Source organism: Enterobacter sp. BNK-29, assembly GCF_048684785.1.
GTDB classification, from domain to species: domain Bacteria; phylum Pseudomonadota; class Gammaproteobacteria; order Enterobacterales; family Enterobacteriaceae; genus Enterobacter; species Enterobacter cloacae_M.
Genome location: NZ_JBLQTU010000001.1, coordinates 2,228,406 through 2,343,748 on the forward strand (window position 1 = coordinate 2,228,406; position 115,343 = coordinate 2,343,748).

Annotated in this window: 97 protein-coding genes, 5 tRNA genes, 3 rRNA genes, 1 pseudogene and 1 riboswitch (1 of these 107 only partly in view); of the genes and pseudogenes, 66 read left to right on the forward strand and 40 right to left on the reverse strand. The window is 56.0% G+C overall.

Annotated elements, in window-relative coordinates:
* Both ACMGGX_RS10645 and ACMGGX_RS10650 read left to right on the forward strand, forming a co-directional pair.
* Window positions 1-59 carry the 3' end of an isochorismatase family protein gene (locus ACMGGX_RS10645; protein ID WP_420298354.1) on the forward strand. It extends 481 nt beyond the left edge of the window, so 59 of the gene's 540 nt are visible here — the last part of the coding sequence; the start codon falls outside the window, past its left edge; its stop codon occupies window positions 57-59.
* A complete protein-coding gene (locus ACMGGX_RS10650; RefSeq protein ID WP_420298355.1) occupies window positions 59-979 on the forward strand; it encodes a GlxA family transcriptional regulator in 921 nt (306 codons plus the stop codon). The genes ACMGGX_RS10645 and ACMGGX_RS10650 overlap by 1 nt, the downstream gene beginning before the upstream one ends.
* On the opposite strand, the gene ACMGGX_RS10655 is transcribed toward ACMGGX_RS10650, so the two are convergent.
* Window positions 972-1,967 (reverse strand): acyltransferase, encoded by a 996-nt coding sequence (locus tag ACMGGX_RS10655; protein WP_420298356.1) that lies wholly within the window; start codon window positions 1,965-1,967, stop codon window positions 972-974. The genes ACMGGX_RS10650 and ACMGGX_RS10655 overlap by 8 nt on opposite strands.
* 183 nt (window positions 1,968-2,150) lie before the next feature.
* Here ACMGGX_RS10655 and ACMGGX_RS10660 point away from each other — a divergent pair, with 183 nt between their 5' ends.
* The 3 genes from ACMGGX_RS10660 to glyS all read left to right on the forward strand — a co-directional run bounded on the left by ACMGGX_RS10660 (window position 2,151) and on the right by glyS (window position 5,608).
* Complete coding sequence (locus ACMGGX_RS10660) at window positions 2,151-2,456, forward strand: YsaB family lipoprotein (protein WP_029740978.1); 306 nt, start codon at window positions 2,151-2,153, stop codon at window positions 2,454-2,456.
* A gap of 161 nt (window positions 2,457-2,617) precedes the next feature.
* Window positions 2,618-3,529 carry a glycine--tRNA ligase subunit alpha gene (glyQ, locus tag ACMGGX_RS10665; RefSeq protein WP_003860141.1) on the forward strand — a complete coding sequence of 304 codons (912 nt, stop codon included), beginning with the start codon at window positions 2,618-2,620 and terminating at the stop codon, window positions 3,527-3,529.
* A 9-nt stretch (window positions 3,530-3,538) separates the two neighbouring features.
* Complete coding sequence (glyS, locus tag ACMGGX_RS10670; RefSeq protein ID WP_348562128.1) at window positions 3,539-5,608, forward strand: glycine--tRNA ligase subunit beta; 2,070 nt, start codon at window positions 3,539-3,541, stop codon at window positions 5,606-5,608.
* A gap of 94 nt (window positions 5,609-5,702) precedes the next feature.
* On the opposite strand, the gene ACMGGX_RS10675 is transcribed toward glyS, so the two are convergent.
* Both ACMGGX_RS10675 and ACMGGX_RS10680 read right to left on the reverse strand, forming a co-directional pair.
* Window positions 5,703-6,113, reverse strand: coding sequence for a hypothetical protein (locus tag ACMGGX_RS10675; protein ID WP_286088285.1), 411 nt, complete (start codon window positions 6,111-6,113; stop codon window positions 5,703-5,705).
* Window positions 6,041-6,220, reverse strand: a pseudogene (locus tag ACMGGX_RS10680) (hypothetical protein); the annotation flags it as partial. The pseudogene ACMGGX_RS10680 and the gene ACMGGX_RS10675, both read right to left, overlap by 73 nt.
* A gap of 841 nt (window positions 6,221-7,061) precedes the next feature.
* Here ACMGGX_RS10680 and ACMGGX_RS10685 point away from each other — a divergent pair.
* Window positions 7,062-8,681 (forward strand): ABC-F family ATP-binding cassette domain-containing protein, encoded by a 1,620-nt coding sequence (locus tag ACMGGX_RS10685; protein WP_420298357.1) that lies wholly within the window; start codon window positions 7,062-7,064, stop codon window positions 8,679-8,681.
* A gap of 39 nt (window positions 8,682-8,720) precedes the next feature.
* Here the strand turns inward: ACMGGX_RS10685 and ACMGGX_RS10690 are convergent, their stop codons facing one another.
* Window positions 8,721-9,008: an HTH-type transcriptional regulator gene (locus ACMGGX_RS10690; RefSeq protein WP_029740975.1), complete on the reverse strand. Its 288-nt coding sequence runs from the start codon at window positions 9,006-9,008 to the stop codon at window positions 8,721-8,723.
* Between the two features lie 331 nt (window positions 9,009-9,339).
* Here ACMGGX_RS10690 and ACMGGX_RS10695 point away from each other — a divergent pair, with 331 nt between their 5' ends.
* Window positions 9,340-10,050: a DUF3053 domain-containing protein gene (locus ACMGGX_RS10695; RefSeq protein ID WP_023309949.1), complete on the forward strand. Its 711-nt coding sequence runs from the start codon at window positions 9,340-9,342 to the stop codon at window positions 10,048-10,050.
* A gap of 247 nt (window positions 10,051-10,297) precedes the next feature.
* Complete coding sequence (gene cspE / locus ACMGGX_RS10700) at window positions 10,298-10,510, forward strand: RNA chaperone/antiterminator CspA (RefSeq protein WP_003860775.1); 213 nt, start codon at window positions 10,298-10,300, stop codon at window positions 10,508-10,510.
* Window positions 10,511-10,568: 58 nt separating this feature from the next.
* Here cspE and ghrB read toward each other — a convergent pair whose 3' ends face one another.
* From ghrB to ACMGGX_RS10730, 6 genes are all read right to left on the reverse strand, one after another.
* Window positions 10,569-11,543 (reverse strand): glyoxylate/hydroxypyruvate reductase GhrB, encoded by a 975-nt coding sequence (gene ghrB, locus ACMGGX_RS10705; protein ID WP_348562131.1) that lies wholly within the window; start codon window positions 11,541-11,543, stop codon window positions 10,569-10,571.
* Window positions 11,544-11,569: 26 nt separating this feature from the next.
* Complete coding sequence (locus tag ACMGGX_RS10710; protein ID WP_048980837.1) at window positions 11,570-12,850, reverse strand: MFS transporter; 1,281 nt, start codon at window positions 12,848-12,850, stop codon at window positions 11,570-11,572.
* 117 nt (window positions 12,851-12,967) lie between these two features.
* Window positions 12,968-13,906, reverse strand: a complete 939-nt coding sequence (locus ACMGGX_RS10715) for a sugar kinase (protein ID WP_252047422.1) — start codon at window positions 13,904-13,906, stop codon at window positions 12,968-12,970.
* A gap of 3 nt (window positions 13,907-13,909) precedes the next feature.
* Window positions 13,910-14,659, reverse strand: coding sequence for a sugar phosphate isomerase/epimerase (locus ACMGGX_RS10720; protein ID WP_348562132.1), 750 nt, complete (start codon window positions 14,657-14,659; stop codon window positions 13,910-13,912).
* 103 nt (window positions 14,660-14,762) lie between these two features.
* A complete protein-coding gene (locus tag ACMGGX_RS10725) occupies window positions 14,763-15,779 on the reverse strand; it encodes a LacI family DNA-binding transcriptional regulator (protein ID WP_023309954.1) in 1,017 nt (338 codons plus the stop codon).
* 180 nt (window positions 15,780-15,959) lie between these two features.
* Entirely contained in the window at window positions 15,960-16,622 is a 663-nt protein-coding gene (locus tag ACMGGX_RS10730; RefSeq protein WP_047646677.1) for an OmpA family lipoprotein, read from the reverse strand.
* Window positions 16,623-16,833: 211 nt separating this feature from the next.
* On the opposite strand from ACMGGX_RS10730, the gene ACMGGX_RS10735 reads away from it, so the two are divergent.
* Window positions 16,834-19,113 carry a molybdopterin guanine dinucleotide-containing S/N-oxide reductase gene (locus ACMGGX_RS10735; protein WP_420298756.1) on the forward strand — a complete coding sequence of 760 codons (2,280 nt, stop codon included), beginning with the start codon at window positions 16,834-16,836 and terminating at the stop codon, window positions 19,111-19,113.
* On the opposite strand, the gene ACMGGX_RS10740 is transcribed toward ACMGGX_RS10735, so the two are convergent.
* Together ACMGGX_RS10740 and tag are read right to left on the reverse strand one after the other, a co-directional pair.
* Window positions 19,076-19,522: an N-acetyltransferase gene (locus tag ACMGGX_RS10740; protein WP_032661790.1), complete on the reverse strand. Its 447-nt coding sequence runs from the start codon at window positions 19,520-19,522 to the stop codon at window positions 19,076-19,078. The two genes, ACMGGX_RS10735 and ACMGGX_RS10740, sit on opposite strands and share 38 nt — an antisense overlap.
* Window positions 19,500-20,081: a DNA-3-methyladenine glycosylase I gene (gene tag, locus ACMGGX_RS10745; protein ID WP_024909083.1), complete on the reverse strand. Its 582-nt coding sequence runs from the start codon at window positions 20,079-20,081 to the stop codon at window positions 19,500-19,502. The genes ACMGGX_RS10740 and tag overlap by 23 nt, the downstream gene beginning before the upstream one ends.
* Before the next feature lie 153 nt (window positions 20,082-20,234).
* Here tag and ACMGGX_RS10750 point away from each other — a divergent pair, with 153 nt between their 5' ends.
* The 9 genes from ACMGGX_RS10750 to dppF all read left to right on the forward strand — a co-directional run bounded on the left by ACMGGX_RS10750 (window position 20,235) and on the right by dppF (window position 30,800).
* On the forward strand, window positions 20,235-20,933 hold the full coding sequence (locus ACMGGX_RS10750) for an autotransporter domain-containing protein (protein WP_063442052.1): 699 nt from the start codon (window positions 20,235-20,237) through the stop codon (window positions 20,931-20,933).
* 238 nt (window positions 20,934-21,171) lie between these two features.
* Window positions 21,172-22,374 (forward strand): MFS transporter, encoded by a 1,203-nt coding sequence (locus ACMGGX_RS10755; protein ID WP_420298358.1) that lies wholly within the window; start codon window positions 21,172-21,174, stop codon window positions 22,372-22,374.
* 239 nt (window positions 22,375-22,613) lie between these two features.
* Window positions 22,614-24,308, forward strand: coding sequence for a kdo(2)-lipid A phosphoethanolamine 7''-transferase (gene eptB, locus ACMGGX_RS10760; RefSeq protein WP_348562134.1), 1,695 nt, complete (start codon window positions 22,614-22,616; stop codon window positions 24,306-24,308).
* A 91-nt stretch (window positions 24,309-24,399) separates the two neighbouring features.
* A tRNA-Pro gene (locus ACMGGX_RS10765) sits at window positions 24,400-24,476 on the forward strand.
* Window positions 24,477-25,096: 620 nt separating this feature from the next.
* Entirely contained in the window at window positions 25,097-26,704 is a 1,608-nt protein-coding gene (gene dppA / locus ACMGGX_RS10770) for a dipeptide ABC transporter periplasmic-binding protein DppA (RefSeq protein ID WP_033146993.1), read from the forward strand.
* A 160-nt stretch (window positions 26,705-26,864) separates the two neighbouring features.
* Entirely contained in the window at window positions 26,865-27,884 is a 1,020-nt protein-coding gene (gene dppB / locus ACMGGX_RS10775) for a dipeptide ABC transporter permease DppB (protein ID WP_023334097.1), read from the forward strand.
* Window positions 27,885-27,893: 9 nt separating this feature from the next.
* Window positions 27,894-28,796, forward strand: a complete 903-nt coding sequence (gene dppC / locus ACMGGX_RS10780) for a dipeptide ABC transporter permease DppC (RefSeq protein ID WP_023309963.1) — start codon at window positions 27,894-27,896, stop codon at window positions 28,794-28,796.
* Between the two features lie 10 nt (window positions 28,797-28,806).
* Complete coding sequence (gene dppD, locus ACMGGX_RS10785) at window positions 28,807-29,790, forward strand: dipeptide ABC transporter ATP-binding protein (RefSeq protein ID WP_008502772.1); 984 nt, start codon at window positions 28,807-28,809, stop codon at window positions 29,788-29,790.
* Window positions 29,787-30,800: a dipeptide ABC transporter ATP-binding subunit DppF gene (dppF, locus tag ACMGGX_RS10790; protein ID WP_181594166.1), complete on the forward strand. Its 1,014-nt coding sequence runs from the start codon at window positions 29,787-29,789 to the stop codon at window positions 30,798-30,800. The genes dppD and dppF overlap by 4 nt, the downstream gene beginning before the upstream one ends.
* Window positions 30,801-30,843: 43 nt before the next feature.
* Here the strand turns inward: dppF and coaA are convergent, their stop codons facing one another.
* A complete protein-coding gene (coaA, locus tag ACMGGX_RS10795) occupies window positions 30,844-31,794 on the reverse strand; it encodes a type I pantothenate kinase (protein WP_032661777.1) in 951 nt (316 codons plus the stop codon).
* A gap of 317 nt (window positions 31,795-32,111) precedes the next feature.
* On the opposite strand from coaA, the gene ACMGGX_RS10800 reads away from it, so the two are divergent.
* The 13 genes from ACMGGX_RS10800 to rpoC all read left to right on the forward strand — a co-directional run bounded on the left by ACMGGX_RS10800 (window position 32,112) and on the right by rpoC (window position 46,177).
* Window positions 32,112-32,187: transfer RNA gene (locus tag ACMGGX_RS10800), tRNA-Thr, on the forward strand.
* 8 nt (window positions 32,188-32,195) lie between these two features.
* Window positions 32,196-32,280, forward strand: a tRNA-Tyr gene (locus tag ACMGGX_RS10805).
* Between the two features lie 117 nt (window positions 32,281-32,397).
* Window positions 32,398-32,472, forward strand: a tRNA-Gly gene (locus ACMGGX_RS10810).
* 6 nt (window positions 32,473-32,478) lie between these two features.
* Window positions 32,479-32,554 (forward strand) — tRNA-Thr (locus tag ACMGGX_RS10815).
* 118 nt (window positions 32,555-32,672) lie between these two features.
* A complete protein-coding gene (gene tuf / locus ACMGGX_RS10820; protein ID WP_023309456.1) occupies window positions 32,673-33,857 on the forward strand; it encodes an elongation factor Tu in 1,185 nt (394 codons plus the stop codon).
* A gap of 228 nt (window positions 33,858-34,085) precedes the next feature.
* The gene (secE, locus tag ACMGGX_RS10825; protein ID WP_032644497.1) at window positions 34,086-34,469 is read left to right on the forward strand and encodes a preprotein translocase subunit SecE; all 384 of its coding nucleotides are present in this window, start codon (window positions 34,086-34,088) and stop codon (window positions 34,467-34,469) included.
* Between the two features lies 1 nt (window position 34,470).
* Window positions 34,471-35,016, forward strand: a complete 546-nt coding sequence (gene nusG / locus ACMGGX_RS10830) for a transcription termination/antitermination protein NusG (RefSeq protein WP_002438628.1) — start codon at window positions 34,471-34,473, stop codon at window positions 35,014-35,016.
* Between the two features lie 155 nt (window positions 35,017-35,171).
* Window positions 35,172-35,600 (forward strand): 50S ribosomal protein L11, encoded by a 429-nt coding sequence (gene rplK, locus ACMGGX_RS10835; RefSeq protein ID WP_008503452.1) that lies wholly within the window; start codon window positions 35,172-35,174, stop codon window positions 35,598-35,600.
* Window positions 35,601-35,603: 3 nt separating this feature from the next.
* Window positions 35,604-36,308 (forward strand): 50S ribosomal protein L1, encoded by a 705-nt coding sequence (gene rplA, locus ACMGGX_RS10840; protein WP_006810530.1) that lies wholly within the window; start codon window positions 35,604-35,606, stop codon window positions 36,306-36,308.
* A gap of 291 nt (window positions 36,309-36,599) precedes the next feature.
* Window positions 36,600-37,097: a 50S ribosomal protein L10 gene (gene rplJ / locus ACMGGX_RS10845; RefSeq protein WP_003862338.1), complete on the forward strand. Its 498-nt coding sequence runs from the start codon at window positions 36,600-36,602 to the stop codon at window positions 37,095-37,097.
* 66 nt (window positions 37,098-37,163) lie between these two features.
* A complete protein-coding gene (rplL, locus tag ACMGGX_RS10850; RefSeq protein WP_002445276.1) occupies window positions 37,164-37,529 on the forward strand; it encodes a 50S ribosomal protein L7/L12 in 366 nt (121 codons plus the stop codon).
* 319 nt (window positions 37,530-37,848) lie between these two features.
* Window positions 37,849-41,877 carry a DNA-directed RNA polymerase subunit beta gene (rpoB, locus tag ACMGGX_RS10855; RefSeq protein ID WP_023334099.1) on the forward strand — a complete coding sequence of 1,343 codons (4,029 nt, stop codon included), beginning with the start codon at window positions 37,849-37,851 and terminating at the stop codon, window positions 41,875-41,877.
* A 76-nt stretch (window positions 41,878-41,953) separates the two neighbouring features.
* Window positions 41,954-46,177 carry a DNA-directed RNA polymerase subunit beta' gene (gene rpoC, locus ACMGGX_RS10860; protein WP_023309968.1) on the forward strand — a complete coding sequence of 1,408 codons (4,224 nt, stop codon included), beginning with the start codon at window positions 41,954-41,956 and terminating at the stop codon, window positions 46,175-46,177.
* Between the two features lie 115 nt (window positions 46,178-46,292).
* Here rpoC and ACMGGX_RS10865 read toward each other — a convergent pair whose 3' ends face one another.
* The 10 genes from ACMGGX_RS10865 to ACMGGX_RS10910 all read right to left on the reverse strand — a co-directional run bounded on the left by ACMGGX_RS10865 (window position 46,293) and on the right by ACMGGX_RS10910 (window position 55,077).
* Window positions 46,293-46,610, reverse strand: a complete 318-nt coding sequence (locus ACMGGX_RS10865) for a PTS lactose/cellobiose transporter subunit IIA (protein ID WP_033146992.1) — start codon at window positions 46,608-46,610, stop codon at window positions 46,293-46,295.
* A complete protein-coding gene (locus ACMGGX_RS10870) occupies window positions 46,610-46,918 on the reverse strand; it encodes a PTS sugar transporter subunit IIB (protein WP_023334100.1) in 309 nt (102 codons plus the stop codon). Before ACMGGX_RS10870 ends, ACMGGX_RS10865 begins: the two co-directional genes overlap by 1 nt.
* Window positions 46,919-47,097: 179 nt before the next feature.
* On the reverse strand, window positions 47,098-48,639 hold the full coding sequence (locus ACMGGX_RS10875) for a sensor domain-containing diguanylate cyclase (RefSeq protein ID WP_420298359.1): 1,542 nt from the start codon (window positions 48,637-48,639) through the stop codon (window positions 47,098-47,100).
* 337 nt (window positions 48,640-48,976) lie between these two features.
* Window positions 48,977-50,104, reverse strand: a complete 1,128-nt coding sequence (thiH, locus tag ACMGGX_RS10880; RefSeq protein WP_420298360.1) for a 2-iminoacetate synthase ThiH — start codon at window positions 50,102-50,104, stop codon at window positions 48,977-48,979.
* Window positions 50,101-50,871: a thiazole synthase gene (thiG, locus tag ACMGGX_RS10885; RefSeq protein WP_181594172.1), complete on the reverse strand. Its 771-nt coding sequence runs from the start codon at window positions 50,869-50,871 to the stop codon at window positions 50,101-50,103. Before thiG ends, thiH begins: the two co-directional genes overlap by 4 nt.
* A 1-nt stretch (window position 50,872) precedes the next feature.
* Window positions 50,873-51,073 carry a sulfur carrier protein ThiS gene (gene thiS, locus ACMGGX_RS10890; protein WP_420298361.1) on the reverse strand — a complete coding sequence of 67 codons (201 nt, stop codon included), beginning with the start codon at window positions 51,071-51,073 and terminating at the stop codon, window positions 50,873-50,875.
* Window positions 51,057-51,812, reverse strand: a complete 756-nt coding sequence (locus ACMGGX_RS10895; protein WP_048976106.1) for a HesA/MoeB/ThiF family protein — start codon at window positions 51,810-51,812, stop codon at window positions 51,057-51,059. The genes thiS and ACMGGX_RS10895 overlap by 17 nt, the downstream gene beginning before the upstream one ends.
* Complete coding sequence (gene thiE, locus ACMGGX_RS10900) at window positions 51,799-52,440, reverse strand: thiamine phosphate synthase (RefSeq protein ID WP_181594173.1); 642 nt, start codon at window positions 52,438-52,440, stop codon at window positions 51,799-51,801. The genes ACMGGX_RS10895 and thiE overlap by 14 nt, the downstream gene beginning before the upstream one ends.
* On the reverse strand, window positions 52,440-54,335 hold the full coding sequence (thiC, locus tag ACMGGX_RS10905; protein WP_181594174.1) for a phosphomethylpyrimidine synthase ThiC: 1,896 nt from the start codon (window positions 54,333-54,335) through the stop codon (window positions 52,440-52,442). The genes thiE and thiC overlap by 1 nt, the downstream gene beginning before the upstream one ends.
* Window positions 54,336-54,413: 78 nt before the next feature.
* A riboswitch (TPP riboswitch) is annotated at window positions 54,414-54,525 on the reverse strand.
* Window positions 54,526-54,579: 54 nt separating this feature from the next.
* A complete protein-coding gene (locus tag ACMGGX_RS10910; protein WP_023309976.1) occupies window positions 54,580-55,077 on the reverse strand; it encodes an Rsd/AlgQ family anti-sigma factor in 498 nt (165 codons plus the stop codon).
* A gap of 95 nt (window positions 55,078-55,172) precedes the next feature.
* Between ACMGGX_RS10910 and nudC the strand changes: the two genes are divergently transcribed.
* The 6 genes from nudC to ACMGGX_RS10940 all read left to right on the forward strand — a co-directional run bounded on the left by nudC (window position 55,173) and on the right by ACMGGX_RS10940 (window position 59,525).
* Window positions 55,173-55,946 (forward strand): NAD(+) diphosphatase, encoded by a 774-nt coding sequence (gene nudC, locus ACMGGX_RS10915; RefSeq protein WP_181594175.1) that lies wholly within the window; start codon window positions 55,173-55,175, stop codon window positions 55,944-55,946.
* Between the two features lie 38 nt (window positions 55,947-55,984).
* Window positions 55,985-57,049 (forward strand): uroporphyrinogen decarboxylase, encoded by a 1,065-nt coding sequence (gene hemE, locus ACMGGX_RS10920; RefSeq protein WP_029742041.1) that lies wholly within the window; start codon window positions 55,985-55,987, stop codon window positions 57,047-57,049.
* 9 nt (window positions 57,050-57,058) lie between these two features.
* Entirely contained in the window at window positions 57,059-57,730 is a 672-nt protein-coding gene (nfi, locus tag ACMGGX_RS10925; protein ID WP_023309979.1) for a deoxyribonuclease V, read from the forward strand.
* A 41-nt stretch (window positions 57,731-57,771) separates the two neighbouring features.
* Window positions 57,772-58,362: a YjaG family protein gene (locus ACMGGX_RS10930; RefSeq protein ID WP_023309980.1), complete on the forward strand. Its 591-nt coding sequence runs from the start codon at window positions 57,772-57,774 to the stop codon at window positions 58,360-58,362.
* A gap of 186 nt (window positions 58,363-58,548) precedes the next feature.
* A complete protein-coding gene (gene hupA, locus ACMGGX_RS10935) occupies window positions 58,549-58,821 on the forward strand; it encodes a nucleoid-associated protein HU-alpha (RefSeq protein ID WP_002445246.1) in 273 nt (90 codons plus the stop codon).
* A gap of 11 nt (window positions 58,822-58,832) precedes the next feature.
* On the forward strand, window positions 58,833-59,525 hold the full coding sequence (locus tag ACMGGX_RS10940; protein WP_420298757.1) for a DUF1481 domain-containing protein: 693 nt from the start codon (window positions 58,833-58,835) through the stop codon (window positions 59,523-59,525).
* A gap of 47 nt (window positions 59,526-59,572) precedes the next feature.
* Here ACMGGX_RS10940 and purD read toward each other — a convergent pair whose 3' ends face one another.
* Both purD and purH read right to left on the reverse strand, forming a co-directional pair.
* Window positions 59,573-60,865, reverse strand: coding sequence for a phosphoribosylamine--glycine ligase (gene purD / locus ACMGGX_RS10945; protein ID WP_420298362.1), 1,293 nt, complete (start codon window positions 60,863-60,865; stop codon window positions 59,573-59,575).
* 15 nt (window positions 60,866-60,880) lie between these two features.
* Window positions 60,881-62,470 carry a bifunctional phosphoribosylaminoimidazolecarboxamide formyltransferase/IMP cyclohydrolase gene (purH, locus tag ACMGGX_RS10950; protein WP_061716167.1) on the reverse strand — a complete coding sequence of 530 codons (1,590 nt, stop codon included), beginning with the start codon at window positions 62,468-62,470 and terminating at the stop codon, window positions 60,881-60,883.
* Between the two features lie 560 nt (window positions 62,471-63,030).
* Between purH and ACMGGX_RS10955 the strand changes: the two genes are divergently transcribed.
* The 7 genes from ACMGGX_RS10955 (at window position 63,031) to aceK (ending at window position 74,045) form a co-directional block, all read left to right on the forward strand.
* Window positions 63,031-64,572: ribosomal RNA gene (locus ACMGGX_RS10955) — 16S ribosomal RNA — on the forward strand.
* Window positions 64,573-64,781: 209 nt separating this feature from the next.
* Window positions 64,782-67,686 (forward strand): 23S ribosomal RNA (locus ACMGGX_RS10960).
* A gap of 71 nt (window positions 67,687-67,757) precedes the next feature.
* Window positions 67,758-67,873: ribosomal RNA gene (gene rrf / locus ACMGGX_RS10965) — 5S ribosomal RNA — on the forward strand.
* Together the 16S, 23S and 5S rRNA genes form the textbook arrangement of a ribosomal RNA operon.
* Window positions 67,874-68,115: 242 nt before the next feature.
* Window positions 68,116-69,045 (forward strand): homoserine O-acetyltransferase MetA, encoded by a 930-nt coding sequence (metA, locus tag ACMGGX_RS10970; RefSeq protein ID WP_348562201.1) that lies wholly within the window; start codon window positions 68,116-68,118, stop codon window positions 69,043-69,045.
* Between the two features lie 270 nt (window positions 69,046-69,315).
* Window positions 69,316-70,917, forward strand: a complete 1,602-nt coding sequence (gene aceB / locus ACMGGX_RS10975; protein ID WP_420298363.1) for a malate synthase A — start codon at window positions 69,316-69,318, stop codon at window positions 70,915-70,917.
* A 31-nt stretch (window positions 70,918-70,948) separates the two neighbouring features.
* Complete coding sequence (gene aceA / locus ACMGGX_RS10980) at window positions 70,949-72,253, forward strand: isocitrate lyase (RefSeq protein ID WP_420298364.1); 1,305 nt, start codon at window positions 70,949-70,951, stop codon at window positions 72,251-72,253.
* A gap of 52 nt (window positions 72,254-72,305) precedes the next feature.
* A complete protein-coding gene (gene aceK, locus ACMGGX_RS10985) occupies window positions 72,306-74,045 on the forward strand; it encodes a bifunctional isocitrate dehydrogenase kinase/phosphatase (RefSeq protein WP_348562204.1) in 1,740 nt (579 codons plus the stop codon).
* Window positions 74,046-74,209: 164 nt separating this feature from the next.
* On the opposite strand, the gene iclR is transcribed toward aceK, so the two are convergent.
* On the reverse strand, window positions 74,210-75,040 hold the full coding sequence (gene iclR, locus ACMGGX_RS10990; RefSeq protein ID WP_023309988.1) for a glyoxylate bypass operon transcriptional repressor IclR: 831 nt from the start codon (window positions 75,038-75,040) through the stop codon (window positions 74,210-74,212).
* Between the two features lie 193 nt (window positions 75,041-75,233).
* Here iclR and metH point away from each other — a divergent pair, with 193 nt between their 5' ends.
* Window positions 75,234-78,917: a methionine synthase gene (gene metH, locus ACMGGX_RS10995; RefSeq protein WP_181594180.1), complete on the forward strand. Its 3,684-nt coding sequence runs from the start codon at window positions 75,234-75,236 to the stop codon at window positions 78,915-78,917.
* Window positions 78,918-79,133: 216 nt separating this feature from the next.
* The gene (locus ACMGGX_RS11000) at window positions 79,134-80,765 is read left to right on the forward strand and encodes a Na/Pi cotransporter family protein (protein WP_023309990.1); all 1,632 of its coding nucleotides are present in this window, start codon (window positions 79,134-79,136) and stop codon (window positions 80,763-80,765) included.
* Here the strand turns inward: ACMGGX_RS11000 and ACMGGX_RS11005 are convergent.
* The gene (locus ACMGGX_RS11005) at window positions 80,762-81,049 is read right to left on the reverse strand and encodes an addiction module antidote protein (protein WP_045355285.1); all 288 of its coding nucleotides are present in this window, start codon (window positions 81,047-81,049) and stop codon (window positions 80,762-80,764) included. The genes ACMGGX_RS11000 and ACMGGX_RS11005 overlap by 4 nt on opposite strands.
* A gap of 6 nt (window positions 81,050-81,055) precedes the next feature.
* Window positions 81,056-81,358, reverse strand: coding sequence for a type II toxin-antitoxin system RelE/ParE family toxin (locus tag ACMGGX_RS11010; protein ID WP_181594182.1), 303 nt, complete (start codon window positions 81,356-81,358; stop codon window positions 81,056-81,058).
* 197 nt (window positions 81,359-81,555) lie between these two features.
* Here ACMGGX_RS11010 and rluF point away from each other — a divergent pair, with 197 nt between their 5' ends.
* A complete protein-coding gene (rluF, locus tag ACMGGX_RS11015) occupies window positions 81,556-82,428 on the forward strand; it encodes a 23S rRNA pseudouridine(2604) synthase RluF (RefSeq protein WP_023309993.1) in 873 nt (290 codons plus the stop codon).
* Here rluF and ACMGGX_RS11020 read toward each other — a convergent pair whose 3' ends face one another.
* From ACMGGX_RS11020 to lysC, 3 genes are all read right to left on the reverse strand, one after another.
* The gene (locus ACMGGX_RS11020; RefSeq protein WP_023309994.1) at window positions 82,429-82,701 is read right to left on the reverse strand and encodes a DUF3811 domain-containing protein; all 273 of its coding nucleotides are present in this window, start codon (window positions 82,699-82,701) and stop codon (window positions 82,429-82,431) included.
* Window positions 82,702-82,751: 50 nt separating this feature from the next.
* Window positions 82,752-83,696 (reverse strand): ketopantoate/pantoate/pantothenate transporter PanS, encoded by a 945-nt coding sequence (gene panS / locus ACMGGX_RS11025; RefSeq protein WP_252047522.1) that lies wholly within the window; start codon window positions 83,694-83,696, stop codon window positions 82,752-82,754.
* A gap of 93 nt (window positions 83,697-83,789) precedes the next feature.
* Entirely contained in the window at window positions 83,790-85,139 is a 1,350-nt protein-coding gene (lysC, locus tag ACMGGX_RS11030; RefSeq protein WP_023309996.1) for a lysine-sensitive aspartokinase 3, read from the reverse strand.
* Between the two features lie 374 nt (window positions 85,140-85,513).
* Here lysC and pgi point away from each other — a divergent pair, with 374 nt between their 5' ends.
* The 5 genes from pgi (at window position 85,514) to ACMGGX_RS11055 (ending at window position 91,305) form a co-directional block, all read left to right on the forward strand.
* On the forward strand, window positions 85,514-87,163 hold the full coding sequence (gene pgi / locus ACMGGX_RS11035) for a glucose-6-phosphate isomerase (RefSeq protein ID WP_048977787.1): 1,650 nt from the start codon (window positions 85,514-85,516) through the stop codon (window positions 87,161-87,163).
* A 367-nt stretch (window positions 87,164-87,530) separates the two neighbouring features.
* The gene (yjbE, locus tag ACMGGX_RS11040) at window positions 87,531-87,773 is read left to right on the forward strand and encodes an exopolysaccharide production protein YjbE (protein ID WP_008503423.1); all 243 of its coding nucleotides are present in this window, start codon (window positions 87,531-87,533) and stop codon (window positions 87,771-87,773) included.
* Between the two features lie 63 nt (window positions 87,774-87,836).
* Window positions 87,837-88,475 carry a YjbF family lipoprotein gene (locus tag ACMGGX_RS11045; protein ID WP_420298365.1) on the forward strand — a complete coding sequence of 213 codons (639 nt, stop codon included), beginning with the start codon at window positions 87,837-87,839 and terminating at the stop codon, window positions 88,473-88,475.
* The gene (locus ACMGGX_RS11050; protein ID WP_420298366.1) at window positions 88,472-89,209 is read left to right on the forward strand and encodes a capsule biosynthesis GfcC D2 domain-containing protein; all 738 of its coding nucleotides are present in this window, start codon (window positions 88,472-88,474) and stop codon (window positions 89,207-89,209) included. The genes ACMGGX_RS11045 and ACMGGX_RS11050 overlap by 4 nt, the downstream gene beginning before the upstream one ends.
* Window positions 89,209-91,305, forward strand: a complete 2,097-nt coding sequence (locus ACMGGX_RS11055; RefSeq protein ID WP_420298367.1) for a YjbH domain-containing protein — start codon at window positions 89,209-89,211, stop codon at window positions 91,303-91,305. The genes ACMGGX_RS11050 and ACMGGX_RS11055 overlap by 1 nt, the downstream gene beginning before the upstream one ends.
* A gap of 77 nt (window positions 91,306-91,382) precedes the next feature.
* Here the strand turns inward: ACMGGX_RS11055 and ACMGGX_RS11060 are convergent, their stop codons facing one another.
* Entirely contained in the window at window positions 91,383-91,835 is a 453-nt protein-coding gene (locus ACMGGX_RS11060) for an acyltransferase (RefSeq protein ID WP_045355214.1), read from the reverse strand.
* Window positions 91,836-91,931: 96 nt separating this feature from the next.
* Between ACMGGX_RS11060 and psiE the strand changes: the two genes are divergently transcribed.
* A complete protein-coding gene (gene psiE, locus ACMGGX_RS11065; protein ID WP_000202963.1) occupies window positions 91,932-92,342 on the forward strand; it encodes a phosphate-starvation-inducible protein PsiE in 411 nt (136 codons plus the stop codon).
* A 97-nt stretch (window positions 92,343-92,439) separates the two neighbouring features.
* Here psiE and malG read toward each other — a convergent pair whose 3' ends face one another.
* The 3 genes from malG to malE form a co-directional block, all read right to left on the reverse strand.
* Complete coding sequence (gene malG, locus ACMGGX_RS11070) at window positions 92,440-93,330, reverse strand: maltose ABC transporter permease MalG (RefSeq protein ID WP_023310002.1); 891 nt, start codon at window positions 93,328-93,330, stop codon at window positions 92,440-92,442.
* A gap of 14 nt (window positions 93,331-93,344) precedes the next feature.
* Window positions 93,345-94,889: a maltose ABC transporter permease MalF gene (malF, locus tag ACMGGX_RS11075; RefSeq protein WP_063440313.1), complete on the reverse strand. Its 1,545-nt coding sequence runs from the start codon at window positions 94,887-94,889 to the stop codon at window positions 93,345-93,347.
* A gap of 125 nt (window positions 94,890-95,014) precedes the next feature.
* Complete coding sequence (gene malE / locus ACMGGX_RS11080) at window positions 95,015-96,205, reverse strand: maltose/maltodextrin ABC transporter substrate-binding protein MalE (RefSeq protein ID WP_023310004.1); 1,191 nt, start codon at window positions 96,203-96,205, stop codon at window positions 95,015-95,017.
* A gap of 370 nt (window positions 96,206-96,575) precedes the next feature.
* Here malE and malK point away from each other — a divergent pair, with 370 nt between their 5' ends.
* From malK to ubiA, 5 genes are all read left to right on the forward strand, one after another.
* On the forward strand, window positions 96,576-97,685 hold the full coding sequence (malK, locus tag ACMGGX_RS11085; RefSeq protein WP_023310005.1) for a maltose/maltodextrin ABC transporter ATP-binding protein MalK: 1,110 nt from the start codon (window positions 96,576-96,578) through the stop codon (window positions 97,683-97,685).
* 71 nt (window positions 97,686-97,756) lie between these two features.
* Complete coding sequence (locus ACMGGX_RS11090) at window positions 97,757-99,070, forward strand: maltoporin (RefSeq protein WP_029740620.1); 1,314 nt, start codon at window positions 97,757-97,759, stop codon at window positions 99,068-99,070.
* A gap of 114 nt (window positions 99,071-99,184) precedes the next feature.
* Window positions 99,185-100,138, forward strand: a complete 954-nt coding sequence (gene malM, locus ACMGGX_RS11095; protein ID WP_032662638.1) for a maltose operon protein MalM — start codon at window positions 99,185-99,187, stop codon at window positions 100,136-100,138.
* A gap of 180 nt (window positions 100,139-100,318) precedes the next feature.
* Window positions 100,319-100,816 (forward strand): chorismate lyase, encoded by a 498-nt coding sequence (gene ubiC / locus ACMGGX_RS11100; protein ID WP_045355219.1) that lies wholly within the window; start codon window positions 100,319-100,321, stop codon window positions 100,814-100,816.
* A 12-nt stretch (window positions 100,817-100,828) separates the two neighbouring features.
* Window positions 100,829-101,698, forward strand: coding sequence for a 4-hydroxybenzoate octaprenyltransferase (gene ubiA / locus ACMGGX_RS11105; protein ID WP_032662636.1), 870 nt, complete (start codon window positions 100,829-100,831; stop codon window positions 101,696-101,698).
* 87 nt (window positions 101,699-101,785) lie between these two features.
* Here the strand turns inward: ubiA and zntA are convergent, their stop codons facing one another.
* Entirely contained in the window at window positions 101,786-103,957 is a 2,172-nt protein-coding gene (gene zntA / locus ACMGGX_RS11110; protein ID WP_181594191.1) for a Zn(II)/Cd(II)/Pb(II) translocating P-type ATPase ZntA, read from the reverse strand.
* A 76-nt stretch (window positions 103,958-104,033) separates the two neighbouring features.
* A complete protein-coding gene (locus ACMGGX_RS11115) occupies window positions 104,034-104,660 on the reverse strand; it encodes a lysoplasmalogenase (protein WP_024906687.1) in 627 nt (208 codons plus the stop codon).
* A 129-nt stretch (window positions 104,661-104,789) separates the two neighbouring features.
* Between ACMGGX_RS11115 and ACMGGX_RS11120 the strand changes: the two genes are divergently transcribed.
* Window positions 104,790-105,149 carry a DUF2500 domain-containing protein gene (locus ACMGGX_RS11120; protein ID WP_348562213.1) on the forward strand — a complete coding sequence of 120 codons (360 nt, stop codon included), beginning with the start codon at window positions 104,790-104,792 and terminating at the stop codon, window positions 105,147-105,149.
* Window positions 105,150-105,245: 96 nt separating this feature from the next.
* Here ACMGGX_RS11120 and ACMGGX_RS11125 read toward each other — a convergent pair whose 3' ends face one another.
* Both ACMGGX_RS11125 and rsmD read right to left on the reverse strand, forming a co-directional pair.
* A complete protein-coding gene (locus ACMGGX_RS11125; RefSeq protein ID WP_348562215.1) occupies window positions 105,246-105,527 on the reverse strand; it encodes a DUF1145 family protein in 282 nt (93 codons plus the stop codon).
* Complete coding sequence (rsmD, locus tag ACMGGX_RS11130; RefSeq protein ID WP_348562217.1) at window positions 105,511-106,113, reverse strand: 16S rRNA (guanine(966)-N(2))-methyltransferase; 603 nt, start codon at window positions 106,111-106,113, stop codon at window positions 105,511-105,513. The genes ACMGGX_RS11125 and rsmD overlap by 17 nt, the downstream gene beginning before the upstream one ends.
* Window positions 106,114-106,240: 127 nt before the next feature.
* On the opposite strand from rsmD, the gene ftsY reads away from it, so the two are divergent.
* The 6 genes from ftsY to livJ all read left to right on the forward strand — a co-directional run bounded on the left by ftsY (window position 106,241) and on the right by livJ (window position 113,226).
* On the forward strand, window positions 106,241-107,701 hold the full coding sequence (gene ftsY, locus ACMGGX_RS11135; RefSeq protein WP_045355222.1) for a signal recognition particle-docking protein FtsY: 1,461 nt from the start codon (window positions 106,241-106,243) through the stop codon (window positions 107,699-107,701).
* Window positions 107,702-107,703: 2 nt separating this feature from the next.
* Window positions 107,704-108,369 carry a cell division ATP-binding protein FtsE gene (ftsE, locus tag ACMGGX_RS11140; RefSeq protein ID WP_025758973.1) on the forward strand — a complete coding sequence of 222 codons (666 nt, stop codon included), beginning with the start codon at window positions 107,704-107,706 and terminating at the stop codon, window positions 108,367-108,369.
* Window positions 108,362-109,417 carry a permease-like cell division protein FtsX gene (ftsX, locus tag ACMGGX_RS11145; RefSeq protein WP_348562220.1) on the forward strand — a complete coding sequence of 352 codons (1,056 nt, stop codon included), beginning with the start codon at window positions 108,362-108,364 and terminating at the stop codon, window positions 109,415-109,417. The genes ftsE and ftsX overlap by 8 nt, the downstream gene beginning before the upstream one ends.
* A 251-nt stretch (window positions 109,418-109,668) precedes the next feature.
* Window positions 109,669-110,526: an RNA polymerase sigma factor RpoH gene (gene rpoH, locus ACMGGX_RS11150; protein WP_023310018.1), complete on the forward strand. Its 858-nt coding sequence runs from the start codon at window positions 109,669-109,671 to the stop codon at window positions 110,524-110,526.
* Between the two features lie 136 nt (window positions 110,527-110,662).
* A complete protein-coding gene (locus ACMGGX_RS11155; protein ID WP_121932744.1) occupies window positions 110,663-111,928 on the forward strand; it encodes a 4-aminobutyrate--2-oxoglutarate transaminase in 1,266 nt (421 codons plus the stop codon).
* 197 nt (window positions 111,929-112,125) lie between these two features.
* The gene (gene livJ / locus ACMGGX_RS11160; RefSeq protein WP_072163886.1) at window positions 112,126-113,226 is read left to right on the forward strand and encodes a branched chain amino acid ABC transporter substrate-binding protein LivJ; all 1,101 of its coding nucleotides are present in this window, start codon (window positions 112,126-112,128) and stop codon (window positions 113,224-113,226) included.
* A gap of 181 nt (window positions 113,227-113,407) precedes the next feature.
* Here livJ and panM read toward each other — a convergent pair whose 3' ends face one another.
* Window positions 113,408-113,791 (reverse strand): aspartate 1-decarboxylase autocleavage activator PanM, encoded by a 384-nt coding sequence (panM, locus tag ACMGGX_RS11165; RefSeq protein WP_023334145.1) that lies wholly within the window; start codon window positions 113,789-113,791, stop codon window positions 113,408-113,410.
* A gap of 424 nt (window positions 113,792-114,215) precedes the next feature.
* Here panM and livK point away from each other — a divergent pair, with 424 nt between their 5' ends.
* Complete coding sequence (gene livK, locus ACMGGX_RS11170) at window positions 114,216-115,325, forward strand: high-affinity branched-chain amino acid ABC transporter substrate-binding protein LivK (protein ID WP_039264148.1); 1,110 nt, start codon at window positions 114,216-114,218, stop codon at window positions 115,323-115,325.
* The last annotated feature ends 18 nt before the right edge of the window (window positions 115,326-115,343 follow it).

The following is a 115,343-nucleotide window of genomic DNA, read 5'->3' on the forward strand; positions in this document are numbered from 1 at the left end:
TACTGTCCGGGCGTTTTGCCGAGATTAAAACGGTAGCGGAGACGCTGGAGTCCCTGTAATGAGCATCGACGTCTGGTTCGTGATGTTGCCCGGGGTGCTGTCATTAGACATGACCGGCCCGGCAGAGACCTTTGTGCTGGCAGGCGACGCGTTTCGCCTGCATTACATTGGCCCGCAGCCGGAGGTTCCGACGTCCATTGGCCTGACGATGAGCGGCATTCAGCCGCTGCCGGAGCGTCTCACGGAAGGCAGCCTGCTGGTGCTGCCGGGTGTGAGCGACTCCCGCAGTCAGTTCTCAACGCCACAGGCGCAGCAGATCCAGCACTGGCTGATGTGCCTGCAGCCGCAGATCCAGCGCCAGGAAATCACCGTGATGTGCGTCTGTTCAGGGGCCTTACTGGCGGCGAAATCGGGCCTGTTGAACAACCGGCAGTGCACGACCCATCATGACGTTATTAGCCGTTTACGCACCGCGGCCCCCACGGCGACGATTAAAGAAAACCGCATCTTTGTGCAGGATGAGAACATCTGGACCAGCGCGGGGATCACGTCTGGCATCGATCTGGCGCTGCATATGATTAACCGCCTGTGCGGCCCCGAAAAGGCGCTGACCGTGGCGCGTGAGATGGTGGTCTGGTTCCGCCGTTCCGGTGACGATCCCCAGCTATCCCCGTGGCTGCGCTACCGCAATCATCTTCATCCGGCGATCCATCGGGCGCAGGATGCGCTCACCGCCGAGCCGCAAAAAGCGTGGAGCTTGCCTGACATTGCTGCACTGGCGCACGTCAGCCCGCGTCATCTCACCCGGCTTTTCCAGTCACATTTAGGGATTAGCGTTCGCGATTATCTGGAACAGCTGCGTCTGGCGGTGGCGGAGCAGTGGCTATTACAGGGGCGCGGCGTTGAGCAGGCTTCACTGGCGGCGGGGTTTTCCTCCCCGCGCCAGTACCATCGCGCCCGGCAGCGAAGCATTAGCTGACGAAGCGGCGAACGTCTATTTTTTGCAGCAGCATCGACAGCAACAGGCTGATCGCCAGCGTGGCGGCAAAAATCCAGACGATATCCAGCACCGGCCAGCTTTTTAGCTCAACGCCTCTCGTGCGCAGCGCGTGGATCACCAGCGCGTGAAAACCGTAAATCCCGAGAGAGTGGCGCGAGATAAGACTCAGCACGGGCAGGGCGCGCGCGTTCAGAGTATTTTTGGCGAGCGTGAGCAGCGAAACGGCACAGATAAAGACCATTGGCCCGCAATACAAATACCAGGTATCGGCAAAATTGCCGCGCCACTGCAGCTCGTGCAGCGTCCCGCGCGCTATCACCGCCACGCCAGCGATAAACAGCACCGCGCAGAGCCAGTTCAGACCGCGTTTTTGCGTATCCATCATCCCAATGGCGCGCCCCAGCATGCCGTAAAGCACGTAGTAAAAAGTATCCCCGTTGATATAGAGATTGATCGGCAACCACTCAAATCCGTCGATTTTCTGTGAGAGCGTATTCGGGTTGGCGACAATGCCGATAACCACCATGAGGGCCAGCAGCATTTTCCCGCTGACGTGTTTTACCTGGATGAGCGGGGAGACCAGATAGATAACGATAATGGCGAAGAAAAACCACAGGTGGTAAAACACCGGTTTTTGCAGCACATATTTCAGCGATAGCCCGGCGTTAATGGAGGTGAACAGCGTGATATAGAGCAGGGCAACGGCGCTGTAGAAACCCAGACAGGCCGCGATGCGAATGAAGTGCCGCGGCTGCGCGCTACGTTCGCCAAAAAAGAGAAAGCCGGAAATCATAAAGAACAGCGGCACGCTGACGCGTGACGCAGAGTTGAGAATATTGGCGATATCCCAGTTAACGGGGCTGATGCTGTGGGCATTCGTGACGTACCAGGTCGTCGTGTGGATCATGACCACCATCAGACACGCTATTCCTCGCAGGTTATCAATCCAGTAAATTTTTGACTGCATCAGTTCCTCGTATTCCCTGTAAATTGAGTGTGACTGCCATTGTCCAAAAGTCTTCGCTTGGAAAATTCTGAGTTTTATTCAGCAGGCTTGTAGGGAAGCCGCGAGATTCGCAGAATGCCGGACCTTAATCTATAAAAGCTTTGATACTAAAAATAACAGCCACTGACCAGGGCGGTAATAAAAATGATGATGAAGCGTGTGGCGTCACTCTTTCTGCTGGTGATCCTGGCGGGATGCAGCGCGCCGCAAGAAGCACCTGTGCAAAAAGCGCAGCAGGGTAAAATGAGCCCGGAACGTTCACTGGATATGGAAGCGCTCTGTAAAGATCGGGCCGCTCGCCGCTATAACTCGGACGTGCAGAAAATTGATGTCACCGGGTTTGAGCGTTTTCAGGGAAGCTATGAGCTGCGGGGGCATACGTCGCGCAAAGAGGGCTTTGTCTGCTCGTTTGATGCGGACGGTCAGTTTTTACACCTCTCCATGCGCTAGCCTGCTCGTATAATCAACAGCCAGACGCCGTCAGCGTTCTGGCCGGAAGGCTTATTTCCCCAATTTTCCCTAAACAACCCCGTTTCGTACTGTATATCTTGCAGCCAGCGGGTATACTGGTCCCTTCCATTTAAAACCACACGTATCCAGCACGAAATACTATGCAAAAGTTTGATACCAAGACCTTCCAGGGCCTGATCCTGACCTTACAGGATTACTGGGCTCGTCAGGGCTGTACCATTGTTCAACCTTTGGACATGGAAGTCGGCGCCGGCACTTCACACCCGATGACCAGCCTGCGAGCGTTGGGGCCAGAGCCAATGGCGACCGCGTATGTGCAGCCTTCCCGTCGTCCGACCGATGGTCGTTACGGTGAAAACCCGAACCGTCTGCAGCATTACTATCAGTTCCAGGTGGTGATTAAGCCATCACCCGACAACATTCAGGAACTGTACCTCGGGTCGCTGAAAGAGCTGGGTATGGATCCAACCATCCACGACATCCGCTTTGTGGAAGACAACTGGGAAAACCCAACGCTGGGTGCCTGGGGTCTGGGTTGGGAAGTGTGGCTGAACGGCATGGAAGTGACCCAGTTCACTTACTTCCAGCAGGTAGGTGGTCTGGAATGTAAGCCGATCACCGGTGAAATCACCTACGGTCTGGAACGTCTGGCAATGTACATTCAGGGCGTAGACAGCGTTTACGACCTGGTCTGGAGCGACGGCCCGCTGGGTAAAACCACCTACGGCGACGTGTTCCATCAGAACGAAGTGGAGCAATCCACCTATAACTTCGAATACGCGGACGTGGACTTCCTGTTCACCTGCTTCGAGCAGTACGAGAAAGAAGCGCAGCAGCTGCTGGCGCTGGAGACTCCGCTGCCGCTGCCCGCTTACGAGCGTATTCTGAAGGCCGCCCACAGCTTCAACCTGCTGGACGCCCGCAAAGCGATCTCCGTGACTGAACGTCAGCGCTACATTCTGCGTATTCGCACCCTGACCAAAGCCGTTGCAGAAGCTTACTACGCGTCCCGTGAAGCCCTTGGCTTCCCGATGTGCAACCGAAACAAATAAGAGGCGGCCATGTCTGAGAAAACTTTCCTGGTGGAAATCGGCACCGAAGAGCTGCCACCAAAAGCCCTGCGCAGCCTGGCTGAATCTTTTGCTGCGAACGTGACCGCCGAGCTGGATAACGCTGGCCTGGCGCACGGTAAAATTGAGTGGTTTGCCGCGCCGCGCCGTCTGGCGCTGAAAGTGGCAAATCTGGCGGCGTCTCAGCCGGATCGTGAAGTTGAAAAACGTGGCCCGGCGATTGCCCAGGCGTTTGACGCGGAAGGCAAGCCAAGCAAAGCGGCTGAAGGCTGGGCGCGCGGCTGCGGCATCACCGTCGATCAGGCCGAGCGTCTGACCACCGATAAAGGCGAATGGCTGCTGTACCGTGCCCACGTGAAAGGCGAAAGCGCGGAAGCGCTGCTGCCAAACATGATCGCCACTTCTCTGGCGAAGCTTCCGATTCCTAAGCTGATGCGCTGGGGCGCGTCCGACGTGCACTTCGTGCGTCCGGTTCACACCGTGACCCTGCTGCTGGGCGACACCGTTATCCCGGCGACCATTCTGGGCGTGGCGTCCGATCGCGTGATCCGCGGCCACCGCTTTATGGGCGAGCCAGAGTTCACCATCGACAATGCCGACCAGTATCCGCAGATCCTGCTGGAGCGCGGTAAGGTCATTGCCGACTACGAACAGCGTAAAGCCAAAATCAAAGCGGACGCTGAAGAAGCGGCGCGCCAGATTGGCGGTAACGCCGACCTGAGCGAAAGCCTGCTGGAAGAAGTCACCTCTCTGGTGGAATGGCCGGTTGTGCTGACCGCGAAGTTCGAAGAGAAATTCCTGGCCGTTCCGGCTGAAGCGCTGGTGTACACCATGAAAGGTGACCAGAAGTACTTCCCGGTATACGCCAACGACGGCAAGCTGCTGCCAAACTTCATCTTCGTGGCGAACATCGAATCGAAAGATCCGATCCAGATTATCTCCGGTAACGAGAAAGTGGTGCGCCCACGTCTGGCGGATGCAGAGTTCTTCTTCAATACCGACCGTAAAAAGCGTCTGGAAGATAACCTGCCGCGCCTGCAGACCGTGCTGTTCCAGCAGCAGCTGGGCACGCTGCGCGACAAGACCGACCGCATTGCGGAGCTGTCCGGCTGGATTGCCCGTGAAATCGGTGCAGACGTCAACCACGCGACGCGTGCAGGCCTGCTTTCCAAGTGCGACCTGATGACCAACATGGTGTTCGAATTCACCGACACCCAGGGCGTGATGGGCATGCACTACGCGCGTCACGATGGCGAAGCGGAAGACGTAGCCGTTGCCCTGAACGAGCAGTATCAGCCGCGCTTTGCGGGTGACGAGCTGCCGTCCAACCCGGTTGCATGTGCCGTCGCAATTGCCGATAAGATGGACACCCTGGCGGGTATCTTCGGTATCGGCCAGCATCCGAAAGGCGATAAAGACCCGTTTGCGCTGCGTCGTGCCGCGCTGGGCGTGCTGCGTATCATCGTTGAGAAGAACCTGAACCTCGATCTGCAGACCCTGACCGAAGAAGCGGTGCGTCTGTACGGCGACAAGCTGACCAACGCGAACGTTGTGGATGATGTGATCGACTTTATGCTCGGTCGTTTCCGCGCGTGGTATCAGGACGAAGGTTACACCGTTGACACCATTCAGGCGGTGCTGGCGCGTCGTCCGACCCGTCCGGCTGATTTCGATGCGCGTATGAAGGCGGTTTCCCACTTCCGTACCCTGGAAGCGGCATCTGCCCTGGCCGCGGCCAACAAGCGTGTATCCAACATTCTGGCGAAATCCGACGAGACGCTGAACGAGCGCGTGAACGCCGCAACCCTGAAAGAGCCGGAAGAGATCGCTCTGGCGATGCAGGTTGTGGTGCTGCGCGACAAGCTCGAGCCGTACTTCGCGGAAGGTCGCTATCAGGAAGCGCTGGTGGAGCTGGCCGAGCTGCGTGACGTGATCGATGCCTTCTTCGAGAAAGTGATGGTGAACGTAGAAGATAAAGAGCTGCGTATTAACCGTCTCTCTATGCTCGAGAAACTGCGCGAGCTGTTCCTGCGCGTAGCGGATATTTCGCTGCTGCAGTAATGTGCCCGTTGTAATAAATGCTAAAAACCCGCTTCGGCGGGTTTTTTTTATGGGTCTTTTGTAGACCGGATAAGCGCAGCGCCATCCGGCAGGTTTAGCCGATCGCGATTGTGCCTTCGTCTGTCTGCAGCCAGCGCGGTGCCTTCAGCGTATCAGCAAAGTAGCTGACCAGCTCGCACAGCAAATCTTCCATCACGATTTCAGATTGTCGCGACAGTGAGCCGTTCATCAGCATCTGCGTAAGCTCCTGACAGTAGCGCCCCAGCTGATCGCATTCGGGTTCGAAAGCCGGAACGCGTGACGGGAGTTCCTTCACGGTCAGGCTGGCTTTTAAAGCGTCCGGAACAGGTTCCAGAAGAGTGGGTTGCAGAAGATTCAGACAGGCATAAAGTCTGCCGTAAAGCGCCATTTTTGGGGCGGGTTCTTCGCAATCTACCAGTGCGTCGGTAAAACGTTCGCAGTTATCCGCCAGTTCGGTGAAGTCGGTGGCGTGGTTGAAGGGCAGGGTGAATAAAGAATGAGCTTGGGTTGGGGTAGTAGCCATATTGGCAGCCTCCGATAAGTGATAAAGCTTCCACCACCGGAAATGCTAACTTCGCTGGTGGTGGACTGAACAGAGTTAGCATTACCGGCCTTATCGGATACCGGCGCATCTTTCGATGCCCCTGCTCAGCCCACCATTGAGATGTAGCAAAGCATGCTGCACATAATGTGCCGCCGATAAGATAAGCCAGGATGCTAAACCCGGCACCTGATTTTGCAGGTGCAAAGAGAACTTACTGCTCATCAAAACAGGCGGCAATAGATTTGAGCTATGCCACTGAGGATATTACCATTTCTGGAAAGAGACTCGCAAAATTACCGCAATGAAAAGCATACTGTGGGCAGAGGTCTTACAGCGACGCTATGGTCCGGCTGTAAATCGCTGAGGCGTTTCCTGCAGGCCGGGGCGAGGCGCATGGATGCGCCGAGAGGGCGGGCTTTACAGGGATGTTACCTCCGCCCGTCCCCGATAAGCCGGAAGGAATAAGCCGAAGGTACCGCGTAGCGGCGATTTACCGCCGGGAGCCCGGGTAGCCAGGGTGGTGGCGACTGAGCCACCCTGGCACGTTCACGGGTATTGTCGTTACAGAGTAGCAAGGAACATAAAGTGAACGGAATGACCACCAGAGTCGTATGCTTCCCCTCACCCCAGCCCTCTCCCTCAAGGGAGAGGGGGCCGTCTGTGCAAGCAATATTTGGTGGGGATCCCTCAGCCCAAAGGGAGAGGGAGTACAAATCGTCCAAAATTTAACCTTGAAATGGTCAACCCATTACCGCTATCCTTATCTCCGTTAAATTTCTCGCTCTGGAGCGCCCCCCCAAAAATGAACAAACACGACTGATGAATTTCGATCCTTGCTAAACGCCACCGCGTGGGCAGGGGATGTTTTGATTTCATTCAGGAGTGCTTATGGCTCATTTTGCGCAGTCCCCTTCTTTTATTTTGCATCAGGTCACCTGTCAGTTTGCGACGGGCGATAACCTTTTTGGTCCGCTGAGTTCTTCTCTTGAGCCGTCTCTGTGCGCTCTGGTTGGCCGCAACGGCAGCGGGAAAACGCGTCTGCTGCGTCTGCTGGCGGGGCTTGATGAGCCTGCAAGCGGGCATATTGAACGTACCGGAACCCATGTCTATGTGGCTCAGCAGCAGGACATTTTGCCGCACATGACGCTGGCTGAGCTGCTCGGATACGAGGCCATCTTCGCGGCTCGAGCGCGTATCGACAGCGGCGATTACCAGCCTGACGATCTGGAAATGCTTGATGGATTCTGGGATTTAGCTGAACGTCTTGGCGAGGCGTTTGCCCGGGCGAAACTTCCGCCGTTTGCTCCAGATAAGCCAGCCGGTGAGCTCAGCGGCGGCGAGCGTATTCGCGCGCTGCTGTGCGGGGCATTTACGGCTGAAGCGGATTTCCTGCTGCTGGACGAACCCACTAACCATCTGGACCGACAGGGCCGGGCGTGGTTCTACGACCAGCTCCACCGTTTTCAGGGCGGCGTGCTGGTAGCCTCCCATGACCGCGAACTTCTGGAGCAGGTGCCGCGTATCCTTGAGCTGAGCGCCTCAGGCCTGCGCAGCTACGGCGGGAATTATGCGGATTATCAAACCCAGCGCGATGCCGAACAGCAGGCGGCCCGCGCGGCGCTGGAACATGCGGCAACCGAGCGCAAACGCACCCGGGTACGCATGCAAAAAGAGCATGACGATAGCCAGCGGCGTTCGGCAAAGACATTGCGCACCGTCGATACCCTGAATATCGCGTCGTTCGAGCGGGTCAAATATAAAGGCGCGGCAAAGGAGCGGATCGGCTCCTGGAAAAAACAGCACAGCGAGCAAAATGAAGCCCTGAACGCCGCGGTAAATAAGGCGCGTGAACGCGTTGAGGAAGATAGCCCGGTAATGTTCACCCTGCCGGGGAGTCAGATCCCGGAGGGGAAGCAGGTGCTGGTGCTGGAGGATCTGGTGCTGCCGCATGTGCCTGTTCCTCTGCTCAACTTGCGCATGGACGGACCGATGCGCGTGGCGTTAAAGGGACCGAACGGCTGCGGCAAATCGACGCTGTTAAAAACCCTCCTCGGCGAGATTGCTCCTCGTTCGGGTACCTGTAGGGTTTCCGTCAGCTGTGCTTATCTCGACCAGCATCTGTCCCGGCTCGATCTTTCGCAGTCGGTCATGACGCATCTCAACCTGAGTCATACGCCTCTGGACGAGGGGGTATTGCGAACCCGTCTGGCACAGCTTCAACTGGGTGCCGACAAAGTTACGCTCCCGCTGGCGGAGCTCAGCGGCGGCGAGCGTCTTAAGGCCGCCCTGGCCTGCGTGCTGTGGCGCGCGGAGGCCACGCAGCTTCTGCTGCTGGATGAACCGACCAACCATCTGGATTTGGCCTCGGTCCAGGCCATTGAAGCGGCGTTGGCCGGTTTTCCCGGAGCTCTGCTGGTGGTATCACACGACGAGGCTTTTTTAAGAGGCTTAACGTTAACGCATGAATGGGTATGGGAAGAGACGGGCTGGCGTTGTGAGAGCCTTTAAAACACAAGCCCCCGCAGAGGCGGGGGCATTCAATCTTCACTACGCTATCTGTTTGCTGAGTGCAGGGTTGGCCTGAATCAGGCGCATCAGCCTTAACTCGGTTGGGGTGGGTTTCTCACGTTTTGACTCCCACTCCTGCACCATAGCCACGCTGACACCCATCGCTCTGGCGAATTCTTCAGTTTTCAGTCCTGTCCCTTTGCGCAATTGCTCATATTCTGTAAAGGGATTGGATTTTTGTTGCAGGGTAATCGCCTGCGGTACGTCTTTAAAAATGATCTGTTCCAGGCTGCTCAGCAGCTCAAACTCAGGATCTTTATATTCCATTGAGGACTCCTCTTAAATCTCACATCGTGATCAAGAACATCAGAGAGCCAGTTAAGAATAGTCCCTAATACGAACTCAGGATCGTCACGGGTGTGATTAATCGTGCGGTAACGATCGCTTTACCCGATTCAGCGATATGGATAGTTATGCTAATTACCTGATTAGTCATATGTCGGCTTCGGCAGGTATTTTTTTGTAAATGGTAAGAAATAAATCGGCAATAGCCGTTTTGCATGAAAAGAGTATCTTGCAAGGCTGACCTGGACTATCCTTGTCAGCGTCGGGCACGCGTGTGCCGGTGTGCGCTTTTTTGGGTGAAAGGAGTAATAAAATGGCGACAGGAAAGTCCTGCTCTCGCTGGTTTGCGCCTATTGCGGCGTTGTTGATGGTTGTTAGCCTGAGTGGGTGTTTTGATAAAGAAGGCGATCAGCGCAAAGCGTTTATCGATTTTCTGCAGAATACAGTGATGCGCAGCGGCGAGCGGTTGCCGACGCTGACTGCGGATCAGAAAAAACAGTTTGGCCCCTTCGTGTCCGATTACGCCATTCTTTATGGTTATTCACAGCAGGTGAGCCAGGCGATGGATTCCGGTATCCGCCCGGTAGTGGATAGCGTGAACGCCATTCGCGTTCCGCAGGATTATATGACGCAGCGTGAACCGCTTCGCCAGTCCAACGGTGCGCTTGGCGTACTGAGCCAGCAGTTGCAGAATGCGAAAATGCAGGCTGACGCGTCACGTTCTGCGCTGAAGCAGGGCGACGATCTCAAACCTGTCTTCGACAAAGTGTATGAGAAAGTGGTGACGAAACCGTCTGAAGCGCTGCAGCCGCTGATTCCGGCCGCGCAAATCTTCACGCAGCAGCTGGTTCAGGTGGGCGACTTTATTGCCCAGCAGGATACTCAGGTGAGCTTCGTTGCCAACGGCATTCAGTTCCCGACCTCGCAGCAGGCAAGCCAGTACAATACGCTGATTGGGCCGCTGGCCTCCCAGCATCAGGCCTTTAGCCAGGCCTGGAGTGCCGCCGTCACGGCCACAGAATAAACCGAAAAAACCCCGCTTCCGGCGGGGTTTTTTTATGCTTATGGAAAATAACGCTTGTCATTCTTCTACCACATCGGTATAACTATCCCCGTCGGTTTGTTACACAGACCTAAAGCAGTTTAGTAAAGCAGTCCAGATTGTTATCCATAGATACCCTTCGTTGTGACCCTTCCTTCATCGCTTAAAAATCTGTAACGCAATCCATCAAGCCGGAAGGCTCAATATATTTGTTAATAAGGTAATTTCTATGTCTGCTAAAATGACTGGTCTGGTAAAATGGTTCAACGCTGATAAAGGTTTCGGCTTCATCACTCCTGACGATGGCTCTAAAGACGTGTTCGTACACTTCTCTGCTATCCAGAACGATGGCTACAAATCTCTGGATGAAGGTCAGAAAGTTTCCTTCACCATCGAAAGCGGCGCTAAAGGCCCAGCAGCTGGTAACGTTGTAAGCCTGTAAGCTTCCAACCCAGTAGCACAAAATTCAAAAACCCGCCTTCTGGCGGGTTTTTTCGTTTCTATCGTTGCACCTGCGGGTTCACGCAGTTTATCTCCACCTTTCCGCTTAGGGCGGCGATAAGGTTATCGACCGCAGTGGCCGCCATGTTGTAGCGCGTCTCATGGGTGGCTGAGCCGATGTGGGGCAGGGCGACGACGTTTGGCATTGCCAGCAGCGGGGAATCAACCGGTAGCGGCTCCTGTTCAAACACGTCCAGACCTGCGGCATGGATCTCACCGTTCTGCAGAGCTTCAATCAGCGCCTTCTCATCCACCACCGGGCCGCGACCCGCGTTGATGAAAATGGCGGATTTCTTCATTTTTTCAAATGCGGATTTGCCAATCAGATGACGCGTTTCGTCCGTCAGCGGCAGAACCAGACAAACAAAGTCGGCTTCCTCCAGCAGGGTATCCAGCTCGCAGTAGCGGGCGTTGAAGCGTTCTTCGGCTTCACTGTGATGGCGACGCGCGTTATACAGAATCGGCATGTTAAAACCAAAATGCGCGCGCTGCGCCAGTGCCAGCCCGATACGCCCCATGCCAACAATGCCCAGCGTTTTGCCGTTAACGTCCACGCCGAACCAGTCCGGTCCAATGCTTTTTGTCCATTCGCCCGCTTTGACGCGCTCGGCTACTTCCACCACGCGACGTGCCGTGGTGAGTACCAGCGCCATCAGCGTATCGGCCACGGTTTCCGTCAGGGCATGTGGCGTATGCATCAGCAGGATCTTGCGGGTGTTAAGGGCATCCACATCGAAATTGTCGTAACCCACGGAAACGGTAGAGGTAGCACGAAGCTTCGGCATTTTCTCCAGCAGGGCGACATCCACTTTCTCGCTTGAACCCAGCAGGCCTTCGGCGCTGGCGAACGCTTCGGCGTGCTGCGCCACGGTTTCCGGGCTCAGGTTCTTCACCTGCGTGACGGTGAAGTGTTCTTCAAGGCGTTTCTGCAGATCTTCCGGCAGTGCTTTGTACAAAATGACGGACGGCTTCATGCTAATCTCCGTTGATTTTTAAGGATTCAGGCGTGGCGTGCGCCGACAGGGTGTTGTTGATTATTAGCAGGCTTAACAATCAGAGTAAGCCACACGGAGGCGAAAAGCGCCACCCCCATAAAGATGTACGATGCGGATGGGCTGCCGGTGGCACCGTTCAGGTAGCCGACGAACCAGGAGCCGCAGAACGACCCCAGCGCACCCATGCTGTTAATCAGCGCCATCGCGCCACCCGCGACGTTACGCGGCAGCATTTCCGGGATGATGGCAAAGAATGGACCATACGGGGCATACATCGCGGCACCAGCGATCACCAGCAGGGTATAAGAGGCCCAGAAGTGATTTGCACCCACGGCCCACGAGCCGATAAAGGCAAAAGCAGCGATCAGCAGCAGCGGCCAGACAAACAATTTTCGGTTCTGCAGCTTGTCCGAAGCCCAGGAGACGACGATCATGGCGATGGTCGCGGCCAGATACGGTACGGAAGAGAGCCAGCCCACTTCTACCATGCCGAGGTTTTCGCCGCCGCTGCGGATAATCGACGGCAGCCACAGCACAAAACCGTACACGCCAATGCTCCAGGTAAAGTACTGCGCGCAGAGCAGGATCACGTTGCGCGAGCGGAAGGCTTCACCGTAGTTTCGTACCGCCTTCAGACCTTGCTGTTCTTTATCCAGCTGCGCCTGCAGCGCCGCTTTTTCGTCTTCGGAAAGCCATTTCGCCTGGGCAGGTTTATCTTTTACCAGTACCCACCAGCAGAATGCCCAGATCACTGCCGGGACCCCTTCGATGATAAACATTTCGCGCCAGCCGAAGGACTGGATCAGGTAGCCAGACACCACCGACATCCACAGTACCGTGACCGGGTTACCGAGGATCAGGAAGGTATTCGCGCGCGAGCGTTCAGATTTGGTAAACCAGTTGCTGATGTAGATCAGCATCGCCGGCATGACCGCCGCCTCAACGACGCCGAGGATAAAGCGAATGGCGGCCAGGGCAGGAATATTGTTCACCACGCCGGTCAGTGACGCGCAGGCGCCCCACAGGATCAGACAGACGAAGATCAGCTTACGCACGCTGCGGCGTTCCGCATAAATCGCGCCGGGGATCTGAAAGAAGAAATAGCCCAGGAAGAAAAGGGCACCCAGCAGGGAGGAGATACCTTTGGTGATGCCAAGGTCCTCTGTGATCCCCGCCGCGGACGCGAAGCTGAAGTTGGCACGGTCAAGGTACGCCAGGCTGTACGTGATAAACACGATTGGCATGATGTACCACCAGCGTTTTACTGCATTGGTCGAACTGTTCATAGGCTTGCCTCTGTTGTTGAGGTTGTTACCGCCGTTGTCTGTAGGGTACACGGTGGCTTAATTATTTGGTGTGGCTTGCTGCCCTCACCCTGGCCCTCTCCCACAGGGAGAGGGAATTTAAATGCCGAGCTCTGCTCGCGTGGGTAATCCTTCGCTGTCGCCCTGCACCTGAATGGCCAGCGAGCCAATCTTGTTGCCCCGCGCCACGGCCTGCGGCAGCGTTTTGCCTTCCAGCAGAGCGCTAATCACGCCCACGGCAAAACCGTCGCCCGCGCCGACGGTGTCGACAACGTTCTCAACCTTCACCGCCGCGACCGCGCCCTGTTGGCCGTCGGCCGTCTTAAACCATGCGCCATCGGCACCGGTCTTCAGCACCACCGCTTTTACCCCTTTATTCAGGTAGAAATCGGCAATGCCTTCCGGGGTATTTTCACCCGTCAGGATCATCCCTTCTTTCAGGCCCGGCAGAACCCAGTCCGCTCTGAACGCCAGGCGGTTGAGCTTCTCGACCATTTCCGCTTCGCTTTTCCACAGCACCGGGCGCAGGTTCGGATCGAAAGAGATCGTTTTTCCCTGGGCTTTCAGAGTGGCTGCCGCGTGATCCAGCAGCTCATACGAGCTGGCGGACAGCGCTGCCGCCACGCCGCTCAGGTGCAGGTGGCGCGCGGAGGCGAAATAGTCGGCGTGGTAATCCGCCACTGAGAGGTGGCTTGCGGCCGATCCCTTACGGAAATATTCCACGATGGGATCGGTTCCATTTTCGACCTTAGATTTAAGCTGAAAGCCGGTAGGGAAGCGTCCATCGAGGGTGACGCCTGCGGCATCAATTCCCTCTTTTTTCAGCGAGTCGAGAACGAAATGGCCAAAGCTGTCGTCCCCCACGCGGCTGACCCAGCCGACGTTAAGGCCGAGACGCGCCAGGCCGGTTGCGACGTTCAGCTCTGCGCCCGCCACGCGCTTGATAAAGTGCTCCACCGCGCTCAGTTCGCCCGTTTCAGTGGCGACAAACATCGCCATGGCTTCGCCAATCGTGATGACATCCAGCGTCTTGTGCATGGTTTACTCCTCGCGCAGCAGGTTGACGTAATGGCGGGTAACGGCGGTTAAATCCGTCCCTTCCAGCGGGAACTCGATACCGCGCGGGGCATCGGCAGGCAGCTGGCCGAGCAGATCCAGCCAGCGCGCATCGGCGTGGTCTGGTGCCACGGCGCGGAAGTTATCTTTGTGCGGCACGGCGGCTTTCACGTGGATATAGCTCACCGCAGGGGCCAGATGACGCGCGGCCTCTTCAGGCGAATCGCCAACCCACAGCCAGTTGCCCATATCGAAGGTCAGCGTGACGGGTAAGGCCATTTCCCGACAGGCGGTCTGGAAGCGCTGCATGGGCGCGAGCTGTCCGCAGTCGGTCTGATCGTTCTCCACGACCAGCGCCATGCCGCTTGCGTTCAGCAGGGTACGCAGGGCGTCGAGAGGCTGCGCGTCGTGGAAATGGCCCAGGGAAACCTTCAGCCACAGGGCGTTCAGGGTGCTGGCCTCTGAGAGATAACGGGTCAGGTCCGGGTTAAGGGTGCCGTCAGGCAAAAACAGGGCTGCGGGGGCGGAGTAGCACGCCAGCAGGCCGAGCAGCTCAATGGATTCTCCCAGCGCAGGCAGCGCCAGCAGCTCTTCGCTGTTGAACAATTCCCGGCGGATCTCCACGCCGTCTGCCCCTGCGCCTGCAATCACGGGAAGCATTGCCCGCTGACCGCCCGCCTGTCGCACCTGTTCCGCACCGTACGCGGCGGTGACCACCATAATTTTCCTGCCCATCTTCGGACTCCATCGCAACATATCAATACTATTACGCTAGATGGAACCGGTTCCAAAGAAAAGGTCAGGATGTCGAATTTATGATCGGTATCACAAGGGAAAATTAACGCGCCGTGGAGCCGCGAACGATCAGCTCGCCGGAGAAGACCTGCTCGCGAACGGCATCGCTGGTGCCTTCAATGCGACGAACTACTTGTTCAACAGCAGCATAGCCAATCTGCCAGGTGGGTTGTTTAAGGGTAGTAATGCCGACGCCCGCCAGCTCCGCCCACTCCAGTTCATCAAACCCCAGTAGACCGATATCGCTGCCCCAGTGCAGGCCAATGCGCTTGAGCGAGCGGGCGACCTGAAGCGTCAGCGCCCCGTTGGCGGAGATAACGGCTTTGCGCATGCCGCGATGGCGCGTGTGGAACTGGCGCAGGGTGTTATCGAGCTGGTCAGCTTCGTGAAGCGGCGTTTCGGCATTTTCGGCGATCACGCCGGGATATCGCTCCAGCGTGGTGCGAAATGCGCTCAGGCGCTCGCGACGGGTGTTGACCATCCCTAACGGTTCACTCAGAAACAGAATGGCCTCGAAGCCCTGTTCGATCAGATGTTCGGTGGCGGTAGTGGCTGCCTGGGTGTTATCCAGACCGACCACATCGCAGGCAAATTCCGGGATTTTACGGTCGATGAGGACCATAGGCAGAGAGGACTGCTGCAGGCGGTTTAAACCCTCTTCCCGCATGCCCACCGCGTTCACCACAATCCCTTCGACCTGATAGCTGCGCAGCAGATCGAGGTAATGCAGCTCCTGGTCGACTTCGTTGTTGGTATTACAAACCAGCGGCGTGAACCCCTTCTCGCGACAGGCGGCTTCAATACCGCTGAGCACGTTAACGGAATAGGGGTTGGTGATATCGGCGATGATAAGCCCGATAAGGCGGGTGCGGCCGCGTTTGAGCCCGCGCGCCATGAGGCTGGGACGGTAGTCGAGATCGGCAATGGCCTGTTCAATACGCGCCAGCAATGCGTCGGACAGCAGGTGTTTCTCGCCGTTTAGGTAGCGCGAAATGCTGGTTTTACCGGTTTTGGCGGCTTTCGCCACGTCGCTGATGGTGGCCCGGGCTGGTTTGCTCATCGCTGATTTCCCTGAATTTAGTGAGAATACCTTAGCGGGAAAATCAGACGAATCAAGTAATTTGCCCGGTGGCGCTGCGCTTACCGGAGGTTGCGGTTTGGTGCCCTCACCCCAACCCTCTCCCACGGGAGAGGGTGCAACCACTAAAAACGGCAACGAGCGTTGCCGTTTTGCTTTTACCTACTGAATTGGGCTTAACGTAATCTCAACGCGGCGGTTCTGCGCTTTGCCTTCCGCCGTGCTGTTGCTGGCGATAGGGTTGGCAGGGCCCATGCCGCTGGTGCGAATGCGGTTGGCTTCAACGCCCTGGGTAATCAGCGAGCTGGCCACGGCGTCGGCGCGCTGCTGGGACAGACGCATGTTCAGATCCTGGCTGCCGGTACTGTCGGTATAGCCAATCACGTTAACGGCGGTTTTATTGTACTCTTTCAGCACCATCGCCACGCCGGTCAGGGTGTTTGCGCCTGCGGGTTTCAGCGTCGCGCTGCTGCTGTCGAAGGTCACGTTGTTCGGCATATTCAGAATGATGTTATCGCCGCTGCGCGTCACGCTCACGCCGGTTCCCTTCATTTTGTCGCGCAGCTTCGCTTCCTGCACGTCCATGTAATAGCCAACGCCGCCGCCCAGTGCCGCGCCCGCCGCTGCGCCAATCAGCGCGCCTTTACCGCGGTCTTTCTTGGAGGAGGAGAGCGCCCCAACGCCTGCGCCGACCAGCGAGCCGATACCCGCGCCAATGCCGGATTTACCCGCTTCACGCTCACCGGTGTAAGGGTTAGTTGTGCAGCCAGAAACAGCCAGTGCACCGCTCACCAGAGCGGCAATAACGAGTACGCGTTTTTTCATCTTCTTTCCTTAATCCTTTTTATTCTTTGCCACGGCGAGCGTGGCAGTTGATTATGACGTCCAGATACGGAGAAAATTCCGGGTATAACTCTGAAATTTGTGACAAACCATAAACTGCCTCAGAAAGAAGGCCGTAAACCTGCACGCAACCAGGAGCGCACGCTTGAGCACCTCAACGAAAACCATTCTGACCGCCGCCCACTGGGGGCCGATGCTGGTCGAAACCGATGGCGAAAATGTTCTGTCGTCCCGCGGGGCACTGCCAACCCAACATCCCAACTCGTTACAGACCGTCGTTCGCGATCAGGTGCATAGCAAAACGCGCGTGCGCTGGCCGATGGTGCGTAAAGGTTTTCTGGCCTCGCCGGATAAACCAGAGGGGATTCGCGGTCAGGATGAGTTTGTTCGCGTGAGCTGGGATGACGCGCTGGCGCTGATCCACGCCCAGCACAAGCGCATTCGCGACAGCTACGGTCCGTCGTCCATTTTCGCCGGGTCGTACGGCTGGCGTTCTAACGGCGTGTTGCATAAGGCCTCGACGCTGCTGCAGCGTTACATGAGCCTGGCGGGAGGCTATACCGGCCATCTGGGGGATTACTCCACCGGCGCGGCGCAGGCGATCATGCCGTACGTCGTGGGGGGGAACGAAGTGTACCAGCAGCAGACCAGCTGGCCGCTGGTGCTGGCACATACCGACGTGGTGGTGCTCTGGAGCGCTAACCCCCTCAATACGCTGAAAATTGCCTGGAATGCCAGCGACGAGCAGGGCATCGGGTATTTCGACGCGCTGCGCAAAAGCGGCAAGCGCATCATCTGCATTGACCCGATGCGCTCTGAAACCATGGATTTCTTCGGCGACAGCGCCGAGTGGATTGCCCCCCATATGGGCACCGACGTGGCGATGATGCTGGGGATTGCCCATACGCTGGTAGAAAACGGCTGGCACGATGTTGAATTCCTGACGCGCTGTACCACCGGCTTCGATAAATTCGCCGACTACCTGACGGGTCAATCCGATGGGGTGGCGAAAACGGCAGAGTGGGCGGCAAATATTTGCGGCGTTCCTGCGGACAAACTCCGCGAACTGACGGCGTTGTTCCATAAAAATACCACCATGTTAATGTCCGGCTGGGGAATGCAGCGCCAGCAGTTTGGCGAGCAAAAACACTGGATGCTGGTCACCCTTGCCGCAATGCTTGGGCAGATCGGCACGCCGGGCGGGGGTTTTGGTCTCTCCTATCACTTTGCAAACGGCGGTAACCCGACGCGTAAAGCGGCGGTGCTGGCGTCACTGCAAGGCTCGGTGCAGGGCGGCGTCGATGCCGTGGATAAAATTCCGGTGGCGCGTATTGTTGAAGCTCTGGAAAACCCCGGCGGTTTTTATCAGCACAACGGTCTGGACCGCCACTTCCCGGACATTAAATTTGTCTGGTGGGCGGGCGGATCGAACTTCACGCACCATCAGGATACCAACCGCCTGATCCGCGCCTGGCAAAAGCCGGAGCTGGTGGTGATTTCCGAGTGCTTCTGGACCGGTTCGGCTAAGCATGCAGACATTGTGCTGCCGGCGACCACCTCGTTTGAGCGTAACGATCTCACCATGACCGGCGACTACAGCAACCAGCATATGGTCCCGATGAAGCGCGTTGTGGCCCCGCGCGATGAGGCGCGTGATGATTTTGACGTGTTTGCTGAACTGAGCGAGCTGTGGGAAGCGGGCGGGCGCGAGCGTTTTACCGAAGGGAAAAGCGATCTGCAATGGCTGGAGACCTTCTACCAGATTGCCGGACAGCGCGGCGCGGCGCAGGGCGTGACGCTTCCGCCCTTTGCTGAGTTCTGGGAGGCGAACCAGATCGTCGAGATGCCGGAGAGCGAACAGAACGCGAAGTTTGTCCGTTTTGCCGATTTCCGCCGCGACCCGGAGAGCCACCCGCTGAAAACCGAGAGCGGAAAGATCGTGATCTATAGCGAGCGTATCTCCAGCTTTGGCTATGCCGACTGCCCGCCACACCCTATGTGGCTCGAGCCGGACGAGTGGCACGGCAACGCCCAGCCGGAACAGCTGCAGGTATTGTCTGCGCATCCCGCTCACCGTCTGCACAGCCAGCTTAACTATACCTCCCTGCGCGAGCAGTATGCGGTCGCCGGGCGAGAGCCGATCACGCTGAATACCCTTGATGCGAAAGCCCGCGGGATCGCGGACGGCGACGTGGTGCGCGTCTGGAACTCGCGCGGGCAGGTGCTGGCAGGGGCAGTGGTGAGCGACGGGATTAAACCGGGCGTGATCTGCATTCATCAGGGCGCATGGCCCGACCTTGAGCCCGCCGAGGGAGGGATTTGTAAAAACGGGGCGGTTAACGTGCTGACCAAAGATCTCCCCAGCTCGAAGCTGGGGAATGGCTGTGCAGGGAACACGGCGCTGGCCTGGGTAGAGAAATATCAGGGACCCGAGCTTACCTTAACGGCGTTTGATCCGCCTGCCAGCTCATGATCCACGTCGGGTGCTGGGTATCATCCTGCCAGGCGCTGTCTTCAATGCGAAAGCCCTGAGCATGGTAGAAATTCACCGCCCGCACATTTTTCTGATAAACCTCCAGCGTTAAATGCGGGAAGCGCTGTTGAACATGGTTCAGCAGCGCGCGCCCGATGCCTTTCCCTATGCATGATGGTGCGACAAACAGCGCGCCGACAAACTGAGACTGCATCACGCTGATAAATCCGTATGGCTCGCCATCCTGTTCCCAGACCCAGGTTTCCGCCGACGGCAGGTAAACGTCCCGTACCATGGCCTCGTTCTCTTTCCAGTAGCCCGGCTCGATAAACGGATGCGCTTCCGTGGTGCTTTCAAGCCACAGGCTCAAAAGCGGCGCGGTATTCTCACTTTGCCATTTGCGGATCATGATGGCCTCCCGGATGACAGAAGCAGCCGGTAACGTGGTCGTTGACCAGGCCACAGGCCTGCATAAAGGCGTAGCAGATGGTGGAGCCGACAAACTTAAAGCCGCGTTTTTTCAGGGCCTTCGAGAGGGCATCCGAGGCCGGGGTAGAGGCCGGGATTTCCGCGAGCGTGGCGGCCTGTGTGACCTGCGGATCGTTGTTCACAAACGTCCAGACAAAATCTGAGAACGATTCGCCGTTTTGTTCCATCGCCAGGTAAGCACGAGCGTTGCCGATAATGGCCTGGATCTTACCGCGATGGCGGATGATGCCGGCGTCCTGCACCAGTCGTTCCACGTCTTCATCGGTCATCGCGGCGACGGCGACAGGATCGAACTGGTGGAAGGCGTTACGGTAGTTTTCGCGTTTCTTCAGTACCGTAATCCATGACAACCCAGCCTGCTGGCCCTCCAGGCAGATCATCTCAAAGAGTTTTTTGCCATCCGTTTCCGGCACGCCCCATTCCCGATCGTGATAGTCGATATAAAGCTGATCCTGGCTCACCCAACCGCAACGTTCCATCCGTCATCTCCCTTATTGATACTGATTTCGCAAAATTTTCTTTCTGACTGGCTTGACGTGTTTACTATAAAGACAATAGTTAACACAGGGCTATAAGCTCTTCCTGAATAACGACAAATATCGCCGAATTCGGCTCTCTCTGGGGTCGCGTTGATGATGATAAAAAAAATCAGTGGTCGCCATGCTGCTTCTGGCCTGGTGGGAATTTCAGCCTGCCTGTTTTTTTGTAATACAGCGTCTGCCTGGCAACAGGAATATATCGTTTCAGACGCCCAAAATAATACGGCGGAACGCTATACATGGGACGCGGATCACCAACCGCGTTATGAGGATATTCTTGCTGAGCGTATTCAGTCTTCGCAAAACGCGCCGGGTCTTGCCCTGAATATACCGTCTGGCAGCACGACGGAGGGGGCGATGAGCGTGGGCTGGAATTTTCCGGTTTCAGCGCGTATCACCACCGGTCCGGTGGTGGCGTGGCGATACGACGGCACGGCTCCCATGATGATCAACGAGTTTGGTGATAGCGCGTCGACGCAGGCAATCACCGACCCGCTCTGGCATGCCAGCGTCAGCACGCTGGGGTGGCGCGTGAATACCCAGTACGGCGATCTTCGTCCCTGGGCGCAGATTAGCTATAACCAGCAGTTTGGTGAAAACCAGTGGAAATCGCAGTTTGGCATGCCGCAAACGCCAGCCCCTGCCCAAAACGGTAGCTGGATGGACGTCACCGTGGGAACGGATATTCCTTTTAATACGCACGTGGCGGCCTATGCGTCGCTGGCTCAGGGGGAGCACACCACCACCGGTGAGGAGTTTTTATACACCCTCGGCGTTAGCGCAAATTTCTAGAGTTGTTACTTTTTTAAACGTTACGATAACATCTCGAATACAACAACCACGGGCTTTACAGCGATAGCGGTTACTAACATGCTGTCGCTTTATTCCCGGGCCAGGCCATTCATTCCCGATTCCAGGCATTTCATTCCGTTCCGCCTGCATTTCATGCCGTTTTACCCCAGGCGTATTAAGGTTTTGTTTATCGTTGTCCTCAGCGAACTTCCTTAATTTCTCTTGCAGGACAACTGCCATGAACACATCAACTTATAACCGTACGCGCTGGCTTACGCTCTTTGGCACCATCGTCACCCAGTTTGCGCTGGGGTCGGTCTATACCTGGAGCCTGTTTAACAGCGCGCTTTCCGACAAACTCGGCGCGCCGGTCAGCCAGGTTGCGTTCTCCTTTGGTCTGCTGAGCCTGGGTCTGGCGATTTCGTCTTCCGTCGCGGGCAAGCTGCAGGAGCGTTTTGGCGTGAAGCGTGTGACCATGGCGTCTGGCATTCTGCTGGGGTTGGGCTTTTTCCTGACGGCGCATTCCAGCAACCTGATGATGCTGTGGCTGAGCGCCGGCGTGCTGGTGGGTCTGGCCGATGGCGCAGGTTACCTGCTGACGCTGTCGAACTGCGTGAAGTGGTTCCCGGAGCGTAAAGGCTTAATCTCAGCGTTCGCCATCGGCTCTTATGGCCTGGGCAGCCTCGGGTTCAAATTTATCGACACCCATCTGCTGGCGTCCGTTGGCCTCGAAAACACCTTTATGATCTGGGGCGCAATCGTGCTGGTGATGATTCTGTTCGGCGCCACGCTGATGACCGATGCGCCGCAGCAGGAGGTCAAATCTGTTAACGGCGTGGTGGAGAACGACTTCACTCTCGCGCAGTCCATGCGTAAACCGCAGTACTGGATGCTGGCGGTGATGTTCCTGACGGCCTGCATGAGCGGTCTGTATGTCATCGGCGTGGCGAAGGATATCGCGCAGGGGATGGTGAAGCTGGATGCGGCTACGGCGGCGAATGCGGTGACGGTCATCTCCATAGCCAACCTCTCCGGTCGTCTGGTGCTCGGCATTCTGTCTGACAAAATTGCCCGCATCCGTGTGATTACGATTGGGCAGGTGGTTTCGCTGGTCGGCATGGCGGCGCTGCTGTTCGCTCCGCTGAATGAAGCCACCTTCTTTGCGGCTATTGCCTGCGTGGCCTTTAACTTCGGCGGCACTATCACCGTCTTCCCGTCACTGGTGAGCGAGTTCTTTGGTCTGAACAATCTGGCGAAAAACTACGGCGTTATCTATCTGGGCTTCGGCATCGGCAGTATCTGCGGTTCGCTGATTGCCTCCCTGTTCGGCGGGTTCTACGTGACCTTCTGCGTAATATTTGCCCTGCTGATTATCTCGCTGGCGCTCTCGACCACGATTCGTCAGCCGCAGCGCGAAGTATTCAAAGAAGCGCACGCGTAAGCTGTATGAAAGAGGCCTCTGTGGCCTCTTTTTTCTTTATGCGAGACGCTTTCCGTCTCGATAATTTGTAAAAATTTACACCGATCACACTCTCTGCTGCCACTTTTCTCTCCTGCTGTGGTCTACTTATCGCGCTTGTAGACGTTTCTAATAACGCTTCCTTACGCATTTATTTACTCTGTCCGCTTTCTCTTTGAGATTCGTCGGGTTTTTATACCCCTTCCCCCAGGGTTGTTTGCATGAAATACATTAGGTCTCTTACCCAGCAAAGATTGTGTCTGATGCTGGCTGTCTATATCGGATTATTTCTGAATGGCGCGGTACTGTTCAGAAGAGTGGAAGGTTATTTTGAAAACCTTACCGTAAGTAATAGTATTTTTGCCGCCATTGAAGTATTCGGCTCCGTCCTCGCCACCTTCTTCCTCTTACGCCTGCTTTCCCTTTTTGGCCGACGTACCTGGCAAATTTTGGCCTCGCTGGTGGTGATTATTTCCGCCGCCGCAAGCTATTACATGACCTTTATGAACGTGGTCATTGGGTACGGTATCGTTGCCTCGGTGATGACCACGGATATCGATCTCTCGAAAGAGGTGGTAGGGAAAGGCTTCATTGTCTGGACGGTTTTAACCTGTCTGATACCGCTGTTCTTTATCTGGAACAATACGTGCCGCTATACGCTGCTACGCCAGCTGCGCACGCGTGGACAGCGGATCCGCAATATCGTCGTTGTCCTGCTGGCTGGTCTGCTGGTATGGGCGCCTATTCGCCTGATGGAAACGCAGCAAAAACGCGTTGAAAAAGCGACGGGCGTGGATATGCCAAGCTATGGCGGCGTGGTGGCAAACTCGTATTTGCCGTCTAACTGGCTGTCAGCGTTAGGTCTGTATGCCTGGGCGCAGGCGGACGAATCCAGTGATGTGAAGTCGCTGATCAATCCAACGAAACAATTCACCTACCAGCCGCCAGCCGACGGGATTGATGATACGTACGTCGTCTTCGTCATCGGCGAAACGACGCGCTGGGATCATATGGGTATTCTCGGCTATAACCGGGACACCACGCCAAAGCTGGCGCAGGAAAAGAACCTGGTGGCCTACCGTGGCTACTCCTGCGATACCGCAACGAAGCTCTCGCTGCGCTGTATGTTTGTGCGTGAAGGCGGTGCAAGCGATAACCCGCAACGCACGCTGAAAGAGCAGAACGTGTTTGCCGTGCTGAAGCAGCTTGGATTTAGCTCAGACCTGTTCGCGATGCAAAGTGAGATGTGGTTCTACACCAACACGCTGGCAGATAACATCGCGTACCGCGAGCAGATTGGCGCCGAGCCGCGTAACCGCGGCAAAAACGTCGACGACATGCTGCTGCTGGAAGAGATGTCGCAGTCCCTTAAGAACCATCCGCAGGGTAAGCATCTGGTTATTCTGCATACCAAAGGGTCGCATTACAGCTATTACCAGCGATACACGCGTGATTTCGCGAAGTGGCAGCCTGAGTGCGTGGGCATTAATAAAGACTGCAGCAAACAGGAGCTGATCAACGCCTACGACAACTCGGTGCTGTACGTGGATACCTTCCTGAGCCGGGTGATCGACCAGCTGCGCGATAAAAAAGCGATTGTGATTTACGCGGCAGATCACGGTGAATCCATCAATGAGAAAGAGCATCTGCACGGTACGCCGCGCAAGCTGGCACCGCCGGAACAGTTCCGCGTGCCGATGATCATGTGGATGTCGGATAAGTATCTTGAAAATCCGGAGAAGGCGAAGATGTTTGCTCAGCTGAAAAAAGAGGCGGAGATGAAGGTGCCGCGTCGCCACGTTGAGCTGTACGACACCATCATGGGTTGTCTCGGCTATACCTCACCGAATGGTGGGATTAACGAAAACAACAACTGGTGTAAACTCCATGATAACAGCGTAAAAGCCGCGCAGTAGCTGCTCTGGCGAGAATATCGCCAGTTGAATGGCTTTTTGAAAATAAGGGATTGACGGGGGCGCACCTCAGCAGTAAGATGCGCTCCGCATTCGGCGAGTAGCGCAGCTTGGTAGCGCAACTGGTTTGGGACCAGTGGGTCGGAGGTTCGAATCCTCTCTCGCCGACCACATTCTGAAAAGGGCTAACCGCAAGGTTAGCCCTTTTTGCATTATGATCTTATCCCGCCAGAGTATCCAAAACGCCCCTTAGGCCTGCTTCTCCCTGCCTGTTAACGATTTTGTGACATAATCCATTGTATTTTTTTATATATAGATTGATCTTTTTTCGCGTTGCTTATGGATAACCTCAGCATTTTTCGCTGTGCGTTTTAACGTTCGCGGTATTTAGTGCTCAGATAATCACCATTCTGCAAGAAAATTTACCCATTCTGAATAAAAGTTAATCACTGATTGTTGCGAAATATGAAGAGACTTGTGCTGCAAGATAGCGAGTAGCATAAATTTCCCTGCTGAAAACTGGCATGCATAGTTTTTTTAATCTTTGTTTGCGGTTTCTCACACTCAGCGTAAATCCCCGTCACCTGTATTGACGTTTTCACATTCTGTTGACAGATTGTAGGGCATGAGGGGCATTTCAGGGACGATCTGCGCTGCAACTCAAACGCTCTTCTGAAAGGATTCTCCATCCCTTTAAAGCCTTCGGGCATCACTGACCGGACCGGGTAAAAAATAAATAAAGGTCTGGCGGCGTAACACAACAAAGCAAAACATCACATTGGAGCAGAATAATGAGTATTTCCTTGAAGAAGTCAGGGATGCTGAAGCTTGGTCTGAGCCTGGTGGCTATGACCGTGGCAGCAAGCGTACAGGCAAAAACCCTGGTTTACTGTTCTGAAGGCTCGCCGGAAGGCTTTAACCCACAGCTCTTTACCTCTGGTACGACTTACGACGCAAGCTCTGTACCGATCTATAACCGTCTGGTGGAATTCAAAACCGGTACCACGGAAGTAATTCCGGGTCTGGCCGAGAAGTGGGACGTCAGCGAAGACGGCAAAACCTATACCTTCCACCTGCGCCAGGGCGTGAAGTGGCAGGACAGCAAAGAATTCAAACCAACGCGCGACTTTAACGCCGACGACGTTGTGTTCTCCTTTGACCGTCAGAAAAACGCTCAGAACCCGTACCACAAAGTGTCTGGCGGCAGCTATGAATACTTCGAAGGGATGGGTCTGCCTGACCTGATTGCTGAAGTGAAAAAAGTGGACGATAAAACGGTTCAGTTCGTGCTGACGCGTCCGGAAGCGCCATTCCTGGCTGACCTGGCCATGGACTTCGCCTCAATTCTGTCCAAAGAGTACGCGGACAACATGCTGAAAGCCGGTACGCCGGAGAAAGTTGACCTGAACCCAATCGGTACCGGTCCATTCCAGCTGCTGCAGTACCAGAAAGACTCCCGCATTCTGTATAAAGCGTTCGAAGGCTATTGGGGCACCAAGCCGCAGATCGACCGTCTGGTCTTCTCCATCACGCCTGATGCGTCAGTGCGTTATGCAAAACTGCAGAAAAACGAATGCCAGGTAATGCCGTACCCGAACCCGGCTGATATCGCCCGCATGAAGCAGGACAAGAACATCAACCTGCTGGAGCAGGCTGGCCTGAACGTGGGCTATCTCTCCTTCAACACCGAGAAGAAACCGTTTGATGACGTGAAAGTGCGTCAGGCGCTGACCTACGCGGTGAACAAAGAAGCGATTATCAAGGCGGTTTACCAGGGCGCTGGCGTTGCTGCCAAAAACCTGATCCCACCAACCATGTGGGGCTATAACGACGACGTTAAAGACTACACCTACGATCCTGAGAAAGCGAAAGCGCTGCTGAAAGAAGCGGGCCAGGATAAAGGCTTTACCGTTGAGCTGTGGGCGATGCCGGTACAGCGTCCTTACAACCCGAACGCACGCCGTATGGCGGAAATGGTTCAGGCTGACTGGGCTAAGGTTGGCGTTCAGGCCAAGATTGTGACCTACGAGTGGGGCGAGTACCTGAAGCGCGCCAAAGCGGGTGAGCACCAGGCGGTAATGATGGGCTGGACCGGTGACAACGGGGATCCGGACAACTTCTTCGCCACCCTGTTCAGCTGCGCGGCGGCGAAAGACGGTTCTAACTACTCTCGCTGGTGCTACAAGCCGTTTGAAGATCTGATCCAGCCGGCGCGTGCCACCGACGATCACAACAAACGTATTGAACTGTACAAGCAGGCTCAGGTTGTTATGCACGATCAGGCTCCGGCGCTGATTGTTGCTCACTCCACCGTGTACGAGCCAGTGCGTAAAGAAGTGAAGGGCTACGTGGTAGATCCACTGGGCAAACACCACTTCGAAAACGTATCTGTTGAATAATAAGTAGGGTGTTCTCCCTCTCCCTCTGGAGAGGGCAGGGGTGAGGGGCGTGCATGCCTCCCCTCACCCTAACTCTCTCCCGCTGGGAGAGGGAATTTACATTTGTGAGCAATACAGACGTCACGCCACTGGTCGTGCGTCATCAGAGAGAATCCGGGTTATGTTGCAGTTCATCCTCCGACGTCTGGGACTTGTTATCCCCACGTTTATCGGTATCACCCTTCTCACTTTTGCCTTCGTCCATATGATCCCCGGCGACCCGGTAATGATTATGGCGGGCGAGCGTGGTATTTCCCCTGAGCGCCATGCACAGCTGCTGGCGGAGCTCGGTCTCGATAAGCCGATGTGGCAGCAGTACCTCCACTATATCTGGGGCGTATTGCACGGTGATTTAGGGATTTCGCTGAAAAGCCGCCTTCCGGTGTGGGACGAGTTCGTGCCGCGTTTTAAAGCGACGCTAGAGCTTGGCGTCTGCGCCATGATTTTCGCCACTGCGGTGGGTATTCCTGTCGGGGTACTGGCTGCCGTCAAGCGTGGCTCTATTTTTGACCATACCGCCGTGGGCCTGGCGCTGACCGGCTACTCCATGCCTATCTTCTGGTGGGGCATGATGCTGATCATGCTGGTATCGGTGCAGCTTAACCTGACGCCGGTCTCCGGGCGCGTCAGCGATATGGTCTTCCTGGATGACTCCAACCCGCTCACCGGCTTTATGCTGATTGATACGGCTATCTGGGGCGAAGAGGGCAACTTCATTGATGCCGTGGCGCACATGATCCTGCCTGCCATGGTGCTGGGCACTATTCCTCTGGCGGTGATCGTGCGAATGACCCGTTCTTCGATGTTGGAAGTGTTGGGTGAGGATTATATCCGCACCGCGCGCGCAAAGGGCCTGACGCGTATGCGCGTCATCATCGTCCATGCGCTGCGTAATGCCATGCTGCCGGTGGTGACCGTTATCGGCCTCCAGGTGGGGACGTTGCTGGCGGGGGCGATCCTGACCGAAACCATTTTCTCCTGGCCGGGCCTTGGACGCTGGCTGATTGACGCGCTGCAACGCCGTGACTATCCGGTTGTGCAGGGCGGTGTACTGCTGGTCGCGACGATGATTATCCTCGTCAACCTGCTGGTCGATTTGCTGTACGGCGTGGTGAACCCGCGTATTCGTCATAAGAAGTAAGGGACCATCATGTCACAAGTCACTCAAAATAAAGTGGTCGCTGCACCGGTTCCTATGACGCCGCTGCAGGAATTCTGGCACTACTTCAAGCGCAATAAAGGCGCGGTGGTAGGGCTGGTGTATGTCGTAATCATGATCCTGATTGCGGTGTTTGCGAATTTCCTCGCACCGTATAACCCGGCGGACCAGTTCCGCGATGCGCTGCTCGCGCCGCCTGCGTGGCAGGACGGCGGCAGCCTGGCGCACCTGCTGGGTACCGATGACGTGGGCCGCGACGTGCTGTCGCGTCTGATGTACGGCGCGCGTCTGTCGCTGCTGGTCGGCTGTCTCGTTGTTGTGCTGTCGCTGATCATGGGCGTTGTACTCGGCCTGGTTGCCGGTTACTTCGGCGGTATCGTTGATAACATCATCATGCGTATCGTCGACATCATGCTGGCGCTGCCAAGCCTGCTGCTGGCGCTGGTGCTGGTGGCGATCTTCGGCCCGTCGATAGGCAATGCCGCGCTGGCATTGACCTTCGTGGCGCTCCCTCACTACGTGCGTTTAACCCGTGCGGCGGTGCTGGTGGAAGTGAACCGAGATTATGTCACCGCCTCTCGCGTAGCGGGTGCCGGTGCGATGCGCCAGATGTTCGTGAATATCTTCCCAAACTGCCTTGCGCCGCTGATTGTTCAGGCGTCGCTCGGTTTCTCTAACGCCATTCTTGATATGGCCGCTCTTGGCTTCCTGGGCATGGGTGCGCAGCCGCCAACACCGGAGTGGGGCACCATGCTCTCCGACGTGTTGCAGTTCGCACAAAGCGCCTGGTGGGTTGTCACCTTCCCGGGTCTGGCAATCCTGCTGACGGTGCTGGCATTTAACCTGATGGGTGATGGCCTGCGTGATGCGCTTGATCCCAAACTGAAGCAGTAAGAGGCACGAGATGGCGTTATTAAATGTAGATAAATTATCGGTGCACTTCGGCGACGAAGGCACCCCGTTTCGCGCCGTGGACCGCATCAGCTACAGCGTAAATCAGGGCGAAGTGGTTGGCATTGTCGGGGAGTCCGGTTCCGGTAAGTCAGTGAGCTCGCTGGCGATCATGGGGCTGATTGATTACCCGGGCCGCGTGATGGCGGAAAACCTGCAGTTCAACGGTCAGGATCTGAAGCGCATTTCTGAAAAACAGCGCCGCCAGCTGGTGGGCGCCGAAGTGGCGATGATTTTCCAGGATCCCATGACCAGCCTGAACCCTTGCTACACCGTTGGTTTCCAGATTATGGAAGCGATTAAGGTGCATCAGGGCGGGAATAAGAAAACCCGTCGTCAGCGTGCGATCGACCTGCTGAACCAGGTGGGTATTCCTGACCCGGCATCACGTCTGGACGTTTACCCGCACCAGCTCTCCGGTGGGATGAGCCAGCGCGTGATGATCGCGATGGCTATTGCCTGTCGACCAAAACTGCTGATTGCGGATGAACCGACGACGGCGCTGGATGTGACCATCCAGGCGCAAATCATCGAGCTGCTGCTGGAGCTGCAGCAGAAAGAGAATATGGCGCTGGTGCTGATTACGCACGATCTGGCGCTGGTGGCCGAAGCTGCGCACAAAATCATCGTGATGTACGCCGGCCAGGTGGTCGAAACCGGAAATTCACACGATATTTTCCGCGCGCCGCGTCACCCGTATACCCAGGCGCTTTTACGCGCGCTGCCGGAGTTTGCCCAGGACAAAGCGCGTCTGGCGTCGCTGCCGGGTGTGGTACCGGGTAAATATGACCGTCCGCAGGGCTGTCTGCTCAATCCGCGCTGTCCGTATGCAACGGACAAATGCCGGGCAGAAGAGCCTGAGCTGAACCAGCTTGCTGACGGCCGTCAGTCGAAATGCCACTACCCACTCGATGATGCCGGGAGGCCAACACTATGAGTACGCAACAGGCCACCACGCAACAACCGCTGTTGCGGGCCATCGACCTGAAAAAATACTACCCGGTGAAGAAGGGACTGTTTGCCCCTGAACGCCTGGTGAAAGCGCTGGACGGCGTTTCCTTTAACCTCGAACGCGGTAAAACGCTGGCGGTGGTGGGGGAGTCAGGCTGCGGCAAATCCACGCTGGGCCGTCTGCTGACGATGATTGAGGTGCCGACCGGCGGCGAGCTCTATTATCAGGGGCAGGATCTGCTCAAGCACGATCCGCAGGCGCAGAAGCTGCGCCGCCAGAAAATCCAGATTGTGTTCCAGAACCCGTATGGTTCTTTGAACCCGCGTAAAAAAGTCGGGCAGATTCTGGAAGAGCCGCTGCTGATCAACAGTAATCTGAGCAAGGAGCAGCGCCGTGAAAAAGCGCTGGCGATGATGGCGAAGGTCGGTCTCAAAACCGAGCATTACGATCGCTATCCGCACATGTTCTCCGGCGGCCAGCGTCAGCGTATTGCGATCGCCCGCGGGCTGATGCTCGATCCGGACGTGGTGATTGCCGATGAGCCGGTCTCCGCGCTCGACGTATCCGTACGTGCGCAGGTGCTGAACCTGATGATGGATCTCCAGCAGGAGCTGGGGCTCTCTTACGTGTTCATCTCCCACGACCTGTCGGTGGTGGAACATATTGCCGATGAAGTGATGGTGATGTACCTGGGGCGCTGCGTGGAGAAGGGGACTAAAGACCAGATCTTTAATAACCCTCGTCACCCGTATACCCAGGCGCTGCTGTCTGCGACGCCGCGTCTGAACCCGGACGATCGTCGTGAGCGTATTAAGCTGACGGGTGAACTGCCAAGCCCGCTGAATCCGCCTCCGGGATGTGCATTCAACGCCCGCTGCAGTCGCCGCTTCGGTCCGTGCACCCAGCTCCAGCCGCAGCTGAAGGATTATGGCGGCCAGCTGGTTGCCTGCTTCGCGGTCGATCAGGATGAAAATGGCGAGAAGCCACATCCATAACGAAAAAAACCGGCGCTAAGCCGGTTTTTTTATGTCTGCTTGATTATTTCCGCAGGCGAATCTGGTCGACGGCGTGCTTCTCGCTCTTGGTGAGGATCAGGCTTGCACGCTCGCGCGTCGGCAGGATGTTCTCTTTGAGGTTCACGTAGTTGATCTCATTCCACAGCCCCGTGGCCACGCTGATAGCTTCTTCTTCAGAAAGCTGGGCATAGTGGTGGAAATAGGAATCCGGGTCAGTGAACGCCCCTTCGCGGAACTTCAGGAAGCGGTTGATGTACCAGTTTTGCAGCAGGTCTTCCGGCGCATCGACATAAATAGAGAAATCGACGAAATCCGAGACGAATACGTGATGCGGGTCGTGAGGATAGTCCATCCCGCTTTGCAGCACGTTCAGACCTTCCAGAATCAGGATGTCCGGCTGGACCACCGTTTTATCCCCACCCGGGATGCGATCGTAGATCAGGTGCGAATAGACTGGCGCAGTCACGTGCGGCACGCCGGATTTCAGGTCAGAGACAAATTTCACCAGACGGTGCATATCATAAGAGAGCGGGAAGCCCTTCTTCTTCATTAGCCCACGTTCTTTTAACACCTCGTTCGGGTGCAGGAAGCCGTCGGTGGTGATCAGCTCCACGCTGCGGTGTTCCGGCCAGCGGCTCAACAGCGCCTGCAGGACGCGCGCGGTGGTACTTTTACCCACGGCCACGCTGCCTGCGATACTGATGATATAAGGAATACGTTGACCGTTCGTCCCGAGAAACTGCTCCAGCACGGCCTGACGACGCAGGTTTGAGCTGATATAGAAGTTAAGCAAGCGAGAGAGGGGGAGATAAATTTCTGCCACCTCTTCCAGGGACAGATCTTCGTTTATCCCTTTTAACCGTGCGATTTCACCTTCCGTCAGCGTCATAGGGACGGAATCACGCAGGGCAGCCCACTGGCTGCGGTTAAAGTGAAGATAAGGCGTCATTAACGTTTGCTCTTTTTTGCTCATAAGCATGCTTCAGTGAGCCAGCATCACACTGCCGGATCATGGCTCATCACACAGTTAATTTTGGACAATGGGCAGGAGGTTAACACCAGATGACGGGAATAATAAGAAAAAAGATGGAAAGCGCTGCGTAACGCGGAAGCCGTCACGCTACGGTGAATACGGTGCAAATCACGATGATATGTTGAATATTTGACCTCAAATGACTACTTTTACAGCGCCCGACACGCTCTTCGCATAAAATGTGAGCGAAAGAACGTTTTATGCAAATTTTTAGTTGCATGACCGCGCAGGTATCCATAGAATGCGCGCTACTTGATGCCGACTTAGCTCAGTAGGTAGAGCAACTGACTTGTAATCAGTAGGTCACCAGTTCGATTCCGGTAGTCGGCACCATCAAGTCCGGTGGGGTTCCCGAGCGGCCAAAGGGAGCAGACTGTAAATCTGCCGTCACAGACTTCGAAGGTTCGAATCCTTCCCCCACCACCACTTTCTGGCAGCGTAAATGCCGCCGGAGCTGGTTGGAAAAATTAGCCAGCTCAAACTGAAAAAGAGAGAAATCTCTTTTTTTGTTACAGAAAGAACTGGGTAGCCGAGTTTCAGGATGCGGGCATCGTATAATGGCTATTACCTCAGCCTTCCAAGCTGATGATGCGGGTTCGATTCCCGCTGCCCGCTCCAATACGTGCTGATATGGCTCAGTTGGTAGAGCGCACCCTTGGTAAGGGTGAGGTCCCCAGTTCGACTCTGGGTATCAGCACCACTTCACTTCTCCTTCCCGTTTCTCTCTGTTTCAATTTTACTGTATTCAACAATTCAGGCATTTCGCCTGGTTGATGTGGTGATATCACCGATTTATCCGTGTCTTAGAGGGACAATCGATGTCTAAAGAAAAGTTTGAACGTACAAAACCGCACGTTAACGTCGGTACTATCGGCCACGTTGACCATGGTAAAACAACGCTGACCGCTGCAATCACTACCGTTCTGGCTAAAACCTACGGTGGTTCTGCTCGTGCATTCGATCAGATCGATAACGCACCAGAAGAAAAAGCTCGTGGTATCACCATCAACACCTCTCACGTTGAGTACGACACCCCGACTCGCCACTACGCACACGTAGACTGCCCAGGCCACGCCGACTATGTTAAAAACATGATCACCGGTGCTGCGCAGATGGACGGCGCGATCCTGGTTGTTGCTGCGACTGACGGCCCAATGCCTCAGACTCGTGAGCACATCCTGCTGGGTCGTCAGGTAGGCGTTCCTTTCATCATCGTGTTCCTGAACAAATGCGACATGGTTGATGACGAAGAGCTGCTGGAACTGGTAGAGATGGAAGTTCGTGAACTGCTGTCTCAGTACGATTTCCCGGGCGACGATACCCCAATCGTTCGTGGTTCTGCTCTGAAAGCGCTGGAAGGCGACGCAGAGTGGGAAGCGAAAATCATCGAACTGGCTGGCTTCCTGGATTCTTACATCCCAGAACCAGAGCGTGCGATTGACAAGCCATTCCTGCTGCCAATCGAAGACGTATTCTCCATCTCCGGTCGTGGTACCGTTGTTACCGGTCGTGTAGAGCGCGGTATCATCAAAGTTGGCGAAGAAGTTGAAATCGTTGGTATCAAAGAGACTGCGAAGTCTACCTGTACTGGCGTTGAAATGTTCCGCAAACTGCTGGACGAAGGCCGTGCTGGTGAGAACGTTGGTGTTCTGCTGCGTGGTATCAAACGTGAAGAAATCGAACGTGGTCAGGTTCTGGCGAAGCCAGGCTCAATCAAGCCACACACCAAGTTCGAATCTGAAGTGTACATCCTGTCCAAAGACGAAGGCGGCCGTCATACTCCGTTCTTCAAAGGCTACCGTCCACAGTTCTACTTCCGTACAACTGACGTGACCGGTACCATCGAACTGCCAGAAGGCGTTGAGATGGTAATGCCAGGCGACAACATCAAGATGGTTGTGACTCTGATCCACCCAATCGCGATGGACGACGGTCTGCGTTTCGCAATCCGTGAAGGTGGCCGTACCGTTGGCGCGGGCGTGGTTGCTAAAGTTCTCGGCTAATCGCTGATAACATTTGACGCAATGCGCATGAAAAGGGCATCATTTGATGCCCTTTTTGCACGCTTTCACATCAGAACCTGGCTCATCAGTGATTATTTTTGTCATAATCATTGCTGAGACAGGCTCTGCAGAGAGCGTATAATCCATAAAGGGATTAGCGTTTCGATTTGGCTCGCCTCGCAATCGCGGGGTGAAATTATTTGTAGAATTCTTCTGACAGGTTGGTTTATGAGTGCGAATACCGAAGCTCAAGGGAGCGGGCGCGGCCTGGAAGCGATGAAGTGGATCGCTGTTGCCGTGCTGCTGATTGTGGCAATCGTTGGCAACTATCTTTATCGTGACATGATGCTGCCGCTCCGCGCGCTGGCAGTGGTGATTCTGATTGCTGCAGCGGGCGGTGTCGCGCTGTTGACGACTAAGGGTAAAGCAACCGTTGCTTTCGCTCGCGAAGCACGTACCGAAGTCCGCAAGGTCATTTGGCCGACTCGCCAGGAAACATTGCACACCACGCTGATCGTGGCTGCAGTGACTGCGGTAATGTCACTGATCCTGTGGGGACTGGATGGTATTCTGGTTCGCCTGGTTTCCTTTATTACTGGCCTGAGGTTCTAAGATGTCTGAAGCCCCTAAAAAGCGTTGGTACGTCGTTCAGGCGTTTTCCGGTTTTGAAGGCCGCGTAGCAACGTCGCTGCGTGAGCATATCAAATTACACAACATGGAAGAGTTATTTGGCGAAGTTATGGTTCCGACCGAAGAAGTGGTTGAGATCCGTGGCGGCCAACGTCGCAAAAGCGAGCGTAAATTCTTCCCGGGTTACGTGCTGGTTCAGATGGTGATGAACGACGCGAGCTGGCACCTGGTGCGCAGCGTACCGCGCGTGATGGGCTTTATCGGCGGCACGTCTGACCGTCCGGCGCCAATCAGCGACAAAGAAGTTGATGCGATTATGAACCGCCTGCAGCAGGTGGGTGATAAGCCGCGTCCGAAAACGCTGTTTGAACCGGGTGAAATGGTTCGTGTTAGCGACGGTCCGTTTGCTGACTTTAACGGTGTGGTTGAAGAAGTGGACTACGAGAAGTCCCGCCTGAAAGTTTCCGTTTCTATCTTTGGTCGTGCGACCCCGGTAGAACTGGACTTTGCGCAGGTCGAAAAAGCCTAAGCAGCGATCAAAAAAGCGGCGATTTAATCGTTGCACAGGGCGCGAGATTGGAATACAATTTCGCGCCTTTTGTTTTTATGGGCCCGGCCCGTAAAACGAATTTTATTCACGGGGAGCCTCCCTGAGGCGCTATCACCCAATCAGAGGATTTTAGAATGGCTAAGAAAGTACAAGCCTACGTCAAGCTGCAGGTTGCAGCTGGTATGGCGAACCCAAGTCCACCAGTTGGTCCAGCTCTGGGTCAGCAGGGTGTGAACATCATGGAATTCTGTAAAGCGTTCAACGCCAAAACCGAATCCCTGGAAAAAGGTCTGCCAATCCCAGTCGTAATCACTGTTTACGCTGACCGTTCTTTCACTTTCGTTACCAAAACCCCTCCAGCAGCTGTTCTGCTGAAGAAAGCGGCTGGTATCAAGTCTGGTTCCGGTAAACCGAACAAAGACAAAGTGGGTAAAATTTCCCGCGCTCAGCTGCAGGAAATCGCGCAGACCAAAGCTGCCGACATGACTGGTGCCGACATTGAAGCGATGACTCGCTCAATCGAAGGTACTGCACGTTCCATGGGCCTGGTAGTGGAGGACTAAGAAATGGCTAAACTGACCAAGCGCATGTCCGTGATCCGTGACAAAGTTGATGCGACCAAACAGTACGACATCAACGAAGCTATCGCTCTGCTGAAAGAACTGGCAACTGCTAAGTTCGTTGAAAGCGTTGACGTTGCCGTTAACCTCGGCATCGACGCTCGTAAATCCGATCAGAACGTTCGTGGCGCAACTGTACTGCCACACGGTACTGGCCGTTCCGTTCGCGTAGCTGTATTTGCTCAGGGTGCAAACGCTGAAGCTGCTAAAGCTGCCGGCGCTGAACTGGTAGGTATGGAAGATCTGGCTGATCAGATCAAGAAAGGCGAAATGAACTTTGACGTTGTTATTGCTTCTCCAGATGCAATGCGCGTTGTTGGCCAGCTGGGCCAGGTTCTGGGTCCACGCGGCCTGATGCCTAACCCGAAAGTGGGTACTGTAACTCCTAACGTTGCTGAAGCGGTTAAGAACGCTAAAGCAGGTCAGGTTCGTTATCGTAACGACAAAAACGGCATCATCCACACCACCATCGGTAAAGTGGACTTTGACGCTGACAAACTGAAAGAAAACCTGGAAGCTCTGCTGGTTGCGCTGAAAAAAGCTAAACCAACTCAGGCGAAAGGCGTGTACATCAAGAAAGTTAGCATCTCCACCACCATGGGTGCAGGTGTTGCAGTTGACCAGGCTGGCCTGAGCGCTGCTGCAAACTAATGCCTTTACGTGGGCGGTGATTTTGTCTACAATCTTACCCCCACGTTTGCTAACGAAAGTTAGCGGCTAAAAGATTTGTTCGTTGGAGCCTGGCCTAATCCAGGCCTCCGTCGAAGACCGCAGGTGTTTCGCAAGAGACTTAATCCCCTGCGTAGACGGTGACAGAACGCTAAGATTATTTTTGGATACTCTGGCTTGTTTCTGCTCACCGTATTAAGACGCTCTTTCCGTTTGGGAGAGTGAAGTGAGTTCCGGAACATGAGTTCCGGCAAACATCCAGGAGCAAAGCTAATGGCTTTAAATCTTCAAGACAAACAAGCGATTGTTGCTGAAGTCAGCGAAGTAGCCAAAGGCGCGCTGTCTGCAGTAGTTGCGGATTCCCGTGGCGTTACTGTAGACAAAATGACTGAACTGCGTAAAGCAGGTCGTGAAGCTGGCGTATACATGCGTGTTGTTCGTAACACCCTGCTGCGCCGCGTAGTTGAAGGTACTCAGTTCGAGTGCCTGAAAGACACGTTTGTTGGTCCGACCCTGATTGCATACTCTATGGAACACCCGGGCGCTGCTGCTCGTCTGTTCAAAGAGTTCGCGAAAGCGAATGCAAAATTTGAGGTCAAAGCTGCAGCCTTTGAAGGTGAGTTGATCCCGGCATCGCAAATCGATCGCCTGGCAACCCTGCCGACCTACGAAGAAGCAATTGCACGCCTGATGGCAACCATGAAAGAAGCTGCGGCTGGCAAACTGGTTCGCACTCTGGCTGCTGTACGCGATGCGAAAGAAGCTGCTTAATCGCAGTTATCTTTATAAAGCATTTGCTTACGTATAAACTTATTCTGATTTTCAGGAACAATTTAAATGTCTATCACTAAAGATCAAATCATTGAAGCAGTAGCAGCTATGTCCGTAATGGACGTTGTAGAGCTGGTTTCTGCAATGGAAGAAAAATTCGGTGTTTCTGCTGCTGCTGCTGTAGCTGTAGCTGCGGGCCCGGCTGAAGCTGCTGAAGAAAAAACTGAATTCGACGTAATTCTGAAAGCTGCTGGCGCTAACAAAGTTGCTGTTATCAAAGCAGTACGTGGCGCAACTGGCCTGGGTCTGAAAGAAGCTAAAGACCTGGTAGAATCTGCTCCAGCTGCGCTGAAAGAAGGCGTGAGCAAAGACGACGCAGAAGCACTGAAAAAATCTCTGGAAGAAGCTGGCGCTGAAGTTGAAGTTAAATAAGCCAACTTTTCTGGTTGCAGCCTAAGTAATTAGGCTGATGGCTGGTGACTTTTTAGTCACCAGCCTTTTTGCGCTGTAAGGCATCAGTAGCATTTCACACTGTTTGACTGCTGATTGTCCTGACAATGCATGTTTCTATCGACGACTTAATATATTGCGACAGGGTGCTCGCTCTGTGTAAATCGCGACGAAATGATTTAAGCGTGATAGCAACAGGTATTGCGGAAAGTATTCAATTTTCCGGTCCACAAAATGGTGTTGCACAAACTGTCCCTTCGTCGGACAGATGGGTCGACTTGTCAGCGAGCTGAGGAACCCTATGGTTTACTCCTATACCGAGAAAAAACGTATTCGTAAGGATTTTGGTAAACGTCCACAAGTTCTGGACATTCCATATCTCCTTTCTATCCAGCTTGACTCGTTCCAGAAGTTTATCGAGCAAGATCCTGAAGGGCAGTACGGTCTGGAAGCAGCCTTCCGCTCCGTGTTCCCGATTCAGAGCTACAGCGGTAACTCCGAGCTGCAGTACGTCAGCTACCGCCTTGGCGAACCGGTGTTTGACGTTCAGGAATGTCAGATCCGTGGCGTGACCTATTCCGCACCGCTGCGCGTAAAACTGCGTCTGGTGATCTACGAGCGCGAAGCGCCGGAAGGCACCGTAAAAGACATTAAAGAACAAGAAGTCTACATGGGTGAAATTCCACTCATGACAGACAACGGTACTTTCGTTATCAACGGTACTGAGCGTGTTATCGTTTCCCAGCTGCACCGTAGCCCGGGCGTCTTCTTCGACAGCGATAAAGGTAAAACACACTCTTCCGGTAAAGTACTGTATAACGCACGCATCATTCCTTACCGTGGTTCATGGCTGGACTTCGAGTTCGATCCGAAAGACAACCTGTTTGTCCGTATCGACCGTCGTCGTAAGCTGCCTGCAACCATCATTCTGCGTGCGCTGCAATACACCACTGAACAGATCCTGGACCTGTTCTTTGAGAAAGTGATCTTTGAAATCCGCGACAACAAGCTGCAGATGGAGCTGGTGCCGGAACGTCTGCGTGGCGAGACCGCGTCGTTCGACATCGAAGCCGACGGCAAAGTGTATGTGGAAAAAGGTCGCCGTATCACCGCGCGCCACATCCGCCAGCTGGAAAAAGATGATATCAAACTCATCGAAGTTCCGGTTGAGTACATTGCAGGAAAAGTAGCCGCGAAAGATTACGTTGACGAGTCAACGGGTGAGCTGATCTGCCCAGCGAACATGGAGCTGAGCCTGGATCTGCTGGCTAAGCTGAGCCAGTCTGGCCACAAACGTATCGAAACGCTGTTCACCAACGATCTGGACCACGGCGCGTATATTTCTGAAACTATTCGCGTCGACCCAACCACCGATCGTCTGAGCGCGCTGGTAGAAATCTACCGCATGATGCGTCCTGGTGAGCCACCAACTCGCGAAGCGGCGGAAAGCCTGTTCGAGAACCTGTTCTTCTCCGAAGACCGCTACGATCTGTCCGCGGTTGGTCGTATGAAGTTCAACCGTTCTCTGCTGCGCGACGAAATCGAAGGTTCCGGTATCCTGAGCAAAGACGACATCATCGAAGTGATGAAGAAGCTCATCGATATCCGTAACGGTAAAGGCGAAGTGGACGATATCGACCACCTCGGCAACCGTCGTATCCGTTCCGTAGGCGAAATGGCGGAAAACCAATTCCGCGTTGGCCTGGTACGTGTAGAGCGTGCGGTGAAAGAGCGTCTGTCTCTGGGCGATCTGGATACCCTGATGCCTCAGGATATGATCAACGCCAAGCCGATTTCTGCAGCAGTGAAAGAGTTCTTCGGTTCAAGCCAGCTGTCTCAGTTCATGGACCAGAACAACCCGCTGTCTGAGATTACGCACAAACGTCGTATCTCTGCACTCGGCCCAGGCGGTCTGACCCGTGAACGCGCAGGCTTTGAAGTTCGAGACGTACACCCGACGCACTACGGTCGCGTATGTCCAATCGAAACGCCTGAAGGTCCAAACATCGGTCTGATCAACTCCCTGTCCGTGTACGCACAGACTAACGAATACGGTTTCCTCGAGACCCCGTACCGTAAAGTGACCGACGGTGTTGTAACCGACGAAATTCACTACCTGTCTGCTATCGAAGAAGGCAACTACGTTATCGCTCAGGCGAACTCCAACCTGGATGACGAAGGCCACTTTGTAGAAGATCTGGTTACCTGCCGTAGCAAAGGCGAATCCAGCTTGTTCAGCCGCGACCAGGTTGACTACATGGACGTATCCACCCAGCAGGTGGTATCCGTCGGTGCGTCCCTGATCCCATTCCTGGAACACGATGACGCCAACCGTGCATTGATGGGTGCGAACATGCAACGTCAGGCCGTTCCAACTCTGCGCGCTGATAAGCCGCTGGTTGGTACCGGTATGGAACGTGCTGTTGCCGTTGACTCCGGTGTTACTGCAGTTGCTAAACGTGGCGGTACTGTTCAGTACGTCGATGCATCCCGTATCGTTATCAAAGTTAACGAAGACGAGATGTATCCGGGCGAAGCAGGTATCGACATTTATAACCTGACCAAATACACCCGTTCTAACCAGAACACCTGTATCAACCAGATGCCTTGCGTATCTCTGGGTGAGCCAGTTGAGCGCGGCGACGTGCTGGCAGACGGTCCGTCCACCGACCTCGGTGAACTGGCGCTCGGTCAGAACATGCGCGTAGCGTTCATGCCGTGGAACGGTTACAACTTCGAAGACTCCATCCTCGTCTCCGAGCGTGTGGTTCAGGAAGATCGTTTCACCACCATCCACATTCAGGAACTGGCATGTGTGTCCCGTGACACCAAGCTGGGGCCAGAAGAGATCACCGCTGACATCCCTAACGTGGGTGAAGCTGCGCTCTCCAAACTGGATGAGTCCGGTATCGTTTATATCGGTGCGGAAGTGACCGGCGGCGACATTCTGGTTGGTAAGGTTACGCCGAAAGGTGAAACCCAGCTGACGCCAGAAGAGAAACTGCTGCGTGCAATCTTCGGTGAGAAAGCGTCTGACGTTAAAGACTCTTCTCTGCGCGTACCAAACGGTGTTTCCGGTACGGTTATCGACGTTCAGGTCTTCACCCGTGACGGCGTTGAAAAAGATAAGCGTGCGCTGGAAATCGAAGAGATGCAGCTCAAACAGGCTAAGAAAGACCTGTCTGAAGAACTGCAGATCCTCGAAGCGGGTCTGTTCAGCCGTATCTATGCGGTGCTGGTTGCCGGTGGCGTTGAAGCTGAGAAGCTCGACAAACTGCCACGCGATCGCTGGCTGGAACTGGGCCTGACCGACGAAGAGAAACAAAATCAGCTGGAACAGCTGGCTGAGCAGTATGACGAACTGAAACACGAGTTCGAGAAAAAACTCGAAGCGAAACGCCGCAAAATCACTCAGGGCGACGATCTGGCACCAGGCGTGCTGAAGATTGTTAAGGTGTATCTGGCCGTTAAACGTCAGATCCAGCCTGGTGATAAGATGGCAGGTCGTCACGGTAACAAGGGTGTTATCTCTAAGATCAACCCGATCGAAGATATGCCGCACGATGCTAACGGTACGCCGGTAGATATCGTGCTGAACCCGCTGGGCGTACCGTCTCGTATGAACATCGGTCAGATCCTGGAAACTCACCTGGGTATGGCTGCGAAAGGTATCGGCGACAAGATTAACGCCATGCTGAAGCAGCAGGAAGAAGTCGCGAAACTGCGCGAATTCATCCAGCGTGCCTACGATCTGGGTACCGACGTTCGTCAGAAAGTCGACCTGAATACCTTCAGTGATGAAGAAGTGCTGCGCCTGGCTGAGAACCTGAAAAAAGGTATGCCAATCGCAACGCCGGTCTTCGATGGTGCGAAAGAAGCTGAAATTAAAGAGCTGCTGCAACTGGGTGGTCTGCCAACGTCTGGTCAGATTACGCTGTTTGACGGCCGTACCGGTGAACAGTTCGAGCGTCCGGTAACCGTAGGTTACATGTACATGCTGAAACTGAACCACCTGGTCGACGACAAGATGCACGCTCGTTCTACCGGTTCTTACAGCCTGGTTACTCAGCAGCCGCTGGGTGGTAAGGCACAGTTCGGTGGTCAGCGCTTCGGGGAGATGGAAGTGTGGGCGCTGGAAGCATACGGCGCGGCATACACCCTGCAGGAAATGCTCACCGTTAAGTCTGATGACGTGAACGGTCGTACCAAGATGTATAAAAACATCGTGGACGGCAACCATCAGATGGAGCCGGGCATGCCAGAATCCTTCAACGTACTGTTGAAAGAGATTCGTTCGCTGGGTATCAACATCGAACTGGAAGACGAGTAATTCTCGCTCAAACAGGTCACTGGTGCCGGGTTAACCCCCGGCACCAGATTGTGCTAACTCCGACGGGAGCAAATCCGTGAAAGATTTATTAAAGTTTCTGAAAGCGCAGACTAAAACCGAAGAGTTTGATGCGATCAAAATTGCTCTGGCTTCGCCAGACATGATCCGTTCATGGTCATTCGGTGAAGTTAAAAAGCCGGAAACCATCAACTACCGTACGTTCAAACCTGAGCGTGACGGCCTTTTCTGTGCGCGTATTTTCGGGCCAGTAAAAGATTACGAGTGCCTGTGCGGTAAGTACAAGCGCCTGAAACACCGTGGTGTGATCTGTGAGAAGTGCGGCGTTGAAGTGACCCAGACCAAAGTGCGTCGTGAGCGCATGGGCCACATCGAGCTGGCGTCTCCGACCGCTCACATCTGGTTCCTGAAATCTCTGCCGTCCCGTATCGGTTTGCTGCTGGATATGCCGCTGCGCGATATCGAACGCGTTCTGTACTTCGAATCTTATGTGGTTATCGAAGGCGGGATGACGAACCTGGAACGTCATCAGATCCTGACTGAAGAGCAGTATCTGGACGCGCTGGAAGAGTTCGGTGACGAATTCGACGCGAAGATGGGTGCGGAAGCTATTCAGGCCCTGCTGAAGAGCATGGATCTGGAGCAAGAGTGCGAGCAGCTGCGTGAAGAGCTGAACGAAACCAACTCCGAAACCAAACGTAAAAAGCTGACCAAGCGTATCAAACTGCTGGAAGCGTTCGTTCAGTCTGGTAACAAACCAGAGTGGATGATCCTGACCGTTCTGCCGGTTCTGCCGCCAGATCTGCGTCCACTGGTTCCGCTGGATGGTGGTCGTTTCGCAACGTCCGATCTGAACGATCTGTATCGTCGCGTTATCAACCGTAACAACCGTCTGAAACGTCTGCTGGATCTGGCTGCGCCGGACATCATCGTACGCAACGAAAAACGTATGCTGCAGGAAGCGGTAGATGCCCTGCTGGATAACGGTCGTCGCGGTCGTGCAATCACCGGTTCTAACAAGCGTCCTCTGAAATCTTTGGCCGACATGATCAAAGGTAAACAGGGTCGTTTCCGTCAGAACCTGCTCGGTAAGCGTGTTGACTACTCCGGTCGTTCTGTAATCACCGTAGGTCCATACCTGCGTCTGCATCAGTGCGGTCTGCCGAAGAAAATGGCACTGGAGCTGTTCAAACCGTTCATCTACGGCAAGCTGGAACTGCGTGGCCTGGCCACCACCATCAAAGCCGCTAAGAAAATGGTTGAGCGTGAAGAAGCTGTCGTTTGGGATATCCTGGACGAAGTTATCCGCGAACACCCGGTACTGCTGAACCGTGCACCAACTCTGCACCGTTTGGGTATCCAGGCATTTGAGCCAGTCCTGATCGAAGGTAAAGCTATCCAGCTGCACCCGCTGGTTTGTGCGGCATATAACGCCGACTTCGATGGTGACCAGATGGCTGTTCACGTACCGCTGACGCTGGAAGCCCAGCTCGAAGCGCGTGCGCTGATGATGTCTACCAACAACATCCTGTCTCCAGCGAACGGTGAACCTATCATCGTTCCTTCTCAGGACGTTGTATTGGGTCTGTACTACATGACCCGTGACTGTGTTAACGCCAAAGGCGAAGGCATGGTGCTGACTGGCCCGAAAGAAGCTGAGCGTATTTATCGCGCTGGCCTGGCCTCTCTGCATGCGCGCGTTAAAGTGCGTATCACCGAATACGAAAAAGATGAAAACGGCGAATTCGTTGCGAAAACCAGCCTGAAAGACACGACCGTTGGCCGTGCCATTCTGTGGATGATCGTACCGAAAGGTCTGCCTTTCTCCATCGTCAACCAGGCGCTGGGCAAGAAAGCGATCTCCAAAATGCTGAACACCTGTTACCGCATTCTGGGTCTGAAGCCGACCGTTATCTTCGCTGACCAGACAATGTATACCGGCTTTGCTTATGCAGCGCGTTCAGGTGCATCTGTTGGTATCGATGACATGGTCATCCCAGAGAAGAAACACGAGATCATCTCTGAAGCGGAAGCCGAAGTTGCTGAGATCCAGGAGCAGTTCCAGTCTGGTCTGGTTACCGCGGGCGAACGCTATAACAAAGTTATCGATATCTGGGCAGCGGCGAACGATCGTGTATCCAAAGCGATGATGGATAACCTGCAGACCGAAACCGTGATTAACCGTGACGGCGTAGAAGAGCAGCAGGTTTCCTTCAACAGCATCTACATGATGGCCGACTCCGGTGCGCGTGGTTCCGCAGCACAGATTCGTCAGCTGGCAGGTATGCGTGGTCTGATGGCGAAGCCAGATGGCTCCATCATCGAAACGCCAATCACCGCGAACTTCCGTGAAGGTCTGAACGTACTCCAGTACTTCATCTCCACGCACGGTGCTCGTAAAGGTCTGGCGGATACCGCACTGAAAACTGCGAACTCCGGTTATCTGACGCGTCGTCTGGTTGACGTTGCGCAGGATCTGGTTGTGACCGAAGACGATTGTGGCACCCTCGAAGGTATCACCATGACCCCGGTTATCGAGGGTGGTGATGTTAAAGAGCCACTGCGCGATCGCGTTCTGGGTCGTGTAACAGCGGAAGACATTCTGAAGCCGGGTACTGCAGACATCCTGGTTCCACGCAACACGCTGCTGCACGAGCACTGGTGTGACCTGCTGGAAGCGAACTCTGTTGACTCCGTGAAAGTACGTTCCGTTGTATCCTGTGACACCGACTTTGGTGTATGTGCGCACTGCTATGGTCGTGACCTGGCGCGTGGCCACATCATCAACAAAGGTGAAGCAATCGGCGTTATCGCGGCACAGTCCATCGGTGAGCCGGGTACACAGCTGACGATGCGTACGTTCCACATCGGTGGTGCGGCATCTCGTGCGGCTGCTGAATCCAGCATCCAGGTGAAAAACAAAGGTAGCATCAAGCTCAGCAACGCGAAGTCTGTTGTTAACTCCGCTGGCAAGCTGGTTGTGACCTCTCGTAACACCGAGCTGAAGCTGATCGACGAATTCGGTCGTACCAAAGAGAGCTATAAAGTGCCTTACGGTGCGGTTATGGCGAAAGGTGATGGCGAGCAGGTTGCCGGCGGTGAAACCGTTGCAAACTGGGATCCACACACCATGCCGGTTATCACCGAAGTAAGTGGTTTCATCCGCTTCACTGACATGATCGACGGCCAGACCATTACTCGTCAGACCGACGAGCTGACCGGTCTGTCTTCTCTGGTGGTTCTGGATTCTGCTGAACGTACTACCGGTGGTAAAGATCTGCGTCCTGCACTGAAAATCGTTGATGCTCAGGGTAACGACGTTCTGATCCCTGGTACCGACATGCCTGCGCAGTACTTCCTGCCAGGTAAAGCGATCGTTCAGCTGGAAGATGGCATTCAGATCGGTGCGGGTGATGCTTTGGCGCGTATTCCACAGGAATCCAGCGGTACCAAGGATATCACCGGTGGTCTGCCACGCGTTGCGGACCTGTTCGAAGCACGTCGTCCGAAAGAGCCTGCAATCCTGGCTGAAATCAGCGGTATCATCTCCTTCGGTAAAGAGACCAAAGGGAAGCGCCGTCTGGTTATCACTCCAGTAGATGGCAGCGAACCGTACGAAGAGATGATTCCTAAGTGGCGTCAGCTCAACGTGTTCGAAGGTGAACGTGTAGAACGTGGTGACGTGGTTTCCGATGGTCCAGAAGCTCCGCACGACATTCTGCGTCTTCGTGGCGTACACGCGGTAACGCGTTACATCACCAACGAAGTACAGGACGTTTACCGTCTGCAGGGCGTTAAGATTAACGATAAGCACATCGAAGTTATCGTTCGTCAGATGCTGCGTAAAGCAACCATCGAAAACGCAGGCAGCTCCGAGTTCCTGGAAGGCGAGCAGGTTGAATACTCACGCGTCAAGATCGCTAACCGCGAACTGGAAGCGAACGGCAAAATCGGTGCGACCTTCTCGCGCGATCTGCTGGGTATCACCAAAGCGTCTCTGGCAACCGAGTCCTTCATCTCTGCAGCATCGTTCCAGGAAACGACTCGTGTCCTGACCGAAGCCGCTGTTGCAGGTAAACGTGATGAACTGCGCGGTCTGAAAGAGAACGTCATCGTGGGTCGTCTGATCCCGGCGGGTACCGGTTATGCGTACCACCAGGATCGCATGCGTCGTCGTGCTGCGGGCGAACTGCCAGCTGCACCGCAGGTAACTGCTGAAGATGCATCCGCGAGCCTGGCAGAACTGCTGAACGCAGGTCTGGGCGGTTCCGACAACGAGTAATCGTTGATGCCCGGTGATGAACATTACCGGGCATGTGCCTCGTAGGTCGGGTAAGCGCAGCGCCACCCGACAATAAAAAACCCGCTTCGGCGGGTTTTTTTACATCTGTAGGTTATCAGTTTACCAAAGGGATCCTACGATAAAGCTCAATCATATCGCCCGCCAGATCCTGAATGACCATCGCGTTCATCAGGTGATCCTGAGAGTGGACGGTTATCAGGTTTACCGGAAGCTTCCCGGTCCCTTCGTCAAAACCGATAAGCTGAGTCTGGATCGTGTGCGCATGTTTCACATATTCGCGCGACTCTTCCATCGCTTTTTCTGCTTCGTCAAACTCACCTTTACGCGCCATCTGTAACGCAGTCAGGGCCGCACTGCGCGCCGCGCCTGCGTTGACCAGCAGTTCCATAATCGTGGTTTCTAAGTCTTCCATTATGACTCCAGAAGTTTGAGCGCTTTTTCCAGTACGGCATCGCCTTTCATCATGCCGTAATCCATCATGTCGATCACCGCGACCTTTTTACCCAGCGGCTCGGCCTGCGCCTGAAGTTTCGCCTGCTCGTATTTAACCTGTGGCCCCAGCAATACGATGTCGGCCGTCGCGATGTTGTCTTTAAACTCCGCAACCGGAACGGCTTTAATGGTGACTTCAACCCCTTTTTTCTGCGCGGCGTCTTTCATACGTTGAACCAGCATGCTGGTTGACATCCCCGCTGCACAGCATAAAACGATGTTCTTCATAATCAGCCTCGATCTACATGTGTTTATTGATAATTATCCCGTGCAGAGCGCTTCAACAACCGGTTTACCGCGATTGTGTGTCAGGCATCACAAAGAAACCGGTGATTTTCTGAAACCGGTTACAATTTTACATTGTCGGGTACCCGCCCGTGGAAACGGGCAGGGTGAAACAGGGAGGATTAGCTGATGGACGTTCGGTTAATGCGGTTTTTGCCCTGCTGTTTGGCGCTGTAGAGGGCGCTATCAACGCTTCCGACAAATTGATCCAGCGGTTCAAAATGCCACTCCCCAAGACCGCCGCTGAACGTAACCCGCAGGTTTTCTTCTCGCCAGACGCGTTTTTCAACTGCGGTACGCCAGGCTTCCAGCAATGAGAGCGCAGACGCCATCTGCTCAGCCTGGAAAATTACCGCAAACTCTTCTCCACCGTACCGGTAAAGCGAGACGTGATGTGGCTGCATGATCTGGATCCCTTCGCGGGCCACGTTGCGCAGAACGATATCACCGGTCAGGTGGCCCAGCGTGTCGTTAATCGACTTGAAGTTATCAATGTCCACCAGCGCCAGCGCGAAAGGCTGCTGGGCATTCAGCAGCTCCGCGATATCGCTATCGAACGCGCGGCGGTTTTTACAGCCCGTCAGCGCATCGTGAGTGGCCTGACGCACATAGGCCATCTCACGCTCTTTATTGGACTGGATAGTATGGCTCAGCATCGCTTCCAGGCGCGGCGCCTCGCTGACGTCGCCGGTTTTGATGGCATTGATAATGTGCATCAGCACGGTACGCGAGGCGTGGCGGAGGTATAAGCCGAAGAGGATTATGATGATGGCCGCCAGCGCAAACCCCCAGCCAACAATCGTTGTTTCGTGGCGGGTGATATCGGTGAGCGTCTCGCCAGAGACCCGGTAGATGACAAACCAGTCCGGATTGGTGAATGAGTAGTAGTAATACCAGGCGTTGCTTTTCTTATCGTAAAGGTGGCCTTCGCCGCTGGTCATTTTGTCCATCAGCGCTTCGCTCACGTACTGTTTGAAAAGCGCGCCCGTATCCGGGTGAAGCACAACGGCGCCGTCGCGTTCAACGACGAAGAATTCTCCCTGAACGGGCGCCACCATCTGACGCAGTGTAAAGCCCATTGACGTCAAATCGAGATGAAACGCGATCGTTCCCTTCAGTCTGCCTTCGGGTGAAATCAAGGGCTTATAAAGTGTGACCGTCGGATGGCCGGTGAAGTAGTCCATGTACGGGCGAGTATAGTGGCTGAAGATACTGGCTTCGGCCTGCGCGATAAACCACGGCCGCTTCCGGGGATCGAAGGTTTTACTCTTCTCCGTGGGGAGCACTTCCGGCGCACGGAGATAATGCCCCTGCGTATCCGCCAGCGAGATGGAGGACACGGTCGGCATCAGGTTTTGCAAATGCATCATCATCTGCAGCCCCTGCGTCGGGTTGACGTTGAGCGTCTCATTTAGCCTGTCGTCGCGGGCAAAGTACATCGCGGAACGGCCCAGGATATAGTCGTTTTCACGCAGGATAGACTCGGTGTAGTTCACCGCCAGGTTGTGCGTGAAATTGCTGTTGATCTGATGATAATCCTCAAGAAAATCCTTTCGTTGCGAAAGCGTCACCGCGATCGCGATCACCGCAAAACTGCAGAGGATCCCCGCGAAGCTGAGCATGATTGGCCGGGTAAAAGAGAGCTTTTTGCTGTGAAGTGCCATGAGCTGTACATCGTTCCTGATGGTGAATACTTTTCGTCTGCCGATATCCTCTCAGCATAGTCGCTGTCCTGCGGTTAGCGGTGAATTATACGGCACACGATTTCTGGCGGGATGATTTATCTTAAGAACCATTAAGAAAATACTTATTCAACTTGCCAGGAGCCGTTTGTGCAATGAACCAGGGGCAGGGCGAAACGAGGAAGAAGCTTTTCGCCCTGGTCAGCATCCGTTGCTGACCCTGTGACAATAAAAAACCGGACGATCGCTGACAACCACCCGGTTTTGCCTTTTCGTAGCGCCTCGACAATTTTTTATGGCGTTGCAGTACGTTTCAGCGTCATTGCGAGACTCTTCCCAGCCAGCTGTCCCAGTCTTTCCAGACAGGCTGAAGACCCTGCGCCGTCAGGGCTGCGGCAACGGCTTCCGGACGTCGCCCGTCATGCGGCACAAACTGCTCCAGCTCCGGACGCTCGTCGGCGTAGCCGCCAGGCTGCGTTTTGGAAAACGCGCTGACGTTGTTAATCGCAAGCGGTATAACGCGATCGCGAAACGCCGGGGATTCACGCGTTGAGAGCGATAATTCCACTTCCGGGGCGAGCAGGCGAAACGCACAGATGGTCTGCACCAGCTGGCGTTCATCCATCAGCGAAGCCGGTTCAATCCCGCCCGCGCAAGGTCTCAGGCGCGGGAAGGAGATGGAGTAACGGCTCTGCCAGTAGTGCTGCTGAAGCCATAGCAAATGTTCCGCCACCATGTAACAATCCACACGCCAGCTGTCAGAAAGCCCGATCAGCGCCCCCAGACCGATTTTGTCGATCCCCGCGCGACCCAGCCTGTCCGGCGTTTCCAGCCGGAAAAAGAAATCCTGTTTCTTGCCCTTCAGGTGGTGCCGGGCGTACGTCGCCTCGTGATAGGTTTCCTGGTAGACCATGACCCCGTCCAGCCCGAGGGTTTTGAGCTCCGCGTACTCCTCCTGCGCCAGGGGCTGCACTTCCATCTGCAACGACGCAAACTGACGACGAATGGCGGGAAGGTGCTGACGGAAATAGTCCATTCCCACTTTTCCCTGATGTTCGCCCGTGACCAGCAGAAGATGTTCAAAGCCCATTTCACGAATGGCCGCGCACTCAAGGGCAATCTCACCTTCATCGAGCGTTTTACGCTTGATGCGGTTGCTCATGGAAAAACCGCAGTAGGTGCAGTCATTGGCGCACAGGTTTGAGAGATAGAGCGGCACGTAGAAGCTCACCGTGTTGCCAAAACGCTGGCGGGTGAGCCGCTGCGCTCGCTGGGCCATCGGTTCGAGGTACGCGCTGGCCGCCGGGGAGAGCAGGGCCATCAGATCCTCGCGGGTCAGATGGCGGGCATGCAGCGCGCGCTCCACGTCAGCCGCCGTTTTGCTGTTAATGCGCAGGGCAATGTCGTCCCAGTTAAGCTGCCGCCAGCGCTCGGTAAACGTGCTCATGAGATCGCCTCCAGAAAACCGGTCAGCGGGCTGGTGGCCTGCGCCTGGAAACTGCGCGAGCCGGGACCGGACTCCCTTGCCAGCAGGCCAGCCTCTACGGCCATGCGGAACGCACGCGCCATCATGACCGGATCGTCGGCAACCGCGATGGCCGTATTGACCAGCACCGCGTCGGCGCCCATCTCCAGCGCCTGCGCGGCATGGCTGGGCACGCCAATGCCCGCATCAACCACCACCGGTACGGTAGCCTGCTCAATAATGATTTCCAGCATCGCGCGGGTTTCCAGCCCCTGGTTGGAGCCAATGGGGGCGCCCAGCGGCATGACGGCGGCGCAGCCGACCTCTTCCAGCCGTTTGCACAGGACAGGGTCGGCGCCGCAGTAAGGCAGGACGGTAAACCCTTGCTGCACCAGCTTTTCAGCCGCTTTCAGCGTTTCGATGGGGTCGGGCAGCAGCCAGCGGGCGTCAGGATGAATTTCCAGCTTTAGCCAGCGGGTGCCGAGCGCCTCGCGGGCCAGCTGCGCGGCGAAAATCGCCTCTTCGGCCGTTTTGGCACCGGAGGTGTTGGGCAGCAGCGTGACGCCAGCCTCCAGTAAAGGCGCCAGAATGGCGTCGCTGTTATTACGCAGATCCACGCGCTTGAGCGCCAGCGTCACCAGCTGGCTGCCGCTTTCGCGAATGGCATCCACCATCAGCTGCGGCGAGGCGAATTTTCCGGTTCCGGTAAACAGATGTGAATCAAAGACTTTATCGGCAATACGTAACATCTCAGCCCCCTGCGATAACCTGAAACAGCAGGATCTGGTCGCCGTCATTGACCTGCTGATGTTCCCACTGCTCGCGCGGCAGGATCTGTTGATTGAGCGCCAGCGCCGTTCCCGGCTTGAGCTGGCGCAGCTTGTCGAGCAGTACCACAACGGTGAGACCGTCGTCGCATCTCATCGGCTCATCGTTAAACAGAATGCGCATCGCGGCCTCCGCATACCGGGCAGCGGCTGGCGCGGTGTAATGCCAGATGGCGCCAGCCGCTGGAGCGGGCATCGAACAGCCGCAGCGTATTGCGTTCCGTCTCCATGCCGCTGAGCAGCTTGATGGCCTCCAGCGCCTGCATTGTGCCCATTACGCCGACCACCGGACCAAGAATGCCCGCCGTACGGCAGTTGCGCGCCGGCTCTGCATCATCCGGCCACAGGCAGCGATAGCAGCCCTGCGACCACGGCGGGGTCAGGACCATCATCTGCCCGCCGAAACCCACCGCGCTGGCCGTGATAAGCGGCGTATTATTTGCCACGCAGGCGGCGTTAATCGCCTGGCGCGTCGCCATGTTGTCCGTGCAGTCCAGCACCACGTCGGCCAGGGCGACCTCACGGCGCAGGCTTTCACCGCTGAGCCGATCCTGCAGGGCAATCAGCGCGATATCCGGGTTGAGCTGGTTCAGGCGCTGCCGGGTGATTTGCGCTTTCGGCTGGTTGATATCCTCGGTGGTAAAGAGGATTTGTCGCTGCAGGTTGCTGAGGTGAACCTCGTCGTCGTCGGCCAGCACCAGCGTACCGATACCTGCGCCTGCCAGATAAAGCGCGGCGGGCGCGCCTAACCCGCCCAGACCAACAATCAGAACCCGGCTGGCGAGCAGCTTTTGCTGCCCGTCGATGGCGATATCTTCCAGCAGGATCTGACGGCTGTAGCGCATAAAATCACGATCGTTCATCACCCACTCCTGCCAGCTGTAACAGCTGTTCGGTGGCGAGACGCCAGTCTGCGGCCTGGGTGATGGCGCTGACGACGGCGATACTGCCGACGCCGGTCTCCAGCACCGCCGGGGCGCGTTCAAGACTGATTCCGCCGATGGCGACGGTGGGGTAATCGGCAAGGCGTTTAACGTGACTCGCCAGCTGCGTTAGCCCCTGTGGTGCGGAGGGCATCTGCTTGGTTTGCGTCGGGAAGACGTGACCCAGCGCGATGTAAGAGGGACGGGCCGCCAGCGCCACGTCGATCTCCATGTCATCGTGTGTTGAAACGCCAAGACGCAACCCGGCTTCACGGATAGCGCTCAGATCCGTTGTTTCCAGATCCTCCTGACCCAGATGCACGCCGTACGCCCGGTGCTTAACGGCCAGCCGCCAGTAATCGTTGATAAACAGACGGGCGTTATGCCGACGCCCCAGCGCGATGGCGGCAACCACATCGGCTTCCACCTCGTCGTCGCGTTTATCCTTGATGCGCAGCTGGATCGTTCGAACGCCTGTCTCCAGCAGGCGCGCTATCCACTCCACGCTGTCCACCACCGGATAGAGCCCTAAACGGTAGGGGACGGGCGGGAAATCGGGCTTATACATTACGCCTCCTCTTTTTTGAGGTAGATTTCGCCGCCTTTGGCGCGGAAGGTCTCAGACATGTCCGCCATACCCACTTCAATGGTCTGCGCGGCGGCGTAGTCGCGCACCTCCTGGCTGATTTTCATCGAGCAGAATTTTGGCCCGCACATAGAGCAGAAGTGCGCGACTTTACCTGACTCCTGCGGCAGGGTCTCGTCGTGATAGGCGCGGGCGGTGAACGGGTCCAGCGCCAGGTTGAACTGGTCTTCCCAGCGGAATTCAAAGCGTGCCTTCGACATGGCGTTATCGCGGATTTGCGCGCCCGGGTGGCCTTTGGCCAGATCCGCCGCGTGGGCGGCAATTTTGTAGGTGATCAGCCCCTGCTTCACGTCCTCTTTGTTTGGAAGGCCGAGGTGCTCTTTCGGCGTCACGTAGCAGAGCATGGCGCAGCCGAACCAGCCGATCATCGCCGCCCCAATGCCTGACGTGAAGTGGTCATAGCCCGGCGCAATATCGGTAGTCAACGGCCCCAGGGTGTAGAACGGTGCTTCGTGGCAGTGCTCCAGCTCCTCGGTCATGTTGCGGCGGATCATCTGCATCGGCACGTGGCCCGGGCCTTCAATCATCACCTGCACGTCATACTCCCAGGCGATCTTAGTCAGCTCGCCCAGCGTGTGCAGCTCGGCAAACTGCGCTTCGTCGTTCGCGTCGCGAATAGAGCCCGGACGCAGGCCGTCGCCCAGAGAAAGTGATACGTCGTAGGCAGCGCAGATTTCGCAAATTTCGCGGAAGTGCTCGTAGAGGAAGTTTTCCTGATGATGGGACAGGCACCACTTCGCCATGATGGAACCGCCGCGCGAGACGATGCCGGTCAGACGCTTCGCGGTCATCGGCACGTAGCGCAGCAGCACGCCCGCGTGAATGGTGAAGTAGTCCACGCCCTGTTCGGCCTGCTCCAGCAGCGTGTCGCGGAAGGCTTCCCAGGTGAGGTCTTCGGCAATGCCGTTGACCTTTTCCAGCGCCTGATAAATCGGGACGGTGCCAATCGGTACCGGGCTGTTACGCAGGATCCATTCGCGGGTTTCGTGAATATAGCGGCCGGTGGAGAGATCCATTACCGTGTCCGCACCCCAGCGCGTGGACCAGACCAGCTTCTCCACCTCTTCTTCGATGGAGGAGGTGACGGCCGAGTTACCGATGTTCGCGTTGACCTTCACCAGGAAGTTGCGGCCGATAATCATCGGCTCGGATTCCGGGTGGTTGATGTTGGCAGGGATAATCGCGCGGCCTGCGGCCACTTCGTCACGCACAAACTCCGGCGTGATGTTCTCCGGCAGGCGAGCGCCAAAGCCTTCACCCGGATGCTGATAGCGCAGCACTTCGCTACGGATGCGCTCGCGACCCATGTTTTCGCGAATGGCGATGAACTCCATCTCCGGCGTGACGATGCCCCGGCGCGCGTAGTGCAGCTGGGTCACGCATTTGCCCGCCTTAGCGCGTTTTGGCGTCAGCAGGCCGGTAAAGCGCAGCTCGTCCAGACCGTCGTCGGCCAGGCGCTCTTTGGTGTACGCAGAGCTGCGCACGCTCAGCTCTTCGCAGTCGTTACGCGCGTCAATCCACGGCTGGCGCAGCTTAGCCAGACCCTGCTGGACGTTGATGGCAACATCAGGGTCACCGTACGGGCCGGAGGTGTCGTATACCGGCACGGCTTCGTTGTCTTCATACTGCGGGTTATCTTTGCTGCCGCCGATAAGCGTCGGGCTGAGCTGAACTTCGCGCATTGGGACGCGGATATCGGCCTGCGAGCCGGAAATGTAGATGCGTTTCGAGTTCGGGAAAGCGGTGCCTTCCAGCGTGTCGATGAAGTGTTGGGCCTGTGCGCGCTGTTCGCGGCGGGTCAGTTTTGCAGTAGACATAGCTCATTCCAAAAGTGAAGGACATGGCTTGTCAGACGACGGATGAAGCAAGAGAGGATCGCCCTCAGGCGATACAACAGCAGTGTGACTCTTGTTCCCTTCGCAGGTATTAGCCTGATCAGGTTCCGCGGATCCCGAATTAACGGTCTCAGCCCGCGCTTTCAGGCGCTGGGCACTCCGACAAGAAAAATCCCCCTCGTGAGAGGGGCGAATGGTTGTAAATTACTCGTTAACGATGAAGAACTCAAGCAGGGCGCGCGACGTTCTCTTCGTTACTGATGTTCAAATCATTATCCAGCACGAGGGCGATCAGCTTATCTTCCAGCGTGAATCGCTCTTCCAGCGCTTCACCGAGGTCGGATAGCGCCTGCTGAAACTCAAGATAGTTATCGTGGTCGATAGCGTTCTCGAGCGCGGAATCATAGTAATCCATGATCTGCTGGGTGTTGGCTTCCAGAAGCGGATAGAGCTTGCTGGCCGCTAAATACGGCGTTGTCCCTTCCATTTCGCGGATAATGCGTTCATAAATATTGAAATGGCCGTCGGACAGATAGTCGACCAGGCCCTGACAAAAATCATCCAGCGCTTTTTCATTCAGTCGCATAAACGATTCTTTGCCAGGCTTAATACCGACCAGATTGTAATAAGCCACGAGTAGATGCTTGCGTACATGTAGCCAGCGATCCACCAGTTTGTTATTTCCTCTAACGCGCTCAGTCAGGCTTTGCAGCTGGTTTAACATGGTCGACTCCGCAAAATGTAGGATTGAATCTGCTTATCCAGAATGTAACCACAATGCTAACAACATGTCAGTGAAGCGAAGGTAGTGCAATAGATATGGATCGTATTATTGAAAAATCAGATCTTGGTTGGTGGATCGTCAGTCACGAACAAAAATTATGGCTTCCTGCCGGGGAAATCCCCTACGGTGCAGCTGAAGCGTTCGATCTCGTTGGCCAGCCAGCGCTACAGATCGGCGAGTGGCAGGGTGAGCCCGTGTGGTTGATCCAACAGCCCCGCCGCCAGGATATGGGATCGGTGCGCCAGGTGCTGGATCTGGACGTGGGGCTGTTCCAGCTGGCGGGGCGCGGCGTGCAGCTGGCCGAGTTTTACCGCTCGCATAAATACTGCGGCTACTGCGGTCATACCATGCGCCCGAGCAAAACCGAGTGGGCGATGCTCTGCAGCCACTGCCGCGAACGCTACTATCCGCAGATTGCGCCGTGCATTATCGTCGCTATCCGCCGGGAGGATTCCATCCTGCTCGCGCAGCATACCCGCCATCGCAACGGCATTCACACCGTGCTGGCCGGCTTCGTCGAGGTGGGCGAAACGCTGGAGCAGGCGGTGGCGCGCGAGGTGATGGAGGAGAGTGGGATCACAGTGAAGAACCTGCGCTACGTTACCTCCCAGCCGTGGCCGTTCCCGCAGTCGTTGATGACGGCATTTATGGCCGAATACGACAGCGGCGAGATCGTTATCGATCAGAAAGAGTTGCTGGACGCGAACTGGTATCGCTACGACGATTTACCGCTTTTGCCTCCGCCGGGCACCGTGGCGCGTCGCCTGATAGAAGATACCGTGGCGATGTGTCGGGCCGAGTATGAGTAGTGTTACACTGAGGCCATGACGCTTAAGGAACTGCAAAAATGACCGAACTGAAGAACGATCGTTATCTGCGTGCGCTGCTGCGCCAGCCCGTTGATGTCACCCCGGTGTGGATGATGCGCCAGGCGGGACGCTATCTTCCGGAGTACAAAGCCACGCGCGCACAGGCGGGCGATTTTATGTCGCTGTGCAAAAACGCCGAGCTGGCCTGTGAAGTGACGCTCCAGCCGCTGCGCCGCTTCCCGCTGGATGCTGCGATCCTCTTCTCGGATATTCTGACCATTCCGGATGCAATGGGCCTTGGCCTGTACTTCGAAACCGGTGAAGGCCCGCGTTTCACCTCCCCAATCAAAAGCAAAGCCGACGTGGATAAGCTGCCGATCCCCGATCCGGAAGGCGAGCTGGGCTACGTGATGAACGCCGTGCGCACCATTCGCCGCGAGCTGAAAGGTGAAGTGCCGCTGATTGGCTTCTCCGGCAGCCCGTGGACGCTGGCGACCTATATGGTGGAAGGGGGCAGCAGCAAAGCCTTTACCATGATTAAAAAGATGATGTACGCCGAGCCGCTGGCCCTGCATGCGCTGCTCGACAAGCTGGCGAAGAGCGTCACCCTCTATCTGAACGCGCAGATTAAGGCCGGTGCGCAGTCGGTGATGATTTTCGATACCTGGGGCGGCGTGCTGACCGGGCGCGATTATCAGCAGTTCTCCCTGTACTACATGCACAAAATCGTCGACGGCCTGCTGCGTGAAAACGAAGGCCGCCGCGTGCCGGTGACGCTGTTCACCAAAGGTGGCGGTCAGTGGCTGGAAGCGATGGCGGCAACCGGCTGCGACGCGCTGGGCCTCGACTGGACCACCGATATCGCCGATGCGCGCCGTCGCGTGGGCGACAAAGTGGCGCTGCAGGGCAATATGGACCCGTCCATGCTCTATGCGCCGCCAGCCCGCATTGAAGAAGAAGTGTCGACTATACTGTCTGGTTTCGGCCAGGGGGAAGGCCACGTCTTTAACCTCGGCCACGGCATTCATCAGGATGTGCCGCCAGAACACGCAGGCGTATTTGTGGAGGCGGTGCATCGGCTTTCTGCCCAGTATCACAAGTAAGGAGTGATTATGGATCTCGCGTCGCTACGCGCTCAACAAATCGAACTGGCCTCATCGGTGATCCGCGAGGATCGTCTGGATAAAGATCCTCCGCAGTACATTGGCGGAGCAGACGTCGGATTCGAGCAGGGCGGGGAAGTGACGCGAGCGGCGATGGTGGTACTGAAATATCCTTCGCTTGAGCTGGTGGAGTACAAGGTTGCGCGTATCGCGACCACCATGCCGTACATTCCGGGCTTTCTCTCCTTCCGCGAATATCCCGCGCTGCTGGCAGCGTGGGAGCAACTCTCGCAAAAACCTGACCTGCTGTTTGTCGATGGACACGGTATCTCACACCCGCGCCGTTTAGGCGTTGCCAGCCACTTTGGGCTGCTGGTGGATGTGCCGACCATTGGCGTCGCCAAGAAACGCCTGTGCGGCGCGTTTGAACCTCTTTCTGCCGAGCCGGGCGCGCTGGCGCCGCTTATCCATAAAGGCGAGCAGCTAGCGTGGGTCTGGCGCAGCAAGGCGCGCTGCAACCCGCTCTTTATCGCCACCGGGCACCGGGTGAGCATGGACAGCGCCCTGGCGTGGGTGCAGCGCTGCATGAAGGGCTACCGCTTGCCGGAGCCGACGCGCTGGGCAGACGCCGTGGCCTCTTCGCGTCCGGCTTTTGTTCGTTGGCAGGAAATTCAGCGATGATTCAGGTAAACTGCGCCTAATTTTCGATTCGAGAGATCATCATGCTACAAAACCCGATTCACCTGCGCCTTGAGAAACTTGAAAGCTGGCAGCACGTGACGTTTATGGCTTGCCTGTGCGAGCGCATGTATCCCAACTATGCCGCGTTCTGTAAGGAGACGGGCTTTGGTGATGGCCATATCTACCGCCGCATTCTGGATCTGATCTGGGAAACGCTGACGGTGAAAGACGCGAAGGTGAACTTCGACTCCCAGCTGGAAAAGCTGGAAGAGGCGATTCCGGCTGCGGATGATTTTGACCTGTACGGTGTCTACCCGGCGATTGATGCCTGCGTGGCGTTAAGCGAACTGCTTCACTCCCGTCTGAGCGGTGAAACCCTGGAGCACGCAATTGAAGTCAGTAAGGCGTCTATTACGACCGTCGCGATGCTGGAAATGACCCAGGAAGGCCGCGAGATGACCGACGAAGAGCTGCGTGCGAACCCGGCGGTTGAGCAAGAATGGGACATTCAGTGGGAAATTTTCCGCCTGCTGGCAGAGTGTGAAGAACGCGATATTGAGCTGATAAAAGGGCTGCGCGCGGACTTACGAGAGGCTGGTGAGAGCAATATTGGTATAATTTTTAACCAATGAGACAAGAAAACTTGAGATAACGCCCGTTTTGTCGCTCCTCGACTCTTCCCTTTCGCCCCTTGTCTGGTCTACATTTGGGGGGCGAAAAAAAGTGGCTATCGGTGCGTGTATGCAGGAGAGTGCTTTTTTGGCATTTTCGTCGCACTCGATGCTTAGCAAGCGATAAACACATTGAAAGGATAACTTATGAACAAGACTCAACTGATTGATGTAATTGCGGACAAGGCTGATCTGTCTAAAGTGCAGGCTAAAGCTGCTCTGGAATCTACCCTGGCTGCTATTACTGAGTCTCTGAAAGAAGGCGATGCTGTGCAACTGGTTGGTTTCGGTACCTTCAAAGTGAACCACCGCGCTGAGCGTACTGGCCGCAACCCGCAGACCGGTAAAGAAATCAAAATCGCCGCAGCTAACGTGCCGGCATTTGTTTCTGGTAAAGCACTGAAAGACGCTGTTAAGTAAGACGCGTGGCAGTGAACAGTTTTAGCGAAGGGGCGGTAACGCCCCTTTTGTCTTTCTGGCGTGGAACGCTCGTGCTGGCAGGCATGCTGCTGCTGTCAGCCTGCAGCCACGACACCTCTCTGCCGCCGTTTACCGCCAGCGGCTACGCGGATAACCAGGGTGCGGTCAGGATCTGGCGCAAAGATTCCGGTGGCGAAGTGCATCTGCTTTCTGCCTTCAGCCCGTGGCATAACGGCAATACGTCGACTGCGGAATATCGCTGGCAGGGAGATGACCTGTCGCTGATTGAACTGAACGTCTACAGCAAGACCCCCGAACATGTGAAAGTGCGTTTTGACGACCATGGCGAGCTGAGCTTTATGCAGCGCGAAGTCAGCGGTCAGAAACAGCAGCTTTCCAGCGATCAAATCGCTCTCTACCGCTATCGTGCCGAACAAATCCGCCAGACCAGCGATGCGCTTCGTCTGGGACGCGTTGTGCTGCGCCAGGGGCGCTGGCATGCCGATGGGACGGTGACAACCTGCGAAGGACAGACGGTCAAGCCTGAGCTCGAATCCTGGGCAACCGAACACATTCAACGCCGTCAGCGTCATTCATCAATGGAAGTGAGTGTGGCGTGGCTTGAAGCGCCGGAAGGCTCTCAGCTGCTGCTGGTGGCGAACGAAGACTTCTGCACCTGGCAGCCAACGGAAAAAAGTTTTTGATTTAAATCCCCTCTCCCTTGAGGGAGAGGGTTAGGGTGAGCGGGAAATTACTCTCCCTGCTCACGCGCAATCGCGCGATAACCGATATCCTGACGGCTAAAGCTGCCGTTCCAGTGAATATCCGCCATCAGCGCGTAGGCGCGTTTCTGCGCTTCTGCCACAGTATGGCCCAGCGCGGTTGCACACAGCACGCGTCCGCCGTTGGTGAGGACGCGATCGTCGTCAGCCAGCTTCGTACCCGCATGGAACACCTTCGCACCGTCAATCTCTTCCAGCGGCAGGCCGTGGATTTCATCCCCGGTGTTGTAGTTGCCCGGATAACCACCTGCAGCAATCACCACGCCCAGAGACGCACGCTCGTCCCACTCTGAGGTTTTCTCGTCGAGCTTGCCTTCGCAGGCTGCCAGACACAGTTCCACCAGATCGGATTTCATGCGCAGCATGATGGGCTGCGTTTCCGGATCGCCAAAGCGGCAGTTGAATTCGATGACCTTAGGGTTACCCTGCTTGTCAATCATCAGACCCGCGTAGAGGAAACCGGTGTAGGTGTTGCCTTCCGCCGCCATCCCTTTCACGGTTGGCCAAATGACGCGATCCATGGTGCGCTGGTGGACTTCGTCAGTCACTACCGGAGCGGGGGAGTAAGCGCCCATTCCGCCAGTATTCGGGCCGGTATCGCCATTACCTACGCGCTTGTGGTCCTGGCTGGTGGCCATCGGCAGAATGTGCTCGCCGTCGACCATCACGATAAAGCTCGCTTCTTCACCGTCGAGGAACTCTTCGATCACGATGCGGTGGCCCGCGTCGCCAAAGGCGTTACCCGCCAGCATATCCTGAACCGCGGCTTCTGCTTCTTCGAGCGTCATCGCGACGATAACACCTTTACCAGCGGCCAGACCGTCGGCCTTGATGACAATCGGCGCGCCTTTTTCACGCAGGTAGGCCAGGGCTGGCTCCACTTCGGTGAAGTTCTGATATTCCGCCGTCGGGATGTTGTGACGCGCGAGGAAATCTTTGGTGAAGGCTTTGGAGCCTTCCAGCTGCGCGGCGCCTTCCGTTGGCCCGAAGATTGTCAGGCCCGCCGCGCGGAAGGCATCGACGACGCCAATCACCAGCGGCGCTTCCGGGCCGACGATGGTCAGATCGATTTTCTCGCTCTGGGCAAAGCTCAGCAGCGCCGGGATATCGGTCACGCCGATAGCCACGTTCTGCAGCGCGGGTTCCAGCGCGGTACCGGCGTTGCCCGGTGCTACGAAGACTGTTTTCACCAGCGGAGACTGCGCCGCTTTCCACGCCAGAGCGTGCTCGCGTCCGCCGTTACCAATCACTAATACTTTCATTTTCTGCTCCGGGAATTAATGGCGGAAGTGGCGCATGTCGGTGAAGATCATTGCAATGCCATGTTCGTCGGCAGCGGCAATCACTTCGTCGTCGCGAATTGAGCCGCCAGGCTGGATCACACAGGTGATGCCCACTGCAGCCGCCGCGTCGATACCGTCACGGAACGGGAAGAAGGCGTCAGAAGCCATGGCGGAGCCTTTTACTTCCAGACCTTCATCACCTGCTTTAATGCCCGCGATTTTCGCGGAGTAAACGCGGCTCATCTGGCCTGCGCCTATCCCGATAGTCATGTTTTCTTTGGCGTAGACGATGGCGTTGGATTTGACGAACTTCGCGACCTTCCAGCAGAACAGCGCGTCACGCAGTTCCTGTTCGGTCGGCTGACGTTTGGTTACCACGCGCAGGTCGGCTTCTGTCACCATACCCAGATCGCGGTCCTGAACCAGCAGGCCGCCGTTCACACGCTTGAAGTCCAGGCCCGGCACGCGTTCTGCCCACTGGCCGCATACCAGCACGCGTACGTTCTGTTTTGCAGCGGTGATTTTCAGCGCCTCTTCGGATGCGGATGGCGCGATGATCACTTCAACGAACTGGCGGGAGATGATGGCCTGTGCGGTTTCAGCATCCAGCTCGCGGTTGAAGGCGATAATGCCGCCGAACGCGGAGGTCGGGTCGGTTTTGTAGGCGCGATCGTAGGCGTCCAGAATAGAGGTGCTTACTGCAACACCGCATGGGTTTGCATGCTTGACGATAACGCAGGCTGGCTCGCTGAACTCTTTCACGCATTCCAGCGCGGCGTCGGTGTCAGCAATGTTGTTATAGGAGAGCGCTTTGCCCTGAACCTGCTGAGCGGTCGCAACAGAGGCTTCTTTTACCTCTTCTTCTATATAGAAGGCTGCCTGCTGGTGGCTGTTCTCGCCGTAACGCATATCCTGCTTCTTAATAAAGTTCAGGTTCAGGGTGCGCGGGAAACGGCCAGAAGGATCTTTGCTTTCACCGTGGTAAGCAGGCACCAGGCTACCGAAGTAGTTGGCGATCATGCTGTCGTACGCCGCGGTGTGCTCGAAGGCTTTGATGGCGAGGTCGAAACGCGTTTCCAGAGTCAGTGACCCTTCGTTGGCATCCATCTCATTAATAATGGTTTCGTAATCGCTGCTCTTTACGACGATGGCCACATCTTTATGGTTCTTGGCCGCGGAGCGCACCATGGTTGGGCCGCCGATATCAATATTCTCTACGGCATCTTCCAGAGAACAGCCTTCGCGGGCTACGGTCTGGGCAAACGGGTAGAGGTTAACGACAACCATGTCGATTGGCGCGATGTCATGCTGTTCCATAATGGCGTCGTCCTGACCGCGACGGCCAAGAATACCGCCGTGCACTTTCGGATGCAGGGTTTTGACGCGTCCATCCATCATTTCCGGGAAACCGGTGTAATCGGACACTTCGGTTACCGGCAGACCTTTATCTGCTAACAGGCGAGCGGTACCGCCTGTAGAAAGCAGCTCCACACCGCGTGCGGAAAGTGCCTGAGCGAATTCGACGATACCGGCTTTATCAGAAACACTGAGCAGAGCGCGGCGGACTGGACGACGTTGTTGCATGGTAAATCCCCTGGATTTCACGATTACAGAGAGCGTTAGATGAATTTTCCTGCGAAAAACTCATCTAACACACCTGACGGGGCATCCTTATTAAGCGCGAGCATTTTAACGAAAACGTTTGCGCAACGCTCGCACATTTTCACTTTTTCGTATCATTGTGGATAAGTCTGTGTGTAAAAAGGTATAAGGCGGGGTTTTGCTGTGGAATGCAGCAGTCAGTCATTTTTCTGTCATTTAGCGGTTGCGGCCTGCTGAGAACTCCCTATAATGCGCCTCCATCGACACGGCGGATGTGAATCACTTCACAGACAACCCGGTCGGTTGAAGAGAAAAAATCCTGAAATAACGGGTTGACTCTGAAAGAGGAAAGCGTAATATACGCCACCTCGCAACGGTGAGCGAAAGCCGCGTTGCACTGCTCTTTAACAATTTATCAGACAATCTGTGTGGGCACTCAAAGTGACATGGATTCTTAATGTCTTCGGACAATAAATGAATACCAAGTCTCTGAGTGAACATACGTAATTCATTACGAAGTTTAATTCACGAGCATCAAACTTAAATTGAAGAGTTTGATCATGGCTCAGATTGAACGCTGGCGGCAGGCCTAACACATGCAAGTCGAGCGGCAGCGGAAAGTAGCTTGCTACTTTGCCGGCGAGCGGCGGACGGGTGAGTAATGTCTGGGAAACTGCCTGATGGAGGGGGATAACTACTGGAAACGGTAGCTAATACCGCATAACGTCGCAAGACCAAAGAGGGGGACCTTCGGGCCTCTTGCCATCAGATGTGCCCAGATGGGATTAGCTAGTAGGTGGGGTAACGGCTCACCTAGGCGACGATCCCTAGCTGGTCTGAGAGGATGACCAGCCACACTGGAACTGAGACACGGTCCAGACTCCTACGGGAGGCAGCAGTGGGGAATATTGCACAATGGGCGCAAGCCTGATGCAGCCATGCCGCGTGTATGAAGAAGGCCTTCGGGTTGTAAAGTACTTTCAGCGGGGAGGAAGGTGTTGAGGTTAATAACCTCAGCAATTGACGTTACCCGCAGAAGAAGCACCGGCTAACTCCGTGCCAGCAGCCGCGGTAATACGGAGGGTGCAAGCGTTAATCGGAATTACTGGGCGTAAAGCGCACGCAGGCGGTCTGTCAAGTCGGATGTGAAATCCCCGGGCTCAACCTGGGAACTGCATTCGAAACTGGCAGGCTAGAGTCTTGTAGAGGGGGGTAGAATTCCAGGTGTAGCGGTGAAATGCGTAGAGATCTGGAGGAATACCGGTGGCGAAGGCGGCCCCCTGGACAAAGACTGACGCTCAGGTGCGAAAGCGTGGGGAGCAAACAGGATTAGATACCCTGGTAGTCCACGCCGTAAACGATGTCGACTTGGAGGTTGTGCCCTTGAGGCGTGGCTTCCGGAGCTAACGCGTTAAGTCGACCGCCTGGGGAGTACGGCCGCAAGGTTAAAACTCAAATGAATTGACGGGGGCCCGCACAAGCGGTGGAGCATGTGGTTTAATTCGATGCAACGCGAAGAACCTTACCTACTCTTGACATCCAGAGAACTTTCCAGAGATGGACTGGTGCCTTCGGGAACTCTGAGACAGGTGCTGCATGGCTGTCGTCAGCTCGTGTTGTGAAATGTTGGGTTAAGTCCCGCAACGAGCGCAACCCTTATCCTTTGTTGCCAGCGGTCCGGCCGGGAACTCAAAGGAGACTGCCAGTGATAAACTGGAGGAAGGTGGGGATGACGTCAAGTCATCATGGCCCTTACGAGTAGGGCTACACACGTGCTACAATGGCGCATACAAAGAGAAGCGACCTCGCGAGAGCAAGCGGACCTCATAAAGTGCGTCGTAGTCCGGATTGGAGTCTGCAACTCGACTCCATGAAGTCGGAATCGCTAGTAATCGTAGATCAGAATGCTACGGTGAATACGTTCCCGGGCCTTGTACACACCGCCCGTCACACCATGGGAGTGGGTTGCAAAAGAAGTAGGTAGCTTAACCTTCGGGAGGGCGCTTACCACTTTGTGATTCATGACTGGGGTGAAGTCGTAACAAGGTAACCGTAGGGGAACCTGCGGTTGGATCACCTCCTTACCTTAAAGAACCTGCCTTTGTAGTGCTCACACAGATTGTCTGATAAATGATGAACTTCTGAATGTACTTTTGAGTACATTAAGAAGTTTTGCTCTTTAAAAATCTGGATCAAGCTGAAAATTGAAACGACACATCTTAATTGGTGTGTTCGAGTCTCTCAAATTTTCGCAAGTCGATGATGAATCGAAAGAAACATCTTCGGGTTGTGAGGTTAAGCGACTAAGCGTACACGGTGGATGCCCTGGCAGTCAGAGGCGATGAAGGACGTGCTAATCTGCGAAAAGCGCCGGCGAGGTGATATGAACCTTTGACCCGGCGATGTCCGAATGGGGAAACCCAGTGTGATTCGTCACACTATCGTTAACTGAATACATAGGTTAACGAGGCGAACCGGGGGAACTGAAACATCTAAGTACCCCGAGGAAAAGAAATCAACCGAGATTCCCCCAGTAGCGGCGAGCGAACGGGGAGCAGCCCAGAGTCTGAATCAGCTTGTGTGTTAGTGGAAGCGTCTGGAAAGTCGCACGGTACAGGGTGACAGTCCCGTACACGAAAGCACACAGGTTGTGAACTCGAAGAGTAGGGCGGGACACGTGGTATCCTGTCTGAATATGGGGGGACCATCCTCCAAGGCTAAATACTCCTGACTGACCGATAGTGAACCAGTACCGTGAGGGAAAGGCGAAAAGAACCCCGGCGAGGGGAGTGAAAAAGAACCTGAAACCGTGTACGTACAAGCAGTGGGAGCACCTTCGTGGTGTGACTGCGTACCTTTTGTATAATGGGTCAGCGACTTATATTCTGTAGCAAGGTTAACCGTATAGGGGAGCCGAAGGGAAACCGAGTCTTAACTGGGCGTTAAGTTGCAGGGTATAGACCCGAAACCCGGTGATCTAGCCATGGGCAGGTTGAAGGTTGGGTAACACTAACTGGAGGACCGAACCGACTAATGTTGAAAAATTAGCGGATGACTTGTGGCTGGGGGTGAAAGGCCAATCAAACCGGGAGATAGCTGGTTCTCCCCGAAAGCTATTTAGGTAGCGCCTCGTGAACTCATCTTCGGGGGTAGAGCACTGTTTCGGCTAGGGGGCCATCCCGGCTTACCAACCCGATGCAAACTACGAATACCGAAGAATGTTATCACGGGAGACACACGGCGGGTGCTAACGTCCGTCGTGAAGAGGGAAACAACCCAGACCGCCAGCTAAGGTCCCAAAGTCATGGTTAAGTGGGAAACGATGTGGGAAGGCACAGACAGCCAGGATGTTGGCTTAGAAGCAGCCATCATTTAAAGAAAGCGTAATAGCTCACTGGTCGAGTCGGCCTGCGCGGAAGATGTAACGGGGCTAAACCATGCACCGAAGCTGCGGCAGCGACACTTAAGTGTTGTTGGGTAGGGGAGCGTTCTGTAAGCCGTTGAAGGTGTGCTGTGAGGCATGCTGGAGGTATCAGAAGTGCGAATGCTGACATAAGTAACGATAAAGCGGGTGAAAAGCCCGCTCGCCGGAAGACCAAGGGTTCCTGTCCAACGTTAATCGGGGCAGGGTGAGTCGACCCCTAAGGCGAGGCCGAAAGGCGTAGTCGATGGGAAACAGGTTAATATTCCTGTACTTGGTGTTACTGCGAAGGGGGGACGGAGAAGGCTATGTTAGCCGGGCGACGGTTGTCCCGGTTTAAGCATGTAGGCGGAGGTTCCAGGTAAATCCGGTACCTTTTAACGCTGAGGTGTGATGACGAGGCACTACGGTGCTGAAGTAACAAATGCCCTGCTTCCAGGAAAAGCCTCTAAGCATCAGGTAACATCAAATCGTACCCCAAACCGACACAGGTGGTCAGGTAGAGAATACCAAGGCGCTTGAGAGAACTCGGGTGAAGGAACTAGGCAAAATGGTGCCGTAACTTCGGGAGAAGGCACGCTGATATGTAGGTGAAGCCCCTGCGGGTGGAGCTGAAATCAGTCGAAGATACCAGCTGGCTGCAACTGTTTATTAAAAACACAGCACTGTGCAAACACGAAAGTGGACGTATACGGTGTGACGCCTGCCCGGTGCCGGAAGGTTAATTGATGGGGTTAGCGGCAACGCGAAGCTCTTGATCGAAGCCCCGGTAAACGGCGGCCGTAACTATAACGGTCCTAAGGTAGCGAAATTCCTTGTCGGGTAAGTTCCGACCTGCACGAATGGCGTAATGATGGCCAGGCTGTCTCCACCCGAGACTCAGTGAAATTGAACTCGCTGTGAAGATGCAGTGTACCCGCGGCAAGACGGAAAGACCCCGTGAACCTTTACTATAGCTTGACACTGAACACTGGTCCTTGATGTGTAGGATAGGTGGGAGGCTTTGAAGCGTGGACGCCAGTCTGCGTGGAGCCGCCCTTGAAATACCACCCTTTAATGGCTGGTGTTCTAACGTAGACCCGTGATCCGGGTTGCGGACAGTGTCTGGTGGGTAGTTTGACTGGGGCGGTCTCCTCCCAAAGAGTAACGGAGGAGCACGAAGGTTAGCTAATCCTGGTCGGACATCAGGAGGTTAGTGCAATGGCATAAGCTAGCTTGACTGCGAGAGTGACGGCTCGAGCAGGTGCGAAAGCAGGTCATAGTGATCCGGTGGTTCTGAATGGAAGGGCCATCGCTCAACGGATAAAAGGTACTCCGGGGATAACAGGCTGATACCGCCCAAGAGTTCATATCGACGGCGGTGTTTGGCACCTCGATGTCGGCTCATCACATCCTGGGGCTGAAGTAGGTCCCAAGGGTATGGCTGTTCGCCATTTAAAGTGGTACGCGAGCTGGGTTTAGAACGTCGTGAGACAGTTCGGTCCCTATCTGCCGTGGGCGCTGGAGAATTGAGGGGGGCTGCTCCTAGTACGAGAGGACCGGAGTGGACGCATCACTGGTGTTCGGGTTGTCATGCCAATGGCACTGCCCGGTAGCTAAATGCGGAAAAGATAAGTGCTGAAAGCATCTAAGCACGAAACTTGCCCCGAGATGAGTTCTCCCTGACTCCCTGAGAGTCCTGAAGGAACGTTGAAGACTACGACGTTGATAGGTCGGGTGTGTAAGCGCAGCGATGCGTTGAGCTAACCGATACTAATGAACCGTGAGGCTTAACCTTACAACGCCGAAGCTGTTTCGGCGAAGAGACAGACAATCAAGTTTCAGCCTGATACAGATTAACAGAATTTGCCTGGCGGCTTTAGCGCGGTGGTCCCACCTGACCCCATGCCGAACTCAGAAGTGAAACGCCGTAGCGCCGATGGTAGTGTGGGGTCTCCCCATGTGAGAGTAGGGAACTGCCAGGCATCAAATAGAAGAACCCCGTACCGTAAGGTGCGGGGTTTTTTGCTTTGTGCGTCAGAAATCATGCCGAGTGGCTTTGCAGGCCCGGTAAGCGCAGCGCCATCGGGCAAGTCAAACCGCACCCATCCTCTCCTTGAAACTTTCTCACCTTCTGCTTGCAGACTCGACATTCAAACCATTTCTGGGTATCGTTAGCTGTCTGGATGTCTAAACGTTTATACGTATGCTGTGAGGATATTAAGTTATGCCGATTCGGGTGCAGGACGAGCTACCAGCCGTCAATTTCTTGCGTGAAGAAAACGTCTTCGTCATGACGGCTTCGCGTGCGACAGGTCAGGAAATTCGCCCGCTGAAGGTGCTTATTCTCAATCTGATGCCAAAAAAGATCGAAACAGAAAACCAGTTCCTGCGTCTTCTGTCGAACTCCCCGCTGCAGGTTGATATTCAGCTGCTGCGAATCGATGCCCGTGAGTCACGTAACACGCCTTCTGAACATCTGAACAATTTCTACTGTAACTTCGATGACATTCAGGGGGAAAACTTCGACGGACTGATCGTGACCGGCGCGCCGCTCGGTCTGGTTGAATTTAACGATGTCGCCTACTGGCCGCAGATCAAACAGGTTCTGGAGTGGGCAAAAGATCACGTCACGTCCACATTGTTTGTCTGTTGGGCGGTACAAGCCGCGCTGAATATTCTTTATGGTATCCCCAAGCAAACCCGCACTGAAAAGCTCTCCGGCGTCTACGAACACCACATTCTTCACCCACACGCTTTGCTGACGCGTGGTTTCGATGACTCTTTCCTGGCCCCGCATTCTCGCTACGCCGATTTCCCGGCCCAGCTGATTCGTGATTACACCGATCTGGAGATCCTGGCCGAAACGGAAGATGGAGATGCTTACCTGTTTGCCAGCAAGGATAAACGCATTGCATTCGTGACCGGGCATCCTGAGTACGACCCGTATACCCTCGCGTCAGAGTATTTCCGCGATGTCGAAGCGGGTCTTAATCCGGATGTACCGTACAACTATTTCCCGAAAGACGATCCGCAAAACAAACCGAGAGCAACCTGGCGCAGCCACGGGAATTTGCTTTTCACTAACTGGCTCAACTATTACGTCTACCAGATCACGCCATACGATCTGCGCCACATGAATCCGACGCTGGAGTAATCTTCTGCACTAAACGATCCTAAAGCGTTTCAGCTATTCAAATCAGGCACCTTCGGGTGCCTTTTTTATTTCCGAAATGTCACTCACCATCCGATGCAACTTTAATATCAATGAAATCAATCAATTAATTACAATTAATAATTAAAATGGAAATTGTTTTTGATTTTAGAAAAAATATAGATAGTCTTAATTCTGCTGAGCGAAAACTACCCAACGATCTTTCGTTCGCATCGGGGGCGTGATTTTGGATCTTTGATGAGGAGCAGAGTAATGACTCAACAGGCAACGACGTTCGATGAACTGGCCTTTACCCAGCCGTATGGCGAGCAAGAACAGCAGGTTTTGACGGCGGAAGCGGTAGAATTTCTGACTGAACTGGTGACTCGCTTTACGCCGCAGCGTAATAAGCTGCTGGCGGCACGCATTCATCAGCAGCAGGAAATTGACGATGGCAAGTTGCCTGGCTTCATTTCGGAAACCGCTTCCATTCGTCGCGGTGAGTGGAAAATCCGCGGCATCCCTGAAGATTTACAGGATCGTCGCGTTGAGATCACCGGTCCGGTAGAGCGCAAAATGGTGATCAACGCCATGAACGCCAACGTTAAAGTCTTTATGGCCGATTTTGAAGACTCACTGGCGCCGGACTGGCGTAAGGTCATCGAGGGGCAGATCAACCTGCGCGACGCCGTGAACGGCACCATCAGCTATACCAACGAAGCCGGCAAAATTTACCAGCTCAAACCGAACCCGGCGGTGCTGATCTGTCGCGTACGCGGCCTGCACCTGCCTGAAAAACATGTCACCTGGCGTGGGGAAGCCATTCCGGGCAGCCTGTTTGATTTCGCGCTTTATTTCTTCCACAACTACAAGAACCTGCTGGCAAAAGGCAGCGGCCCTTATTTCTATCTGCCAAAAACGCAGGCCTGGCAGGAAGCGGCCTGGTGGAGCGAGGTCTTCAGCTACGCGGAAGATCGTTTCAACCTGCCGCGCGGCACCATCAAAGCCACGCTGCTGATTGAAACGCTGCCTGCCGTGTTCCAGATGAATGAAATTCTGCACGCCCTGCGCGACCATATTGTCGGCCTGAACTGCGGACGCTGGGACTATATTTTCAGCTACATCAAAACCCTGAAAAACTATCCCGATCGCGTACTGCCGGATCGCCAGGTCGTGACCATGGATAAACCGTTCCTGAGCGCCTACTCGCGTCTGCTGATCAAAACCTGCCACAAGCGCGGCGCCTTTGCGATGGGCGGCATGGCGGCTTTTATCCCGAGCAAAGACGCAGAGCGGAACAATCAGGTGCTCAACAAGGTGAAGGCCGATAAAGAGCTTGAAGCCCGTAACGGTCACGACGGCACGTGGATTGCCCATCCCGGCCTGGCCGATACGGCGATGGAGGTCTTCAACCGCGTTCTCGGCGACAATAAAAATCAGCTGTTCGTCACGCGTGAAGACGATGCCCCAACGGCTGAAGAACAGCTGCTGGCACCGTGCGCGGGCGAGCGTACGGAAGAGGGCATGCGTGCCAATATCCGCGTCGCGGTCCAGTACATCGAAGCGTGGATCTCCGGCAACGGCTGTGTACCTATCTACGGCCTGATGGAAGATGCCGCGACGGCGGAGATCTCACGTACCTCCATCTGGCAGTGGATCCACCATCAAAAAACGCTCAGCAACGGCAAGCCGGTGACCAAATCTCTGTTCCGCCAGATGCTGGCCGAAGAGATGCGGGTGATCCAGGACGAGCTGGGCGAACACCGCTTCAGCAGCGGACGCTTTGACGACGCTGCGCGCCTGATGGAGCAAATCACTACATCAGATGACTTAATCGACTTCCTGACCCTGCCGGGCTACCGCTTCCTGGCGTAACTCACCACATAACAATATGGAGCATCTGCACATGAAAACCCGTACCCAACAAATCGAAGAGTTAAAGAAAGAGTGGACACAACCTCGCTGGGAAGGCATCCGCCGTCCTTACAGCGCGGAGGAAGTGGTGAAATTACGCGGCTCGGTCAATCCGGAATGCACGCTGGCACAGAACGGTGCGGCGAAAATGTGGAGGCTGCTGCACGGTGGCTCTAAAAAAGGCTATATCAACAGCCTCGGCGCGCTGACCGGCGGTCAGGCGCTGCAGCAGGCGAAGGCCGGTATTGAGGCGATTTACCTCTCCGGCTGGCAGGTCGCGGCGGACGCCAACCTGGCCTCCAGCATGTACCCGGATCAGTCGCTCTATCCGGCTAACTCCGTGCCGTCGGTGGTGGATCGGATCAACAACACCTTCCGCCGTGCGGATCAGATCCAGTGGGCCGCAGGTATCGAACCTGGCGATCCGCGCTTTACTGACTACTTCCTGCCGATCGTCGCGGATGCGGAAGCGGGCTTCGGCGGCGTGCTGAACGCCTTCGAGCTGATGAAATCGATGATTGAGGCCGGTGCAGCGGCCGTTCACTTCGAAGACCAGCTGGCGTCAGTGAAGAAATGCGGGCACATGGGCGGTAAGGTGCTGGTTCCTACACAGGAAGCCGTACAGAAGCTGGTTGCCGCGCGTCTGGCTGCTGACGTGCTCGGCGTGCCAACGCTGGTCATTGCCCGTACCGATGCGGACGCGGCGGACCTGATCACCTCTGACTGCGACCCGTACGACAGCGAATTCATCACCGGCGAGCGCACCAGCGAAGGCTTCTACCGCACCCATGCCGGCATTGAACAGGCGATCAGCCGCGGCCTGGCGTATGCGCCTTACGCGGACCTGGTCTGGTGTGAAACCTCCACGCCGGATCTGGCGCTGGCAAAACGCTTTGCCGACGCCATCCACGCGAAGTATCCGGGCAAGCTGCTGGCCTATAACTGCTCGCCGTCATTCAACTGGCAGAAAAAGCTGGATGACAAAACCATCGCCAGCTTCCAGCAGCAGCTGTCCGACATGGGCTACAAATACCAGTTCATTACCCTGGCCGGTATCCACAGCATGTGGTTCAACATGTTCGACCTGGCGCACGCCTATGCGCAGGGTGAGGGCATGAAGCACTACGTTGAGAAGGTGCAGCAGCCGGAGTTTGCCGCGGGCAAAGACGGTTACACCTTCGTGTCTCACCAGCAGGAGGTGGGGACCGGCTACTTTGACAATGTGACCACGATTATTCAGGGCGGTACCTCCTCCGTCACCGCCTTAACGGGTTCAACGGAAGAAGCACAGTTCTAATCTTTTCCCCCCTCTCCCCTCTCGGGGAGAGGGTTGGGGTGAGGGGGAATATATGTCGCGTGGCCTGGAATTGCTGATTGCCCAAACTATTTTGCAGGGCTTCGATGCCCAGTATGGTCGTTTTCTTGAAGTGACATCCGGCGCGCAGCAGCGCTTCGAACATGCAGACTGGCATGCGGTTCAGCAGGCCATGAAGCAGCGTATCCATCTCTATGACCACCACGTGGGTCTGGTGGTGGAGCAGCTGCGCTGTATTACCGACGGTAAAAGCCCGGACGCGGAGTTTTTACTGCGCGTGAAGGAGCACTACACCCATCTGTTACCCGATTACCCGCGCTTCGAGATTGCGGAGAGCTTTTTCAACTCCGTCTATTGCCGGTTATTTGACCACCGCTCGCTATCTCCTGAGCGGTTATTTATCTTCAGCTCCCAGCCCGAGCGACGCTTTCGAACCATTCCCCGTCCGCTGGCGAAAGATTTCTTTCCCGATCGCGGATGGGAAAAGCTCCTGCATCGCATGCTAACGGATTTACCGCTGCGCCTGCCCTGGGAGAATAAAACCCGGGATATCGGTTATATCCACGCGCATCTCAACGAAACCTTCGGCGCGGAGGTGCTTAGCCATAGCCATTTGCAGGTGGCCAACGAGCTTTTCTACCGCAATAAAGCCGCCTGGCTGGTCGGCAAACTGGTTACGCCGACCGCCATTGTGCCTTTTCTGCTGCCCATTCACCGTACCGACGATGGGGAACTGTTTGTCGATACCTGCCTGACCACCGGCGCCGAGGCCAGCATCGTGTTTGGCTTCGCCCGCTCCTATTTCATGGTGTACGCCCCGCTGCCTGCCGCGCTGGTGGAGTGGCTGCGAGAGATCCTGCCGGGCAAAACCACCGCCGAGCTGTATATGGCCATTGGCTGCCAGAAGCACGCCAAAACGGAAAGCTACCGGGAGTACCTGCGCTATGTCACCACGGCCGATGAGCAGTTTATCGAAGCGCCCGGCATTCGCGGCATGGTGATGCTGGTCTTTACGCTGCCGGATTTCGACCGGGTCTTTAAGGTGATTAAAGACAGATTCGCGCCGCAGAAAGAGATGACCGCCGCGCACGTTCGTGCCTGCTATCAGCTGGTCAAAGAGCACGACCGCGTCGGGCGCATGGCGGATACCCAGGAGTTCGAAAACTTTGTGCTGGATAAACAGCAGATCGACCCGGCGCTCATGGCGCTGTTAATGCAGGAAGCACCTGCGAAAATCACCGATCTGGGTGACAAAATCGTGATTAGCCATCTCTACATTGAGCGCCGCATGGTACCGCTGAATATCTGGCTTGAGCAGTCCGAAGGCCAGGCGCTGCGGGATGCCATTGAAGAATACGGCAACGCGATTCGCCAGCTTGCCGCCGCCAATATTTTTCCGGGCGACATGCTGTTTAAAAACTTCGGCGTCACCCGTCACGGGCGCGTGGTGTTCTACGATTACGACGAAATTTGCTACATGACCGAAGTGAATTTCCGCGATATACCACAGCCCCGCTACCCGGAAGATGAGCTTTCAGGTGAGCCGTGGTACAGCGTCTCGCCGGGCGATGTGTTTCCGGAGGAGTTTCGCCACTGGCTGTGCGCCGACCCGCGCATCGGGCCGCTATTCGAAGAAATGCATGAGGATCTGTTCCGCGCCAGCTACTGGCGCGGACTGCAAACGCGGATCAAAAACGGGCATGTCGAAGATGTGTACGCTTACCGCCGCAAGCAGAGGTTTTGCATTAGGTTTGCACCTTCTCTCGCAGAGTGAGAGCATCATATTTTCTCCCTCTCTCGCAGAGTGAGGGCATCATGTTTTCTCCCTCTCCCTGTGGGAGAGGGCCGGGGTGAGGGCATCAGGCCGCAGTGCAACCCCATCGCCCGGTGGCGCTGCGCTTACCGGGCCTACGGTTCGAATGTTCGCCGGAACCCAACTTAGCGAATCCCACCATACGCCAGCGTCACCTCTTTCGCCGCCTTAATCACCAGCGCACCCAGCTCGGTCACGCGGTCATCGGTCATCCGCGAAATCGGCCCGGAGATGGAGATGGCGGCAAACGGCTCGCGGTGCTCGTCAAAAATACAGGCCGCGAGGCAGCGCAGGCCCAGGGCATGTTCTTCATCATCAAACGAATAGCCGCGCTTGCGGGTCAGGGCCAGATCTTCTTTCAGATGCACGGGCGATACCAGCGTGGCGTGGGTATAAGCGTGTAAACCTTTACGGTGCAGCAGCCCCGTCACCTGCTCTTCGCTCAGCTGTGAGAGAAACGCTTTCCCCGCTCCGGAGGCGTGCATCGGCAGCTTGCCGCCAATCGGTGCGGACATACGCATCAGCTGCGTGCACTGCACCTGGTCGATGATAATCGCCTGATGGTCGCTTTGGTCCAGCACCGCGAGGTTGACCGTCTCGCCGGACTCCTCCATCAGCTTGCGCAGAATCGGGTGCACAATCGCCAGCAGGTTGCGGCTCTGCAGGAAGCTGCTGCCGACGATAAATGCATGCGCGCCCACCGCCCAGTGCCCCAGCTCGCCGACCTGGCGGACAAAGCCCAGCTGCTGCATGGTGGTCAGCAGGCGATGCGTCGTGGAGTTCGGCAGGCCAGCCTGCTGGGCCAGCTCCGTCAGGGCCACGCTGCCGTGCGACTCGGCTATCCATTCCAGCAGCTTCAAACCTCGCGTGAGCGATTGAACCTGTCCGCCCTGTTGTGCGGCGGCGGCGGTGGCAGCAGGTTTTCTGCCGCGTTTAGCGGGAACGGTCGCGACCATGACGATCTCCTTTTTCTGTATCGTGGAAATCATTTTCGTTTTATTTGGTGGATTTGCAACCGTTATCCTGACTGATCGGAGGAGTGATGGTGAACATGTCTCATGTTACCGCTGTGCGGCTTTTCCACCCTGCGAGATTGTGCCAGTATGGAACGCAGCCTTTTGGCCTTGTTGAGCGTTGTCGGGAGCAAGTGTGAGCAGCAAAGTAGAGCAACTGCGTGCGCAGTTAAATGAACGAATTCTGGTGCTGGACGGCGGCATGGGCACCATGATCCAGGGCTATCGTCTGAGTGAAGACGATTTCCGCGGCGAGCGGTTTGCCGACTGGCCCTGCGACCTGAAAGGGAACAACGACCTGCTGGTGCTCAGCAAGCCGTCCGTCATTAAGGATATCCACAACGCCTACTTCGAAGCGGGTGCGGATATCGTTGAGACCAACACCTTTAACTCGACAACCATCGCCATGGCGGATTACCAGATGGAATCCCTGTCGGCGGAAATCAACCTGGAAGCCGCGAAGCTGGCGCGCGCCTGCGCCGACGAGTGGACGACCCGCACGCCGGACAAGCCTCGCTACGTTGCCGGGGTGCTTGGCCCGACGAACCGCACCGCGTCGATTTCACCGGACGTCAACGACCCGGCGTTTCGTAATATCACCTTCGATCAGCTGGTCGCGGCCTACCGTGAATCGACCAAAGCGCTGGTGGAAGGCGGTTCCGATCTGATCCTGATTGAAACCGTATTCGACACCCTCAACGCCAAAGCCGCCATTTACGCGGTGAAAGAGGAGTTCGAGGCGCTGGGCGTTGACCTGCCGATCATGATTTCCGGCACCATCACCGACGCCTCCGGCCGTACCCTGTCCGGTCAGACAACCGAAGCGTTTTATAACTCCCTGCGTCACGCCGAAGCGCTCTCCTTTGGCCTTAACTGCGCGCTGGGGCCGGATGAACTGCGCCAGTACGTGCAGGAGCTTTCCCGTATCGCGGAATGCTACGTCACCGCCCACCCGAACGCCGGTCTGCCGAACGCGTTCGGTGAATACGATCTCGATGCCGACACCATGGCGGCGCAAATCCGCGAGTGGGCCGAGTCTGGCTTCCTGAACATCGTCGGCGGCTGCTGCGGCACCACGCCGGAGCACATCGCGGCCATGAGCAATGCCGTGGCCGGGCTGCCGCCGCGCAAGCTGCCCGAGCTTCCGGTTGCCTGTCGTCTGTCCGGCCTTGAGCCGTTGACCATCGGCGACGACAGCCTGTTTGTGAACGTGGGTGAGCGTACTAACGTCACCGGTTCGGCAAAGTTCAAGCGCCTGATCAAAGAAGAGAAATACAGCGAAGCGCTGGACGTTGCCCGCCAGCAGGTGGAAAGCGGCGCGCAGATTATCGATATCAACATGGACGAGGGGATGCTCGACGCCGAAGCGGCGATGGTGCGTTTCCTCAACCTGATCGCCGGTGAGCCGGACATCGCCCGCGTGCCGATCATGATTGACTCCTCCAAGTGGGAGGTCATCGAAAAAGGGCTGAAGTGCATTCAGGGTAAAGGCATCGTCAACTCTATCTCGATGAAAGAGGGCGTTGATATCTTTATCCACCACGCGAAGATGGTCCGCCGCTACGGTGCCGCCGTGGTGGTGATGGCCTTTGACGAAGTGGGCCAGGCGGATACCCGCGAGCGTAAAATTGAGATATGCCGCCGCGCGTACAAGATTTTGACCGAAGAGGTGGGCTTCCCGCCGGAAGACATTATCTTTGACCCGAATATCTTCGCCGTCGCGACCGGTATTGAAGAGCACAACAACTATGCCCAGGACTTTATCGGGGCATGTGAGGACATCAAGCGCGAGCTGCCGCATGCGCTGATCTCCGGCGGCGTATCGAACGTGTCGTTCTCGTTCCGCGGTAACGACCCGGTGCGCGAAGCGATCCACGCCGTGTTCCTCTACTACGCCATCCGCAACGGCATGGACATGGGGATCGTTAACGCCGGCCAGCTGGCGATTTACGACGACCTTCCAGCCGAGCTGCGCGATGCCGTAGAGGACGTAATTCTTAACCGCCGCGACGACGCCACCGAGCGCATGCTGGACCTGGCGGAGAAATACCGCGGCAGCAAGTCGGATGAGGCGGCAAACGTTCAGCAGGCCGAGTGGCGTTCCTGGGACGTGAAAAAGCGTCTGGAATACTCGCTGGTTAAAGGCATCACCGAATTTATCGAGCTCGATACTGAAGAGGCGCGCCAGCAGGCAGACCGCCCGATTGAGGTGATCGAAGGCCCGCTGATGGACGGCATGAACGTGGTCGGCGATCTGTTCGGTGAGGGCAAAATGTTCCTGCCGCAGGTGGTGAAATCCGCCCGCGTGATGAAGCAGGCGGTAGCGTATCTTGAGCCCTACATCGAAGCCAGCAAAGAGAAAGGTTCCAGCAACGGCAAGATGGTTATCGCCACCGTGAAGGGCGACGTGCACGACATCGGCAAGAATATCGTCGGCGTAGTGCTGCAGTGTAATAACTACGAAATTATCGACCTTGGCGTGATGGTCCCGGCGGATAAAATCCTCAAGACCGCGCGCGAGGTTAACGCCGACCTGATTGGCCTCTCCGGCCTGATTACGCCGTCGCTCGACGAAATGGTCAACGTGGCAAAAGAGATGGAGCGACAGGGCTTCACCATTCCGCTATTGATTGGCGGGGCGACCACCTCAAAAGCGCACACGGCGGTGAAAATCGAGCAGAACTACAGTGGCCCGACGGTGTACGTGCAGAACGCCTCGCGCACCGTGGGCGTGGTCTCCGCGCTGCTCTCCGACACCCAGCGCGACGATTTTGTGGCGCGCACCCGCAAAGAGTACGAAACCGTTCGCATCCAGCACGGCCGTAAGAAACCGCGCACCCCGCCTGTTTCGCTTCAGGCGGCGCGCGACAACGATCTGGCCTTCGACTGGTCCAGCTACACGCCACCGGTGGCACATCGTCTGGGCGTGCAGGACGTGACGGCCAGCATCGAGACGCTGCGTAACTACATCGACTGGACGCCATTCTTTATGACCTGGTCGCTGGCGGGCAAATATCCGCGCATCCTGGAAGATGAGGTGGTCGGCGAGGAGGCGAAGCGCCTGTTTAAAGATGCCAACGACATGCTCGACACGCTGAGCGCAGAGAAAACCCTCAACCCGCGCGGCGTGGTGGGCCTGTTCCCGGCAAACCGCGTGGGCGACGACATCGAAATCTACCGCGATGAAACCCGCACCCACGTGCTGGCTGTCAGCCGCCATCTGCGCCAGCAAACGGAGAAAGTGGGCTTTGCCAACTACTGCCTGGCCGATTTCGTCGCGCCGAAGCTGAGTGGTAAAGCCGACTATATCGGCGCCTTTGCGGTAACCGGCGGTCTGGAAGAAGACGCGCTGGCGGACGCGTTCGAAGCGCAGCACGATGATTACAATAAAATCATGGTGAAAGCGATTGCCGACCGCCTGGCGGAAGCCTTCGCCGAGTACCTCCACGAGCGCGTGCGTAAGGTGCACTGGGGCTACGCGGCGAATGAAAACCTCAGCAATGAGGAGCTGATCCGCGAAAACTACCAGGGGATTCGCCCGGCGCCGGGCTATCCGGCCTGTCCGGAGCACACCGAAAAAGGCACCATCTGGAAGCTGCTGGATGTGGAAGCCCATACCGGCATGAAGCTCACCGAGTCGTTCGCCATGTGGCCAGGCGCGTCCGTCTCAGGCTGGTACTTCAGCCATCCGGACAGCAAGTACTTTGCCGTGGCGCAGCTGCAGCGGGATCAGATTGAAGATTACGCCCTGCGCAAAGGGATGAGCGTGTCTGAAGTGGAGCGCTGGCTGGCGCCAAATCTCGGCTACGACGCCGACTAAAATCACTTTTCCTTACAACAAACAGGGCGCTCATTGGGCGCCCTGTCTCTTTCTTACGTTTAAACCCTTATACTGGAAGAAGGTTCTTATCTTTTGCCCGGTGGCGCTGCGCTTACCGGACCTGCGCGTAGGCCGGATAAGGCGTAGCCGCCATCCGGCAAGACAATGCGCAACAAACCTCAGGAAAACACATAACGATAAGGAGGAAAAACTTCCGTGCTGACGTTGTTACACCTGCTCTCTGCAGTCGCACTGCTCGTATGGGGCACCCATATCGTCCGTACCGGCGTGATGCGCGTATTTGGCGCGCGCTTACGTACCGTTCTCAGCAGCAGCGTTGAGAAGAAGCCGCTCGCCTTCTGCGCGGGCATTGGCGTAACGGCGCTGGTTCAGAGCAGTAACGCCACAACCCTGCTTGTCACCTCCTTTGTGGCGCAGGATCTGGTGGCGCTGGCCCCGGCGCTGGTGATTGTGCTGGGGGCGGATGTAGGTACCGCGCTGATGGCGCGTATCCTGACCTTCGATCTCTCCTGGCTGTCGCCACTGCTGATTTTTATCGGCGTTATCTTCTTCCTCGGCCGCAAGCAGACGCGCGCCGGACAGCTCGGGCGCGTAGGGATAGGCCTGGGGCTGATCCTGCTGGCGCTGGAGCTGATTGTGCAGGCGGTCACGCCAATCACCGAGGCCAACGGCGTGCAGGTCATCTTCGCCTCCCTGACCGGGGACATTATGCTGGATGCTCTGATTGGCGCGGTGTTTGCCATCGTCAGCTACTCCAGCCTGGCGGCGGTTCTTCTGACGGCGACCTTAACCGCCACAGGGGCGATCTCCTTCCCGGTGGCGCTGTGTCTGGTGATCGGGGCTAACCTCGGCTCCGGCCTGCTGGCGATGCTCAATAACAGCGCGGCCAACGCCGCAGCCCGCCGCGTGGCCCTCGGCAGCCTGCTGTTTAAGCTGGTGGGCAGCCTGATTATTCTGCCGTTCGTTCACCCGCTGGCGAACCTGATGGACAACCTACCGCTGCCGAAGGCGGAGCTGGTGATCTATTTCCACGTGTTCTACAACCTGGTGCGCTGCCTGGCGATGGTGCCGTTTGCCGCGCCGATGGCCCGCTTCTGCGAACGCCTCATTCAGGACGAACCGGAGCTGGATGCGCGCCTGAAGCCGAAGCACCTGGATACCTCCGCACTGGATACCCCGGCGCTGGCGCTGGCGAACGCCGCGCGCGAGACGCTGCGCATGGGCGACGCAATGGAAACCATGCTCGAAGGCCTGCAAAAGGTGATGCACGGCGAGCCGCGTGAAGAGAAAGAACTGCGCAGACTGGCGGACGATATCAACGTGCTCTATACCGCCATTAAGCTTTACCTGGCACGTATGCCGCAGGACGAGCTGGCGGAGGAGGAGTCCCGCCGCTGGGCGGAAATCATCGAGATGTCGCTTAACCTTGAGCAGGCCTCGGATATTGTGGAGCGTATGGGCAGCGAGATCGCCGACAAATCCCTTGCCGCGCGTCGTGCGTTTTCAGGTGAAGGCCTGAAGGAGCTGGAAGCGCTGCACGAACAGCTGGTCAGCAACCTCAAGCTGGCGATGCTGGTCTTCTTCTCCAGCGACGTGCCGAGCGCGCGGCGCCTGCGTCGCAACAAGCATCGTTTCCGTATTCTGAACCGCCGCTACTCGCATGCCCACGTTGAGCGTCTGCACCAGCAGAACGTGCAGAGTATCGAGACCAGCTCCCTGCATCTGGGGCTGCTGGGGGATATGAAGCGTCTCAACTCGTTGTTCTGCGCGGTGGCGTACAGCGTGATGGAACAGCCGGATGAAGACGACGAGCGGGATGAGTATTAATCTCCGGCGTGTTTGATTGTTAGCCCAAGACCCAATGCTTTCATGACCGCCAGAGTTGTTTTAAGCGTTGGGTTTCCTTTATCACTGAACGAGCGATACAGTTGCTCTCGTGATAGGCCAGTTTGCTGTGAAATGGTCGACATTCCTTTCGCACGCGCGATGACGCCCAGCGCTTTAGCAATATACGCTGAGTCGCCCGTTTCTAAGGCATCAGCCATAAACACGGCGATTTCCTCATCATCCACCAGCGCGTTTGCTGGATCGTAGGATGTTAATTTATGCATGCTCATTCACTCCTGCCATTGGGATACATTGCTCAGCATTTTTGCCATAAGTATGTCTCTGGCCTGGCTGCTTTTGTCACCACCACACAACAGCACAATGATGCAATTGCCCTGGTCTTTAAAATAGATTCTGTAGCCCGGGCCATAGTGGATCCTCAGCTCACTTATACCTTCCCCAAGGGGTTTAATGTCGCCCGCTAAACCATTTGCCAACCGAAAGAGGCGGGAAGCGATAATGGTCTTCGCTCGCCGATCTTTTAAGTTTTGCTCCCAGCGTTGGAAGGATTCTGTCTGAACTATCTCCTTCATATTACTCCATGTGATTTATAAACTACAAATAGTTGTCTCTGGAGAGTAAAGCTAAAAGGAGTTAGCTCAAGGATAAATGGCCTGACGCTAAATCCTGAAAGCGTCTCGCAAACTAAAAAACCCGCTTCAGTTACCGTCAGCTAATCTTTTTTTTCGGCCCATACCTAAGGTATATTTCGCCCTTCACAGGAGAAACTATGCTGCCAACTCAATCAACCCGATTAAACAAATACATTAGCGAGAGCGGGATCTGCTCACGTCGCGAGGCTGACCGTTACATTGAACAGGGTAACGTGTTTCTTAACGGCAAACGCGCCACCATCGGCGACCAGGTGGTCCCTGGCGATGTGGTTAAAGTGAATGGTCAGGTCATCGAACCGCGTGATGCTGAAGACCTGGTGTTTATCGCGTTGAACAAACCGGTTGGGATTGTCAGCACCACGGAAGACGGTGAGCGGGACAACATCGTTGATTTCGTGAACCACAGCAGCCGTATCTTCCCGATTGGCCGTCTGGATAAAGACTCACAGGGGCTTATTTTCCTCACCAACCACGGCGATCTGGTCAACAAAATCCTGCGTGCCGGTAACGACCACGAGAAAGAGTACATTGTGACGGTGAATAAGCCGGTCACGGACGAATTTATTCGCGGCATGGGCGCGGGCGTGCCGATCCTCGGCACCGTCACGAAGAAGTGTAAGGTTAAGAAAGAAGCGCCGTTCGCGTTCCGCATTACGCTGGTGCAGGGCCTGAACCGCCAGATCCGCCGCATGTGCGAACACTTCGGTTATGAAGTGACGAAGCTGGAACGCACGCGCATCATGAACGTCAGCCTGTCCGGCATCCCGCTGGGCGAGTGGCGCGATTTAACGGATGACGAGCTGATTGAGCTCTTTAAGCTTATCGAGAATTCCTCGTCCGAAGCGAAGCCGAAGGCCAAAGCAAAACCGAAAACCCAGGCGATTAAGCGCCCGGTGGTGAAGGCGCCGCAGGCGGAAGATAAGGGGCGAGGCAAGCCGGGTAATGGAAAACGCTTTACCCAGCCGGGGCGCAAAAAGAAAGGGCGCTGATTAGCGCCTTCCACGGGTAGACGTTGTGGCCGACCAGGAAAAGGTCGCCTCTGCATCGGGTTTATAAGCCTGCTCTTTTTTCAGCTTGCGGGCTTTTTTCGCCGCGGCGTCACGCTGCGCCATCAGCTTATCGATGTACTCTTTTTTCACCTGATTGGTTTCGGCGTTTGTCAGCGTGCGGCCATGTGCGATACGGGCGCGGTCGAGAAGCGTTTTCAGTTCGCGCTGCTCGGCTTCCGTCATGTCTTTCTGGGTCAAACGTGGTGTAGCCATTGCTGAAGCCTCCTGATAGAGAGGCTTCAGTGTAAAGCAAGCCGCGCAAATTAACCCTGCTTCACCGCATCTTTTTTCGTTTGTTCATCAATCGGTTTGCCGGACCAGTAGCCCGCCAGCAGCGAGCCGGAGAGGTTATGCCAGACGGAGAACAGCGCGCCAGGCAGGGCCGCCAGCGGGGAGAAGTAGATTTTACCGAGCGCCGCCGCCAGGCCGGAGTTCTGCATGCCTACCTCGATTGCCAGCGTGCGGCAGGTAGATTCGTCAAAACCGAACAGCTTCCCGCCCCAGTAGCCGCCCAGCAGGCCAATCGTGTTATGCAGCACCACGGCGATGATCACCACAAAGCCCACGGAGGCAATGTGCGATGCGGAACCCGCCACCACGGCGCTGATGATCGCCAGAATGCAGACCATCGAAAACGCGGGCAGGTACGGCTCAACGGCCTTCACCAAGCGCGGGAAAAGATGGTGAATGACCAGCCCCAGCGCAATCGGGATCACCACAATCTGCAGAATGCTGAGCAGCATGCCCATCACGTCCACCTGAATATGCGCGTCCACGTACAGGCGGGTTAACAGCGGTGTGGCAACGACGCCAACCAGAGTCGAAACGGACGAGATCGTGACGGAGAGCGCCACGTCGCCTTTCGCCAGGTAGATCATGACGTTGGACGCCGTGCCGCTGGCCACGCTGCCCACCAGCACCATCCCGGCGGAGAGATCGGGCGGCATCTTAAAGGCCATCGCCAGCAGCCACGCCGCAAGCGGCATTACCAGGTAGTGCAGGAAGATCCCTGCCGCGACGGGCGCAGGGCGAGACAGCACGCGTTTAAAGTCGTCGATTTTCAGATGCACGCCCATACCGAACATGATCAGCATCAGCAGCGTGGCGACCCACGGACCAATGCCCGTGAACGTAGCGGGGGTGTAATACGCGAGTACGGAGAGCAGCAGCGCCCATAGCGGGAACAGCCGCGTAACGGCGGATAACATAGTGGATTCCTTGCAGTATTGTCGTGTTGTTTAGTTATGAAAAAGCCGGGTCTGTGCCCGGCTTATAGGTATTGTTTATCGTGCTAACGAATTTTATTCAAACAAATTCTGATGAAGTTTCTGCACGACCTGCTCGGCCTGATCGGCAGGCACCAGGAAGCAGAGGTTGTAGCTGGATGCGCCGTAGCAGATCATGCGGATGCTGAACGGGTCGAGCACGCCGAACACTTCTTTACCCACGCCGCAGGCGCGCGACAGCTTGTTGCCGATGATGGCAACCAGCGCCAGGTCTTCTTCTACTTCCACGCGGCACAGCTCAGACAGCTCAATCAGCAGCGACTGCGTCAGCAGCGTGTCGCCGGTGGAGGTAGAGCCGGTGGTGTCCAGCGTCAGCGCAATGCTCACTTCAGAGGTGGTGATCAGATCCACCGAGATATTATGGCGCGCCAGAATGCCAAACACTTCCGCCAGGAAACCGCGGGAATGCAGCATATTGTGGCTGTGGAGCGTCACCAGCGTCTGGCGACGACGCAGCGCCAGGGCGCGGAACAGCGGTGGGTTTTCCGTTTTCTTGCAGACCAGCGTCCCGCCCGCTTTCGGATCTTTACTGGAACCCACGAAGACTGGAATATCGCTGCGCACTGCCGGCAGCAGCGTTGCCGGGTGCAGCACTTTCGCGCCGAAGGTGGCCATTTCCGCCGCTTCTTCAAAGGCGATCACATCAATACGTTTAGCCGCGGAAACGACGCGTGGGTCGGTGGTGTAAATGCCCGGAACGTCCGTCCAGATATCCACGCGCGTTGCATGCAGGGCTTCGCCCAGCAGCGCGGCGGTGTAGTCGCTGCCGCCGCGGCCAAGCGTGGTGGTGCGGCCTTTCGCTTCACTGCCGATAAAGCCCTGGGTGATCACGATACCGTCTGCCAGGCGTGGTGCCAGCTGCTGATTGGTCAGCTCCGCCAGCGCCTCAACGTCCGGCTCGGCACGACCAAAGCGATCGCTGGTACGCATCACTTTACGCACGTCAAACCACTGCGCCTGAACGTTACGCTCGCGCATGATTTCAACAAACAGCAGGGTGGACATCAGCTCGCCGTGGCTGACCAGTTCGTCGGTCAGTGCGGTGGAGGTGGCCAGAGAGGCCGCTTCTGCCAGAGTGGTAATATTTTCCAGCAGACGCTCCACTTCCTCGCGGATGACGTTCGGGTTCTGCAGACGCTCAAGAATATCGAACTGAATTTTGCGCAGTGCATCCAGCTTCACGAAACGTTCTGTCGCTTCCAGTCCTTCAGACAGAGAAACCAGCAGGTTCGTCACGCCGGCGGATGCAGACAGCACCACCAGGCGGGTATTCGGATCGGCCAGCACCACATCGGCGCTGCGGTTCATGGCATCGTAATCGGCCACACTGGTGCCGCCAAATTTGGCGACCACAAAACTCGTCATAACAACCTCGTGTCAGGGAATGAATAAGCGACCTTGGCACAAGAGTGAAACGAAAACAGGTGCAGGCGCAAAATACGGCCCTATAAATAAAATGCGGGGGAGGTCCTGTCAATGCTGGGATTATGCGGATTTTTTATGGGGGGGTACCCCTGAGAAACAGGACTTATAACAGCGCCAGATTTTATGCTCCGTTTTAGGGCTTTTTGACCGACATTTCGCCGCCCCAGGAGGCTCCGTCAGCAGCTATACTTTTCGGGTCTTTTCACCTGTGTTTGATGCAGGCCAGGGCAATGGCATAAAAACCATCACAATTTTTATTTGCAGGCGCTACAATCGACCGCAGTCACAATTCTCAAATCAGAAGAGTATTGCTAATGAAAAACATCAACCCAACGCAGACCGCTGCCTGGCAGGCACTCCAGAAACATTTTGATGAAATGAAAGACGTCACCATCGCGGATCTGTTCGCGAAGGATGCCGATCGTTTCTCTAAGTTCTCCGCGACCTTCGACGACCTGATGCTGGTGGATTTCTCCAAAAACCGCATTACCGAAGAGACGCTGGCAAAACTGCAGGATCTGGCGAAAGAAACCGAGCTTGCTGACGCCATCAAATCCATGTTCTCCGGTGAGAAAATTAACCGTACCGAAGACCGTGCCGTGCTTCACGTGGCCCTGCGTAACCGTAGCAATACGCCAATCATCGTTGACGGCAAAGACGTCATGCCGGAAGTGAACGCGGTGCTGGAAAAGATGAAAACCTTCTCCGAAGCGATCATCTCCGGTAGCTGGAAAGGCTACACCGGCAAAGCGATTACCGACGTGGTGAACATCGGTATCGGCGGTTCTGACCTCGGCCCGTTCATGGTGACCGAAGCGCTGCGTCCGTATAAAAACCACCTCAATATGCACTTTGTGTCTAACGTCGATGGTACCCACATCGCTGAAGTGCTGAAGAACGTGAACCCGGAAACCACCCTGTTCCTGGTTGCGTCCAAAACCTTCACCACTCAGGAAACCATGACCAACGCCCACAGCGCGCGCGACTGGTTCCTGAAAACCGCAGGCGACAACAAGCACGTGGCGAAACACTTCGCGGCGCTGTCTACCAACGGCAAAGCGGTCAGCGAGTTCGGCATTGATACCGCGAACATGTTCGAGTTCTGGGACTGGGTCGGTGGCCGCTACTCCCTGTGGTCTGCGATCGGTCTGTCCATCATCCTGTCCGTGGGCTTCGACAACTTCGTTGAGCTGCTCTCCGGCGCGCACGCGATGGATAAACACTTCTCCACGACCGCACCAGAGAAAAACCTGCCGGTGCTGCTGGCGCTGATCGGTATCTGGTACAACAACTTCTTCGGCGCTGAAACCGAAGCGATCCTGCCTTACGACCAGTACATGCACCGCTTCGCAGCCTACTTCCAGCAGGGCAACATGGAATCCAACGGTAAATACGTTGACCGTAACGGCAACGCGGTGGATTACCAGACTGGCCCAATCATCTGGGGCGAGCCGGGCACCAACGGTCAGCATGCCTTCTACCAGCTGATCCACCAGGGCACCAAAATGGTACCGTGCGATTTCATCGCCCCGGCTATCACCCATAACCCGCTGTCCGACCACCATCCGAAGCTGCTGTCGAACTTCTTTGCGCAGACCGAAGCGCTGGCGTTCGGTAAATCCCGCGAAGTGGTTGAGCAGGAATACCGTGACCAGGGTAAAGATCCGGCAACCCTGGACCACGTTGTGCCGTTCAAAGTGTTCGAAGGCAACCGCCCAACCAACTCCATCCTGCTGCGCGAAATCACGCCGTTCAGCCTGGGCGCGCTGATTGCCCTGTACGAGCACAAGATCTTCACGCAGGGCGCCATCCTGAACATCTTCACCTTTGACCAGTGGGGCGTTGAGCTGGGCAAACAACTGGCAAACCGTATTCTGCCAGAGCTGGGTGACGATAAAGCGATTGCCAGCCATGACAGCTCGACAAATGGTTTGATCAACCGTTATAAAGCATGGCGCGCGTAATTAAAACGTCATGAAAACGTGCCGGCTTAATGCCGGCATTTTTTTATCGGATAATTCCTGATGTCTGTTAGTTAACTCAAATTCTGAATCTGAGTTTAATCCGAAAAAGACGCTTAACCCGTTAATTCCTGCGGTTTATTTTAAGAAAATACGTAGTGGTTCATTAATATGCTTATATTATAATTTATTGATTTATAACAATTATATATTTATGTTATTTGTCTTTCATTTCCATTTTAACCATTAGTCCGAAAACTCCATCCCTATTTCCCCTTACGGCAAACCCACGGCAGTAGTTGTGTATACTCGATTCCGCCTGAAATTCTTTTCGGGCAAATCTCCATTCATTCATTGAAGGGAAATTGTTATGAAGAAAGTACTGTATGGCATTTTTGCCATATCTGCGCTTGCGGCGACATCTGTCTATGCAGCTCCGGTTCAGGTCGGGGAAGCGGCAGGTTCGGCTGCGACGTCTGCGTCTGCGGGAAGTTCTACCGCAGCCAGCGCCAGCACCGTAAGTTCAGCCGTGGGTGTCGCGCTGGCGGCAACCGGTGGCGGTGATGGCTCCAATACCGGAACCACGACCACCACGACAACCAGCACCCAGTAATAGCGGGTGTTTTAATCATAACCACACTTCGGTGTGGTTATTTCGCCCCTTCGGAGAAGAGTCGTGAAGCGACCTGCAATCATTCTGATTTGCCTGCTGCTGCAGGCGTGCTCGGCCACCACCAAAGGGCTGGGAAACTCACTGTGGGAAAGCATGTTCGGTACACCGGGCGTGCATCTGACCGATGACGAACTTCAAAACATGCCCTATGCCAGCCAGTACATGCAGCTAAACGATGGCCCGCAGCTGTTTGTGGTGCTCGCTTTCGATGAAAACGGGCAGCAGAAATGGGTGACGCAGGATCAGGCCACCATCGTGACGCAGCATGGTCGTATCGTGAAAACCCTGTTGGGCGGCGACAACCTGCTGGAAGTGAATAATATCGCTGCCGATCCGCTGATCAAGCCGAACCAGATCGCCGACGGCGCAAGCTGGGCGCGCACGATGGGCTGGACCGAACATAAGCAGGTGCGTTACGCCACGGCACGCTCGACTTTCCGCTGGGACGGCACGGACAGCGTGAAAGTCGGCAGCGACGAAACCCGTGTCCGCGTGCTGGATGAAGAAGTCACCACCGACCAGGCCACCTGGCACAACCGCTTCTGGATCGACGAGGAAGGGCAGATCCGCCACTCCCTGCAGTATCTCGGTGCCGGATTCTTCCCGGTGAAAACCACCCTGATCAAGGCGGCGAAATCATGAAAACGCTCATCCACGTTGCGCTTATCGCCAGCCTTGCCGCGCCGCTGGCATGGTCCGCAGGGACGGTGAAGGTCTACACGCCGGACAGTGAAAAACCCAAAACCTTAACCCACGCTGAGCATCTGCTCGATCTCGTCGGACAGCCAAGGCTCGCCAACAGCTGGTGGCCGGGGGCAGTGATCGCTGAACGTCAGAAGACCGCTGAAGCGGAACAACAGCACAAGGCGCTCCTTGCCAGGCTGACGGGGTTAGCGGAGCAGGAAGATGGCGACGACGCGGCGGCCATTAACAGCGTTTGCCAGCAGCTGCAGGCGCTGAAGGTGACGGGCCGTCAGAACGTGAATCTTGATCCCGATGAAGTGCGCGTCACGGAAAAGGGCAACCCCACGCTTGAAGGGGAATATACGCTCTGGCTGCCGGTGAAGCCGACGACGGTGACCGTGATGGGGCTAATCAGCAGCCCGGGTAAAAAGCCCTTTACGCCCGGTCGTGACGTGGCGAGCTACCTCGACGAGCAGAGCCTGCTGAGCGGTGCCGATAACAGCTACGCCTGGGTGGTTTACCCTGACGGGCACACGCAGAAAGCCCCCGTCGCTTACTGGAATAAACGGCACATCGAACCTATGCCGGGCAGCATCATTTTTGTCGGTTTTGCCGACCATTTCTGGACGAAGGCGTATGACGGGCTTAACGCCGATATCCTTCACTCCCTGATTCAGCGGATACCGGAATAATGAAAAAAACCTATCTCTACAGCATGCTGGCGCTCTGCGTGAGTGCCGCCTGCCATGCAGAAACGTATCCGGCACCCATTGGCCCGTCTCAGTCAGACTTCGGCGGCGTCGGTTTACTGCAAACGCCCACCGCGCGTATGGCGCGCGAAGGGGAAATTAGCCTTAACTACCGTGATAACGACCAGTATCGCTACTACTCCGCCTCGGTACAGCTGTTCCCGTGGCTTGAAACCACGCTGCGCTATACCGACGTGCGTACGAAACAATACAGCAGCGTTGAGGCGTTCTCCGGCGATCAGACCTACAAAGATAAAGCCTTCGACGTCAAGCTGCGCCTGTGGGAAGAGAGCTACTGGATGCCGCAGGTGTCCGTGGGCGCCAAAGATATCGGCGGTACCGGTCTGTTTGATGCGGAATACATCGTGGCCAGCAAAGCCTGGGGACCGTTCGACTTCTCGCTCGGCCTGGGATGGGGCTATCTCGGCACCAGCGGTAACGTGAAAAACCCGTTTTGCTCCTACAGCGACAAATACTGCTATCGCGATAACAGCTACAAAAAAGCCGGTTCCATCAACGGGGATCAGATGTTCCACGGCCCGGCATCGCTGTTTGGCGGCGTAGAGTATCAAACGCCCTGGCAGCCATTACGCCTGAAGCTGGAATATGAAGGGAATGACTACTCGCAGGACTTCGCCGGGAAGATTGAGCAGAAGAGCAAGTTTAACGTCGGCGCCATTTATCGCGTCACCGACTGGGCCGACGTTAACCTCAGCTACGAGCGCGGCAATACGGTGATGTTTGGCTTCACGCTGCGCACCAACTTTAACGACATGCGTCCGCACTACAATGATAACGCGCGCCCTGCATACCGGCCGGAGCCGCAGGATGCGATTCTGCAGCACTCCGTGGTGGCAAACCAGCTGACGCTGTTGAAATACAATGCCGGCCTGGCGGATCCGAAGATTCAGACCAAGGGCGATACGCTTTACGTCACCGGCGAGCAGGTGAAATACCGCGACTCGCGCGAAGGGATCGAACGCGCCAACCGGATCGTTATGAACGATCTGCCGGAGGGGATCCGCACGATCCGCGTGACGGAGAACCGTCTCAACCTGCCGCAGGTCACAACCGAAACGGACGTTGCCAGCCTCAAGCGCCATCTGGAAGGCGAGCCGCTCGGGCATGAAACCGAGCTGGTGCAAAAACGCATCGAGCCCGTGGTGCCGGAAACCACCGAGCAGGGCTGGTATATCGACAAATCGCGCTTCGATTTCCATATCGATCCGGTGCTGAACCAGTCCGTCGGCGGGCCTGAAAACTTCTACATGTATCAGCTGGGCGTGATGGCGACAGCGGATCTGTGGGTCACCGACCACCTGCTGACCACCGGCAGCCTGTTCGGCAACATCGCTAACAACTACGACAAATTCAACTACACCAACCCACCAAAAGACTCGACGCTGCCGCGCGTGCGTACCCGCGTGCGTGAATACGTGCAGAACGATGCCTACGTGAATAACCTGCAGGCCAACTACTTCCAGTACTTCGGCAACGGCTTCTACGGCCAGGTGTACGGCGGGTATCTGGAAACCATGTACGGCGGCGCGGGGGCGGAAGTGCTTTATCGTCCTGTCGACAGCAACTGGGCGTTCGGGGTTGATGCCAACTACGTCAAGCAGCGTGACTGGCGCAGCGCGCAGGACATGATGAAGTTCACCGACTACAGCGTCAAAACGGGCCATCTGACCGCCTACTGGACGCCGTCGTTCGCCCCTGACGTGCTGGTGAAAGCCAGCGTCGGCCAGTACCTGGCGGGCGATAAGGGCGGCACGCTGGATATCTCTAAACACTTCGACAGTGGCGTCGTGGTGGGCGGCTACGCCACCATCACCAACGTCTCGCCGGACGAGTACGGGGAAGGGGACTTCACCAAAGGGGTCTACGTGTCGATTCCGCTGGATCTGTTCTCGTCAGGCCCAACCCGCAGCCGCGCGGCGATTGGCTGGACGCCGCTGACGCGTGACGGGGGTCAGCAGCTTGGACGTAAGTTCCAGCTGTATGACATGACGAGCGATAAGAACATTAACTTCCGCTGATGCTTCACGCCGGGCGGCACCGCGTTTGCCCGGCCTGCTATTTTGTAGGCCCGGTAAGCGCAGCGCCACCGGGCGAATCACAAGCGGCGCAGTAGCCTCGCCGGGTTCCCGGCATAGACACCTTTCTCGACGATCGATTTTGTTACCACGCTCCCTGCACCAATCACCGCACCGTCGCAGATGGATACCGCCAGAATGGTCGCTCCACTGCCTATCGAAACATCATTCCCCACGGTAATATGGCCCCAGCTCTCTCGGTCGGCGTTCGGTTTCCCCTCCCGAAACATATCGTTGGCAAACATCACGCCATGACCAACAAAGCAACGCTGACCAATAGTGACATACTCGCAGATGAAGGTGTGCGACTGGATTTTGCAGTCGTCACCGATGCGCGTATTGCCCTGGATTTCAACAAACGGGCCGACGAATACGCCGTTGCCCAGCACACAGTCATAAAGGTTAGCAGGCTCATATACGATCACATTGTCGCCACAGGTCACGTTGCGAACCCCGGTTTGTTTACGCTCCATCGGTTTTCTTCCTACATAAAACATAATTAAAAAATATAGATCCCCGTCACATTTTTGCGTTATACAGGAACCTCGCCCTGGAGAATGAGGTGCTGTATGACATCCCTGACTCGCCCGCGCGTTGAGTTTATCTCAACGATCCTCCAGACCGTGCTGAACCTCGGTCTGTTGAGCCTTGGCCTGATACTGGTCGTCTTTTTGGGTAAAGAGACGGTGCATCTTGCGGATGTACTGTTCGCCCCTGAACAAACCAGCAAATATGCGCTGGTGGAAGGCCTGGTGGTCTACTTTCTCTACTTTGAATTTATCGCCCTGATTGTGAAGTACTTTCAGTCCGGCTTTCACTTCCCGCTGCGTTATTTTGTCTACATTGGGATCACTGCGATAGTGCGGCTGATCATCGTCGATCATAAATCCCCGCTCGACGTGCTGATCTACTCGGCGGCGATCCTGCTGCTGGTGATCACCCTCTGGCTGTGCAACTCGAAGCGGCTGAAACGCGAATAAAAAAATGGCGGCCCGGAGGCCGCCTAACAACAGTCACAAGTTGGGTCAATACAATACGTCTAAAGTTGAGGGTTGCAGTGGCATAACAAAATGAAACTTAACCTTTCACACCGCCCGCCGTCAGGCCGTTGACCAGCCAGCGCTGGGCCAGCAGGAACACCACGGTAATCGGGATGGCGGAAAGTACGGCCGCCGCGGCAAAGTCGCCCCACAGGTAGTTTTGCGGGTTGAGGTATTGCTGCATACCTACGGCCAGGGTGTAGCTGTTCACATCACGCAGTAACAGTGAGGCAACCGGTACTTCGGTGATCGCAGCGATAAACGACAGGATAAACACTACCGCCAGAATCGGCACCGACAGCGGCAGCAGCACCAGGCGGAACGCCTGCCACGGGGTTGCGCCATCCAGCGCGGCCGCTTCTTCCAGCGAGCCGTCGATAGTTTCGAAATAGCCCTTAATGGTCCATACATGCAGTGCGATACCGCCAAGATAGGCGAAGATCACGCCGCCGTGGGTGTTCAGGCCGATAAAGGGTACGTACTGGCCCAGACGGTCAAACAGGGCATACAACGCCACCAGCGACAGCACGGCCGGGAACATCTGGAAAATCAGCATCCCTTTCAGCAGCGTCGCTTTGCCCGGGAAACGCATGCGGGCGAAGGCGTAGGCGCAGGTGGTGGAAAGCGCCACGATACCAATGGCGGTAATGCCTGCGATTTTCACCGAGTTCCACAGCCACAGCAGCACCGGGAACGGCGGCGGCGTGACGCGGCCATCCGCATGTTCCACGCTGAAGCCCAGCGCGAGCTTCCAGTGCTCCCAGGAGATTTCGTCCGGGATCAGGCTCCCCGTTGCGAAGTTACCCGAACGCAGAGAGATGGCGATAACCATCAGCAGCGGGAACATGATCGCCGCGATGAAAATCAGCAGGCCTAAGTGCGTCGCCAGGAGGCGCAACTTCTGAGATTTGGGTTGTACCATTGCCATGATTGATGCCCTCCTTAATCAAATTTCATACGTGTGGCTTTCAGGTTCACAATCGCCAGAGCGCCAACCAGCAGGAAGATCAGGGTGGCAATCGCTGCTGCCAGACCGAAGTCCTGGCCGCCGCCGCCTTCGAAGGCGATACGGTAGGTGTAGCTCACGAGCAGGTCGGTATAGCCTGCTGGCGTCGTGGTGCCAAGGCGGTCCGGGCCGCCGTTGGTCAACAGCTGAATCAGCACGAAGTTGTTAAAGTTAAAGGCGAAGCTGGCAATCATCAGCGGCGTCAGCGGCTTAATGAGCAGCGGCAGCGTAATTTTAAAGAAGTTCTGGAACGGGCCCGCGCCGTCCATCGCCGAGGCTTCGTACAGATCGTCCGGGATAGCCTTCAGCAGGCCCATGCACAGGATCATCATGTACGGATAACCGAGCCAGGTGTTCACGATGATAATCATCGAGCGAGCGGTGGTCGGGTCGCTGAACCAGGCCGGTTTGATGCCGAAAAGGGCGCTCAGCATCATGTTGATTTCACCGAAGCTCTGGTTAAACAGCCCTTTGAAAATCAGAATCGAGATAAACGACGGTACGGCATACGGCAGGATCAGCAGCACGCGGTAAATCGCTTTGCCTTTCAGGGATTCCCACTGGACCAGACAGGCCAGCACCATGCCCACGGCCACGGTCAGGATCACCGTCAGCACCGAGAAGACCACCGTCCAGACGAAGATGGCGAAGAACGGTTTCTGAATGCCTTCGTCGGTAAACACGCGGGTAAAGTTGTCCCAGCCGATGGTGACGGTATAGCCCGGGCTGAGCTTGTCATCACCCCATTTGCCGTCGGCAGTAATGGACTGATAGAAACCAATGTCGTTATTCGGACGATATTTCACGCCGCTCTGGTTGTTGGTCAGCGTGCCGTCGTCCGCCAGGGTATACAGCGGCTGCGTGCCGGAGAACTGGCGCAGCGAGCTCATGGTCACCTTGCTTTCGTCTGGCAGCACGGCGGTGAGCTGGGTCAGCGCCTGACGGTTCTGGGTAATGACGCGCAGGTTGGCACGTTCACCTTCCGGCAGGGCCTGTGCCTCTTTTAAGGCCAGCTTCTGCTCGCCGCCAAATTTGAACGCGTCGGAGACATAGTATTTGCTGTTTGCTTCGTCAGTAAGCGCTAACTTCCACTCGTTACCGTCAGGATACAGGCCGAAGTTAAAGGTCTTGCCTGCCTGATATGAGCGATCCAGCAGGACCTGCTGCGCGCGTTCCTGCGCAAGCTGGTTGGTGCTGCTGTAGTTGGTAAACGCAATGGCGATGGTACAAATCAGCGGGAACAGGACAAACAGCCCCATCCCGGCCACGCCCGGGTAGACATAGCGCCAGGCATAGGCTTTACGATTAGCGAAAATATACAGGCCAGCAGAGCTTAAAATCAGCGTCATGATGGCGAACAGATATTCCCCTTGTACGTACATTAAAACAACAAGGTAACCCACCAGCAGACACAGCAGACCTATCGCTGACCACTTCAGCGCGTCGCTTTGCCACCAGCGTTTCTTTTTAATGACATCCATGGGGTTTTTCCTCTACAACGTTTGATCTTTTCTCCCTCTCCTGGGGGAGAGGGCCGGGGTGGGGGCGTGCGGATAGCGCCAACCCTCACCCTAACCCTCTCCCAAAGGGAGAGGGGACTACGTCATTACTTAGTAATACGACCCTGAGCATCTTTCAGCGCGGCATCGACAGTCTGACGACCGCTTGCTGCGTTGATGACCGCGGTACGGGTGGCGTACCAGAATGCGGCCATCTGTGGGATGTTCGGCATGATTTCGCCTTTCTGGGCGTTATCCATGGTGGCCGCGATACGTGGGTCTTTCGCCAGCTGATCCTGGAAGGATTTCAGCGCGACGGCGCCCAGCGGTTTGTCCTTGTTCACTTCATCCAGACCCTGATCGGTCAGCAGGTAGTTTTCCAGGAACTCTTTCGCCAGCTCTTTGTTCGGGCTGGCGGCGTTGATGCCCGCGCTCAGCACGCCAACGAACGGTTTAGACGGCTTGCCTTTGAAGGTTGGCAGCAGCGCTACGCCGTAGTTGACTTTGCTCTTGTCGATGTTGGTCCAGGCCCACGGACCGTTGATGGTCATCGCGGTTTCGCCTTTGTTGAACGCCGCTTCCGCGATGGAGTAGTCGGTATCCGCGTTCATGTGTTTGTTCTTGATCAGATCCACCAGGAAGGTCAGACCCGCTTTCGCGCCAGCGTTGTCCACGCCCACGTCTTTCACGTCATATTTGCCGTTTTCAAACTTGAACGCGTAACCGCCGTCTGCAGCAATCAGCGGCCAGGTGAAGTACGGCTCTTGCAGGTTGAACATCAGGGCGGATTTACCTTTCGCCTTCAGCTCTTTATCCAGTTTCGGGATCTCTTCCCAGGTTTTCGGTGGGTTTGGTACGAGGTCTTTGTTGTAAATCAGAGACAGGGCTTCAACCGCGATTGGGTAAGCGATCAGCTTGCCGTTATAGCGAACGGCATCCCAGGTGAACGGGAACAGCTTGTCCTGGAAGGCTTTATCTGGCGTCACTTCTGCCAGCAGGCCAGACTGCGCGTAACCCCCGAAACGGTCATGCGCCCAGAAGATGATGTCCGGGCCGTCGCCGGTTGCTGCAACCTGCGGGAACTTCTCTTCCAGCTTGTCCGGGTGTTCTACGGTAACTTTGATGCCGGTATCTTTTTCGAATTTTTTGCCCACTTCGGCCAGGCCGTTATAGCCCTTGTCGCCGTTAATCCAGATAACCAGCTTGCCTTCTTCAATTTTGGCGAGCGCTGGGGCGGAAACCATCATTGCTGCAAGGGCGGACAATGCGAAAACGCGTGCGCCAGTCTTGATATTCATATCTGCCATCCTTTTTGGTGATGTGCTCGTGGATACATAAGGTGGTTCAACGTGACTCAGTCTCCTTATTTGACATCCTCTTTCCATCCTCCCAACCCCTACGCCCCACCCCCCGTTTGTGTGATCTCCGTTGCATAAATTTAAGTTATGAGTGCTGGCGCACATAAAAACCCACCGAATTTTGCAGGCGGCTTCACGAATTTTGCCTCAGCCCGCCCGCGGCGGTCGCAGAGCCTGCTCCCTCATCCTCCCGCCTCCTCCCCCATAAAAAAGGCGGGGGGTGGAGGATTCGGGAAAGTAATGGATACCCCATAGTGAACTTATCTTGAATGTTTCTGTCGGTGACAGGTTGTAACGAAGGGAGAAGGGCATGGCGAGCGTACAGCTGCGTAATGTAACGAAAGCCTGGGGTGACGTTGTGGTGTCGAAAGACATCAATCTGGACATCAACGAAGGCGAATTCGTGGTGTTTGTTGGCCCATCAGGCTGTGGTAAATCTACTCTGCTGCGTATGATTGCCGGTCTTGAAACGATTACCAGCGGCGACCTGCTGATTGGTGATACCCGAATGAACGACATCCCGCCTGCCGAACGTGGCGTCGGTATGGTGTTCCAGTCTTATGCACTCTATCCACACCTTTCCGTTGCCGAAAATATGTCCTTTGGCCTGAAGCTGGCCGGCGCGAAGAAAGAAGTCATTAACCAGCGCGTGACGCAGGTGGCGGAAGTGTTACAGCTGGCCCACCTGCTGGAGCGTAAACCAAAAGCGCTTTCCGGTGGTCAGCGTCAGCGTGTGGCGATTGGCCGTACCCTGGTGGCCGAACCGCGCGTGTTCCTGCTCGATGAACCTCTCTCTAACCTGGATGCCGCCCTGCGCGTCCAGATGCGAATTGAAATCTCCCGTCTGCACAAGCGTCTTGGCCGCACGATGATTTACGTCACTCACGATCAGGTGGAAGCGATGACCCTCGCCGACAAAATCGTGGTGCTGGATGCCGGCCGCGTGGCGCAGGTGGGTAAACCGCTGGAGCTTTATCACTATCCGGCAGACCGCTTTGTTGCGGGCTTCATTGGCTCGCCAAAGATGAACTTCCTGCCCGTCAAAGTGACCGCGACAGCCATTGAACAGGTACAGGTGGAGCTGCCAAACCGCCAGCAGGTCTGGCTGCCGGTCGACAGCGCCAACGTACAGGTCGGGGCAAACATGTCCCTTGGTATTCGTCCTGAACACCTGCTGCCGAGCCACATCGCTGATGTGACCCTGGAAGGTGACGTTCAGGTCGTCGAACAGCTTGGTCACGAAACACAGATTCATATCCAGATCCCCGCCATCCGTCAGAACCTGGTCTACCGCCAGAACGACGTGGTGTTGGTAGAAGAGGGTGCCACATTCGCTATCGGCTTGCCGCCAGAGCGTTGCCATCTGTTCCGTGAGGATGGCACTGCATGTCGTCGGTTGCACAAAGAGCCAGGCGTTTAAGCAATCCCAAAAGAAGACACGAAACCGACAGGTGAAGTGTTCAAAGAAAAGCAATGATCTCAGGAGATAGAATGATGATTACTCTGCGCAAACAAGTCCCTCTGGCAATCGCCATTGCGGCAGGCATCCTGTCTGCCCAGGCAGGCGCCGTGGACTTTAAAGGTTATGCTCGTTCCGGTATTGGCTGGACCGGGAGTGGCGGTGAGCAGCAATGCTTCCAGGCAACAGGTGCTCAAAGTAAATACCGTCTCGGTAACGAATGTGAGACCTACGCTGAACTGAAACTGGGCCAGGAAGTGTGGAAAGAGGGCGATAAGAGCTTCTACTTCGACACCAACGTCGCGTATTCCGTTTCTCAGCAGAACGACTGGGAATCCACCAGCCCGGCCTTCCGTGAAGCTAACGTGCAGGGTAAAAACCTCATTGAAGCACTGCCAGGTTCCACCATCTGGGCCGGTAAGCGCTTCTATCAGCGTCATGACGTTCACATGATCGACTTCTACTACTGGGATATTTCAGGTCCTGGTGCGGGTATCGAAAACATCGACCTGGGCTTCGGTAAGCTCTCTCTGGCCGCAACCCGTTCTTCTGAAGCGGGCGGCTCAGCGACCTTTGCCGATCGTGACGCGCTGGGTAACCGTATTTATGACAACCTGGTACCGAACGATGTCTTCGACGTCCGTTTAGCACAGATGCAGGTCAACGAAGGCGGTACGCTGGAGTTCGGTGTTGATTATGGTCACACCAATATTCCTGATGATTACTACCTGCAGCCTGGCGCGTCTAAAGACGGCTGGATGTTCACTGCTGAACATACCCAGAGCATGCTGAAGGGCTTTAACAAATTTGTGCTGCAGTACGCAACTGACTCTATGACCTCCAACGGCAAGGGCCGTGCGGAAGGTGGTAGCATCAACAACAACGGCGACATGTGGCGTGTGCTGGACCACGGTGCGATCTCTCTGGGCGACTCCTGGGATCTGATGTACGTGGGTATGTACCAGGACATCAACCTGGATAACAACAACGGCACCAAATGGTGGACTGTCGGTGTTCGTCCTATGTACAAATGGACGCCAATCATGAGCACCCTGCTGGAAGTGGGCTACGACAACGTCAAGTCTCAGAAAACTGACGACACTAACAGCCAGTACAAAATCACCCTGGCACAGCAATGGCAGGCTGGCGACAGCATCTGGTCCCGTCCGGCTATCCGTGTCTTCGCAACCTACGCGAAATGGGATGAGAAATGGGGCTACGCGAACGGCGACTCCGGTGCAGGCTATGACTCTGGTATTGCGTACAGCGACACGTCCGCAAAAACCTTCAGCCGCGGCGACTCTGATGAGTGGACCTTCGGTGCCCAGATGGAAATCTGGTGGTAATTCGTTAGACCTGACGTAATGACCTAAAAAGAGGGGCGCAAGCCCCTCTATCCTTAGGGTGCTGCGCGCTATTGCCTGGCCACCGCAGTGCTCACGCTATCAGAGGTAATAACAATGAAAATGAAGAAAAGTCTCGTCGCGCTGTGCCTCTCTGCGGGGCTGATGGCCTGTGTTCCGGCGGTCTCCTTTGCAGACGTGAATTTCGTACCACAAAATACCAGCGCTGCGCCGGCTATCCCGGCGGCGGCCCTCCAGCAGCTGACGTGGACGCCAGTTGATCAATCCAAAACCCAGTCGACACAGCTTTCTACGGGCGGCCAGCAGCTGAACGTGCCGGGTATCACCGGGCCGGTTGCCGCCTACAGCGTACCGGCTAACATTGGTGAGCTAACCCTGACGCTGACCAGCGAAGTGAACAAGCAAACCAGCGTTTTTGCACCAAACGTGCTGATTCTGGATCAGAATCTGACGCCGTCTGCCTTCTTCCCAAGCGAGTACTTTAGTTATCAGGAGCCTGGCGTCATGAGCGCCGACCGTCTGGAAGGCAAAATGCGCCTGACGCCAGCGTTGGGACAGCAGAAGATTTATGTTCTGGTTTTCACGACTGAAAAAGATCTACAGCAGACCACTAAGCTTATCGATCCGGCAAAAGCCTACGCCAAAGGAACGGGTAACTCTGTTCCGGATATCCCGGATCCGTTAGCGCGCCACGTCACCGACGGCCTGCTCAAACTGAAAGTCTCAACTAACAATGCGTCCAGCGTGCTGGTCGGCCCGCTGTTTGGCTCCTCCGGCACCGGCCCTGTCACTGTAGGTAACACTGCTGCACCTGTTTATACCGCGCCAGCTGCCACGGCAGCCGCACCGGTAGCGACCGCAGCGCCTGCCCCGGCGAAGAAAGCCGAGCCGGTACTGAACGACACCGAAGAGTACTTCAACAACGCCATTAAGCAGGCGGTGAAGCGCGGCGATGTCGATAAAGCGCTGAAACTGCTTGATGAAGCCGAACGTTTAGGTTCAACCACTGCCCGTTCCACCTTTATCAGCAGTGTAAAAGGCAAGGGGTAACCGTTTCCCCACAGTGCTGATTTGTTAGTAGTTTGGTGCGCCTGAGTGGGCGCACTTTTTTTCGTAGCCGCCAGGCTGTTGCGCCCATGTTGCGATCGTGATCGTTAAATAACGTTTGGCCCCCCTCAATCCGTGTTTCTGCGATACAATGCCATTACGTTATGTATCGGAGAGTCTGGCATGTCACACCCTGCGCTAACGCAACTGCGTGCGCTGCGCTATTTCGACCAAATACCTGCGCTTGATCCGCAGCAACTGGACTGGTTGTTGCTGGAAGATTCCATGACGAAACGTTTTGAGCAACAGGGTAAAACGGTCACGGTGACCCTGATTCAGGAAGGGTTTGTCTCTGGCGATGAGATCGCCAGCGAGCTGCCGCTGCTGCCGCACGAACCACGCTACTGGCTGCGCGAAATTTTACTCTGTGCTGATGGTGAGCCTTGGCTTGCCGGGCGGACGGTGGTGCCCGAGTCCACCCTTTCCGGGCCAGAGCTGGCGCTGCAACGTCTGGGGAAAACGCCGCTGGGGCGCTACCTTTTCACCTCGTCTGAGCTTACCCGGGATTTTATTGAGATTGGTCGTGATGCCGAACTCTGGGGGCGTCGTTCCCGCCTTCGCCTGAGCGGTAAACCGTTAATTCTGACGGAGCTTTTTTTACCGGCATCACCGTTGTACTAAGAGGAAGAAAAAATGGAGTGGAGCCTGACGCAGAATAAGCTGTTGGCGTATCACCGCTTAATGCGTACCGATAAACCCATTGGCGCGTTACTGCTGCTGTGGCCGACCCTGTGGGCGCTGTGGCTCGCCACGCCGGGCGTGCCGCCGCTGTGGATCCTGGCCGTGTTCGTCGCCGGCGTCTGGCTGATGCGCGCGGCGGGCTGTGTGGTGAATGACTATGCCGATCGTAAATTCGACGGTCATGTTAAGCGTACTGCCGGTCGTCCGTTACCCAGCGGGCAGGTCACCGGGAAAGAAGCCCGCGTGCTGTTCATTGTTCTGGTGCTGCTCTCTTTCCTGTTGGTGTTAACCCTCAACACCATGACCATTCTGCTTTCCGTTGCGGCGCTGGCGTTAGCCTGGGTTTATCCGTTTATGAAGCGCTATACCCACCTGCCTCAGGTGGTGCTGGGCGCAGCGTTTGGCTGGTCGATTCCGATGGCGTTTGCGGCGGTTAGTGAGTCCTTACCGCTCAGCTGCTGGCTGATGTTCCTGGCGAACATTCTCTGGGCCGTGGCGTATGACACGCAATACGCGATGGTAGATCGCGACGATGACCTGAAGATTGGTATCAAATCCACCGCCATCCTCTTTGGTCGTCAGGACAAGCTGATTATCGGTATCCTGCAGGTTGCGGTACTGGCGCTGATGGTTGCGATCGGTCGCCTGAACGGGCTGAACTGGGAGTTTTACTGGTCCGTGCTGGTGGCGGGACTGCTGTTTGCGTACCAGCAAAAGCTGATTGCGAAGCGTGAACGTGACGCCTGTTTTAAAGCGTTTATGAACAATAACTACGTTGGTCTGGTGCTGTTTTTAGGCCTGGCGATGAGCTATTTCTTATAAAAAAGTCGGGTGGCGGCTTCGCCTTACCCGACCCACGAGTTAGCAGGACATGGAGGCCCGGTAAGCGTTAGCGCCACCGGGCTTTTTTTATCGGCGACGCAGCAGCCGGAGCGCGTTCGCCGTCACCAGCACCGTTGCCCCGGTATCCGCCAGCACCGCCAGCCACAGTCCGGTCATGCCAAGCAGGGTCGTCACGAGGAAAATTCCTTTCAGCCCGAGCGCAATGCCGATGTTCTGACGGATGTTGGCCCGCGTCGCCCGCGCCAGGCTAATCATCTGCGCCAGCCCGGTCAGGCGGTTGTGCGTCAATGCCGCGTCAGCCGTTTCCAGCGCCACGTCGGTACCGCTGCCCATCGCTATACCGATGGTGGACGCTTTCATCGCCGGAGCATCGTTAATCCCGTCACCGACCATTGCCAGCGGCGCGCGAGCGTTCAGCTCCGTCACGGCGCTGACCTTATCCGCAGGCAACAATCCGGCTTTAAACTCCAGCCCCAGCTCACCGGCAATCGCTGCCGCCGCGCGAGGGTTATCGCCGGTAAGAATAACGCCCTGCACGCCCAGCTTGTGCAGCGCCGCCACGGCTTCTTTGGCGTCATCGCGCAGGGTATCGCGCAGCGCCAGCATCCCTTTCGCGACGCCGTCCTGCATAACGGTCACGACGGTTTGTCCGGTCTGTTCTAACGCCTCAACCTCTGGATTAGAAGACTTGCCCGCCGCGACAATCAGTACCTTTTTACCTTCAACGATGGCCTCAATCCCTGACCCGACCAGCGCCCGCTGGGCGGTTGCCGGAGGGATGTCCAGCCCGCGCGACTGCGCTTCTCGCACAATCGCCTGCGCCAGCGGGTGAGTGGACCCCTGCTCAACGGCGGCGGCCAGGGTCAGCAGCTCATCTTCACTGATGTCCTGCGGATAGACGCCGGTCACCTGCGGCTTGCCCACGGTCAGCGTACCGGTTTTATCGAAGGCGATATGCTGAACCTGACTCAGCTGCTCCAGCGCCGCGCCGCCCTTAATCAGCGCGCCGCGACGCGCCGCTGCCGCCAGACCTGAGGTAATCGCCGCCGGGGTGGAAATCACCAGCGCGCACGGGCAGCCAATCAGCAGCAGCGTCAGCCCTTTATAAATCCAGCCCTCCCACGGCGCGCCAAAGAACAGCGGCGGGACGACGGTGACCAGCAGGGCAACCAGCATGATGGCAGGGGTATAAATCCGGCTGAAGCGATCGATAAAGCGTTCGACCGGCGCGCGGCGCTCTTCGGCCTCTTCAATCAGCTTCAGGATACGGTCGATGGCGCTGTCGCCCGGCTCGGAAAGCACGGTGAGCTGCACCAGACGGTCGACGCTGGTGGCGCCAGCAGGTACTTTTTCACCCGCGGCACGCTCTACCGGAATGGATTCCCCGGTCAGGGCGCTTTCATCAAAGCTCGCGGTGGCGGTAAGCAGCGCGCCGTCTGCGGGCAGACGCCCCCCTGCGGCCACTTCAATCACGTCGCCCGGGCGCAGCGTGTTGATGGCGACCGTTTCACGCGTGCCGTTTATGACGCGAGTGGCGGTTTCCGGCTTCAGCGCCATCAGCGCGCTGACCCCTTTACGCGCCCGGCTCGCCGCCCAGCCCTCAAGACGTTCGCCGATTAAGAACAGCAGCAGCACCATCGCCGCTTCTGCCGTCGCGCCAATGAACAGCGCGCCGATTGCCGCCACGCTCATCAGCGTTTCGATGGCAAACCAGCTGCCGCTTTTCATCAGGCGAAGCGCCTGACGGGCAATCGGGAACAGGCCGACCAGCGTGGTGGCGATAAACGCCAGATTGCCGAACGGATGGTTAATCTGCTCCAGACCCCAGCTCAGGGCCATCAGGATGATGAGGGTAATGAGCGGCAGGTTTTCTTTCAGGGAGGAGGTTTTTTCAACGGGCGCCGTTTCGCTGCGCAGGGTATAGCCCGCCTGGCTGACGGCGGCTTCAACCTGTCTGCTGACGTCGCTATCGGCGCTAACCAGCAGCTTTTCGGTGGCGAACAGCACCTGAACGTGACTCACGCCCGACACTTGTTTGACGGCGTTTTCCACCTTGCGGGCGCAGGCCGCGCAGTCCATGCCGTTGACGACCCAGCTGAAGCGGTTGCCGCTTTCAGGAAGGGGTTGAGTTGGCGTTTCGCACGCGCCTTCGCAGCAGCAGTCGTCTTTCGACGGAGCCGGGCTGAGCTTAAGTGCCGAGAATTGAGGAACTTTTTTAGGTATTTCTGGAGTCGACATGGCAGTCTCCGGCAATGATAATTTTCTCATTAACCGCAGCATACACTCTGGAGTCGACTCCAGAGTCAAGCGCTATTTAGATATACAGCGAACGCACAATCAGGAAATGCCCGGCAAAGTAACAGGCGGCGGCAATCGCGTTATCCGCCCGGAAGCGGCGGCGATAGTGGCTGCCCAGCCAGACGACATTCCCGATCAGCAGCAGCGCGGCGCCGAAGAACGCGGACATCGCCGGAGCGGTCGGACGGAAGAACCACAGCTCGCCCGCCAGCCACACCATCACCAGCGTCATGGCGATAAAGGTACAGACCGGCAAACGCATCTCTTCCAGACGTGACCAGATCACCGCAATCAGCAGCGCGCCAATCACCAGCAGCACCAGCGGCAGCGGCCAGAAGAAGGAGAGCGTCATCTGGCTGGCAAAGTAGATGGTATAGAGCAGATGAGACAGGAAGAACGCCCCAACGGCGTAGAGCAGGCGCTGGCGCGGCAGCAGGGTTAAGGCATCGCCAATCAGGGATGCACACAGCCCGGCGAGCACCAGATAGCTGACGGCGTTAAACATCGGCGCTTGCCAGGCCAGCAGCAGCAGGAGCAACAGCGTGACCGGTTTAAACAACCAGCGCTGCCAGGTGGGACCGCGGTACGACGCATCGACATAAAGCCATGCGGAAAAACAGACAGCGATAAATGACCAAAGCATATTAACTCCCTGTATCTGTTAAGTCTGAATAATCAGTTTCTGATCCAGTGTAGTGACGCGGGCGGGCGTTTGGCAATGGCGGGGGAGGCAAGGTATCCTGAATTCCGCAAAATCTGATGGGATTGTCGAATGAGCAAGATGCCGCTTTTTTTCATTATCGTGGTGGCGATTATCGTCATTGCCGCCTCGTTCCGTTTCGTGCAGCAGCGCCGCGAGAAGGCGGATAACGATGCCGCGCCGCTGATGCAAAAGCGCGTGGAGGTGATCAACAAACGCGAGAAACCGCTCAACGACCGCCGCTCCCGCCAGCAGCAGGTGACGCCTGCGGGCACAGCAATGCGCTATGAAGCGAGCTTTAAGCCGGAAGCGGGCGGCCTGGAGATGACCTTCCGCCTGGAGGCGCAGCAGTACCATCAGCTGACGGTGGGGGAGAAAGGGACGCTGAGCTACAAAGGGTCGCGGTTTGAAGGGTTTGAACCGGAGCGGTAATTTTCCCCTCTCCCCGGCCCTCTCCCACAGGGAGAGGGTGTAATCGTTCCCCTCTCCCTGTGGGAGAGGGTTAGGGTGAGAGCATCAGGCCGCCCCTTACTTCTTCACCTGCGCCTTAAACTTTTTCATCCACACCAGCAGTTCAAACACGCCGAAAATAAACACGCGCAGCTGCTGCCAGCCCGTCATCTGCGGGCCGTCTTTCGGCAGGCCGTTTTTCAGCATCACCATCTGCAGGGCGTGCATAAACGACGTGAAAATCAGCGCCACGTTAACGAAAATATTCATCGGGCGCGGGAACGGGTGCACAAGATTTAAAATCAAAAATGCCCAGACGCCCAGCATCAGCAAACGTCCCAGGTTAATCAGTAGCGGCATCGGAGCCTCCTTGTGCCTGACGGTGATAAAGACGATAAGCGACCTGGCCGGCGACCTTTTCGCGGTGCAGATCCCAGTGGGCGGGAACCGGCGGCAAACCGTTTTCCACTTCGCTTTCAACGTAAATTAGCGCGTCATCCGCCAGCCAGCCGTTTTGCTCCAGCAGGGATAACGTCTCTTCCAGCAGCCCTTTACGGAACGGCGGATCGACAAACACCACGTTATGCGGCGTACCTTTCTGCGCAAGAAAACTCAGCGTGTTGGTGTTCACGACTTTGGCGTTGCTCGCCTTTAGCGTCGCCAGATTTTGCTGCAGCGTCTGCGCAACGCCGCGCTCCATCTCCAGCAGCGTGGCGCTGGCGGCATAGCGCGACAGCGCTTCCAGGCCGAGCGCGCCGCTTCCGGCGAAGCAGTCCAGGCAGTGGGCGTCTACCATTGACGGGGCCAGCCAGTTAAACAGCGTCTCGCGCACGCGGTCGGTAGTAGGGCGTAAACCGGGGCTGTCCGGCACCGGTAATTTCCGGCCTCGCCACTGACCGCCGATAATACGAATTTGACCGGCCGGGGCGCGGTTGGGTTTCTTCATCTCAGGAAAGCTCTGTTAACAATTGGCCTGCGATTGCGGGCGGTGATGTCAATTAAGTAAAGTGTTAGACTATTTCATCATTTTTTTAGCTTCCATGTATATAGCGCCGCGAGGAGTGTAGTCGCAGATGGCAAAACAAAAAAAACGTGGCTTCTTTTCCTGGCTGGGCTTCGGTGAAAAAGAGCAAGAAACAGAACAGAAAACCGAAGAGCAACAAGCCGTTGAAGAGCAGTCACAGCCTGAAACGCCTGTAGAAACCGCCGCGGTAGTCGAAGCGGAAGAAACGGCGCACAGCAAAGAAGAGATTGAATCCTTTGCACAAGAGGTGGTTGAGGTCACTGAACAGGTTCAGGAGAGCGAGAAGCCAGAACCGATTATCGTTGAGGACATTACCGAAGCGCCACAGGCCGTTATCGAGCATGAAGAGCTGCCGCTGCCGGAAGAGGTGAAAGCCGAAGAGGTGTCTGCCGAAGAGTGGCAGGCGGAAGCGGAAACCGTTGAAATTGTTGAGGCGGTGGAAGAAGAAGCGGCACTTGAGCCAGAGCTTACCGACGAAGAGCTGGAAGCCCAGGCGCTGGCGGCAGAAGCCGCGGAAGAAGCGGTTATCGTCGTGCCGGTAGAAGAGCAGGCCGAAGAAGAGAGCGTCCAGGAGCAGGAAAAACCGACCAAAGAAGGTTTCTTCGCGCGCCTGAAGCGCAGCCTGCTCAAAACCAAAGAAAACTTAGGTTCCGGATTTATCAGTCTGTTCCGCGGCAAGAAGATCGACGACGATCTCTTTGAAGAGCTGGAGGAACAGCTGCTGATTGCGGACGTCGGCGTGGAAACCACCCGTAAGATCATCGCCAATCTGACCGAAGGGGCGAGCCGCAAACAGCTGCGCGACGCCGAAGCGCTGTACGGTCTGCTGAAAGACGAGATGGGTGAAATTCTCGCAAAAGTTGACGAACCGCTTAATATTGAAGGCAAAACGCCATTTGTTATTCTGATGGTTGGCGTGAACGGCGTGGGTAAAACCACCACCATCGGCAAGCTGGCGCGTCAGTTCGAGCAGCAGGGCAAATCGGTGATGCTGGCGGCGGGCGATACCTTCCGCGCGGCAGCGGTTGAGCAGCTGCAGGTTTGGGGCCAGCGCAACAACATTCCGGTGATTGCCCAGCATACCGGCGCGGATTCCGCGTCCGTGATCTTCGATGCCATCCAGGCGGCGAAGGCGCGCAACGTGGACGTGCTGATTGCCGATACCGCAGGGCGTTTGCAGAACAAATCGCACCTGATGGAAGAGTTGAAGAAAATCGTCCGCGTCATGAAGAAGCTGGACGAAGACGCGCCGCATGAAATTATGCTGACCATTGATGCCAGCACCGGACAGAACGCCATCAGTCAGGCGAAGCTGTTCACTGAAGCGGTAGGACTGACCGGGATCGCGCTGACCAAGCTGGACGGTACCGCGAAAGGCGGGGTGATCTTCTCCGTGGCCGACCAGTTCGGCATTCCTATCCGCTACATCGGTGTGGGCGAGCGTATTGAGGATTTGCGTCCGTTTAAGGCGGACGACTTTATTGAGGCATTATTTGCCCGAGAGGACTAACAATGATTCGCTTTGAACACGTCAGCAAGGCCTATCTCGGTGGGAGACAAGCGCTGCAGGGGGTGACATTCCACCTGCAGCCGGGCGAGATGGCATTCCTGACCGGCCATTCCGGCGCGGGGAAAAGTACCCTGCTCAAGCTTATCTGTGGGATCGAGCGGCCAAGCGCCGGGAAAATCTTTTTCGGCGGTCATGAGATCAGCCGCCTGAAAAACCGCGAAGTGCCGTTCCTGCGTCGTCAGATCGGCATGATTTTCCAGGATCACCACCTGCTGATGGATCGCACCGTTTTCGATAACGTGGCCATTCCGCTGATTATTGCCGGCGCCAGCTATGACGATATCCGCCGTCGCGTCTCTGCGGCGCTGGATAAGGTCGGGCTGCTGGACAAAGCGAAGAACTTCCCGATCCAGCTGTCCGGCGGTGAACAGCAGCGCGTGGGCATTGCCCGCGCGGTGGTGAACAAGCCTGCCGTACTGCTGGCGGATGAACCAACCGGTAACCTGGACGATGCTCTGTCAGAAGGGATTTTGCGTCTGTTTGAGGAATTTAACCGCGTAGGAGTCACCGTATTGATGGCGACGCACGATATTGGGCTCATTTCCCGTCGTTCGTACCGCATGCTGACCCTTAGCGACGGGCATTTGCACGGAGGCCACGGTGAATAAGCGTGATGCAATAAACCAGATTCGGCAGTTCGGGAACCGGTTTGACCGTTTCCGTAAGCCGCAGGGCGGTGGTGACGGCAATCGTAATGCGCCGAAGCGCCAGAAGGCCGCGCCAAAACCGGCCTCCCGTAAAACCAACGTGTTCAACGAGCAGGTGCGCTACGCGTTTCACGGCGCGCTGCAGGATCTGAAAAGCAAACCGCTGGCGACGTTCCTGACGGTGATGGTGATCGCCATCTCCCTGACGCTGCCAAGCGTCTGCTATATGGTCTATAAAAATGTCAACCACGCGGCCTCACAGTATTATCCGTCTCCGCAGATCACGGTCTATATGGATAAAGCGCTCGACGATAACGCCGCAGCGCAGGTGGTTGGGCAAATCCAGGCCGAGCAGGGCGTGGAGAAGGTCAACTATCTATCACGTGAAGACGCGCTGGGCGAGTTCCGTAACTGGTCTGGCTTTGGCGGCGCGCTGGATATGCTCGAAGAGAACCCGCTGCCCGCCGTGGCGGTGGTGATCCCGAAGCTGGATTTCCAGGGGACCGATTCGCTTAACACCCTGCGCGATCGCATCACGCGCATTAAGGGCATTGATGAAGTGCGCATGGACGACAGCTGGTTTGCGCGCCTTGCTGCCCTGACCGGGCTGGTAGGACGCGTCGCGGCGATGATTGGCGTGCTGATGGTGGCGGCGGTCTTCCTCGTCATCGGCAACAGCGTGCGCCTGAGCATTTTCGCCCGTCGCGATACCATCAACGTGCAGAAACTGATTGGTGCAACGGATGGTTTCATCCTCCGACCGTTCCTTTACGGCGGTGCACTGCTCGGTTTTTCCGGTGCATTTCTTTCACTGATATTGTCAGAAATTTTGGTGATGCGGCTTTCGTCTGCCGTCACTGAAGTGGCGCAGGTTTTCGGAACGAAGTTTGATATCAGTGGCTTAGGCTTCGATGAGTGCCTGTTGCTGCTGCTAGTTTGTTCGATGATTGGGTGGGTGGCAGCCTGGCTGGCAACCGTTCAACATTTACGTCACTTTACTCCCGACTAATAAAAGCGTGATATAATCTTTCCCTGCACCGAGATGCTCGCTCTGCAGGGAAAGCGTCCCTGTTGTCGCTTCCCCTATTATCATCTCCATGTCACAATTTGTGCGTAATTTATTCACCGTTGCACCTGGAACTTGTGGATAAAATCACTGTCTGATAAAAGAGTGAATGCTAATCTCGTTGCTCAAACGCTTTGGCATGGTTGTTGCCTGACGGGGACGACCAGGACCAGAAGAAACATTGAGAGGAATGAATGACCAAAGAAATGCAAACTTTAGCTTTAGCCCCTGTTGGTAACCTGGAATCTTATATCCGGGCTGCGAACACCTGGCCGATGTTAACGGCCGAGGAAGAAAAGGAGCTTGCTGAAAAGCTGCATTACCAGGGCGATCTGGAAGCAGCGAAAAAGCTGATCCTGTCTCACCTGCGCTTTGTTGTTCACATTGCTCGTAACTATGCGGGCTATGGCCTGCCGCAGGCGGACTTGATTCAGGAAGGCAACATCGGCCTGATGAAGGCTGTGCGTCGCTTTAACCCGGAAGTGGGTGTGCGACTCGTCTCCTTCGCTGTGCACTGGATCAAAGCAGAAATTCATGAATACGTGCTGCGCAACTGGCGTATCGTGAAAGTCGCCACGACAAAAGCGCAACGCAAACTGTTCTTCAACCTGCGTAAAGCCAAGCAGCGTCTGGGCTGGTTCAACCAGGATGAAGTGGAAATGGTGGCGCGCGAGCTGGGCGTAACCAGCAAAGACGTGCGTGAGATGGAATCCCGTATGGCCGCGCAGGACATGACCTTTGATATGTCCTCCGACGACGACGCATCTGACAGCCAGCCAATGGCGCCGGTTCTGTATCTGCAGGATAAAACCTCTAACTTTGCTGACGGCATCGAAGAGGATAACTGGGAAGATCAGGCCGCGAACAAGCTGACCCATGCGATGGAAGGCCTCGACGAGCGTAGCCAGGATATTATCCGCGCCCGCTGGCTGGACGAAGACAACAAGTCCACGCTGCAGGAGCTGGCCGACCGCTACGGCGTTTCTGCGGAACGTGTCCGTCAGCTTGAAAAGAACGCCATGAAAAAACTTCGCGCTGCTATCGAAGCGTAATTTTCGCGAAGTACACCGAGAACCCCTGGATGAAAGTCTGGGGGTTTTGTTTTTTTAGCGCCCGCTCTGGCGAATTCCCTCCCCCTGGCAAACACTTACTGATGCGCTAAGCAGGCGACTTTCTCAGGGGGACAGGGTGAAAAATAACGAACTGAACGACCGGCGTTTACAGGCGACGCCGCGCGGTATCGGCGTGATGTGTAACTTCTATGCTGATAAAGCTGAAAACGCCACGGTGTGGGACGTGGAAGGCAACGAGTACATCGACTTCGCCGCCGGGATCGCGGTGCTGAATACCGGCCATCGCCATCCAAAAGTCATTTCCGCCATTGAAAAACAGCTCCACGCGTTTACCCATACGGCGTACCAGATTGTGCCGTACGAAGGCTATGTCGCGCTTGCCGAGCGCATCAACCAGCGCGTGCCCGTTGACGGTCCGGCCAAAACCGCGTTCTTCTCCACGGGGGCAGAGGCGGTCGAAAACGCGGTCAAAATTGCCCGGGCGTACACCAAACGTCCCGGCCTTATCACCTTCGGCGGCGCGTTCCACGGCCGCACCTTTATGACCATGGCGCTGACCGGCAAAGTTGCGCCGTACAAGCTCGGCTTTGGCCCGTTCCCCGGTTCGGTGTATCACGCGCAGTATCCGAATGAACTGCACGGCGTCAGCACGGCGGAAGCGTTGAAAAGCCTGGAACGTATCTTTAAAGCGGATATCGCCCCCGACCAGGTCGCGGCCATTATTCTCGAACCGGTTCAGGGAGAGGGCGGTTTCAACATTGCGCCAGCTGATTTTATGCAGGCGCTGCGCGCCCTGTGCGACACCCACGGTATTTTGCTGATTGCCGACGAGGTGCAAAGCGGCTTCGCCCGTACCGGCAAGCTGTTCTCGATGGAACACCACTGCGTGAAGCCCGATCTAATCACCATGGCGAAAAGCCTGGCGGGCGGGATGCCGCTTTCGGCGGTTTCAGGCCGTGCGGAGGTGATGGACGCCCCCGCGCCTGGCGGGCTGGGCGGTACCTACGCCGGAAACCCGCTGGCGATTGCGGCGGCACATGCCGTGCTCGACGTGATTGATGAAGAGGATCTCTGCACGCGCTCGGCGCATCTTGGCCACCACCTGGTGGAAGTGCTGAATAAGGCGAAGGAACGCTGCCCGTATATCGCTGACATTCGCGCGCAGGGCTCGATGGTGGCGGTGGAGTTTAACGACCCGCAAACGGGTCAGCCTTCGCCGGAATTTACCCGCCAGGTGCAGGAGCGCGCGTTGCAGGAAGGGCTGCTGCTGCTGAGCTGCGGCGTCTACGGCAACGTCATTCGTTTCCTCTATCCGCTGACTATTCCTGAAGCGCAATTCCGTAAAGCGCTGGACATTATCTCCGCGTCGCTGACACGTTAAAGCCATATGCCCGGCGAAAATCCCTGCCGGGCTTATCATATATTCATTTCAAATTAGCTATTCCAAAATCATAAAAATCGGGTATGTTTTAGCAGAGTATGCTGAAAAAGCGCGGACAGCACACCTATAACTGACATAAAGCGCTGCACAACAACATCACAACAATCGTAATAACCATAATAATGGGGAATCTCAGGATGAACATGAAGGGTAAAGCGTTACTGGCAGGATGTATCGCGTTGGCATTCAGCACCATGGCACAGGCAGACATCAAGGTGGCTGTCGTTGGCGCAATGTCCGGTCCGGTAGCACAGTACGGCGACCAGGAATTTACCGGCGCTGAGCAGGCGGTTGCAGACATTAATGCTAAGGGCGGTATCAAAGGCGAAAAACTGCAGATCGTAAAATATGATGATGCCTGTGACCCGAAACAAGCGGTCGCGGTCGCGAACAAAGTGGTGAACGACGGGATCAAATACGTTATTGGTCACCTGTGCTCTTCCTCTACTCAGCCAGCGTCTGACATCTACGAAGACGAAGGTATTCTGATGATCACCCCGGCAGCGACCGCACCAGAGCTCACCGCGCGCGGCTACAAGCTGACCCTGCGCACCACCGGCCTGGACTCTGACCAGGGCCCAACAGCGGCGAAATACATCGTTGAAAAAGTGAAGCCGAAGCGCATTGCCATCGTTCATGACAAGCAGCAGTACGGTGAAGGTCTGGCACGTTCAGTGCAGGATAACCTCAAGAAAGCGAATGCCGACGTGGTGTTCTTCGACGGCATTACCGCCGGTGAGAAAGACTTCTCCACCCTGGTGGCGCGTCTGAAGAAAGAGAATATTGATTTCGTTTACTACGGTGGCTACCACCCGGAAATGGGCCAGATCCTGCGCCAGGCGCGCGCTGCGGGCCTGAAAACCCAGTTTATGGGGCCGGAAGGCGTAGCGAACGTGTCCCTGTCTAACATTGCGGGTGAATCAGCCGAAGGCCTGCTGGTAACTAAACCGAAGAACTACGACCAGGTCCCTGCGAACAAACCTATCGTAGATGCCATCAAGGCGAAGAAACAGGATCCAAGCGGCGCGTTCGTCTGGACCACCTACGCGGCGCTGCAGTCGCTGCAGGCGGGCCTGAACCAGTCAGCCGATCCGGCTGAGATTGCCACCTGGCTGAAAGCGAATACCGTCGAGACCGTCATGGGGCCACTCTCCTGGGACGCGAAGGGCGACCTGAAGGGCTTTGAGTTCGGCGTGTTTGACTGGCATGCGAACGGCACGGCGACAGACGCCAAATAATTTTCTCGTCGCCTTTCGCGCCGCAGGTGCGTTGGCTGCGTTATTCAACCCCGGTCACTTACTTATGTAAGCTCCCGGGGATTTCATAACTTGCCGCCTTCCTGCGACACGAAATGCTTGGGAAAATGCGGCAGATAATGAATGTAGGCCGGGTAAGGCGCAGCCGCCACCCGGCTTTCTTTTAGCGCTTCTCCCACCCGCTCTCCTGCGCCGTAAACCCTAACGCCTGCATAAACGCCGCCATCACGCCGCGGTCTTCCACGCCCACGTCAGCCATCCACCATGAGGTCACGCTCGGGTTTTCGCGGATCACTTCTTCAATTAAATACTGTCCCACACCGCGACGACGGGTGACGTCACGCACGCGCAGCGAGTCCAGCGCCCCTTCTGTACCGCTCAGGGTCACGCGAACCGCAGCCAGCAGGCGTTCGTTAAAACGCGCGGCATAAATGCGGTGGGTCTCATCAACGCGCAGCGACGAAGGGGAATATTCCGGCCAGATCTTGCCCAGGTCGATATGATCCTGGTCGCTAAAGGTCACCAGACGCACGATAGTCAGTTTCATTAGCCACTTGTCCAAATCAGATTGAGTAGGGGCAGTGTACTCAATTTATTCACCCAGCGGCTTCCTCTTTTTATTCTCATTAACCAGGTGATTAGTTTTTTGGCAACGCGATGGGCAGTTTGAAAACACATGGATCGAAAAATAAGCAGAATTTTAACCTGAACGGTAGTGATTTATTCGGCGCTTTGTACCGTTATTTTATGCTGCAAACTGCACTTTTATTTGTTTATCTCTGCCTGATTTCAGAATATTATCTTTGCTTAATCGCCTGAAAAATAGAGATTTTAGTCTGGTTTTTGACAAAAACCTGCGCTAAACCATTAAAGGCACTGGTAAAAATAGCGTTGTTCATTAAAAGTACAGAATGCTTTTTAACCATAATAAAACAAAATATAAACACGACATCACGAATGGGGATTCAGAGATGAAAAGGAACGCGAAGACGTTAATCGCGGGGATGGTCGCACTGTCGATCTCGCATGCCGCTATGGCAGACGACATTAAAGTTGCGGTAGTGGGGGCGATGTCCGGCCCTGTTGCCCAGTGGGGTGACATGGAGTTCAACGGCGCGCGGCAGGCCATCAAAGACATCAACGCTAAGGGCGGCATCAAAGGCGACAAGCTGGTGGGCGTGGAATATGACGACGCCTGCGATCCGAAACAGGCCGTCGCGGTCGCCAACAAAATCGTCAACGACGGTATTCAGTATGTGATCGGCCACCTGTGCTCATCCTCCACGCAGCCGGCGTCTGATATCTACGAAGACGAAGGCATTCTGATGATCACCCCTGGCGCAACGAACCCGGAACTGACCCAGCGCGGCTACCAGCACATTATGCGTACCGCCGGTTTGGACTCCTCGCAGGGTCCCACCGCCGCCAAATACATCCTCGAGACCGTTAAGCCACAGCGCATTGCCATTATTCATGACAAACAGCAGTACGGCGAAGGCCTGGCGCGCTCCGTGCAGGACGGCCTGAAAAAAGGCGGCGCGAACATCGTCTTCTTCGACGGCATTACCGCCGGTGAGAAAGACTTCTCCGCGCTGATTGCCCGCCTGCAAAAAGAGAATATCGATTTCGTTTACTACGGCGGCTATTACCCGGAGATGGGGCAGATGCTGCGTCAGGCGCGCGCCACCGGTCTGAAAACCCAGTTTATGGGGCCAGAGGGCGTGGGCAATGCCTCCCTGTCAAACATCGCGGGGGATTCTGCCGAAGGCATGCTGGTGACGATGCCAAAACGCTATGACCAGGATCCGGCCAACAAGGCTATCGTGGATGCGCTCAAGGCGCAGAAGAAAGATCCGAGTGGTCCGTACGTCTGGATCACCTACGCGGCCGTACAGTCTCTGGCCACCGCGCTGGATCGCTCCGGCAGCAAAGAACCGCTGGATCTGGTTAAAGATTTAAAAGCACACGGGGCGAACACCGTGATTGGGCCGCTGAACTGGGATGAGAAAGGCGATCTGAAGGGATTTGAGTTTGGTGTCTTTAAGTGGCACGCCGACGGTTCATCCTCGGCCGCCAAATAATTATCCCACCGCCCGGCA

Excerpts from the sequence above, each read along its gene's own strand:
- malG (WP_023310002.1), bottom strand. The coding sequence starts at position 93,330 with ATGGCAATGGTACAACCCAAATCTCAGAAGTTGCGCCTCCTGGCGACG.
- malK (WP_023310005.1), top strand. The coding sequence starts at position 96,576 with ATGGCGAGCGTACAGCTGCGTAATGTAACGAAAGCCTGGGGTGACGTT.
- ACMGGX_RS10685 (WP_420298357.1), top strand. The coding sequence starts at position 7,062 with ATGGCTCATTTTGCGCAGTCCCCTTCTTTTATTTTGCATCAGGTCACC.
- hemE (WP_029742041.1), top strand. The coding sequence starts at position 55,985 with ATGACCGAACTGAAGAACGATCGTTATCTGCGTGCGCTGCTGCGCCAG.
- hupA (WP_002445246.1), top strand. The coding sequence starts at position 58,549 with ATGAACAAGACTCAACTGATTGATGTAATTGCGGACAAGGCTGATCTG.
- ghrB (WP_348562131.1), bottom strand. The coding sequence starts at position 11,543 with ATGAAGCCGTCCGTCATTTTGTACAAAGCACTGCCGGAAGATCTGCAG.
- eptB (WP_348562134.1), top strand. The coding sequence starts at position 22,614 with ATGAAATACATTAGGTCTCTTACCCAGCAAAGATTGTGTCTGATGCTG.
- ubiC (WP_045355219.1), top strand. The coding sequence starts at position 100,319 with ATGTCACACCCTGCGCTAACGCAACTGCGTGCGCTGCGCTATTTCGAC.
- thiE (WP_181594173.1), bottom strand. The coding sequence starts at position 52,440 with ATGTATAAGCCCGATTTCCCGCCCGTCCCCTACCGTTTAGGGCTCTAT.
- tag (WP_024909083.1), bottom strand. The coding sequence starts at position 20,081 with ATGGAACGTTGCGGTTGGGTGAGCCAGGATCAGCTTTATATCGACTAT.
- rplL (WP_002445276.1), top strand. The coding sequence starts at position 37,164 with ATGTCTATCACTAAAGATCAAATCATTGAAGCAGTAGCAGCTATGTCC.
- ftsE (WP_025758973.1), top strand. The coding sequence starts at position 107,704 with ATGATTCGCTTTGAACACGTCAGCAAGGCCTATCTCGGTGGGAGACAA.
- psiE (WP_000202963.1), top strand. The coding sequence starts at position 91,932 with ATGACATCCCTGACTCGCCCGCGCGTTGAGTTTATCTCAACGATCCTC.
- malF (WP_063440313.1), bottom strand. The coding sequence starts at position 94,889 with ATGGATGTCATTAAAAAGAAACGCTGGTGGCAAAGCGACGCGCTGAAG.
- ACMGGX_RS11120 (WP_348562213.1), top strand. The coding sequence starts at position 104,790 with ATGAGCAAGATGCCGCTTTTTTTCATTATCGTGGTGGCGATTATCGTC.
- ACMGGX_RS11115 (WP_024906687.1), bottom strand. The coding sequence starts at position 104,660 with ATGCTTTGGTCATTTATCGCTGTCTGTTTTTCCGCATGGCTTTATGTC.
- ftsY (WP_045355222.1), top strand. The coding sequence starts at position 106,241 with ATGGCAAAACAAAAAAAACGTGGCTTCTTTTCCTGGCTGGGCTTCGGT.
- ubiA (WP_032662636.1), top strand. The coding sequence starts at position 100,829 with ATGGAGTGGAGCCTGACGCAGAATAAGCTGTTGGCGTATCACCGCTTA.
- dppC (WP_023309963.1), top strand. The coding sequence starts at position 27,894 with ATGTCACAAGTCACTCAAAATAAAGTGGTCGCTGCACCGGTTCCTATG.
- dppA (WP_033146993.1), top strand. The coding sequence starts at position 25,097 with ATGAGTATTTCCTTGAAGAAGTCAGGGATGCTGAAGCTTGGTCTGAGC.
- panM (WP_023334145.1), bottom strand. The coding sequence starts at position 113,791 with ATGAAACTGACTATCGTGCGTCTGGTGACCTTTAGCGACCAGGATCAT.
- ACMGGX_RS10720 (WP_348562132.1), bottom strand. The coding sequence starts at position 14,659 with ATGGGCAGGAAAATTATGGTGGTCACCGCCGCGTACGGTGCGGAACAG.
- zntA (WP_181594191.1), bottom strand. The coding sequence starts at position 103,957 with ATGTCGACTCCAGAAATACCTAAAAAAGTTCCTCAATTCTCGGCACTT.
- malM (WP_032662638.1), top strand. The coding sequence starts at position 99,185 with ATGAAAATGAAGAAAAGTCTCGTCGCGCTGTGCCTCTCTGCGGGGCTG.
- rpoB (WP_023334099.1), top strand. The coding sequence starts at position 37,849 with ATGGTTTACTCCTATACCGAGAAAAAACGTATTCGTAAGGATTTTGGT.
- ACMGGX_RS10875 (WP_420298359.1), bottom strand. The coding sequence starts at position 48,639 with ATGGCACTTCACAGCAAAAAGCTCTCTTTTACCCGGCCAATCATGCTC.
- purH (WP_061716167.1), bottom strand. The coding sequence starts at position 62,470 with ATGCAACAACGTCGTCCAGTCCGCCGCGCTCTGCTCAGTGTTTCTGAT.
- ACMGGX_RS10755 (WP_420298358.1), top strand. The coding sequence starts at position 21,172 with ATGAACACATCAACTTATAACCGTACGCGCTGGCTTACGCTCTTTGGC.
- livJ (WP_072163886.1), top strand. The coding sequence starts at position 112,126 with ATGAACATGAAGGGTAAAGCGTTACTGGCAGGATGTATCGCGTTGGCA.
- iclR (WP_023309988.1), bottom strand. The coding sequence starts at position 75,040 with ATGGTCGCGACCGTTCCCGCTAAACGCGGCAGAAAACCTGCTGCCACC.
- thiH (WP_420298360.1), bottom strand. The coding sequence starts at position 50,104 with ATGAGCACGTTTACCGAGCGCTGGCGGCAGCTTAACTGGGACGACATT.
- ACMGGX_RS10655 (WP_420298356.1), bottom strand. The coding sequence starts at position 1,967 with ATGCAGTCAAAAATTTACTGGATTGATAACCTGCGAGGAATAGCGTGT.
- ACMGGX_RS10690 (WP_029740975.1), bottom strand. The coding sequence starts at position 9,008 with ATGGAATATAAAGATCCTGAGTTTGAGCTGCTGAGCAGCCTGGAACAG.
- pgi (WP_048977787.1), top strand. The coding sequence starts at position 85,514 with ATGAAAAACATCAACCCAACGCAGACCGCTGCCTGGCAGGCACTCCAG.
- nfi (WP_023309979.1), top strand. The coding sequence starts at position 57,059 with ATGGATCTCGCGTCGCTACGCGCTCAACAAATCGAACTGGCCTCATCG.
- rplA (WP_006810530.1), top strand. The coding sequence starts at position 35,604 with ATGGCTAAACTGACCAAGCGCATGTCCGTGATCCGTGACAAAGTTGAT.
- coaA (WP_032661777.1), bottom strand. The coding sequence starts at position 31,794 with ATGAGCAAAAAAGAGCAAACGTTAATGACGCCTTATCTTCACTTTAAC.
- ACMGGX_RS10910 (WP_023309976.1), bottom strand. The coding sequence starts at position 55,077 with ATGTTAAACCAGCTGCAAAGCCTGACTGAGCGCGTTAGAGGAAATAAC.
- panS (WP_252047522.1), bottom strand. The coding sequence starts at position 83,696 with ATGTTATCCGCCGTTACGCGGCTGTTCCCGCTATGGGCGCTGCTGCTC.
- ACMGGX_RS11010 (WP_181594182.1), bottom strand. The coding sequence starts at position 81,358 with ATGAAGGAGATAGTTCAGACAGAATCCTTCCAACGCTGGGAGCAAAAC.
- nusG (WP_002438628.1), top strand. The coding sequence starts at position 34,471 with ATGTCTGAAGCCCCTAAAAAGCGTTGGTACGTCGTTCAGGCGTTTTCC.
- metA (WP_348562201.1), top strand. The coding sequence starts at position 68,116 with ATGCCGATTCGGGTGCAGGACGAGCTACCAGCCGTCAATTTCTTGCGT.
- ACMGGX_RS10715 (WP_252047422.1), bottom strand. The coding sequence starts at position 13,906 with ATGCACAAGACGCTGGATGTCATCACGATTGGCGAAGCCATGGCGATG.
- dppF (WP_181594166.1), top strand. The coding sequence starts at position 29,787 with ATGAGTACGCAACAGGCCACCACGCAACAACCGCTGTTGCGGGCCATC.
- glyQ (WP_003860141.1), top strand. The coding sequence starts at position 2,618 with ATGCAAAAGTTTGATACCAAGACCTTCCAGGGCCTGATCCTGACCTTA.
- rpoH (WP_023310018.1), top strand. The coding sequence starts at position 109,669 with ATGACCAAAGAAATGCAAACTTTAGCTTTAGCCCCTGTTGGTAACCTG.
- ACMGGX_RS10740 (WP_032661790.1), bottom strand. The coding sequence starts at position 19,522 with ATGATCCGCAAATGGCAAAGTGAGAATACCGCGCCGCTTTTGAGCCTG.
- ACMGGX_RS10865 (WP_033146992.1), bottom strand. The coding sequence starts at position 46,610 with ATGGAAGACTTAGAAACCACGATTATGGAACTGCTGGTCAACGCAGGC.
- livK (WP_039264148.1), top strand. The coding sequence starts at position 114,216 with ATGAAAAGGAACGCGAAGACGTTAATCGCGGGGATGGTCGCACTGTCG.
- ACMGGX_RS10870 (WP_023334100.1), bottom strand. The coding sequence starts at position 46,918 with ATGAAGAACATCGTTTTATGCTGTGCAGCGGGGATGTCAACCAGCATG.
- tuf (WP_023309456.1), top strand. The coding sequence starts at position 32,673 with ATGTCTAAAGAAAAGTTTGAACGTACAAAACCGCACGTTAACGTCGGT.
- aceB (WP_420298363.1), top strand. The coding sequence starts at position 69,316 with ATGACTCAACAGGCAACGACGTTCGATGAACTGGCCTTTACCCAGCCG.
- ACMGGX_RS10750 (WP_063442052.1), top strand. The coding sequence starts at position 20,235 with ATGATGATAAAAAAAATCAGTGGTCGCCATGCTGCTTCTGGCCTGGTG.
- lysC (WP_023309996.1), bottom strand. The coding sequence starts at position 85,139 with ATGACGAGTTTTGTGGTCGCCAAATTTGGCGGCACCAGTGTGGCCGAT.
- ACMGGX_RS11090 (WP_029740620.1), top strand. The coding sequence starts at position 97,757 with ATGATGATTACTCTGCGCAAACAAGTCCCTCTGGCAATCGCCATTGCG.
- nudC (WP_181594175.1), top strand. The coding sequence starts at position 55,173 with ATGGATCGTATTATTGAAAAATCAGATCTTGGTTGGTGGATCGTCAGT.
- dppB (WP_023334097.1), top strand. The coding sequence starts at position 26,865 with ATGTTGCAGTTCATCCTCCGACGTCTGGGACTTGTTATCCCCACGTTT.
- ACMGGX_RS10930 (WP_023309980.1), top strand. The coding sequence starts at position 57,772 with ATGCTACAAAACCCGATTCACCTGCGCCTTGAGAAACTTGAAAGCTGG.
- purD (WP_420298362.1), bottom strand. The coding sequence starts at position 60,865 with ATGAAAGTATTAGTGATTGGTAACGGCGGACGCGAGCACGCTCTGGCG.
- ACMGGX_RS10735 (WP_420298756.1), top strand. The coding sequence starts at position 16,834 with ATGCTGGTCGAAACCGATGGCGAAAATGTTCTGTCGTCCCGCGGGGCA.
- ACMGGX_RS11005 (WP_045355285.1), bottom strand. The coding sequence starts at position 81,049 with ATGCATAAATTAACATCCTACGATCCAGCAAACGCGCTGGTGGATGAT.
- glyS (WP_348562128.1), top strand. The coding sequence starts at position 3,539 with ATGTCTGAGAAAACTTTCCTGGTGGAAATCGGCACCGAAGAGCTGCCA.
- ACMGGX_RS11060 (WP_045355214.1), bottom strand. The coding sequence starts at position 91,835 with ATGGAGCGTAAACAAACCGGGGTTCGCAACGTGACCTGTGGCGACAAT.
- rsmD (WP_348562217.1), bottom strand. The coding sequence starts at position 106,113 with ATGAAGAAACCCAACCGCGCCCCGGCCGGTCAAATTCGTATTATCGGC.
- rplK (WP_008503452.1), top strand. The coding sequence starts at position 35,172 with ATGGCTAAGAAAGTACAAGCCTACGTCAAGCTGCAGGTTGCAGCTGGT.
- ACMGGX_RS10730 (WP_047646677.1), bottom strand. The coding sequence starts at position 16,622 with ATGAAAAAACGCGTACTCGTTATTGCCGCTCTGGTGAGCGGTGCACTG.
- rplJ (WP_003862338.1), top strand. The coding sequence starts at position 36,600 with ATGGCTTTAAATCTTCAAGACAAACAAGCGATTGTTGCTGAAGTCAGC.
- ACMGGX_RS10695 (WP_023309949.1), top strand. The coding sequence starts at position 9,340 with ATGGCGACAGGAAAGTCCTGCTCTCGCTGGTTTGCGCCTATTGCGGCG.
- aceA (WP_420298364.1), top strand. The coding sequence starts at position 70,949 with ATGAAAACCCGTACCCAACAAATCGAAGAGTTAAAGAAAGAGTGGACA.
- thiC (WP_181594174.1), bottom strand. The coding sequence starts at position 54,335 with ATGTCTACTGCAAAACTGACCCGCCGCGAACAGCGCGCACAGGCCCAA.
- yjbE (WP_008503423.1), top strand. The coding sequence starts at position 87,531 with ATGAAGAAAGTACTGTATGGCATTTTTGCCATATCTGCGCTTGCGGCG.
- ACMGGX_RS11055 (WP_420298367.1), top strand. The coding sequence starts at position 89,209 with ATGAAAAAAACCTATCTCTACAGCATGCTGGCGCTCTGCGTGAGTGCC.
- ACMGGX_RS10725 (WP_023309954.1), bottom strand. The coding sequence starts at position 15,779 with ATGAGCAAACCAGCCCGGGCCACCATCAGCGACGTGGCGAAAGCCGCC.
- ACMGGX_RS10895 (WP_048976106.1), bottom strand. The coding sequence starts at position 51,812 with ATGAACGATCGTGATTTTATGCGCTACAGCCGTCAGATCCTGCTGGAA.
- thiS (WP_420298361.1), bottom strand. The coding sequence starts at position 51,073 with ATGCGCATTCTGTTTAACGATGAGCCGATGAGATGCGACGACGGTCTC.
- ACMGGX_RS10660 (WP_029740978.1), top strand. The coding sequence starts at position 2,151 with ATGATGATGAAGCGTGTGGCGTCACTCTTTCTGCTGGTGATCCTGGCG.
- rluF (WP_023309993.1), top strand. The coding sequence starts at position 81,556 with ATGCTGCCAACTCAATCAACCCGATTAAACAAATACATTAGCGAGAGC.
- dppD (WP_008502772.1), top strand. The coding sequence starts at position 28,807 with ATGGCGTTATTAAATGTAGATAAATTATCGGTGCACTTCGGCGACGAA.
- cspE (WP_003860775.1), top strand. The coding sequence starts at position 10,298 with ATGTCTGCTAAAATGACTGGTCTGGTAAAATGGTTCAACGCTGATAAA.
- ACMGGX_RS11050 (WP_420298366.1), top strand. The coding sequence starts at position 88,472 with ATGAAAACGCTCATCCACGTTGCGCTTATCGCCAGCCTTGCCGCGCCG.
- ACMGGX_RS11125 (WP_348562215.1), bottom strand. The coding sequence starts at position 105,527 with ATGCCGCTACTGATTAACCTGGGACGTTTGCTGATGCTGGGCGTCTGG.
- ACMGGX_RS10710 (WP_048980837.1), bottom strand. The coding sequence starts at position 12,850 with ATGAACAGTTCGACCAATGCAGTAAAACGCTGGTGGTACATCATGCCA.
- thiG (WP_181594172.1), bottom strand. The coding sequence starts at position 50,871 with ATGTTACGTATTGCCGATAAAGTCTTTGATTCACATCTGTTTACCGGA.
- aceK (WP_348562204.1), top strand. The coding sequence starts at position 72,306 with ATGTCGCGTGGCCTGGAATTGCTGATTGCCCAAACTATTTTGCAGGGC.
- ACMGGX_RS10650 (WP_420298355.1), top strand. The coding sequence starts at position 59 with ATGAGCATCGACGTCTGGTTCGTGATGTTGCCCGGGGTGCTGTCATTA.
- malE (WP_023310004.1), bottom strand. The coding sequence starts at position 96,205 with ATGAATATCAAGACTGGCGCACGCGTTTTCGCATTGTCCGCCCTTGCA.
- secE (WP_032644497.1), top strand. The coding sequence starts at position 34,086 with ATGAGTGCGAATACCGAAGCTCAAGGGAGCGGGCGCGGCCTGGAAGCG.
- ACMGGX_RS11020 (WP_023309994.1), bottom strand. The coding sequence starts at position 82,701 with ATGGCTACACCACGTTTGACCCAGAAAGACATGACGGAAGCCGAGCAG.